Source organism: Mucilaginibacter sp. CAU 1740 (genome assembly GCF_039839285.1).
GTDB lineage: Bacteria > Bacteroidota > Bacteroidia > Sphingobacteriales > Sphingobacteriaceae > Mucilaginibacter.
The window spans coordinates 288358-403700 of record NZ_JBDOQS010000001.1; the positions used below are offsets into that span (position 1 = coordinate 288358).

104 protein-coding genes, 4 tRNA genes and 2 riboswitches (2 of these 110 only partly in view) are annotated in these 115343 nt (G+C 44.1%); of the genes, 58 read left to right on the forward strand and 50 right to left on the reverse strand.

Features of this window, described 5'->3' with window-relative positions:
- The 6 genes in view from AAFN85_RS01315 to AAFN85_RS01340 are tightly spaced (at most 24 nt apart) and all read left to right on the forward strand, a layout consistent with a single transcriptional unit that may run on beyond the window.
- Positions 1 to 918: the 3' portion of a 1-acyl-sn-glycerol-3-phosphate acyltransferase gene (locus AAFN85_RS01315; RefSeq protein WP_347525147.1), read on the forward strand. Its footprint begins 2937 nt before the window's first position; the window shows 918 of its 3855 coding nt (coding positions 2938-3855); its start codon lies beyond the left edge, outside the window; it ends in the stop codon at positions 916 to 918.
- Positions 919 to 2433 (forward strand): NAD(P)/FAD-dependent oxidoreductase, encoded by a 1515-nt coding sequence (locus tag AAFN85_RS01320; RefSeq protein ID WP_347525148.1) that lies wholly within the window; start codon positions 919 to 921, stop codon positions 2431 to 2433.
- Positions 2426 to 4108, forward strand: a complete 1683-nt coding sequence (locus AAFN85_RS01325) for a C45 family peptidase (protein ID WP_347525149.1) — start codon at positions 2426 to 2428, stop codon at positions 4106 to 4108. Before AAFN85_RS01320 ends, AAFN85_RS01325 begins: the two co-directional genes overlap by 8 nt.
- The gene (gene acpS, locus AAFN85_RS01330) at positions 4105 to 4482 is read left to right on the forward strand and encodes a holo-ACP synthase (RefSeq protein WP_347525150.1); all 378 of its coding nucleotides are present in this window, start codon (positions 4105 to 4107) and stop codon (positions 4480 to 4482) included. The genes AAFN85_RS01325 and acpS overlap by 4 nt, the downstream gene beginning before the upstream one ends.
- Complete coding sequence (locus AAFN85_RS01335) at positions 4479 to 5780, forward strand: AMP-binding protein (protein ID WP_347525151.1); 1302 nt, start codon at positions 4479 to 4481, stop codon at positions 5778 to 5780. Before acpS ends, AAFN85_RS01335 begins: the two co-directional genes overlap by 4 nt.
- A gap of 24 nt (positions 5781 to 5804) precedes the next feature.
- Positions 5805 to 7085, forward strand: a complete 1281-nt coding sequence (locus AAFN85_RS01340) for a cation:proton antiporter (protein WP_347525152.1) — start codon at positions 5805 to 5807, stop codon at positions 7083 to 7085.
- Here AAFN85_RS01340 and AAFN85_RS01345 read toward each other — a convergent pair.
- The 4 genes from AAFN85_RS01345 to AAFN85_RS01360 all read right to left on the reverse strand — a co-directional run bounded on the left by AAFN85_RS01345 (position 7067) and on the right by AAFN85_RS01360 (position 13777).
- Complete coding sequence (locus tag AAFN85_RS01345; RefSeq protein ID WP_347525153.1) at positions 7067 to 7846, reverse strand: DUF4261 domain-containing protein; 780 nt, start codon at positions 7844 to 7846, stop codon at positions 7067 to 7069. The genes AAFN85_RS01340 and AAFN85_RS01345 overlap by 19 nt on opposite strands.
- Positions 7847 to 7975: 129 nt before the next feature.
- Positions 7976 to 9052: a phosphatidylinositol-specific phospholipase C1-like protein gene (locus tag AAFN85_RS01350; RefSeq protein ID WP_347525154.1), complete on the reverse strand. Its 1077-nt coding sequence runs from the start codon at positions 9050 to 9052 to the stop codon at positions 7976 to 7978.
- Between the two features lie 78 nt (positions 9053 to 9130).
- Complete coding sequence (locus AAFN85_RS01355; protein ID WP_347525155.1) at positions 9131 to 10759, reverse strand: RagB/SusD family nutrient uptake outer membrane protein; 1629 nt, start codon at positions 10757 to 10759, stop codon at positions 9131 to 9133.
- 24 nt (positions 10760 to 10783) lie between these two features.
- Positions 10784 to 13777, reverse strand: coding sequence for a TonB-dependent receptor (locus AAFN85_RS01360; RefSeq protein ID WP_347525156.1), 2994 nt, complete (start codon positions 13775 to 13777; stop codon positions 10784 to 10786).
- A gap of 471 nt (positions 13778 to 14248) precedes the next feature.
- Between AAFN85_RS01360 and AAFN85_RS01365 the strand changes: the two genes are divergently transcribed.
- Complete coding sequence (locus tag AAFN85_RS01365) at positions 14249 to 14977, forward strand: hypothetical protein (protein ID WP_347525157.1); 729 nt, start codon at positions 14249 to 14251, stop codon at positions 14975 to 14977.
- A 77-nt stretch (positions 14978 to 15054) separates the two neighbouring features.
- Here AAFN85_RS01365 and AAFN85_RS01370 read toward each other — a convergent pair whose 3' ends face one another.
- Positions 15055 to 16095, reverse strand: coding sequence for a hypothetical protein (locus AAFN85_RS01370; protein ID WP_347525158.1), 1041 nt, complete (start codon positions 16093 to 16095; stop codon positions 15055 to 15057).
- Between the two features lie 284 nt (positions 16096 to 16379).
- Positions 16380 to 16826, reverse strand: coding sequence for a DUF1569 domain-containing protein (locus tag AAFN85_RS01375; RefSeq protein WP_347525159.1), 447 nt, complete (start codon positions 16824 to 16826; stop codon positions 16380 to 16382).
- A 226-nt stretch (positions 16827 to 17052) separates the two neighbouring features.
- Here AAFN85_RS01375 and AAFN85_RS01380 point away from each other — a divergent pair, with 226 nt between their 5' ends.
- The 3 genes from AAFN85_RS01380 to AAFN85_RS01390 all read left to right on the forward strand — a co-directional run bounded on the left by AAFN85_RS01380 (position 17053) and on the right by AAFN85_RS01390 (position 20496).
- On the forward strand, positions 17053 to 18600 hold the full coding sequence (locus tag AAFN85_RS01380) for a DHA2 family efflux MFS transporter permease subunit (protein WP_347525160.1): 1548 nt from the start codon (positions 17053 to 17055) through the stop codon (positions 18598 to 18600).
- 247 nt (positions 18601 to 18847) lie between these two features.
- Positions 18848 to 19456 carry a TetR/AcrR family transcriptional regulator gene (locus AAFN85_RS01385; RefSeq protein WP_347525161.1) on the forward strand — a complete coding sequence of 203 codons (609 nt, stop codon included), beginning with the start codon at positions 18848 to 18850 and terminating at the stop codon, positions 19454 to 19456.
- A gap of 14 nt (positions 19457 to 19470) precedes the next feature.
- Positions 19471 to 20496, forward strand: coding sequence for a glycosyl hydrolase 53 family protein (locus tag AAFN85_RS01390; protein ID WP_347525162.1), 1026 nt, complete (start codon positions 19471 to 19473; stop codon positions 20494 to 20496).
- Between the two features lie 218 nt (positions 20497 to 20714).
- Here the strand turns inward: AAFN85_RS01390 and abc-f are convergent, their stop codons facing one another.
- Positions 20715 to 22304, reverse strand: a complete 1590-nt coding sequence (gene abc-f, locus AAFN85_RS01395) for a ribosomal protection-like ABC-F family protein (RefSeq protein ID WP_347525163.1) — start codon at positions 22302 to 22304, stop codon at positions 20715 to 20717.
- A gap of 232 nt (positions 22305 to 22536) precedes the next feature.
- Here abc-f and AAFN85_RS01400 point away from each other — a divergent pair, with 232 nt between their 5' ends.
- A complete protein-coding gene (locus tag AAFN85_RS01400) occupies positions 22537 to 23145 on the forward strand; it encodes a PAS domain-containing protein (protein ID WP_347525164.1) in 609 nt (202 codons plus the stop codon).
- Between the two features lie 11 nt (positions 23146 to 23156).
- On the opposite strand, the gene AAFN85_RS01405 is transcribed toward AAFN85_RS01400, so the two are convergent.
- The 3 genes from AAFN85_RS01405 to AAFN85_RS01415 form a co-directional block, all read right to left on the reverse strand.
- A complete protein-coding gene (locus tag AAFN85_RS01405) occupies positions 23157 to 24341 on the reverse strand; it encodes a heparan-alpha-glucosaminide N-acetyltransferase domain-containing protein (protein WP_347525165.1) in 1185 nt (394 codons plus the stop codon).
- A 164-nt stretch (positions 24342 to 24505) separates the two neighbouring features.
- Entirely contained in the window at positions 24506 to 25270 is a 765-nt protein-coding gene (map, locus tag AAFN85_RS01410; RefSeq protein ID WP_347525166.1) for a type I methionyl aminopeptidase, read from the reverse strand.
- A 145-nt stretch (positions 25271 to 25415) separates the two neighbouring features.
- A complete protein-coding gene (locus AAFN85_RS01415; protein ID WP_347525167.1) occupies positions 25416 to 26672 on the reverse strand; it encodes an ectonucleotide pyrophosphatase/phosphodiesterase in 1257 nt (418 codons plus the stop codon).
- A 211-nt stretch (positions 26673 to 26883) separates the two neighbouring features.
- Here AAFN85_RS01415 and AAFN85_RS01420 point away from each other — a divergent pair, with 211 nt between their 5' ends.
- A complete protein-coding gene (locus AAFN85_RS01420; protein WP_347525168.1) occupies positions 26884 to 27696 on the forward strand; it encodes a hypothetical protein in 813 nt (270 codons plus the stop codon).
- A 7-nt stretch (positions 27697 to 27703) separates the two neighbouring features.
- On the opposite strand, the gene AAFN85_RS01425 is transcribed toward AAFN85_RS01420, so the two are convergent.
- Both AAFN85_RS01425 and AAFN85_RS01430 read right to left on the reverse strand, forming a co-directional pair.
- The gene (locus AAFN85_RS01425; RefSeq protein ID WP_347525169.1) at positions 27704 to 28621 is read right to left on the reverse strand and encodes a helix-turn-helix transcriptional regulator; all 918 of its coding nucleotides are present in this window, start codon (positions 28619 to 28621) and stop codon (positions 27704 to 27706) included.
- A complete protein-coding gene (locus AAFN85_RS01430; RefSeq protein ID WP_347525170.1) occupies positions 28621 to 29592 on the reverse strand; it encodes an NADP-dependent oxidoreductase in 972 nt (323 codons plus the stop codon). The genes AAFN85_RS01425 and AAFN85_RS01430 overlap by 1 nt, the downstream gene beginning before the upstream one ends.
- A gap of 165 nt (positions 29593 to 29757) precedes the next feature.
- Between AAFN85_RS01430 and AAFN85_RS01435 the strand changes: the two genes are divergently transcribed.
- From AAFN85_RS01435 to AAFN85_RS01445, 3 genes are all read left to right on the forward strand, one after another.
- Positions 29758 to 31116 (forward strand): ATP-binding protein, encoded by a 1359-nt coding sequence (locus AAFN85_RS01435; protein WP_347525171.1) that lies wholly within the window; start codon positions 29758 to 29760, stop codon positions 31114 to 31116.
- Between the two features lie 201 nt (positions 31117 to 31317).
- Complete coding sequence (locus AAFN85_RS01440; protein ID WP_347525172.1) at positions 31318 to 31764, forward strand: response regulator; 447 nt, start codon at positions 31318 to 31320, stop codon at positions 31762 to 31764.
- Positions 31765 to 31819: 55 nt separating this feature from the next.
- Positions 31820 to 33283 (forward strand): ATP-binding protein, encoded by a 1464-nt coding sequence (locus AAFN85_RS01445; RefSeq protein ID WP_347525173.1) that lies wholly within the window; start codon positions 31820 to 31822, stop codon positions 33281 to 33283.
- Positions 33284 to 33398: 115 nt separating this feature from the next.
- On the opposite strand, the gene AAFN85_RS01450 is transcribed toward AAFN85_RS01445, so the two are convergent.
- Positions 33399 to 34010: a DUF3732 domain-containing protein gene (locus AAFN85_RS01450; protein WP_347525174.1), complete on the reverse strand. Its 612-nt coding sequence runs from the start codon at positions 34008 to 34010 to the stop codon at positions 33399 to 33401.
- A 323-nt stretch (positions 34011 to 34333) separates the two neighbouring features.
- On the opposite strand from AAFN85_RS01450, the gene AAFN85_RS01455 reads away from it, so the two are divergent.
- The 5 genes from AAFN85_RS01455 (at position 34334) to AAFN85_RS01475 (ending at position 44800) form a co-directional block, all read left to right on the forward strand.
- Complete coding sequence (locus AAFN85_RS01455) at positions 34334 to 34921, forward strand: TetR/AcrR family transcriptional regulator (RefSeq protein ID WP_347525175.1); 588 nt, start codon at positions 34334 to 34336, stop codon at positions 34919 to 34921.
- A gap of 72 nt (positions 34922 to 34993) precedes the next feature.
- Entirely contained in the window at positions 34994 to 36181 is a 1188-nt protein-coding gene (locus AAFN85_RS01460) for an efflux RND transporter periplasmic adaptor subunit (RefSeq protein ID WP_347525176.1), read from the forward strand.
- Positions 36182 to 36238: 57 nt separating this feature from the next.
- Positions 36239 to 39394: an efflux RND transporter permease subunit gene (locus AAFN85_RS01465; RefSeq protein WP_347525177.1), complete on the forward strand. Its 3156-nt coding sequence runs from the start codon at positions 36239 to 36241 to the stop codon at positions 39392 to 39394.
- Positions 39395 to 39425: 31 nt separating this feature from the next.
- Positions 39426 to 40835 (forward strand): efflux transporter outer membrane subunit, encoded by a 1410-nt coding sequence (locus AAFN85_RS01470; protein WP_347525178.1) that lies wholly within the window; start codon positions 39426 to 39428, stop codon positions 40833 to 40835.
- 308 nt (positions 40836 to 41143) lie between these two features.
- Positions 41144 to 44800: an ABC transporter permease gene (locus AAFN85_RS01475; protein ID WP_347525179.1), complete on the forward strand. Its 3657-nt coding sequence runs from the start codon at positions 41144 to 41146 to the stop codon at positions 44798 to 44800.
- 138 nt (positions 44801 to 44938) lie between these two features.
- Here AAFN85_RS01475 and AAFN85_RS01480 read toward each other — a convergent pair whose 3' ends face one another.
- The gene (locus AAFN85_RS01480; RefSeq protein WP_347525180.1) at positions 44939 to 45232 is read right to left on the reverse strand and encodes a hypothetical protein; all 294 of its coding nucleotides are present in this window, start codon (positions 45230 to 45232) and stop codon (positions 44939 to 44941) included.
- Between the two features lie 11 nt (positions 45233 to 45243).
- Complete coding sequence (locus tag AAFN85_RS01485) at positions 45244 to 46272, reverse strand: hypothetical protein (protein WP_347525181.1); 1029 nt, start codon at positions 46270 to 46272, stop codon at positions 45244 to 45246.
- Between the two features lie 193 nt (positions 46273 to 46465).
- On the opposite strand from AAFN85_RS01485, the gene AAFN85_RS01490 reads away from it, so the two are divergent.
- The 12 genes from AAFN85_RS01490 (at position 46466) to AAFN85_RS01545 (ending at position 55758) form a co-directional block, all read left to right on the forward strand.
- A complete protein-coding gene (locus AAFN85_RS01490; protein ID WP_347525182.1) occupies positions 46466 to 47011 on the forward strand; it encodes a hypothetical protein in 546 nt (181 codons plus the stop codon).
- A gap of 176 nt (positions 47012 to 47187) precedes the next feature.
- Complete coding sequence (locus AAFN85_RS01495) at positions 47188 to 48063, forward strand: alpha/beta hydrolase (RefSeq protein WP_347525183.1); 876 nt, start codon at positions 47188 to 47190, stop codon at positions 48061 to 48063.
- 99 nt (positions 48064 to 48162) lie between these two features.
- Positions 48163 to 48846, forward strand: a complete 684-nt coding sequence (locus AAFN85_RS01500) for an NAD-dependent epimerase/dehydratase family protein (protein WP_347525184.1) — start codon at positions 48163 to 48165, stop codon at positions 48844 to 48846.
- A complete protein-coding gene (locus AAFN85_RS01505) occupies positions 48785 to 49054 on the forward strand; it encodes a hypothetical protein (RefSeq protein ID WP_347525185.1) in 270 nt (89 codons plus the stop codon). The genes AAFN85_RS01500 and AAFN85_RS01505 overlap by 62 nt, the downstream gene beginning before the upstream one ends.
- A gap of 7 nt (positions 49055 to 49061) precedes the next feature.
- Positions 49062 to 49988 carry an NAD(P)H-binding protein gene (locus AAFN85_RS01510; protein WP_347525186.1) on the forward strand — a complete coding sequence of 309 codons (927 nt, stop codon included), beginning with the start codon at positions 49062 to 49064 and terminating at the stop codon, positions 49986 to 49988.
- Positions 49989 to 50003: 15 nt separating this feature from the next.
- A complete protein-coding gene (locus tag AAFN85_RS01515; protein WP_347525187.1) occupies positions 50004 to 50927 on the forward strand; it encodes a helix-turn-helix transcriptional regulator in 924 nt (307 codons plus the stop codon).
- A 204-nt stretch (positions 50928 to 51131) separates the two neighbouring features.
- Positions 51132 to 51380 carry a hypothetical protein gene (locus AAFN85_RS01520; RefSeq protein ID WP_347525188.1) on the forward strand — a complete coding sequence of 83 codons (249 nt, stop codon included), beginning with the start codon at positions 51132 to 51134 and terminating at the stop codon, positions 51378 to 51380.
- Positions 51381 to 51794: 414 nt separating this feature from the next.
- Positions 51795 to 52568 carry an AraC family transcriptional regulator gene (locus AAFN85_RS01525; RefSeq protein WP_347525189.1) on the forward strand — a complete coding sequence of 258 codons (774 nt, stop codon included), beginning with the start codon at positions 51795 to 51797 and terminating at the stop codon, positions 52566 to 52568.
- Between the two features lie 105 nt (positions 52569 to 52673).
- A complete protein-coding gene (locus tag AAFN85_RS01530) occupies positions 52674 to 54338 on the forward strand; it encodes a serine hydrolase (RefSeq protein WP_347525190.1) in 1665 nt (554 codons plus the stop codon).
- Positions 54339 to 54484: 146 nt separating this feature from the next.
- Positions 54485 to 54802 carry a metalloregulator ArsR/SmtB family transcription factor gene (locus tag AAFN85_RS01535; protein ID WP_347525191.1) on the forward strand — a complete coding sequence of 106 codons (318 nt, stop codon included), beginning with the start codon at positions 54485 to 54487 and terminating at the stop codon, positions 54800 to 54802.
- On the forward strand, positions 54802 to 55299 hold the full coding sequence (locus tag AAFN85_RS01540) for an SRPBCC domain-containing protein (RefSeq protein ID WP_347525192.1): 498 nt from the start codon (positions 54802 to 54804) through the stop codon (positions 55297 to 55299). The genes AAFN85_RS01535 and AAFN85_RS01540 overlap by 1 nt, the downstream gene beginning before the upstream one ends.
- Before the next feature lie 30 nt (positions 55300 to 55329).
- A complete protein-coding gene (locus AAFN85_RS01545) occupies positions 55330 to 55758 on the forward strand; it encodes a VOC family protein (RefSeq protein WP_347525193.1) in 429 nt (142 codons plus the stop codon).
- A 95-nt stretch (positions 55759 to 55853) separates the two neighbouring features.
- On the opposite strand, the gene AAFN85_RS01550 is transcribed toward AAFN85_RS01545, so the two are convergent.
- Both AAFN85_RS01550 and AAFN85_RS01555 read right to left on the reverse strand, forming a co-directional pair.
- Complete coding sequence (locus tag AAFN85_RS01550) at positions 55854 to 56732, reverse strand: winged helix-turn-helix domain-containing protein (protein ID WP_347525194.1); 879 nt, start codon at positions 56730 to 56732, stop codon at positions 55854 to 55856.
- A 118-nt stretch (positions 56733 to 56850) separates the two neighbouring features.
- Entirely contained in the window at positions 56851 to 57765 is a 915-nt protein-coding gene (locus AAFN85_RS01555) for an AraC family transcriptional regulator (RefSeq protein ID WP_347525195.1), read from the reverse strand.
- Between the two features lie 95 nt (positions 57766 to 57860).
- Between AAFN85_RS01555 and AAFN85_RS01560 the strand changes: the two genes are divergently transcribed.
- Positions 57861 to 58226, forward strand: a complete 366-nt coding sequence (locus AAFN85_RS01560; protein WP_347525196.1) for a nuclear transport factor 2 family protein — start codon at positions 57861 to 57863, stop codon at positions 58224 to 58226.
- Between the two features lie 189 nt (positions 58227 to 58415).
- Here the strand turns inward: AAFN85_RS01560 and AAFN85_RS01565 are convergent, their stop codons facing one another.
- The gene (locus AAFN85_RS01565; RefSeq protein WP_347525197.1) at positions 58416 to 59168 is read right to left on the reverse strand and encodes an SDR family oxidoreductase; all 753 of its coding nucleotides are present in this window, start codon (positions 59166 to 59168) and stop codon (positions 58416 to 58418) included.
- A gap of 83 nt (positions 59169 to 59251) precedes the next feature.
- Complete coding sequence (locus AAFN85_RS01570; protein ID WP_347525198.1) at positions 59252 to 59839, reverse strand: Crp/Fnr family transcriptional regulator; 588 nt, start codon at positions 59837 to 59839, stop codon at positions 59252 to 59254.
- 137 nt (positions 59840 to 59976) lie between these two features.
- Between AAFN85_RS01570 and AAFN85_RS01575 the strand changes: the two genes are divergently transcribed.
- Positions 59977 to 60270 (forward strand): antibiotic biosynthesis monooxygenase, encoded by a 294-nt coding sequence (locus AAFN85_RS01575; RefSeq protein ID WP_347525199.1) that lies wholly within the window; start codon positions 59977 to 59979, stop codon positions 60268 to 60270.
- A 107-nt stretch (positions 60271 to 60377) separates the two neighbouring features.
- On the opposite strand, the gene AAFN85_RS01580 is transcribed toward AAFN85_RS01575, so the two are convergent.
- Both AAFN85_RS01580 and AAFN85_RS01585 read right to left on the reverse strand, forming a co-directional pair.
- Positions 60378 to 60947 (reverse strand): dihydrofolate reductase family protein, encoded by a 570-nt coding sequence (locus AAFN85_RS01580; protein ID WP_347525200.1) that lies wholly within the window; start codon positions 60945 to 60947, stop codon positions 60378 to 60380.
- 182 nt (positions 60948 to 61129) lie between these two features.
- Positions 61130 to 61252 (reverse strand): hypothetical protein, encoded by a 123-nt coding sequence (locus tag AAFN85_RS01585; RefSeq protein ID WP_347525201.1) that lies wholly within the window; start codon positions 61250 to 61252, stop codon positions 61130 to 61132.
- Between the two features lie 57 nt (positions 61253 to 61309).
- Between AAFN85_RS01585 and AAFN85_RS01590 the strand changes: the two genes are divergently transcribed.
- Positions 61310 to 61858, forward strand: coding sequence for a hypothetical protein (locus tag AAFN85_RS01590; protein ID WP_347525202.1), 549 nt, complete (start codon positions 61310 to 61312; stop codon positions 61856 to 61858).
- 42 nt (positions 61859 to 61900) lie between these two features.
- On the opposite strand, the gene AAFN85_RS01595 is transcribed toward AAFN85_RS01590, so the two are convergent.
- From AAFN85_RS01595 to AAFN85_RS01605, 3 genes are all read right to left on the reverse strand, one after another.
- Positions 61901 to 62425 carry a hypothetical protein gene (locus tag AAFN85_RS01595; RefSeq protein WP_347525203.1) on the reverse strand — a complete coding sequence of 175 codons (525 nt, stop codon included), beginning with the start codon at positions 62423 to 62425 and terminating at the stop codon, positions 61901 to 61903.
- 179 nt (positions 62426 to 62604) lie between these two features.
- Positions 62605 to 62676: transfer RNA gene (locus tag AAFN85_RS01600), tRNA-Glu, on the reverse strand.
- 87 nt (positions 62677 to 62763) lie between these two features.
- Positions 62764 to 62835, reverse strand: a tRNA-Glu gene (locus AAFN85_RS01605).
- A 199-nt stretch (positions 62836 to 63034) separates the two neighbouring features.
- On the opposite strand from AAFN85_RS01605, the gene AAFN85_RS01610 reads away from it, so the two are divergent.
- Genes AAFN85_RS01610 through AAFN85_RS01635 form a run of 6 tightly spaced genes read left to right on the forward strand, consistent with a single transcriptional unit; the run spans position 63035 to position 69424 of the window.
- Complete coding sequence (locus AAFN85_RS01610; RefSeq protein ID WP_347525204.1) at positions 63035 to 63316, forward strand: DUF427 domain-containing protein; 282 nt, start codon at positions 63035 to 63037, stop codon at positions 63314 to 63316.
- Between the two features lie 3 nt (positions 63317 to 63319).
- Positions 63320 to 64705: a mercuric reductase gene (locus tag AAFN85_RS01615; protein WP_347525205.1), complete on the forward strand. Its 1386-nt coding sequence runs from the start codon at positions 63320 to 63322 to the stop codon at positions 64703 to 64705.
- A 12-nt stretch (positions 64706 to 64717) separates the two neighbouring features.
- Positions 64718 to 65692 carry an ATP-binding cassette domain-containing protein gene (locus AAFN85_RS01620; RefSeq protein WP_347525206.1) on the forward strand — a complete coding sequence of 325 codons (975 nt, stop codon included), beginning with the start codon at positions 64718 to 64720 and terminating at the stop codon, positions 65690 to 65692.
- A complete protein-coding gene (locus AAFN85_RS01625; RefSeq protein ID WP_347525207.1) occupies positions 65685 to 67256 on the forward strand; it encodes an ABC transporter permease/substrate-binding protein in 1572 nt (523 codons plus the stop codon). Before AAFN85_RS01620 ends, AAFN85_RS01625 begins: the two co-directional genes overlap by 8 nt.
- Positions 67257 to 67261: 5 nt before the next feature.
- Positions 67262 to 68413: an ergothioneine biosynthesis protein EgtB gene (gene egtB / locus AAFN85_RS01630; RefSeq protein ID WP_347525208.1), complete on the forward strand. Its 1152-nt coding sequence runs from the start codon at positions 67262 to 67264 to the stop codon at positions 68411 to 68413.
- Positions 68414 to 68434: 21 nt separating this feature from the next.
- Positions 68435 to 69424, forward strand: a complete 990-nt coding sequence (locus AAFN85_RS01635; RefSeq protein ID WP_347525209.1) for an L-histidine N(alpha)-methyltransferase — start codon at positions 68435 to 68437, stop codon at positions 69422 to 69424.
- A gap of 159 nt (positions 69425 to 69583) precedes the next feature.
- On the opposite strand, the gene AAFN85_RS01640 is transcribed toward AAFN85_RS01635, so the two are convergent.
- The gene (locus AAFN85_RS01640) at positions 69584 to 70405 is read right to left on the reverse strand and encodes a phytanoyl-CoA dioxygenase family protein (protein ID WP_347525210.1); all 822 of its coding nucleotides are present in this window, start codon (positions 70403 to 70405) and stop codon (positions 69584 to 69586) included.
- Positions 70406 to 70529: 124 nt separating this feature from the next.
- On the opposite strand from AAFN85_RS01640, the gene AAFN85_RS01645 reads away from it, so the two are divergent.
- On the forward strand, positions 70530 to 71423 hold the full coding sequence (locus AAFN85_RS01645; protein ID WP_347525211.1) for an AraC family transcriptional regulator: 894 nt from the start codon (positions 70530 to 70532) through the stop codon (positions 71421 to 71423).
- Here the strand turns inward: AAFN85_RS01645 and AAFN85_RS01650 are convergent.
- The 4 genes from AAFN85_RS01650 to AAFN85_RS01665 form a co-directional block, all read right to left on the reverse strand.
- Positions 71420 to 72076, reverse strand: a complete 657-nt coding sequence (locus tag AAFN85_RS01650) for a response regulator transcription factor (RefSeq protein ID WP_347525212.1) — start codon at positions 72074 to 72076, stop codon at positions 71420 to 71422. The two genes, AAFN85_RS01645 and AAFN85_RS01650, sit on opposite strands and share 4 nt — an antisense overlap.
- A 51-nt stretch (positions 72077 to 72127) precedes the next feature.
- Positions 72128 to 72928 (reverse strand): sensor histidine kinase, encoded by an 801-nt coding sequence (locus AAFN85_RS01655; RefSeq protein ID WP_347525213.1) that lies wholly within the window; start codon positions 72926 to 72928, stop codon positions 72128 to 72130.
- Positions 72929 to 72958: 30 nt separating this feature from the next.
- On the reverse strand, positions 72959 to 73552 hold the full coding sequence (locus AAFN85_RS01660; protein WP_347525214.1) for a hypothetical protein: 594 nt from the start codon (positions 73550 to 73552) through the stop codon (positions 72959 to 72961).
- A 75-nt stretch (positions 73553 to 73627) separates the two neighbouring features.
- Entirely contained in the window at positions 73628 to 74116 is a 489-nt protein-coding gene (locus tag AAFN85_RS01665) for a hypothetical protein (protein ID WP_347525215.1), read from the reverse strand.
- 631 nt (positions 74117 to 74747) lie between these two features.
- Here AAFN85_RS01665 and AAFN85_RS01670 point away from each other — a divergent pair.
- Positions 74748 to 76586: a hypothetical protein gene (locus tag AAFN85_RS01670; RefSeq protein WP_347525216.1), complete on the forward strand. Its 1839-nt coding sequence runs from the start codon at positions 74748 to 74750 to the stop codon at positions 76584 to 76586.
- A 300-nt stretch (positions 76587 to 76886) separates the two neighbouring features.
- Here the strand turns inward: AAFN85_RS01670 and AAFN85_RS01675 are convergent, their stop codons facing one another.
- The 6 genes from AAFN85_RS01675 to murQ form a co-directional block, all read right to left on the reverse strand.
- Positions 76887 to 77894 carry an IS110 family transposase gene (locus tag AAFN85_RS01675; RefSeq protein WP_347525217.1) on the reverse strand — a complete coding sequence of 336 codons (1008 nt, stop codon included), beginning with the start codon at positions 77892 to 77894 and terminating at the stop codon, positions 76887 to 76889.
- A gap of 320 nt (positions 77895 to 78214) precedes the next feature.
- Complete coding sequence (metF, locus tag AAFN85_RS01680; protein WP_347525218.1) at positions 78215 to 79171, reverse strand: methylenetetrahydrofolate reductase [NAD(P)H]; 957 nt, start codon at positions 79169 to 79171, stop codon at positions 78215 to 78217.
- A gap of 232 nt (positions 79172 to 79403) precedes the next feature.
- Positions 79404 to 83108 (reverse strand): methionine synthase, encoded by a 3705-nt coding sequence (gene metH / locus AAFN85_RS01685; protein ID WP_347525219.1) that lies wholly within the window; start codon positions 83106 to 83108, stop codon positions 79404 to 79406.
- A 188-nt stretch (positions 83109 to 83296) separates the two neighbouring features.
- Positions 83297 to 83406, reverse strand: a riboswitch (SAM riboswitch).
- A 24-nt stretch (positions 83407 to 83430) separates the two neighbouring features.
- Positions 83431 to 84279 (reverse strand): Bax inhibitor-1/YccA family protein, encoded by an 849-nt coding sequence (locus AAFN85_RS01690; RefSeq protein WP_347525220.1) that lies wholly within the window; start codon positions 84277 to 84279, stop codon positions 83431 to 83433.
- A gap of 173 nt (positions 84280 to 84452) precedes the next feature.
- Positions 84453 to 85019, reverse strand: coding sequence for a hypothetical protein (locus AAFN85_RS01695; RefSeq protein WP_347525221.1), 567 nt, complete (start codon positions 85017 to 85019; stop codon positions 84453 to 84455).
- Positions 85020 to 85153: 134 nt separating this feature from the next.
- A complete protein-coding gene (gene murQ / locus AAFN85_RS01700; RefSeq protein WP_347525222.1) occupies positions 85154 to 85963 on the reverse strand; it encodes an N-acetylmuramic acid 6-phosphate etherase in 810 nt (269 codons plus the stop codon).
- 105 nt (positions 85964 to 86068) lie between these two features.
- Between murQ and AAFN85_RS01705 the strand changes: the two genes are divergently transcribed.
- Positions 86069 to 87655: a S41 family peptidase gene (locus AAFN85_RS01705; RefSeq protein WP_347525223.1), complete on the forward strand. Its 1587-nt coding sequence runs from the start codon at positions 86069 to 86071 to the stop codon at positions 87653 to 87655.
- A gap of 188 nt (positions 87656 to 87843) precedes the next feature.
- Here AAFN85_RS01705 and AAFN85_RS01710 read toward each other — a convergent pair whose 3' ends face one another.
- The 4 genes from AAFN85_RS01710 to era all read right to left on the reverse strand — a co-directional run bounded on the left by AAFN85_RS01710 (position 87844) and on the right by era (position 92217).
- Positions 87844 to 88758 carry an NAD(P)/FAD-dependent oxidoreductase gene (locus AAFN85_RS01710; RefSeq protein ID WP_347525224.1) on the reverse strand — a complete coding sequence of 305 codons (915 nt, stop codon included), beginning with the start codon at positions 88756 to 88758 and terminating at the stop codon, positions 87844 to 87846.
- 109 nt (positions 88759 to 88867) lie between these two features.
- Positions 88868 to 89539: a hypothetical protein gene (locus AAFN85_RS01715; protein WP_347525225.1), complete on the reverse strand. Its 672-nt coding sequence runs from the start codon at positions 89537 to 89539 to the stop codon at positions 88868 to 88870.
- A 340-nt stretch (positions 89540 to 89879) separates the two neighbouring features.
- Positions 89880 to 91181 (reverse strand): ribosome biogenesis GTPase Der, encoded by a 1302-nt coding sequence (gene der, locus AAFN85_RS01720; protein ID WP_347525226.1) that lies wholly within the window; start codon positions 91179 to 91181, stop codon positions 89880 to 89882.
- Positions 91182 to 91341: 160 nt separating this feature from the next.
- Positions 91342 to 92217 carry a GTPase Era gene (gene era, locus AAFN85_RS01725; protein ID WP_347525227.1) on the reverse strand — a complete coding sequence of 292 codons (876 nt, stop codon included), beginning with the start codon at positions 92215 to 92217 and terminating at the stop codon, positions 91342 to 91344.
- Positions 92218 to 92368: 151 nt separating this feature from the next.
- Here era and AAFN85_RS01730 point away from each other — a divergent pair.
- Positions 92369 to 92441 (forward strand) — tRNA-Met (locus AAFN85_RS01730).
- 59 nt (positions 92442 to 92500) lie between these two features.
- On the opposite strand, the gene AAFN85_RS01735 is transcribed toward AAFN85_RS01730, so the two are convergent.
- Together AAFN85_RS01735 and AAFN85_RS01740 are read right to left on the reverse strand one after the other, a co-directional pair.
- The gene (locus AAFN85_RS01735) at positions 92501 to 93220 is read right to left on the reverse strand and encodes a LytTR family DNA-binding domain-containing protein (RefSeq protein WP_347525228.1); all 720 of its coding nucleotides are present in this window, start codon (positions 93218 to 93220) and stop codon (positions 92501 to 92503) included.
- The gene (locus AAFN85_RS01740; RefSeq protein ID WP_347525229.1) at positions 93217 to 94275 is read right to left on the reverse strand and encodes a histidine kinase; all 1059 of its coding nucleotides are present in this window, start codon (positions 94273 to 94275) and stop codon (positions 93217 to 93219) included. The genes AAFN85_RS01735 and AAFN85_RS01740 overlap by 4 nt, the downstream gene beginning before the upstream one ends.
- A 192-nt stretch (positions 94276 to 94467) precedes the next feature.
- Here AAFN85_RS01740 and AAFN85_RS01745 point away from each other — a divergent pair, with 192 nt between their 5' ends.
- On the forward strand, positions 94468 to 95541 hold the full coding sequence (locus tag AAFN85_RS01745; RefSeq protein WP_347525230.1) for a DUF4932 domain-containing protein: 1074 nt from the start codon (positions 94468 to 94470) through the stop codon (positions 95539 to 95541).
- A 209-nt stretch (positions 95542 to 95750) separates the two neighbouring features.
- Positions 95751 to 96782, forward strand: coding sequence for a hypothetical protein (locus AAFN85_RS01750; RefSeq protein WP_347525231.1), 1032 nt, complete (start codon positions 95751 to 95753; stop codon positions 96780 to 96782).
- 107 nt (positions 96783 to 96889) lie between these two features.
- On the opposite strand, the gene AAFN85_RS01755 is transcribed toward AAFN85_RS01750, so the two are convergent.
- Together AAFN85_RS01755 and AAFN85_RS01760 are read right to left on the reverse strand one after the other, a co-directional pair.
- Positions 96890 to 97642, reverse strand: a complete 753-nt coding sequence (locus AAFN85_RS01755) for a glucose 1-dehydrogenase (RefSeq protein WP_347525232.1) — start codon at positions 97640 to 97642, stop codon at positions 96890 to 96892.
- Positions 97643 to 97746: 104 nt separating this feature from the next.
- Complete coding sequence (locus tag AAFN85_RS01760; RefSeq protein WP_347525233.1) at positions 97747 to 98568, reverse strand: helix-turn-helix domain-containing protein; 822 nt, start codon at positions 98566 to 98568, stop codon at positions 97747 to 97749.
- Between the two features lie 143 nt (positions 98569 to 98711).
- Between AAFN85_RS01760 and AAFN85_RS01765 the strand changes: the two genes are divergently transcribed.
- Positions 98712 to 99995, forward strand: a complete 1284-nt coding sequence (locus AAFN85_RS01765; RefSeq protein WP_347525234.1) for an MFS transporter — start codon at positions 98712 to 98714, stop codon at positions 99993 to 99995.
- Between the two features lie 80 nt (positions 99996 to 100075).
- Here the strand turns inward: AAFN85_RS01765 and AAFN85_RS01770 are convergent, their stop codons facing one another.
- Positions 100076 to 101806, reverse strand: a complete 1731-nt coding sequence (locus AAFN85_RS01770) for an alkaline phosphatase D family protein (protein WP_347525235.1) — start codon at positions 101804 to 101806, stop codon at positions 100076 to 100078.
- A gap of 256 nt (positions 101807 to 102062) precedes the next feature.
- Between AAFN85_RS01770 and AAFN85_RS01775 the strand changes: the two genes are divergently transcribed.
- Together AAFN85_RS01775 and AAFN85_RS01780 are read left to right on the forward strand one after the other, a co-directional pair.
- Positions 102063 to 102926 (forward strand): SDR family NAD(P)-dependent oxidoreductase, encoded by an 864-nt coding sequence (locus AAFN85_RS01775; RefSeq protein WP_347525236.1) that lies wholly within the window; start codon positions 102063 to 102065, stop codon positions 102924 to 102926.
- Between the two features lie 66 nt (positions 102927 to 102992).
- Entirely contained in the window at positions 102993 to 103925 is a 933-nt protein-coding gene (locus tag AAFN85_RS01780) for a helix-turn-helix domain-containing protein (protein ID WP_347525237.1), read from the forward strand.
- A gap of 144 nt (positions 103926 to 104069) precedes the next feature.
- Here the strand turns inward: AAFN85_RS01780 and AAFN85_RS01785 are convergent, their stop codons facing one another.
- Genes AAFN85_RS01785 through AAFN85_RS01795 form a run of 3 tightly spaced genes read right to left on the reverse strand, consistent with a single transcriptional unit; the run spans position 104070 to position 106418 of the window.
- On the reverse strand, positions 104070 to 104414 hold the full coding sequence (locus AAFN85_RS01785) for a HopJ type III effector protein (protein ID WP_347525238.1): 345 nt from the start codon (positions 104412 to 104414) through the stop codon (positions 104070 to 104072).
- A 28-nt stretch (positions 104415 to 104442) separates the two neighbouring features.
- A complete protein-coding gene (locus AAFN85_RS01790) occupies positions 104443 to 105849 on the reverse strand; it encodes an MFS transporter (RefSeq protein ID WP_347525239.1) in 1407 nt (468 codons plus the stop codon).
- Between the two features lie 2 nt (positions 105850 to 105851).
- Positions 105852 to 106418 (reverse strand): TetR/AcrR family transcriptional regulator, encoded by a 567-nt coding sequence (locus tag AAFN85_RS01795; RefSeq protein WP_347525240.1) that lies wholly within the window; start codon positions 106416 to 106418, stop codon positions 105852 to 105854.
- 123 nt (positions 106419 to 106541) lie between these two features.
- Here AAFN85_RS01795 and AAFN85_RS01800 point away from each other — a divergent pair, with 123 nt between their 5' ends.
- Together AAFN85_RS01800 and AAFN85_RS01805 are read left to right on the forward strand one after the other, a co-directional pair.
- Positions 106542 to 107399: a helix-turn-helix domain-containing protein gene (locus AAFN85_RS01800; protein ID WP_347525241.1), complete on the forward strand. Its 858-nt coding sequence runs from the start codon at positions 106542 to 106544 to the stop codon at positions 107397 to 107399.
- A 77-nt stretch (positions 107400 to 107476) separates the two neighbouring features.
- The gene (locus AAFN85_RS01805; RefSeq protein WP_347525242.1) at positions 107477 to 108652 is read left to right on the forward strand and encodes an NAD(P)/FAD-dependent oxidoreductase; all 1176 of its coding nucleotides are present in this window, start codon (positions 107477 to 107479) and stop codon (positions 108650 to 108652) included.
- Between the two features lie 67 nt (positions 108653 to 108719).
- Here the strand turns inward: AAFN85_RS01805 and AAFN85_RS01810 are convergent, their stop codons facing one another.
- Positions 108720 to 109133: a VOC family protein gene (locus AAFN85_RS01810; protein ID WP_347525243.1), complete on the reverse strand. Its 414-nt coding sequence runs from the start codon at positions 109131 to 109133 to the stop codon at positions 108720 to 108722.
- 269 nt (positions 109134 to 109402) lie between these two features.
- On the opposite strand from AAFN85_RS01810, the gene AAFN85_RS01815 reads away from it, so the two are divergent.
- Entirely contained in the window at positions 109403 to 110731 is a 1329-nt protein-coding gene (locus tag AAFN85_RS01815; RefSeq protein WP_347525244.1) for a HAMP domain-containing sensor histidine kinase, read from the forward strand.
- Positions 110732 to 110784: 53 nt separating this feature from the next.
- Here the strand turns inward: AAFN85_RS01815 and AAFN85_RS01820 are convergent.
- Positions 110785 to 110857, reverse strand: a tRNA-Met gene (locus AAFN85_RS01820).
- A 219-nt stretch (positions 110858 to 111076) separates the two neighbouring features.
- On the opposite strand from AAFN85_RS01820, the gene AAFN85_RS01825 reads away from it, so the two are divergent.
- Complete coding sequence (locus AAFN85_RS01825) at positions 111077 to 111493, forward strand: nuclear transport factor 2 family protein (protein ID WP_347525245.1); 417 nt, start codon at positions 111077 to 111079, stop codon at positions 111491 to 111493.
- Here the strand turns inward: AAFN85_RS01825 and AAFN85_RS01830 are convergent.
- Positions 111486 to 112511, reverse strand: coding sequence for a hypothetical protein (locus tag AAFN85_RS01830; protein WP_347525246.1), 1026 nt, complete (start codon positions 112509 to 112511; stop codon positions 111486 to 111488). The two genes, AAFN85_RS01825 and AAFN85_RS01830, sit on opposite strands and share 8 nt — an antisense overlap.
- Before the next feature lie 98 nt (positions 112512 to 112609).
- Positions 112610 to 112711, forward strand: a riboswitch (TPP riboswitch).
- A 98-nt stretch (positions 112712 to 112809) separates the two neighbouring features.
- On the opposite strand from AAFN85_RS01830, the gene AAFN85_RS01835 reads away from it, so the two are divergent.
- The 4 genes in view from AAFN85_RS01835 to AAFN85_RS01850 are tightly spaced (at most 8 nt apart) and all read left to right on the forward strand, a layout consistent with a single transcriptional unit that may run on beyond the window.
- Positions 112810 to 113523, forward strand: coding sequence for a class I SAM-dependent methyltransferase (locus tag AAFN85_RS01835; RefSeq protein ID WP_347525247.1), 714 nt, complete (start codon positions 112810 to 112812; stop codon positions 113521 to 113523).
- 8 nt (positions 113524 to 113531) lie between these two features.
- Entirely contained in the window at positions 113532 to 114584 is a 1053-nt protein-coding gene (locus AAFN85_RS01840; protein WP_347525248.1) for an AIR synthase family protein, read from the forward strand.
- Positions 114581 to 115252, forward strand: coding sequence for a thiamine phosphate synthase (locus AAFN85_RS01845; protein WP_347525249.1), 672 nt, complete (start codon positions 114581 to 114583; stop codon positions 115250 to 115252). Before AAFN85_RS01840 ends, AAFN85_RS01845 begins: the two co-directional genes overlap by 4 nt.
- Positions 115233 to 115343, forward strand: partial view of a Trm112 family protein gene (locus AAFN85_RS01850; protein WP_347525250.1) — the beginning only. It continues 147 nt past the right edge of the window; 111 of the gene's 258 nt are visible here — the first part of the coding sequence; the start codon lies at positions 115233 to 115235; the stop codon falls past the right edge of the window. Before AAFN85_RS01845 ends, AAFN85_RS01850 begins: the two co-directional genes overlap by 20 nt.

Genomic DNA, 115343 nt, shown 5'->3' on the forward strand with positions numbered 1-115343 from the left:
AAACGTTTCCACAAAGGCGCGTTCTTTTTGGCCGAGCAGTTGGGTATGGATATCTTGCCGATTGTGCTGCACGGCACCGGTTATAACATGACAAAAGGCGATTTTCTGTTGAAGAACGGTACAATCACTATCAAATACCTGCCGCGCATTGCAGCTAATGATATTTCATTTGGTGTAGGTTATTCCGAGCGCACAAAAAACATCAGCCGTTATTTTAAAGAGGAATACCAAAAGCTAAGCACTCAAATTGAACAGCCTGCTTATTATAATGAGCAACTGTTTTACAACTACCTGTACAAAGGCCCTGTGTTGGAATGGTACATGAGGATTAAAGTCCGCCTCGAAAAAAATTACCAGGTATTTCATGAGTTGCTGCCAAAGCAAGGCAAAATGCTCGATTTGGGCTGTGGCTATGGCTTTATGCCCTACATGCTGCATTTCGCTGCGTCGGGACGTGAGTTTACCGGGGTTGATTATGATGAGGAAAAGATAGAGGTAGCCAATAATTGCTTCAGCAAAACTGAGGATATCAATTTTGTTTATGCCGATGCCTTGCAATTTGAAATGCAGCAATACGATGCCATTATTATGGCCGATATGCTGCATTACCTGCAACCCGGGCAGCAAACGCTATTGATTGAGAAATGTATCACCGCATTAAATCCGGGTGGCAAACTCATTATCCGCGATGGTGACGCCGATCTCCAGCAAAGACAAAAAGGTACCGCGCTGACTGAATTATTCTCGACTCGAATATTGGGCTTTAATAAAACCGGCGACAAAGGCCTATCCTTTATTTCGGGCAAAGCTTTAAAAGAACTGGCCGCCGCACATGGCCTGCAATGCACTCAAATTGATAATAGCCGGTACACATCAAATATTATTTTTGTGATCAGAAAAGAAGGGAAGCCCAAATAAATGGACGATAAGTTTGATGTACTGATTATAGGCAGCGGTATGGGCGGTTTGGTTTGTGCTGATATGCTTGGCCGCGAGGGTTACCGGGTTTGCGTTGTTGAAAAGAACAAACAACTTGGCGGCTCACTGCAAACTTATGTGCGGGATAGGGTGATCTTTGATTCGGGTGTGCACTATCTTGGGGGATTGGATAAAGGGCAAAATCTATATCAGATCTTTAAGTATATCAATATTATCGATGGGTTAAAACTGGAAAAGCAAAACCCGGATGCCTTCGATAAGATCATGATCGATAACGACCCGGTAGAATATCCGCAGGCGCAGGGTTATGATAATTTCATTAAACAACTACTGGTTTATTTCCCGGATGAGGAGCCTGCTTTGAGGGCTTATTGCGATAAGCTGAAAGAGGTTTGTGATAAATTTCCGTTGTATAACCTGCGCTCGTCGGATGATTTTTATGAAAAGGCCGATGTGCTGGAAGTGGATATCGAGGCGTTTCTGGCATCAATCACCAATAATAAAAAACTACAGCAGGTGTTGGCGGGCAATAATTCGCTATATGCCGGGCAGGCCGATAAAACGCCGCTATATGTACATGCGCTTATCCTCAACAGCTATATTGAAAGCTCCTGGAAATGTGTTGACGGCGGCTCGCAGATCGCTAAACTCATGGCCCGCAATATTCGCGACCGGGGCGGCGTTATCATCCGGAACAAAGCCGTAAAAAAACTGGTGGAGCAAGAAGGTAAAATAACATACGTGGAACTGCAGGGTGGCGAAAAGCTGTATGCCGGTCATTTTATATCCAACATCCACCCGGTGAAAACGCTGGAAATGACGGATTCATCGGTGATCAAGAATGTGTACCGTAACAGGTTAAAAAGCCTGGAAAATTCGGTTTCGTCATTCACCATCAATATCGTATTTAAAAAAGATACCTTTAAATATTTTAGCCATAACGTTTATAGTTTTAAAGACGGGCAGGTATGGCACATGGCCGATTACACCCAGCAAAACTGGCCGCTGGGCTATGCCGTGTTCATGACGCCATCATCAAAAAACAAGGAATACGCCGATGGCATGACCATTTTGGCCTATATGCGCTACGAGGAAGTAAAGCCATGGGAAGATACTTTTAACACGGTATCTGATGAAAGTTACCGCGGCGAAACATATGAAGAGTTCAAAAAGCGCAAGGCCGAAGTTTTATTGAGTGATGTGGAACTGAAGTTTCCGGGATTACGGGAGCAGATCTATTCGTATTACACCGCCACGCCGCTCTCATACCGCGATTATATTGGCAATGATGATGGTTCGCTTTACGGCATCGCCAAAGATTATAAACACCCTTTAAAAACTTTCATCTCGCCCCGCACCAAGCTGCCTAATTTGTACTTCACGGGGCAAAACCTTAATTTACATGGCATTTTAGGTGCTGCCATGAGCGGAATAGTGACCTGCTGCGCTTTGCTGGGTAATGATGATCTGATAGAAAAAATAAGAAATGCGTAACAGGAAATTCAGCTGGAAAAAGTTTGGGAAAAGGCTATTATATACAGCCCTTGTGTTTGTTGGCTTGTTGCTGATCGGTTTTATTTACCTGTATTGCGTAGCTATTGAACATCCACCCACACCTGCCGACCTTAGCAGTTTGCAATTACAACGCAAACAGCCCTCACCAGGCTTTTACACCATTGGCAATAACTGGTTCAGGAAAAGCAAAAGCGGTTTGTTTGAGATGTATGTAGAGGGCAAACCTTTTGAGCGTGGAGTAATTAACGGTAAATTAAGCAAAGAACTGGTGGTAAACCAGGAAGTTTATTTTACCGACCAGATAGGCAAGATCGTACCTTCAAAATCATACCTATCCTTCCTGAAATATTTTATAGCCTGGTTTAACCGCGATCTGGCCAAAAATGTGAACGAGGAATATAAGGAGGAGATCTACGGGATCTCTAAATCGGCTTCGGATAAATTCCAATATATCGGTTCCAACTATCAGCGCATTTTAAATTATCATGCCGCACATGATATTGGTCACGCTTTACAGAGTATGGCATTGGTAGGCTGTACTTCCTTCGGTACTTGGAACGACCGCTCGGCAGATGGTACCATGATCGTAGGCCGTAATTTTGATTTTTATGTGGGCGATAATTTCGCGCATGATAAAATGGTGGCATTCTTCAACCCATCCGAAGGGCATAAATTCATGACCATTACCTGGGGCGGTTTTGTAGGCGCGGTATCCGGCATGAACGAAAAGGGCCTGAGTGTTACCATCAATGCCGATAAAACCAATATCCCCTCAGGCTCAGCTACGCCGGTATCACTGGTAGCCCGCGAGATATTGCAATACGCTCAAAACATTAACCAGGCCATCGCGATAGCCAAGAAACGGAAAATGTTTGTGTCCGAATCGTTCCTGGTCGCATCCGCCGAGGATAACAAGGCAGTAGTGATTGAAAAAACGCCCGATACGCTGGATGTTTATGATCCGCACCAAAACTATATTTTATGCGCCAACCATTTTCAAAGCAAGGGACTGGCGCACTCCAAAGAAAACAAAGTGCAGCTAAGTAACAGCGCCTCGCCATACCGTTACCAACGCTTAATGGAACTGCTGAGTGCCGACAGCAAAAACACCGTGCAAAAAACCGTTGATATTTTACGCGACCGCAGCGGTTTGCATGGTGAAGATATTGGCATGGGCAACGAAAAGGCATTGAACCAATTGATCGCCCACCACTCGGTAGTGTTCGAGCCGCAGAAGCTGTTGGTTTGGGTATCAACCTCGCCATGGCAACTGGGCCAGTTTGTGGCTTATGATCTGAAAAAGATTTTTGCCATGAAAGGCATGCAAACCGATCATGAAGTGATCGACAGCGCGCTTACCATCAAACCGGATACCTTTTTAAATACCAAAGCCTATCGCTATTTTATCACCTACCGTACCTTAAAGCAAAAAGCTTTTGACGGCGGCGAGATCAATCCCGATAGCGTAGTAGCCAGCAACCCGCAGTTTTATCACGCTTATGTGATAGCCGGCGATTACTCGTTTAAGCACAACAACTACAAAAAAGCCCTCGGATACTACAAAACGGCTTTAACCAAAGTGATAGCCACCGTAAACGAGGAAAACTATATTAAAAAACAGGTTGAAAAGTGTACTAAAAAGCTAAGTTCATGATGGTAGTAGGTGTAGGCATTGATATGATTGAGGTGGAGCGCGTACAAAGCAGCATTGCCAAAGAGCAGGGCTTCCGTGAGCTTGTTTTTTCGGCCAGGGAGATAGCTTATTGCGAAAGCAAAACCAACAAATACCAGCACTACGCCGCCCGATTTGCTGCCAAAGAGGCTTTTTTTAAAGCGCTTGGTACAGGCTGGCTAAAGGATACCGCCTTTAACGAAATTGAAATAACTAACGATGAAAGCGGCAAACCTTACCTTGAGCCAATAGGCGAAAGTGCCGTGGTCATTAACCGTGGCGGTGCGCTTAAAATTTCGGTATCATTAACCCATTTAAAAACAATGGCATCAGCCGTGGTAATTATTGAAAAGTGATCATACATCTACCTAAATCATTAGCATTTCAGCCCAAACAGGAGGTTGTAAAAATACAGGAGCAAAAACTGCAGGAACTGCTGGCTTATCTCAGCCAAAATTCACCATTTTATAAAGAACTTTTCGCGAAACATCAAATCGATATCAGCAAGATCAAAACCCTTGATGATTTGCGTTTGATCCCCACAACCAATAAAGAAGACCTGCAAAAACGCAATGATGATTTTTTATGTGTGGATAAAGGCCGAATCATCGAATATAGTTCTACATCAGGCACTTTGGGTAGCCCGGTAACCATTGCCCTTACCGAAAGCGATTTAGAAAGGCTTGCCTACAACGAATACAATTCATTCACCTGCGCCGATAGCTCGCCTGCCGATCTATACCAGCTGATGCTAACGCTCGACAGGCAGTTTATGGCGGGTATGGCTTATTACTCCGGCATCCGTAAAATTGGCGCGGGCATTATCCGTTTAGGACCTGGTGTACCATCGCTGCAATGGGAAACCATTTTAAGGCTGAAACCTACGGCCATTGTAGCCGTGCCATCCTTTATTTTAAAGCTGATCCAGTTTGCGCAGGAGCATAATATCGATATCAATGCATCATCAGTTAAAAAAGCGGTTTGCATAGGCGAGAATATCCGCAATACTGATTTCAGCCTCAATATCCTCGGCCAAAAAATAACTGAGGCCTGGGATATCAAACTATATTCAACCTACGCTTCAACCGAAATGCAAACCGCCTTTACCGAATGCGGCGAAGGCCGGGGCGGGCACCATCAACCCGACTTGTTGATCGTGGAGGTATTGGATGAACATAATAATCCTGTTGCTCCCGGCGAATCGGGCGAGGTAACTATTACTACCCTTGGCGTTGAGGGGATGCCTTTGTTAAGATATAAGACCGGCGATATCTGTCATTATTATGATGAACCTTGCACCTGCGGCCGTACCAGTATCAGGTTATCATCTATAGTAGGCCGCAAAAAGCAGATGATCAAATTTAAGGGCACTACGCTGTATCCGCCCGCGCTGTTTGATCTGTTGAATGGTATGGAAGAGATCAAAGATTTTGTAGCCGAAGTGTACTCTAACGAAATAGGAATGGACGAAGTGTTGCTGCACTTGCTACCGGTTAGCTATACCGATGAATGCGACCGGAAGATCCGTGCTAATTTACAGGCCAGGCTACGGGTTAGCCCGCATATCACCTATTTAAAGCACGATGAAATGCAGAAACTGCAGTTCCCGGAGGCTGTACGTAAACCCGTTAAATTTATAGATAAACGAAAGTAAGCCATTATGTGCTAAATTTGCGCCATGCACAACGCCGATATCCTTGGCCGGTTAACGCAGCAATTTAATCTGCCTTTTACTAATCCGGTACTTGTTTTCTCGCTCATCCTGCTCATCATTTTGCTTGCGCCTATCATTATGGGTAAGTTCAGGTTTCCGGGCATTGTAGGTTTTATTTTGGCAGGGATAGCAATTGGGCCTAACGGGTTGAACCTGCTTAAGAAAAACTCGGCGGTTGATCTGTTCTCTACCATCGGTTTGCTATATATCATGTTCATAGCGGGTGTAGAATTGGATCTGAACGAGTTTAAGCAGAAAAAGCACCGTAGCCTCATCTTCGGCCTTTTTACTTTTTGCATTCCCATCCTCATTGGCTTTCCAATTTGTTACTACTTATTGGGTTATCCGCTTATTACATCGGCATTAACAGCCAGCATGTTTGCAACCCATACTTTAGTAGCCTATCCAATTGTAAGTAAATACGGCATATCCAAAAACGAAGCTGTGGCCATTAGCGTGGGTGGCACCATTCTCACCGATACCGCCGTACTTATCTTATTACCCGTAATTATGGGGGCGAAAGATGGCGGACTGGGTTTTAGCTTCTGGCTGCAACTGATGATCTCGCTTTCCATATTCGCCTTCATTATGTTTGTGCTGATCCCTCCATTAGCGCGTTGGTTTTTTAAGCGTTACCAGGATAATAAAACATTGCCTTATGTATTTGTGCTTTTCATCGTGTTCCTGTCGGCTTTCCTTTCGCAACTGGCCGGGGTTGAGCCTATTATCGGGGCCTTTGTGGCCGGGTTGGCGCTAAACAAAGCGGTACAACAATCGCAGGCTTTAATGCAGAGGATAGATTTTGTGGGTAATGCCATTTTTATCCCGTTTTTCCTCATCAGCGTGGGGATGCTGGTTGATCTGACGGTACTTACCCGCGGTCCGCAGGCTACTATTGTGGCCGTGAGCCTTACGCTGGGTGCATTGTTAGGTAAGTGGCTGGCCGCGTTATCTACCCAAAAAATATTTAAATATTCATCAACGCAGCGTACGCTTATTTTCGGGTTAAGCAGCGCACATGCTGCCGCTACGCTGGCCATTATACTGGTGGGTTTTAAGGCGCAAATTATTGATGATAATATTTTGAATGGTACTATTATCCTCATCCTCGTAACCTGCGTAGTGGCTTCATTTGCTACTGAACGCGCGGGGAAAGAGCTGGTTAAGCCGATTCAAGAAAGTGGATCAGTTTTAGTTGAAGATGATCAGCAAAGTGTTCGTAACGATCAAAAAGTAAGCTTATAACTATCTCCCTCTACAAAAACAGCTTTCGAAAAACCGACCTCGATCTTTTCATCTTCCGAACCGCCAACGGTTTCTCCGGCATTGAGCTTGATGTTGTTCGATATTACATAGTGAGATACGTTGTACAATAATTCGCGGATACGTGTTAGTGGTGCGGACGAATCGATTACTTCTATTTCATTAAGTCCAAAAGCTTTGAGTCCATAGGTATAACCGCTGTGTTGATCATCGATAGTTCTGAGGCCAATATATATCCAGAGATTCAGTGGTAAAAGCGAATCGTCCATAGCTGCGGCTTCTACTAAATAATCGTTTTTAGGAATCAACAACGATTGATCACCAATGTAAACGCCTATGGCATCTGTGGTTTTGAGGATGCTGCTAACCACATGGGTAATTAGCTTGAAATGTTTAATAAAATTATTGTTTGTTGAAGACAGGGCGACAATAATATGGGCATGATGCCTTTCAAGATCCTGAACTGCGGTTGGCCAGTTATATGCGTATTGGGCTGTGTTTTCTATATCTTCATGAGGAATTGGCCCGGGCATGGTTGCGATATAAAACTGGTCGTCATCAAACTTAAATGCGGCTGCGGCGTCATCGCCATCGGCTTCGCTTATTGTGTGGTTTTTACTGATATCGGTTATAAATCTCTGTAGCGAAAAAGATCCGGGTTCGGGAAGCATAACCATTGCCAGGCTTATACGCGGATCTTGAGATGGTTTAGGTTTTTTGGACAGCTTTTTAAGAAAATTCATGATAGCTAATATAGCGTAAATGAATGCAAGTGGGCATAGCCAGTTCCGGAACTTGAAGGAAGTAAAAACAAAAACAGGTCTTGCAGAAAGCAAGACCTGTTTTTGTTTTGGAAATTTATGTAGATAGGTTTACTTCTCAGACCCAAACAACGGATCAGCCTTAAAATAAACCCCTCCATCAAAACTGATCACATAGTCAGATTTAAAATGGGTGCTCTTTTTATAATAATCGGTACTGATAATTTGCGCCCCTGATTTCTGGGCGGCTATAAATGAGCTTTTATCATTATCACGCGCTTCCTGGGTGTCCGAATCGGCACGGGTGCGGATAATGTAGCCTTTCTTAACCAGTTTCTGGATCAGTGGCAGATCCTTTTTAGCATCGTTCATGATGTGAATGGCGGCTTCGGGTGTGCCGGGCTCTGCATCGGCAAATAACACTCGGCCTTTTAACGATGGGTGACGGGCAATGTAAGTAGCACGCTTTTCACCTTTCTCATCCAAAATAAAAATGAATTTACCTTTGGCGGCGTTAAGGGTTGGCCAGTTGTTGTGCAACACAGCTGCTTCGAGGGTTTTGTAGCTGCCGCGAACGTCATCGGGAGTAATTAAATATTTTTTACCCAGGTTATCCAATATTTCTTTATCCAAATTGGCAAAGGTTTTGGCCGTGAATTTTTCGGGAACAGTGAAGCCTGGTTTATCGGCAGGTTCATCCTTGGCGTTCATGGTGATATAGATCGGGTTATGGTCCGGGTGCTCATCGCTCCATTTTTTTAGTTCCTGCAGGCAAAGTTTAAAAGTGGCGCAATTACTGCGGAAATCAATATCCTCAATATGGAATACTTTAAAGCCGGGCTCTTTCATCACGCCTTTAGTATCAAAAGGAGGCTGACCGGGTACCCAATCCAAGCCTTTAGGATGTGCATATTTGCCACCTTTGCTATCGGCATAAACATCAATTTCTAAAGCGTTCAAACCTAAATTAAGCTGATCGCTCAGGCTGATGTGCTCGTAATCAATTTTGCTCATCCCAACCGAATCGCGTTGTTGCAAAAACTTGAACAGTTTGGGGTTGATAGCCTGTTTGTAGCTGTTGTGCGAACCGATAACCTGGAAATGGTTCATTTTTTGGTCGCCGGGATTGCCGGTTAAAGTCGACGCTGAAAGGGCGAGACCGGCAAGTAATGCGATAGTAAGTTTCATTTTTGGTAGATTGTATTTTGGTTTAACAAAACAAAGCGCAAAAGGTAGGCCTTTTGCGCTTCATGTAAAAAGTTATTATTAATAACCTGGGTTTTGTTTCAGGTTAGGGTTGGTTTTCAATTCGGTTGATGGGATTGGGTAGATCCTGCGGGTTGGATCGGTGTTCATTTTCAGATCATCGGTTTTGCCGCCCATAACCGGTAGTGGATATTCTTTCTCGAATAAACCAAAACGGATCAAATCGTTACGACGCCATGCTTCCCATGATAGCTCGCGGGCGCGCTCATCTAATAAACCATCCAAATCAATTGAACCTGCAGCCTGCGCGTGTGCACGGGTGCGAAGTTTGTTCACTAAGCTAAGTGGTGTTTGAGCATCGCCGTTGATAGTAGTAGGTGCTGCTCCACGTAGGATAGCCTCAGCCTTCATTAGGTAAATATCTGCCAAACGGAATACCGGCACGTCGTTACTGTTTAAGCGGGTAGCCTGGATAATATTCACATCCGGGTAGTATTTGATTGAACGTACCCCTTCCGATTGTGATGTCAACACATCATTACCCAAATCCATTGGTTTTGTACCGGTAAGGGTGAGGGTAGGGATGAGGTTGATCTGTGTATTAGGCGGAACAGTTGCAGTACCTGCAGGGTAATAAACGGGTTGATTAGTAAAGCCACCGTTACCATCAGGATAATACTGCGGACCGGCAAGCCATGTTTTTGTACGGTCATCGCCCGGAATATTGAAACGGTTGTAAAATTCAGGCGTAGTGCTCATTGCAATACTCAAGCCCACGTTAAAACCATAAGCCTGTACCAGGTAGTAAAAGAAACCAAAACGGGTAAACTGGTTGCCCGGAATTTGCTGATCATAAGGAACGGCAAAAATGGTTTCGTTAACCTGCGGACCGTTAGTTGGCAAAAATATATCGCGGTAGCGGGCATCTAAAAAGTAGTTGGTGTTAGCCTGTACACTATCGCACATGGTAACGGTTTCCTGGTAGCGGGTTTTACCGGTGTAAACACCCGAGTTCAGGTACATTTTAGCCAATAACGCGAATACCATGCCTTTAGTTGGGCGGCCATATTGTGCTGTGTTGGTTGCCGCGTTGCTGCTTTTTGCAGGCAATAACGGCAATACCGCTTTAAGCTCGCTTTCAATAAACTCATACACCTTGGCACGTGGCTGGGTGGCAGGTTGCGTAGTTACCGGGAAATCGGTAATGATTGGTACGTTGCCATACAGGTCCATCATAAAATACATGTACAGCGCGCGCATGGCCCTAACCTCGGCAATTGACGATGCTTTTTTTGCTGCCGATGATGATGAGTTGTTAATCACGCTCATGATGCGGTTACAGCTGTTGATACCGCCAAAACCCCATTGCCATACGCCAATTACGTTGGTATGGTCAAAGGTCCAGGTGTGGTAGTGTAGCTGGCGATATTGGCCGCCATCGTCAAAGTTACCATCGCGGGCCGGTAGGATAGCCTCATCGGTCGACATATCCTGCATACGCCAGTAAGGTACCGCGTAGCTCGACGACAGGTTAGCGTAAATAGAACCTAACAGGGCGGTATAATCCGCATCGGTTGATGGGAAGTTTGATTGTACGTACTGCGACTCGACAGGTACATCCAATTTGGTACATGAATAAGTGCCTATTATGGTAGCTACAGCGGCACATGCTAAAAATATCTTTTTCATCTCTTGTCTTCTTCTGGTGTTTGTTTAGAATGATGCGGTTAAACCTAAGCTGAACGTGCGCGTTTTAGGATAAAAATCTTTGTTATCGATACCCGGGGTCAGGCCGCCCATGTTAACTTCGGGATCAACACCACGGTATTTGGTGATGATGAAAATGTTGTTGCCCGATGCATAAAAGCGCAGGCTTTTAATAGCCTGGATATGAGGTTTAATGGTATAACCCAAAGTAGCGTTATCCATACGCAGGTACGAACCACTTTCGAGGAAACGATCCGAGATCAGGTAGGCGTTGATATCTTTAAACGATTCGCCTAAGGTAAACCTTGGGATATTTTGCAGCTTGGCATCAGCAGGGTTGTTAAGCGAAGCAAGTGTTCCGTTCAGGATCTTGTTGCCATAAACACCACGTACCAGGAAGTTCAGATCGAAGCTTTTGTAGAAGAAGCTGTTGGTCCAACCATAAATCAGTTTTGGCTGCGCATCGTACTTGATAAACTGATCAGTAGTAAGCGGTTGGCTGGCTACGATAGATCCATCAGCTTTTTGGAAAGTACTTACACCGTTTGCATTTTTGCCGGTATAGTGCCATAAATCAAAAGTACCCAAAGCATAACCCGGCTGGATGATCTGACTGTAGTTACCAGATTGGCCTTTACCGCCTAACTGGGCAGTTTGGATGTAAGGAAGTGCCAGGTTGCCTGATGATAGGCTTTCAACCATGTTTTTGTTATGCGTAACGTTGAATGAAGTACGCCATGTGAAAGCCTGTGACTTTACCGGTACGGCATTGATCACAACCTCAATACCGGTATTTTTCATCTTACCAACGTTTGCTGTTAAATACTGGTAAAAATACTGGGTGGTTGATACCTGCAGGGTGGTGATCAAGTCGGAAGTTTTCTTGATGTAATAATCAACCGAACCGGTTAAACGATTGTTAAACAAACCGAAATCCAAACCGATGTTGGTAGTAGCGGTACTTTCCCATTTCAGATCGGGGTTAGGGTTACGCACAGGGCCAATTGGGTTTACGATGTTACCATTGCTCAAGAATTTACCACCACCCGGAGGCACGCCGTAAATTAATTGCGCGGTAAAGGCATCAAAACCTAAACTGTTACCAGATACACCGTAACCTGCCCTTAATTTCAGATCACTGATAGCTGGAACGGCTTTCATAAAATCTTCGTTAATGATTTTCCAACCGGCAGAAGCAGCAGGGAAGTAACCATGGCGGTGGTTAAGACCGAAAGCCGACGAACCATCTTCCCTTAAAGAAGCTTGCAATAAGTATTTATCAGCAAATTGGTACTGCGCACGGCCATAAAATGAGATCAACCTCAAGGTTGAGATATACGCCGGATTAAAAACGATTTGCGATAACTGTGTTGGGTTAGATAGCGCCAGGAAGTTGTAAGTCAGATAGTCGTTCGAGAAACCTTGTGTTTGTACACCGAAACCATCGCCGGTGCGGTCTTGCTGATACGAGTAACCGCCCAATAATTTCAACGAGTGCTGGCCGAAGTTGCGGTCATAGTTAAAATAGGCCTCCAAAACGTTGCTGGTGTTAGTATAAGCGCTGCGCACTGCTACACCACCCGCGTTAACATAAATACCCGACTGGCTGGTTGAGTAAGTGTTAACGTTGTTTTGTTCTTTTTGGGTTGATCCCGATACGGTGAATTTTAACCCTTTCAATATATCTAACGATGCAAAACCATTGATCAACGTTTTGTTATTCTCGGTTTTGGTGAAGTTATTATTGATCAACGACAGTGGGTTTAGCGGACCGCTACCGGTACGGCTGTAGTTTTCTTTATAGGTACCATCGGCATTGTATGGGCCAACGGTTGGCAGGTAAAATAAGATCCCTGGTAATACCTGCGCCTGGAAAATATCGTTGTTTTTGGTGGCGCTGTTGGTAAGGGTGATCCCCAATTTTAAGCGATCATTAAAAAAGCGCTGGTTGATATAGCCTTTGTAAATGGTACGTTCCAAACTTGTGTTTCTGAGGATACCATTGTTTTTCATGTAGTTTACACTTGCGCCATACTCAGCATTGTTACTTGCACCAGCGTACGAAAGGTTGTGGTTTTGAGAGTAACCTGTACGCTCGGCCAGTTTTTGCCAGTTGGTATTTGAACCGTCGTCATCGGCGGCGCTTAATTTGGCAACGCCGTTATCGGTTAAATATTTACGCAGTTCATCGCCGGTTAATACATCGATGTTTTTTGAAACGTTTTCAACAGCGGCATAAGCGCTGTAGGTTAAACGGGTTTGGCCGGCTTTGGCACGTTTGGTAGTAACGATGATTACACCGTTGGCCGCACGTGAACCATAGATAGCAGTAGATGAGGCGTCTTTCAATACGTCGATGCTCTCGATATCGGCAGGGGCCAACAGATCGATAGATGCGCCGGGTACACCGTCAATTACATAAAACGGCTGGATAGCGGCACCATCGCGCAGGGTTGATGGTCCCCTTAAAATAGCTGCTGGTGGTTTGTTGGGGTCGCCGCTTTTGGTGATGTTTAAACCGGCAACTTTGCCCTGCAATAACTCGGCAGGAGTGGTTAACACACCATTGTTAAACTCTTCGGCTTTTACCGAGGTGATAGCGCCGGTTACGTCTTTACGGCTTGCGGTACCGTAGCCAATAACTACCACATCTTTCAGTTGTTTGGTATCGGTAACCATGGTTACGTTAACCACATTTTTTTCGGCAATGGTAACCTGTTTGGTCACCGAACCTACAAAGGTGAATTTGAGCACATCACCGGCACCGCTTACCGTTACCTGGTAACCGCCGTTGGCATTGGTTGAGGTTGCTTTACCTGAGCTTTGCACCGTTACCACTACGCCGGGTAGGGGCAGGTTGCTTTCGTCGGTAACAGTACCTTTAACTACGCGTTGCTGCGCAAACGCGATTGATGAGGCCAGCAGCATCAGCATAAAAAGACAAATCGATTTACCCGATCTGTGCAATGGCCCGAAAATAGATCTGTAGTGTTTTTCCATAGTTTTTAGTTAATGATAAACCCTTTTTAAAAAGAAGCCCAAATTGAGAATAGGCGGGCGATAATTGCCGCAAAGCAACGGTTGTTTTATTATCAGTAAATAAATTGCGAGTTAACTTATCTATTAATTAAAAAGAGTGTTGGTTTATTTGATTTGGCTGTTTGCGCTTGTTTTTCAGGGAGTTGTCTCGGATAAACAGGAAAGCTCTGTTAATGAAAGATTATCGGTTGTTAAAGTTTGATTCTTTGTAAAAAGGATGTATCAAACAATCATTAAATTAACTGATAAACTTTGGCTGGTTTATAATTGGTAGAAACATTATCAATATTGTTAAACCGTGTGGGATTATTCCCAATCCTTTAAATATAAACTGCAATTAACAGTTGTTAAGCTGACGTTATTAAATAATATTGTAAGTACTAAATGATCTATAATTAGTAGTTTTACCAATTATTTATAAACCTAATAACAATGAAAAAAGCCTACAACCTTTTATTATTTATTATTCTCAGCAGTTTTTCTATCTGCAAAGCACAGTACAATTACCAACCCGGCTATGCCATATTAAATGATGGTACACGTATAAGCGGTATGATCAGGTTTTTTGATAATGAGCCTTGGTTTAACCAGCGTTTTATCAGAATAAAAGATTCGGCCGATGTAGCTAAAAATCCCAATGTAGGCGCAAAACGCCTAAAAGCCGACGACCTTAAATACTACGAAGTTGTAGGTCGCAAATTTGATAAACTACATTACGTAGATATGGAAAACCTTCAGCTAAAAAGCCTGGGGACTAATGACCATATGATGGAACGGTTATGCACAGGCCGGATTGTTGCGCACCGTTTTTATCAATACCCGCCCGACACAGAAGGTTATATAGGAACAGAAGAAGAGTTTAAACGAAAAGAGGAGCAGGAAAAAGAAGACCTTAGGCAAGGCTACAAAATACTGATCCAAAAGGATAATGACAGTAAATTGCAAAACGCCTTTGATGTAGACCTGCAAAAATATTTCGGAGATACGCCCGAAGTGTGGGAAAAATATAAAAGCGGCGGTTACGGAAATCAGCCAATAGTAAAAAGGGGCCTGGCCGGAAGGATGATAGCCATGGCTAAAAAGCAAGCGTTTAGGAAAGAAGAAGCAGAAGCGATAATAGCTGCTATTAATGATTATAACGCTAAAAATGTTGTTAAATAAGCTGAACAGATATTAAAAAGCACATAGCCCGGAGAAACATCTACCGGGCTATGTGCTTTTTAATATTATATGTAGAGTTATTTCAATCGCAGGTTAACGCTACCGCCCGATGATTCGGCTTTAACCGGGATGCCGCCGCCGTTGTAGCTGCCATGCACGCGTTCTTTTTCCCAGCTGCCGCTAAATTTGGCCAATGATGATGGAGATACGCCATCGCCGCGCAGATCAAGATCATAGCCCTGGTTTTGTGGTAATTCAAGATCCACGTTACCGGCGCTCGATTCAAATTTTAAATATTTGCCAACTTTAAGTACTTGCGCGTATAAACCGCCACCGCTGGTAGATGCGCTGATGCTGCCTGCCATGCGTTTAAGGCTGATGCTACCGCCCGATGTGGTGGTGATCAGTTCGCCATCAATGTTGTTGCCGTCAACACCGCCACCACTGGTTTCGGCATTGATGGTGCCTTTCAGGTTTTCGAGGGTGATGCCGCCCCCGCTAGTTTCCAGTTTGATCTTGCCTGTACAATTTTTTGCTTCGATGCCGCCTCCACTTGTTTCGAGCGAAATATCATTGCCCGAGTTGGATACGTGAATGCCACCGCCCGAGGTGTTGCCGCGAACGGTACCGTAAAGCCTGTCTATCTGTAAACCACCACCGCTGGTGCTGAATTTTTGGTTACCTTTTAAGTTATCAATGCCGATACCGCCACCACTGGTTTGCAAATCGGTTGAGCATTGCTCCGGCACATAGATCCTGAAAGCGATGTTTAATGTGCTGCGCCAGTTAAAAAAGCCCTGGCGTTTGCTTTTGGCAATAGCCCTTACCTGGTGACCGCTAACCGATACATCAAGGGTATAATCTTTATCAAGGCGTTTTTGGATCTCTTCTTTTGATAGGATGCTGCCATTGTTGCCTTTAATATATACCTCAACGCGTGGGGCCTCACCGGCTTTACCGCTCACAACAATGCTGCCGCCCGATGTATTTACCAAAACGCTGTTAATAGCATCATTGGCTAATGATTTATTGAGATATAACGCACGGCTATCTTTATCCTGTGCTGCAGCTACCACGGTTTGCCCGGCAAGCAGCAGGAGTAAAATGTAATTTTTCATAATGGGTTTAGTTTTGCTTTATGGATATGACAGCACTTTGCCCAAATACGTTACAGGCGTTTTGATTTTTATTTAGAGTAGGGTTATGATAAGAAAATCATCTTTAAATAAAAAAATGTCATTTCGATAGAGCGGTGGGAGGGGAAGTGCGGGTGCGCGAAAGAGAAATCTTCTGCAAGGGGCAAGGCGAAAAAGCAGGGCGTAGAAGATTTCTCCTCACCCTATCGCACAGCCCTCCCCGTTTGTTCGAAATGACATTGCGTTTTTTGTCTCAACCTACTCAGTTAAACCCCAAACTGCCTCAAATGATGATCGGTATGTTTATAAACAAAAAGGCCGATCTGCTCTTTACTCATCCGGCCGAAAAACCAATGCTCAATTTCGGGTTGCGAAAAATTGCTGTACTCCTCAATTAACCCCGCCCATTGTTGTTTTTGCGCGGGTACATCGCCACCCGGTTCGGTTACTATGAAGTGCGAACTTGTAGGCGCGTTGTGGCTCATTGGCGTTTCATCTTTTAGCAAGCCTTTTAAAGCCATTTTTCCAAATATCCTGCCCAGAAGGGTACGCTTATAGTGGACTTTGCCCAAGTACATCTCTTCGGCCAGGGTGCAATGTTTCAGCATCTGGTAAACGTTCATTTTACCCCATTGCGGGGTGTTGTTCTCGTTTAATGAATTGATGCGGGCAATGAGATCATCCCGTACGACTTTATCAAATACTGTTTTCATGTTTAGGATTATGCTATAAAGCTACCGGGTTTAAATACCCGATTGAGGTGTTTATTATGCCGATTGTGAGGGGCAATTATGCCAAATGCCCGTCATTCAATTAAAAAACCTAAAGTCAACGTTGTGTAAACAAAACAATCACGTGTTTTAAACAAATGTTTTAATCAAACGATTGATTAATTTTGTTACGTCAAAAACTCAACAACTTCTTTTAAAAATTAATCAAATGGCTGAAACTGGATTTAAAAAATGGATCATCACCATTACCGTAATAACAGCATCACTGCTCGAACTGATAGATACCACTATAGTAAACGTATCCATCCCCCAGATTCAGGGGAATTTGGGGGCCACCATTACCGATGCCGCCTGGGTAGTAACCGGATATAGTGTGGCCAACGTGATCATACTGCCCATGTCGGGCTGGCTGGGCAGTTTCTTCGGGCGTAAAAATTATTTTCTTACCTCCATTATCGTATTTACCATCGCCTCATTTTTATGCGGCAACGCGCAAAGCTTATCCGAACTGGTATTGTTCAGGATATTGCAGGGGCTTGCGGGTGGCGGCTTGATCTCAACAGCCCAGGCTATTCTTTTGGAAACCTGGCCTCCAAACCAGGTTGGTACCGCCACTGCCTTATTTGGTTTAGGCGCTATAGTTGGCCCAACCATTGGCCCAACTATCGGCGGTTACATTACCGACCATGCCGCTTGGCGCTGGATCTTTTATGTAAACATCCCCGTAGGCTGTATAGCGGCCATGTGTACTTATATGTTTGTTAAAGCTACGCCAAGTGATGGCAAAGGCAAACCGATAGACTGGTGGGGGATAGTCCTGCTGGCCATAGCCGTAGGCAGCCTGCAAACTATTTTGGAAAAAGGTGAGGATGAAGACTGGTTTGCCACCAATTACATCATCGTATTAACAGTGATGGCGGTTTTAGGCCTGCTGTTATTTATATGGAGAGAAACAAGTACCGATCACCCGATAGTGAATTTTAAAATTATGCGCCACCGAAGTTTTTCGGCAGGGATGGTTACCTCGTTTATTTTGGGGGTAGGCTTGTATGGATCAACGTTTGTATTCCCGGTATTTTGCCAGGGCTTGTTAGGCTTTACCGCGCAGCAAACCGGCGAGATCCTGTTTCCGGGTGGGATGTTTACCATTGTGATGATGCCTTTTGTGGGTATTATGCTTAATAAGGGCATTCCCGCGCAGTTTATGGCAGCCGGGGGTATGGTATTGTTCTTTGTGTTTTCATGGATGCTCAGCGGCTCGTCGCTGGCTTCAGGTACCGGCGATTTCTTTTGGCCGCTGGCTATTAGGGGTATTGGCTTGTCGTTGTTATTTGTGCCGCTAACCACATTGGCCATCGGCGGGCTAAAAGGAGCCGAGGTTGGCCAGGGTACAGGTTTAAATAACATGATGAGGCAGTTGGGTGGCTCGTTCGGCATAGCTGGCTTAAATACCCTGATCCATATCCGCCAGGCCACACACCGCAATAACCTGCTGGTTAACATCAATCCATATAACTCATACTTTACCGAGCGCTTTAACAATTATGTACATGCCTTTATGGCCAAAGGCAAATCCATTAGCGATGCCACCCGTATGGCTTATGGCGCTATAGAAGGTACCGTACAAAAACAAAGCGCGCTTTTAAGTTATAACGATGCTTATTGGGTGGTAGGTATCGTGATGCTTTGCGCTATCCCGATGGTGTTCCTGGCACCGTTTGTAAAAGGGCAAAAGGTTGTGACGGATGCGCATTAAAGCAAGTAATCGTAGTTCTGTGTAACGAAAATTGTCATTTCGAAAGAGCGGGGGAGGCAAAAGGGTTGGGGCGAAAGAGAAATCTTCTACTCCATGCAAAGCGGTGTAAAAGCATGCTGTAGAAGATTTCTCCTCACTCCACCCACAATGCCCACCCAAGTTCGTCGAAATGACATATTTTTTGGTGATAAATTTATCCCGACTTATTTATCGGTCAATGGTTAGCTTTACAACATAAACGCCAACTATGCCGCCAAACACCGAAATATCAACAGAGGAAAAAATAAAGGAAGCAGGCAGGATGATCTTTACCAAAAAAGGTTTCCTGGCTACTACCATCAGGGATATTGCCGCCGAAGCCCAAATTAATGTGGCCTCGGTTAATTACTACTTCCGCAGTAAGGAAAACCTGTTTGCTTTTATTATGGACGAAGCCATTAAAAAGCTGTTTGATAAAATAGAGCCTGTACTTAATGACCAGGCTACATCGGTACATGAAAAAATTGAGATTTGCGTTGGTTACTACATAGACCAGGTAGTGCAAAATCCCGATTTTGTGTTTTTTATGGTGAGCGAAGTAATGGGCGGTCAAACTAAGTTACCCATGATTGGCACCCTGAAAATACTCGTCAATTCGCATTTCGCACAGCAACTAAAAGCCTTGCAAACCGAAGGCAAAATTGATTATAAGCCCGTGCACCTGCTCTGGAATATTTTCGGCATGATTATGTTCCCGTTACTGAGTCGTCCGCATTTGCTGCGAGAAGGTTATTTTAGCAGCGAGGAGTTTTTTAGTATGATGCAGGAGCGAAAGAGGCTGATCCCGGTTTGGATGAAACAGATTATTGGGGAGTAAATGAAACTATAGTTATGAAAACGCAGATCGGAACAGGCAAACTATTATTAATAGCCATCGGCTTTTTGACAATTGGCACACTCTCAGCCTATAAATTTTCATCAATAGAAAATAAACCAACTAAGTTTAAAAAGATATTGGGAGCCGATATTTCCTTCATCCCGCAACTGGAGGCGGAAGGGCGTAAGTTTTATGATAAAGAAGTAAGTAAAGATGCTTTCACCATACTTAAACATCATGGGTTTAACTATGTAAGGCTCCGCATTTTTAGTAATCCACTGGCCGATAGCGGCTACTCAAAAAAAGGTTATTGCGGTTTGGAGGATACCAAGAAAATGGCCCTGCGCATTAAGCAAGCCGGAATGGGTTTCCTGTTAGATTTTCATTACAGCGATAATTGGGCCGATCCTGCCAAGCAATACAAACCTGCTGCCTGGAAAAACCTCAACAATGAGCAACTGCAGGATTCTATTAAAGCTTTTACCCGGTTAACCCTGCTCGCCCTCAAAAAGCAAGGCACCTTGCCCGATATGGTACAGGTAGGCAACGAAATTAACCACGGCATTTTATGGCCCGATGGTCGGGTGAAAAACCTCGATACCCTGGCAGGTTTTTTAAAAGCAGGCATCGGTGCTGTGCGGAGCGTAAGCAGCAAGATCCCGGTAATGTTGCACATTGCCTGCGGTGGCCAAAATAGCGAATCGCGGTTTTTTATTGATAACATGTTGAAGCGGGGTGTGAAGTTCGATATCATCGGCGAATCGTACTATCCAGAATGGCATGGTACGCCCGATAGTCTGCGGAACAATCTCTCCGACCTGAACACCCGCTACAAACAGGATGTTATTGTGGTAGAGTATTCGCAACGTAAGCGCGAGGTGAATGATATTGCCTTTTCACTGCCCGGCAATAAAGTTAAGGGAACTTTTATTTGGGAACCTTTTAGCTGGGGCGAAACGTTTGTTGATAAGCAGGGGAATACCAACGGGCATATCGCCGTTTATGATAGCGTGAAAAGGGCTTATCACATTGAGCAATAAACCATGCCTAATGATTGCTGCGGTGTTATAGGTTGAACCCCTCTGTGGTTCTTGATTATTGTTAATTTATTTTCTACAAAGCTTAATCCCCTCTGGGGATTCATTCGGTATAAAGTGCACCAGAGGTGCAAAAGCTTTGTAGAAAATTATATCGTACTTTTAATTGTGCCAGAGGCACAAAACAATCTGCCAGCGAATCGAATTGCTTTAACGAATTTTTACTCCAACACAATATTCTCCGCTATCCCCACCTGTTTCAAAAAATATTCATCGTGCGATACCACGATCAACGTACCCCGGTAATCGTTAATGGCCGACGTTAAAATGCCGATATTTTGCAGATCGAGGTTGTTAGTCGGTTCATCCAAAATGATAACATCCGGTGCCTGGTTACCTATGGCAATACAACAAAGCGCCAGCCGCATTTTTTCGCCGCCGCTTAGGGCATTGCATGGCTTATCCCAATCCTCTTTGGTAAATAAAAACCTGTTTAGGCGGATCTTGATCTCATGCTCCTGCAAAGCGCCGGAGTTAAAATGCTGCGCTTGCTCATATACTTTCAATTGCGGATCGATCAGCGAATAATCCTGATCAATATAAACGTTTTTCAAATTCATGCAGGTAACCGAACCTATAGCAGGCAGCAATTTACCAAGCAGCATTTTGATCAAGGTAGTTTTGCCCGATCCGTTTTGCCCTTTAATGGCCATCCGCTGCCCGCTGGTTATTTGAAAATTCAGGTTTTGTTGCCAAAGCAAATTGTTGTGGTATTTGAAATTAGCATCATGCACGGTAATTAACACTTTGCCATTATGCAGACTGGAATTATCGAGATCCATCTTCATTTTGTCGGCATCGGGCAGTGCCGAACGCAGCTCGCTCAGTTCGCGCGATATTGAGCCCACCTTTTCCGAATGCACATCCTGCACGCGCGACGTGCTTTTTTCGGCATTGTTGCGCATGGTGTTCATCATAATACGGGCTACACCGGCTTTTTCCTGTTTTTTTTTGCCGCGAGCATCCAGCTTTTGCTGTCGCTCTATGGCTTCGCGTTCCACTTCTTTGGCTTTGCGCAGGGCTTTTTCCTTGCTTTTTAAATCGAGGTTAAAGGCTTCGGCTGCTATCGCTTTTTGTTCGGCATAAAACTCATAGTTGCCGCCGTAAACGCTGATGCCTCGGCTTCTGAGTTCATAAACCGGGTTGAGCAGGTTTAATAAAGCACGGTCATGGCTTACTACCAACAATGTGTGTTTGGTATGGGTGATATACTGGTACAAAAGATTGCGGCTATGGGTATCCAAATGGTTACTCGGCTCATCAAGCAAAACTATTTCGGGCCGGTGGATCATGATCCCGGCCAGGAAAACTTTGGTTTTTTGACCGCCGCTCAACGATCCCATTTTGTGATTGGGGGCGATGTTTTCAAATTGCCAATAAGTTAAGGCCTCGTGATACCGTTCTTCAATGGCCCAATCGTCATTAAGGGTTTCCAAATGCTGATCGGTCATGTTACCGTTCAATATCTCATGCAGCGCGGTTAGTTTTTGTTGGATGCCGAGCGCTTCGGCCACGGTGCGGTTGTTAAACCGGTCGGTCATTTGCGGTATGTAATACGGTTTGGTGTTGCTTTTTACCAAACCGGCGGCAGGCTGTAAGTTACCGGCTAAAATATTTAACAGTACAGATTTGCCCGTACCGTTGTTGCCAACAAGGGCGGCTTTATCATTTTTGTTGATGAAAATATCGAGATCAGAAAAAAGAAGATCGCGGTTGGGGTGTATATAGGCAATGCCTTGAGCAATAAGCATGATCAAATTTCTTTTATAGGGTGAATAACTACAGGTTACAGCCGAGCTGTTCCTTATTTATTTTTCCTGGAAAGAAATTGCTGATCACATAAAGCGCTTATTCGATTTTTTTTACAAAGGAAGGCAAAAATATTGTTTTACGCAAAAGAGGCTGTGGTTACAGGTGGTTAGTCCTTTAAAAAATATTATTAGTCAGTTACTTTACCTTAATGTACTTGCATATATTTATAGGATGGAAACCGGGAGCAAATTCTTAAACTCTATTTTTGAAGTAACCCATGTCGAATTTCAAACATTCGATCTTTCGCAAAATAAACTGGGTTTTTCGAGCGGCATGGCTTGCCAGTTATTAGGTTATTCGGAAGAGGATTACCGATGGTTGAGTAACGGGTTTTATAAGGAGATAGTCCATCCCGATGACCGTGAACTGGTACAGCAAACCATCGATAAGGTTACCAATGCTAAAAACGGCGAGGTAATAGAAATGACGGCCCGTTTCCGTAAAAGCGGAGGCGACTACATCTGGCTCTACTCCCGCCAAATGATATACGAACGCAATGCCGACAACCAAACCAGCACCATCATCAGGCAGGTAGAAGATGTTACCCGCCTCATTGAACTTCAGTATGAATTGAAAACAAAAGTTGATCAGCTAAACCTGGTATCCTATAAAAACTCGCACCTGTTGCGCAGCCCGGTAGCCAGCATTATTGGCCTGGTGAATATTATTGAAGAGCACGAAATAACCAGCCAGCACAACCGGCAAATACTAAGCTTTTTAAAAGATGCCATTACCCGACTGGACGAAGTGATTCACGAGATCAATGATGATGCGAAGTGAGTGATATGATTTTACAGATAACTCAACCACCATTTTTGCTTATTGGCCTGCTTGTACGCATCATAGCGCTTGCATAAGGGATATAAGCCAACCACAATGGCTATCCAAACCAGGTAAGCCACGGGCAATGAAAATCCATACCCTTTTAAATCGGAAGTGAACCAGATAGGTTGTTTAAGCACCCAAAGGTGCCAGTTTTGTCCAGATGTAAATGCGGAGGCTATCAAGGCTATAAGGTGGATAATATAGATATGGATGAGGTAATAAAACATAGGCACCCTACCATAAACCGATACCACATTCACAATACCGTTTTTCACCTTTTCGGTAAATGAAAGGAACACAAATGCCGAGCCTAAGGTAATTAACAGGTACAGCAGCGATGGCGGATATTTATTTACATTAAGGAACGACAGGAAGGTAAAGAACGCGTTTTTTTGAACGCTCCATTTTACCGGGTCGCCATATAGGTTGCTGTAGCGCAGTACAACAAACAAGGCTAAACAGCTGAGGCCTGCGATGAGTAAATTCTTTTGCCTTTTAGCCACATCATAACCAGCGGCATACCATCCACCAAGGCAATAACCCAAGCCCATTACCGCCATCAGCGGAAGAATGGGGTAGCCTACCAGAAAAGCTTCGTTATGCCACATGAAAAAACGCTGGTCATGCAGTAAAGCCCAGCCAAAATTGCCCATGCCGTTGCCATCAAAATGGGTTTTATCCAACAGGTTATGCCCGGCTATAATGGCTATGCTGATAATGAGGATCAGTTTTTTAGGCAGATGAATCAGTCCGGCCAAAATGATCATACTTAAACCCAATGCCCAGATGGTGATAAAGAAAAACATAGGAAAACCTATATTAAAATTCCATCCGAAGTTAACCACGATCATCTCGAGGAAAATGAGCCATAAACCGCGCTTCACCAGGAATGCCGATAGTTCGCCCTTAGTTTTTTTCTGCCCGATAAGCGATGCCGATGTACCCGCCAGCAGCATAAATATAGGCGCGCAGAAATGGGTGATCCACCGGGTAAAGAACAATACACCGTTTGTTTTTGAAAAATCGAGCGGATCAAAATAAAATGAGCCGAAAAATAAATAATCCCTCACATGATCAAGCGCCATAATGATCATAATGGTGCCGCGCAAAAAATCTATCGAAGTTATCCGGTGTTTGGTAATTGTGCTCATGGAGGTTTGGGAAATGAACACAAAGATAGGCAACATCGATTAGGATGGCAAGCACCTGATGCAGAGTAGATTTACGAAGTTTTAAAAACTTCGTAAATCTGTATGTAAGTTAACGGGGAATACCCTTTCGCCGCTACGCTTTTGCCGGCGTGTTCTCCAATAAATTAATCCCAAATACCGTTCTGCGCGGTAAATATTACCGGTTCGCCGCCGGTTACCATAATGGTATGCTCGTGCTGGGCTACAAAACCTCCTTTGTTGCCAAGTAATGTCCAGCCATCGCCTTGCGTTTCGGCAATGGTTGATTTTGTGGAGATGAAAGTCTCTATTGCCACAACCGAGTTCTTTTTAAAACGGGTAGTATTATACTTGTCGCAGTAGTTGGCAATCTCATGCGGTTCCTCATGCAGACTGCGACCAACGCCATGCCCGGTTAAATTTTTAATAACAGTATAGCCAGCCTTTTTTGCTTCAGTTTCGATCAGTTTGCCTATCTCCGAAATTCTTACACCGCCTTTAATATTACTGATGGCTTTTTTAAGGATCTCTTTTGAAGCTTCCACAAGTTTGCCATGCCCGTGGATATCCTCGCCCAAAACAAATGAGCCACCATTGTCAGCCCAATAACCATTTAATTCGGCCGATACATCAATATTTACCAGGTCGCCTTCTTGAAGGATTACCTCTTCTGATGGTATGCCGTGCGCTACCACATTATTCACGCTAATGCAGGTATAGCCTGGAAATTTATAGGTTAAATAAGGTGCCGATTTCGCACCCATTTGTTCAAGTAGTTCTCTGCCATAATCGTCAAGTTGTTTGGTAGAGATGCCCGGTTTGGCATATTCACGCATTTTGCGGAGTGTGATAGCAACGGCGTCGCTGGCTTCTTGCATTCCGGTTTTTTCGTTATCTGTGGAGATTGACATGGCTCAATTATTTAGTTTGCAAAGATAACGAATATTGAAAGGGGTAGAGTTGGGAGAATGTCATTAATATGAGGCAGTGTTGCCAGAGAAGCAAAAGCCGCTAAACTTTCGTAAAGCGGCTTAAATCTTTATGATAGATCAATCATTACTTTAACACCATTCTCGCCAATTCACTACTCCCATCCACCTTCTCCGTAATCTTTAACCCCAACACCTCTGCCACCAACGGATAAATATCCACATTAGGAAAAGCCCCTATTTGCAAGTGCTGCTTAAACGCCGGTCCCCAGGCAAAAAATATGGCGTGAACATCTTTTACAACGGCAGGGTCGTAACCGTGCTGGCCTTTATCCAGTTTACGATTGTAGATATTGAATAGCTTAGGCCAGTGAGGTAATAACAGGATATCGCCAATGCGGTTAAACTTATCATCGGCGGTTGAGCGGTGTAAATGGGCGGGGATATTATCGCGCAGGTAAACATCATAATCGCCGCCTTCTTTTTTCAGACCTTGGTAAGTTGGTTGGATATCGGCTGGGTTTTTGGCTATCAACTCAACAACCATTCTATCGCCCGAGATAATAAATTTCGAGGTATCCAGGGCTGACGGGGTAGGTAGCGGATGCTCGGTATCCGGCTGGCCCATGCCATGATCGGACACGAAAATAAAATTAACATTAAGGCCGGTTGCTTTTACCGCTTTATCCAACTCATAAACGGTAGAATCCACATTATGAACAGCATCGATCACCTGCTGCGAGTTAGGGCCAAAATCATGACCGGCATTATCAACTGGTGGCAAATAAAAAGTAATAAGGTGCGGGCGTTTTTCGGCAGGAAGTTTCAGCCAATTTACTACATCCTGGATGCGGTCATGAATCGAGATCTTTTCATTATGCGGATAATAATAGGTAGAATACGTGTTTTTGATAGGCGTGTTTGATCCTACCCAATAAAAATTGGCGGCCAGCATCTGTTGTTGCTCGGCCAGTACCCAAATTGGAGTTCCGCCGTACCAAATAGGGTTTTGCGTTTCTTTTTTCTCGCCCGAATCGTAGTATCTTTTCAGTTTTCGATCATAAAAAATATTCTGCACAATGCCGTTGTGGGCAGGGTATAAACCGGTTGCCATGGCATAATGATTAGGGTAAGTAGATGATGGCAACACCGGGATCATGGATGACGAATGTACGCCTTCCTTGCCAAATGCCAGTAAATGTTCGGCATTGTACTTATCAGCATAATCATACCTGAAACCATCTGCCGAAATGAGGATAACATAAGGTTTCTGCTGTTGCGCGGCGCTATTTTTACGACCGGCAACCACGCGCTGTGTGGTGTCTTGTGCAAAGCCCAGCAACGCGCAAGCCATGACAAACGAGAACAGGATCAATTTTTTCATAAAATGATAAAGCAATTGGCTAAAGCTAAGCGCGAAACGTTAGCGCATTGTTAGGGATGGGTGAAGTTTGTGTTGGGGGAAATCTTGCTAAATGCATTGCGCATAATTTACTCACCCGGTCTACGCTACGCTGGACCACCCTCTCTCCGGCAAGCCGCAAAGAGGGTAGAGGAAGGAGAAATAAAATTCCAAAATCAAAAGCCCCCTCTTTATGCGCAGCATAGAGAGGGGCGACAAGCGCAGCGATGTCGGGGTGAGTAAATATGCGGGCGGCAATTACGTTGGCATGCTAAGGCCGCCACTCCAAAATCCCATCCCCCCCTGTAACAAAACCCTTCATCATCAATCTTATGCACAGCAACCATACTTTATGCAATTGATCCGCAAGCATGCCGTTTTAACCGGGATAACCATTTCTATACTTTTAATAGGCATAGCCATTTTGGTTTATCCGGGCGGATCATTGGCCGATGAGTATTCTACGGGGTTTAGCTGGTCGAAAAACTTTATGAGCAACCTGTTTGGCACCAGGGCAATAAACGGTGAGCCAAACCCTTCAAAAATATGGGCATGGGCGGCTATGCTGGTTCTGCCTTGCAGTTATGCTATCTTCTTTATTAACATGGCAAAAAAACTCCCTCAAAAAGGAGTAGGCAATGTTATTAAATACGCGGGCATAGCCAATATCCCAGTTACGTTTTTAACGGTGACGCATCTGCACGATGTAATGCTGATCATCTCAACCTCGCTGTTTTGGTCGTGCATGGTGATGATCACAGTTTTTATCCTCAAATCAAAGCTGTATGTATTTAAACCGGCCTGCATCATAAGCCTCGTGTTGTTTTACTACACCATTTATTTATGGGGGATAAGCGACTGGAACCTGCTGCCCATTATGCAGAAGGTGAACTTTTTCACATCAACGCTATTAGTTTTCGGACTTGAGTATTTTACCAGCGCGGAGGATTTCGCCCATATCAAATCAAAAGCCGATAGGAAGTTCGTTACAGAACCACAACGCTAACTTATATTCAATTAAAAGCCGCCCTAAACTCCAGCGGGGATTGCTGCGTTTTGGTTTTAAACAGCTTGCTGAACGATTGGATATGCTCAAAGCCCAATTGGTAAGCAATTTCGCTAACGGTTAGGTTGGTGGTTGATAACTTTTCTTTCGCCTTTTCAATCAGTTTTTCGTGAATGTGTTGCTGGGTGTTTTGGCCGGTTAGCACTTTAAGCAAGCTGCTCAGGTATTTGGGCGAAAGGTTGAGCGATTCGGCAATAAAAGTTACGGCGGGCAGGCCTTTGTTAATGAGGTCATCATCATTAAAATAATCATTCAGTAGTTTTTCCAGTTTTTCTAAAACTTCGTGATGGGCTTTATCGCGGGTGAGGAACTGGCGGTGATAAAAGCGGTCGGCGTAGTTTAGCAGCGTTTCTATGTGCGATACAATGATGCTTTTGCTGAATTTATCAATATTGGCCTGGCATTCGTGTTGGATGTGTTGCAGGATGCCTATCAACGTGTTTTCCTCCTTTTCGGATAGGAACAGCGCCTCATGTACCGAATAATCCCAAAAATCGTAATGTTTAATGGTTTGGGCCAGCGGCGTGTTCCACAAAAAATCAGGATGGATAAGCAGCATCCACCCTGATTGCCTGATATGTTTTAACTGATCGGTCATGGAAAAGCTCAGCACCTGCCCCGGTGCCACAAACGACATGATGCCCTCATCATAATCATAATGCTGCTGCCCGTATTTAAGCTTGATATCGCCCGAGTTCACTACTCTTTTTAAAGCGATGGCATAAAAATCATACATCCAGCTTTGCGGCCCATCAATTTGCGCGCGCTCAACCGGCCCTACCTCAAAAACGGTAATAAGCGGGTGCTGCGGTTTGGGCAGATCCCGTAATTGTAAAAACTCGCTGATGGTGCTGAAACGCTTCATTAATTTTCTTTCCGTATCTCCAATACAATTTTGCCGCTGGCATGTTTGGTTTCGCTTTCGCGATGTGCTTCGGCAACTCGCGCCAGTGGGTACACTTTGCCAATGGCCGCTTTCACTTTGCCTTGTTCAACCAGTTCAGTTGTTCCGCTTAGCGATGAGGCATAGGCCATTCCGCCGCCACCCACCAGGCTGCCGGTGGCTTGCTTTTTAGCCAATGCTTCGTGCACTTCAGGCTCGATGGGTTTATCCAGCTGGGTACATATAAATATACCGCCTTCTGTTAATAATTCGGCCGATAATAAGCGGGTATGTTCATCCCGGGCTGGCGAGGCATTGAACACCATGTTTATCGTTCCCAAATAATCGGCAAAATCCTGGTTTTTATAATCGATGGTTTCATCTGCACCCAAATCTTTCAAAAAATCAAAATTATAGGGCGAGGCTGTGCCAATTACATAAGCGCCTTTGGCTTTGGCAAATTGTACGGCCAAATTACCTACGCCGCCAGCCGCGCCGTGGATCAGTACACGGTCGCCAGCCTTTACTTTGCCCATATCAATAATGCCGTTCCAGGCTATTAGCGCGCATGATGGCAACGCACCCGCTTCGTTAAAAGTAATGTTATCAGGCATCAGCGCAAACTGACTGGCCTTGGCTGCAATGTATTCGGCATAAGCGCCATCGCCGGGGAAGTTGGGCACACCGTAAACTTTGTCGCCGGGTTTGAAACCTGTTACGTCGCTGCCAACCGCTTCTACAATACCTGCCGCATCCAGGCCGAGGCCTAATGGCAGTTTTAAAAACGGGCGCAGCAATTCGTTGCCTCCCTGGCGAATGATATAATCGGCAGGGTTAACACTGCTGGCGTAAACTTTTATTAACAGTTCGTCGGCTTTGTGGGTGGGACGTTCTACCTCTTCCAGTTTCATCACTTCCGGGCCTCCAAATTCATGAATCCTTATCGCTTTCATAGTTCGTTTTTCTTTTTAACAAAGGTGCGGATGAGGGAGGAGACGGGTTTAGCCGAAATACAGGTTGTTTCAGTCTAAATGCCTTTTCACATATTCCTGTAAGTGGTATGTGCAATTTGTGAAAAAAGTGAGAAGAGATTATTTTCGTAATAATAAGTTTTACCTATGAGTACAAGCGAAAATAATGCTGTGTTCTCTGCTAACCAACAGTTACAGCAGGGGCAAAACACCATGTATGCCGAAAAAAGCGTAGATGAAGCCGGGTACGATCTCCTCCGCATCCGCGAATGCAACCGGGCCCACATCCTGGAGCAGCTGGCCATGGATACCGATATCTTTGATATTATGCGCTCCATCGTACAGTCTATCGAGGAAGAGGACGACGAATCCATCTGTACCATTTTACTGTACGATAAGGTTACCAATACGCTTGGCTCGGGCGTTGGCCCCGGCATGCCCGATTTTTATAACGAGGCAATTGATGGCATCTCGGTGGGGCAAGGTATAGGATCGTGCGGTACGGCGGCATTTTCAAAGCAATTGGTATGTGTTGATAACATCGGCACTCACCCTTATTGGACGGCCTTTAAAGAACTGGCTTTCCGCGCCGGCGTACAATCGTGCTGGTCGCAGCCTATTTTGTCGAGCAAAGGAGAAATGGTGGGCACATTCGCCATTTATCATCGCGAACCACGTACGCCCAACGCTGTAGACCTTGACCGCATAGCCTACGGTGCCCGTTTCGCCAACCTTGCAATCGAGAACCGCCGCATCCGCGCCGAGATCCTCGAACATAAAAACCACCTGGAGCAATTGGTGGCCGAACGCACACAAGCGCTCATCCATGCCAATGAAGAGCTGGAAGCATTCTCCTATTCGGTAAGTCATGACTTGAGGGCACCGCTGCGTGCCATTGCCGGTTTCAGCAATATCATGATAGAAGATTATTCGGATAAGCTGGATGACGAGGGACAAAAAACACTGAACACCATAGTTAACAACGCCCTGCGCATGGGCATGCTGATTGATGATATCCTGTCGTTCTCCAAACTGAGCCGCGCCGAAAAGATCAACACCACGCTGGATATGAAGTCGATCTTCAAAAACGTGTTCGACGAGCTGATGCGCCAGGAACCCGCAAACCACAAAGTGGTGTTTGAACTGGGCGAACTTGCCCCATCAATAGGCGATCAGGCCATGATAACCCAGGTGGTGACCAACTTTATTTCCAACGCTTTAAAATATTCACGCAACACGCCCGAAACCCGCATTGTTGTAAACTCGGTAACAGCCGATGGCAGCACCACATATTCGGTAAAAGATAATGGCGCGGGCTTCGACGAAAAATATAAGAACAAGCTGTTCAAGATTTTTTCGCGCCTGCACAACGATAAAGAGTTTGAAGGTACCGGCATAGGCCTCAGCATAGTAAAAAAAGTGATTGAGCGCCATGGCGGCACCGTAACAGCCGAAGGCGTTTTGGGCGAAGGCGCTACATTTAGTTTTAGTTTGCCGGTGGTGTAGCAGTTAAGTTAATGCAATCATTTTTAAGTTCCCCTCTCGAGAGGGCGCGCGGTGGAAAAGAGCGGGAGCAGGGGTGTGTTATACAAGCGATAAACCGCATGCATAGTAACACACCCCTACACCCCTCTCAAGAGGGGAATCGCACACACCCCATGCTTTTGAATAGTTTTTACACAATTACGCATTATAATTCACAACGTTATGAATATAGAATATCCGGAAGTGCTATTGGTTGAGGATCGTGAGGAAGATGCCACGCTTACCATCCGCGCGTTAAAAAAATACAACCTCATTAATGATATTAAATGGCTGGAAGATGGGCAGTACGCCCTGGATTATTTGTTCGGCACCGGTCCGGAGAAAAAGTTGCAGGCCATCCCGAAGCTGATCCTGCTTGATCTGAAGCTGCCCCGCGTTAACGGATTGGAAGTATTGGAGCAGATCAAGGCCTCCGACGCGCTGAAATCCATCCCGGTTATTATGATGACCTCATCAAAAGAAGATGTGGACATTAAAAAGGCCTACGAACTGGGCGTGAACAGCTACATCGTAAAGCCTATCGATTTCATGAACTTTGCCGACGCCGTAAAGCAGCTGGGTATGTATTGGCTGATGCTTAACCAGCCGCCCAAGCCAAGCCAGCAGTAACCGCCGCACCCCTATTAATTGCCCATCCCTATTATTATCCCCCAACCTGCTCACGATGAATAATCTGAGAATTACTATTATTGCCGATCTGCAGGAGCAAATCCTCATCAGCAACCAGCTTAACGCCGCCTTGCAACAGCCGCAAATTACCTGCTACCAAAACCAGGACGATTTCGACCGGTCTGTTAAGCTATACAACTGCGATTTTATTATAGCGCAGGAGGCCCTGGTGAACCGTGGTTTTTACACCCGGCTAACCCCTTTTTTGGAGTTGACTAAAATTCCGCTGTTGATATTGAAGGGTGCCGGGGTATCTGCGTCGTTTAAAAACCATGTGGTGCGCGAGCTGGTTCAGGATGCGGATAATAATTATGTGCAGCAACTGCCCGCCCTTATTTTGCAGGCCATTAATGAGCAGCTTGCCATAAGCGGGCAAAGCAAAATTTTGTTTTTGGAGGATGAGGAGATCGATATCACCTTCATCAGGCGGAAATTTATTAAGCTGAACCCGCAGTACGAATGTGATATCGTATCAAGCATTACCGACCTGCGCCAACAAACCGCCGAAAAAAAATACGACCTCATTGTATCCGATTTTAACCTGCCCGACGGCAACGCTTTCGACTCGATTGCCATTGCCACCGCGGCCGAGATCCCCATTGTAATTGCCACAGGCCAGGGTTCGGAAAAAACGGCTGTGGAACTGATGAAAACCGGTGCCGCCGATTACCTGATCAAGGATAAAAACATGGGCGAGCACATGCTGCTGCTACCAAGCATTGTAAAATCGGTACTTAACTTTAAAAAGTTAGAAACCTATAACAGCGGTCTGCTGGAGATGCTGCGCATCAAAAACCAGGACCTGGAGCGCTTTGCACACATCATAGCGCACGATCTGCGGTCGCCCATTGCCTCGGCCGTATTACTGATAGATACCCTGCAACTGTTGGGCGAAGACCTGCCCGAAGATATAACCGATACCATGCAACTGCTTACCGAGGTATCCCACAACATGACCAACACCATCGAAGGCATTTACCAGTACACGGTATTGGATTCGCAGGCGGATGCTTTTGTGCCGGTGGATATGACCAAAGCCGCCGAAGAAGCCCTGCAAAACCTACAGGTAAAAGTGAACGAATGCGGGGCCATTGTAAAAATTGAACCCATGCCCACCATCGAGGCCAACTACGTGGCCATGGTACAGCTTTTCCAAAACCTGATGGGCAACGGCATCAAATACCGCGGCAACAAAACCCCCGAACTCAGCATCCGCAGCTTTAAACAAGGTAACGAACTGGTGTTTGAAGTAAGCGACAACGGCATAGGCATAGCCAAAGAAAACCACCAAAAAATATTCGAGGTGTTTAGCCGCCTGCACAACAGCAGCAGCCAGTACGAAGGCGTAGGTATGGGCCTAACCATTGTTAAACGCATCCTCGAAAGGCACAACGGCAGGATCTGGGTGGAATCGGAATTGGGGGAGGGGACGAGGTTTTTGTTTGGGGTGAGGGGGTGAGGATGTTTTATTTAGAAGATAAAATCTTAAATCCACCCTTAAGCAGATTTAAGACTTACTAAATGCATTTGATAAAAGTATAACCATGTAATATTGAGTGGTATTCAACATAGTGTTAATCAAACCAAGAGTTTGGAATTAATGCTCTGTCATTTTCATCTGGTTCATCGTCCCTCCAACGCTTTACTTTAATGATATTTTCGAAGCCAGTCCATGCGTAATCACCTACGTGTTCGAGAATGATAATTTGTAATCTACTCTGTGTCCTTTTTACAGCTTCATTAAGTACTTCAAAGATTCTTCTTACCCGTAAAACGTCCTCACTTTTATCACTAATCTCGACGTCGGTTTCAGGAAAATACACTTGAGTGGGTTGATCAAGGAAAATGAAATTAGGTGTAGGATGTTTTGGTTTACTAAGGAAAAATTCATGAAATGCTAAAATTGTGGCTGAAACTGCTGCTTCAACCCAAATACTCAGAGTTTTCCATAAATCTACGCTGCGATCTGAATAGGGAATTCTTGAGGTCTGGCTGTGTTTAGCCTGTTCGTAAATGTTCGTTATGTCGTCGCCGTCAATTAGTTTTACAGTAATATCATCGTCAACTTCAACGCCAACAAATGTTTCAATATCTGATGAACTTAGCCACACGAGAGCTCGCTCAATTTGATATAAGAAACCCAGTATGCTTCCATCCGCACTATGAAGATTATTAGTATTAATCATGTTGTTTATATAGAGAGGCCTATAATATGATAAAGCTTCGGGCTGTTAAATTTAATACATATTTAGTAACAAAAAAAAATACCGTATCGTATTTATTTGATAGTTAAATATTTAAATCGTTTTAACGGGGCTTTTTCGTAAGAGATAATTGATTTTAGATATATATATATTACTAATTAGCCATATTACTTCGCGAATTACCAAAACTCGATTTTAATTTTTCCCATCTCTCCCCCCTCCGTCACCCCTCCGTCAAATAACCCAAAACCCTCCCTTTCAATTTCCAACTAAATTTTTTATTTGACATTTTTGTCAAACAAATTATGGCAATACGAGATAAAGGTACCGAGCAGCGCATTATGGATACGGCAAAACACATTTTTTTTGCCGAGGGGAAACTGAATGCCACCACTCAGGATATTGCCGATGCAGCGGGTGTGAGTCGTACCCTGGTTAATTATTATTTCAGGTCGGTTGATAGTTTGATTGATCGGGTTTACCGGGAGGCCATGGCCGATCTGTCGTTAAGGTTGGATAAGGTAATGGAGTCGGATGCCCCTTTTAAAGAGAAGGTGGCCATTTTTATCGAGGTGTTTGCCGAGCTTGCCATCAAATACCCCTACCAGGAAACATTTGTGGTAAAAGATATAAACACGGCCGATAACGCTTTTACCGATGAAGACAGGCAGGTAAAAACTGAAATTTTTTTAAAGCAGATAAAAGCCGAGATGGACGCGGGCCATATCGAACAGATGAACCCTATCCATTTTATGATGAATTTGTTCGCTCTGATGTCGTACCCCATGATCATGCGCCCTATGTTCATGCGCATTTTTAAACTGGATAATGAGCAGTTTAAACAATTGATAGAAGAACGGAAAGCTCTCATTTTCAAAACAATATTTAGATAAAAATTTTTTTGCACAGAAATTGACAATAGTGTCAAACAGTAATATCAACTTATAAAAATCCATATCCCTTTTATGCAAATACCCAATAAAGCTACATTAACACACTCTTTAATTTACGGGGTGTTAGGCGCGGCAATGTTTATGCTTCCGGCATGTTCAAGCAATCAGCAGCAGGGCGGCGGTGCGGCCGGCGCGCAAGCCCCGCAAAGTTTCCCCGCGTTTAAAGTGGTAACCCAAAACGCCACCATTAATGATGATTATCCCGCCACCATACAGGGCGAGCAGAATATCGAGATCCGCCCCAAAATTGATGGCTATATCGATGCCATCCTGATTGATGAAGGCGCGGCAGTAAAAAAAGGCCAGCTGTTGTTCCGCATCAGCGCGCCGCAATACGCGCAGGATGTTAACAACGCCAGCGCCGCCATCAGCAGTGCTGAGGCCGACCTGAGCGCCGCCGAGTTACAGGTTAAAAAAACCAAACCACTGGTTGAGAAAGATATCATCAGCCATTACGAACTCGAATCGGCCGAGTACACGCTCAAAGCACGCCAGGCAGCCCTTAAGCAAGCCAAAGCAAACCTTGCCAACGCTAAAATAAACCAGGCTTATACCAATGTAACCAGTCCGGTTAATGGTGTGGTGGGTACTATCCCTTATAAATTGGGAAGTTTAATTACCAGCACAACCCAACAGCCGCTAACTACCATTTCAAACATTGGTAAGGTGTACGCCTATTTTTCACTGAACGAGAAACAACTGCTCGATTTTTCGCGCCAGCACAAAGGCTCAACCCTTGATGCCAAATTGAAAAGCATGCCAAAGGTATCGCTCCTGTTGTCGGACGGTAGTGAATATCCCGAAAAAGGCTCGATAGAAACTGTAAGCGGTTTATTGAATACAACTACCGGTTCGGCAAGTTTCCGCGCAGGTTTCGCTAATCCGCTTGGGCTAATCCGCAGTGGTGGCAGCGCAACCATCCGCATCCCCGAAGCTTTGAAAGATGCCTTACTGGTACCGCAAAAAGCTACTTACGAGTTGCAGGGTAAACGCTTTGTTTACGTGGTTGATGCTTCGGGCAAGGCCAAAAGCACCGAGGTGCAAACCATGAGTGCCCCAACAGGCCAATACTTTGTAGTAACCGGCGGCATCAAGGCGGGCGATACGCTCATTTTAGATGGCATAGGCTCGCTACAGGATGGCATGCAGGTAAAACCCGAAATAACGGAAACCGGCAAAGTTTACCACGATATCAACTGATTTTGATCAAAGCAGGCCCGGATCAACTTCCGGCGTATTGCTCAATAACAAATACTTATGCTACAGAAATTTATTGAACGACCGGTATTATCAACGGTAATATCGGTTATCATTGTGATACTTGGCGTATTGGGGCTTACTACGCTCCCCATTTCGCAGTATCCTGAAATTGCCCCGCCCACGGTGCAGGTTACTGCCTCATACCAGGGTGCCAATGCCGATGTGGTATTGAACAGCGTTATCGTTCCGCTTGAGGAACAGATAAACGGTGTGGAAAACATGACCTACATGACATCTACCGCCAGTAATGACGGTACGGCCAATATCACTGTATATTTTAAACTCGGTACCAATCCGGATCTGGCTGCTGTTAACGTACAAAACCGCGTATCTAAAGCTACGCCGCTATTACCTGCCGAAGTAACCAAGGCCGGTGTAACCACGCAAAAACAACAGAGCAGTATGGTGATGGTGTTCGCGATGTCGAGCTCCAACAAATCGTACGATCAAACTTTTTTGCAGAACTATGCCAATATCAACCTGTTGCCGCAGATAAAGCGGATAAACGGTGTGGGAGATGCCTCGGTATTCGGTCAGCAGGATTATTCGATGCGGATCTGGCTTAAGCCCGATGTAATGGCAACCTACGGCCTGGTACCTGATGATGTTAACGCGGCCCTGGCCGAGCAAAACATTGAGGCCGCTCCCGGTAAAGTAGGCGAAAACAGCAACCAGAGTTTTCAGTACGTACTTAAATACAAAGGTCGCCTCAAAACCCCAACCGAGTTTGAGAATATTGTGGTAAAAGCTTCTGCCAACAGCCAGATATTGAAGCTGAAAGATATTGCCCGTATTGAATTGGGTTCGTTAAGCTACGCCAGCGACTCATACACCAACGGCGAGCCATCAGTCGCGGTAGCTATTTACCAAACGGCAGGCTCAAACGCCCACGAAATGATCAAGGAGTGCGAGCAAACTATTATCAACGCATCAAAAACTTTCCCGGCGGGTGTAAAATACATCCCTATTTTCAGTGCCAACGAGTTTTTGGATGTATCGATAGAGAAAGTTATCCATACACTGATAGAGGCTTTTGTGCTGGTATTTATTGTGGTGTTTGTTTTCCTGCAGGATTTCCGCTCTACCTTAATCCCGGCTATTGCTGTGCCTGTGGCTATTATCGGTACTTTTTTCTTCCTGCAATTGTTTGGCTTTACCATTAACCTGCTCACGCTGTTTGCGCTGGTGCTGGCTATTGGTATTGTGGTGGATGATGCCATTGTGGTGGTTGAGGCTGTGCACGCCAAGCTGGATGCCGGTGCCAAATCGGCCAAGGATGCTACGGTGGAGGCTATGAGCGAGATCAGCGGTGCTATCATTTCCATTACGCTGGTAATGGCGGCGGTATTTATCCCGGTATCGTTCATTACCGGCTCTACCGGGGTGTTTTACAAACAGTTTGGTTTAACGCTGGCTATCTCTATCCTTATTTCGGCGGTGAACGCGTTAACACTTAGTCCGGCTTTGTGCGCGCTGTTGCTGAAGGCCCACGATGAAAAACATGGACATGAGAAAAAATCATTCCTGCAACGTTTTTACAATGCCTTCAATAAAAACTTTGATGCCTTAACCGTGAAATATACCCGTGCGGTAAAATTCCTGGCCTTTAAAAAATGGTTGGCGGTAGGTATCATCGCGGTGTTTGGTGTGATATTTTGGTTCCTGCTTAAAACCACCCCAAGCAGTTTTGTACCTAACGAGGATCAGGGTTTTATTATTGGCGATATTTCATTACCCCCTGCATCATCAATGGAGCGTACCCGCCAGGTGGTTGACCAGGTGAGCCAGATAGCCCGCAGTTTACCCGAAACCGAGTCGGCAACAGGTATTGCCGGTCAGGGTATTTTGAGCGGCGCAGGCGGATCATACGGTGTAATTTTCATGAAGCTGAAACCATGGGATCAGCGTACAGGCAAAGGCCATGATGTAAACTCAGTAACCGGAAAACTTTTTGGGATGACGGCCGGGATCAAATCGGCAAGGATCCTGTTCCTGGTGCCGCCTTCATTGCAGGGTTTCGGTAACAGCTCGGGCTTTGAGTTCCAGGTGCAGGACCGTACCGGTGGCGATATCAGCAAATTTGTAGAGGTGAACGGCAAGTTTTTACAAGCCCTTAACCAACGCCCCGAAATACAGTACGCAACTACGTTTTTCAGTACCAATTTCCCGCAGTTCCAGGTAGATGTGAACGTGGCTAAATGTAAGGAAGCTAATATAGGTGTAAACTCGGTTTTAAGCACATTGCAAGGTTATTACGGTGGTTTATATGCCTCAAACTTTAACGAGTTTGGCAAGCAATACCGCGTTATGATCCAGGCCGATGCCGCTTACCGCGGAACTACCGAAAGCCTGAACAAAATTTACGTGCGTACCGATGATGGCGTAATGGCCCCGATATCGGAGTTTGTGACCCTGAAAAAAACATACGGACCGGAATCTATCAAACGTTTCAACCTGTTCACTTCCATCTCTATTACCGGCGCACCTAAACCGGGCTACAGTTCGGGTGATGCTATTAAGGCGATACAGGAAGTAGCAGCGCAAACCTTGCCTGCGGGTTATGGTTACGAGTTTTCGGGCTTAACACGTGAGGAGATAGCAGGCGGCAGCCAAACCATATTCATATTTATGCTTTGTTTGGTGTTTGTGTACTTCCTGCTCAGCGCGCAGTACGAAAGCTATATCCTGCCTTTCGCGGTGCTGTTATCGTTGCCGGTAGGTTTGGCAGGGGCGTTTATTTTCGCCAAGATCTTTGGAGTGGAGAATAACATCTATTTGCAGATCACGCTCATTATGCTCATCGGCTTGCTATCTAAAAACGCTATCCTGATAGTGGAGTTCGCGGTATTACGCCGTAAGGCTGGTTTACCTGTGGTGCAGGCGGCTATTGAAGGCGCGGCGGCCCGTCTACGCCCTATTTTGATGACCTCCTTCGCCTTTGTATTCGGTCTGGTTCCGTTGATGCTGGCCTCAGGTGCCGGTGCCGAAGGTAACCGGTCGATTGGTACCGGTGCGGTTGGTGGTATGTTGATAGGTACATTGTTCGGTGTATTCGTGATACCGGCATTGTTCGTCATATTCCAGTTGTTGCAGGAGCGGATAGGTAAAAAGCCACAAGCTCAGGCAGCATCAGGCACAACAGAAAACCACTGATTGATTTTTTAACAACTTCATCAACAGCAAAATGAGATCTCAACATAAAATACAAATTGTAACGGCACTTGCCGGGGCATTAGCCCTGAGCGCCTGCGTTACACATAAATATACCCCACCCGCACCGGCCGCGGCCAATGTGTACCGGGACACTACCGTAACCGACTCGACCAGCCTGGCCGATGTGCCGGTTACACAGTTATTTACAGATACCATACTCCAAAACCTGATAGCCGAAGGCATCCGCGAAAGCTACGATCTTAAAACCGCCGTACAACGCATTGCCGAGGCCGATGCTACACTGCGCCAAAGCAGGGCGGCATATTTGCCCACGCTATCCGGCGGTCCGCAGGTTACCCGCGCCAAGCAATCAGCAGCGGGGCTTAACTTCCCGCCCGAGTTTGCGAGTTCGTTCAACCTCACTACTACCACTTACCAACTGGGCTTGAGCGCCAGTTGGGAGGCTGATATTTGGGGTAAATTGAGCAGCACTAAACGCGCGGCTTTCGCCAACCTGTTAAAAAGTGAAGCCGCCCGCCGCGCCGTTCAAACACAGCTGATAGCGGATATTGCCACCAACTATTACAGCCTGTTAGCGCTGGATAAGCAACTGGCCATTACCGAAGAAACGGTAAAAAACCGCATAACCGATATGGAAACCATGAAGGCCCTGAAAGAAAGTGCCGTAGTCAACGGCGCGGCCGTAGTGCAAAGCGAAGCCAACAGGTACGCCGCCGAGGTTACCATCCCCGATCTGAAACGCAGCATCCGCGAAACAGAGAACGCGTTATCCATACTACTGGCACGCCAACCGGGCACTATCAAACGTACTACCCTGGCCGAGCAAAATCCATACACCAACCTAATGTTGGGCGTACCCTCACAACTGCTAAAAAACAGACCGGATGTTCAACAGGCCGAACTAACATTTCGTGCAGCTTTTGAGAATGTAAATGTTGCCCGCACGTATTTTTATCCCTCGCTTACCATAAGCGGGCAGGGCGGCGCGTCGGCCCTTAAGATCAAAGATCTTTTTGAGCACTCTATATTTTACAATGTAGTAGGTGGAATTACCCAACCCATCTTTAACCAGGGCCAGAACAAGGCAAGGTTGCGCATAGCTAAAGCCCAACAGCAGGAGGCCTTTTACGGTTTCCAACAATCGCTGCTAACCGCAGGGCAGGAAGTATCAAACGCGCTTTACGCCTACCAAACAGCGGTTGATAAGCAAGGTAGCCGCGATAAACAACTCCGCGCACTCGAAAAATCGGTAGATTATACCAAGGATTTGCTTCGCTACAGTTCGGCCACTAACTACACCGATGTGTTAACATCCGAGCAAAGCCTCTTATCGGCACAGCTTAGCAGCGTTAATGATAGGTTGCAGCAGTTGCAGGCCGTTGTGAGCCTTTACCACGCTTTGGGTGGTGGTTGGAAGTAATTTTTGAAGGTTTAAAGTTTTACGCCCCGGTATGTTATGGCATGCCGGGGCGTATTTTTTTGTTAAAATATCCAAAGGACGTCATTGCGAGGTACGAAGCAATCCCAAATAGGCAGAGAGGCTAATCAAATCCGCCCTGTAAAGTCGGGGATTGCTTCGTACCTCGCAATGACGTGGGGAGATATGGCATCCAAAACCGCACACCTACCCGTCCGCTTCCATTACACAGTTTAACCTGAAAATTTATTAAATTATCTATATGTCAATTACTTATAACTTTGGCTTAGCAATTGCGCTAAATAATCAGATTGAAAACCTACACATTCCATATCAACGCTTACGACCCGGCTTTTTTAGGAACTATCTTCCTTGGCCTGGCCTCGGCCGCGCTTTTATGGTTCGGCAAAAAAGAAAACAAAACTGCTAACCGTTTTTTGGCGCTGGCGCTGATGGTTATTGTTTTATACATAGGCCGCGCGTTAGCTATCGATATCGGGCTATCAACTTATATCCCTAATTGGAGCCGGCTGCCTTTACTGTCTTCGATGGCATTTGGCCCGCTCATTTATTTCTATGTACTCAAAATAACTCGGCCCCAATATCAATTCCGGTATAAACAGTTGCTGCATTTTGTTCCCTTATTGTTGGAGTTGGGTGCTCAACTGTTGGCTATCAACGAAAGTAGTGAAACAGGGAAAGCCACTTATGATACGTTGATCTATCAGCAGATAAATCCCGTGTTGCAGGTGCTGGTCTTTATTTCGGCTATCATCTACCTGTATGCATCCCACAAACAAATAGAAAACTTTTACCACCGCATTAAATTTATCAATGGCGATAGGTACCGTTACCAAATGAAGTGGTTGCATCAGCAATTAGGAGGCCTCGGCATACTGTGGTTGTGTTGGGTGCTTTTTGCTGTAGCTGGTTGTTTTTTCTATCCAACCCAATTAGGCCTTCATGCCTGGTACCCTTTTTACCTGTTTTTAGCCATCTTAACTATAGGCACAGCAGGTACGGCTTTTTTACGGCCGGAAGCCGCGTTGCAACCAATCACGCCACCGGTTTATAAACCTGCGCCTCCGGAAGAGTCAAAGCAAAAAGGTACCTGGCTCAAAAAAGTACTGAAAGCCAACCAATATTACCAGGACCCTGAACTTAACCTACGCTCGCTGGCTGAAAAGCTTGATTTGCACCCTAACGAGTTATCGCGCATCATCAATACGGTGCTCAAAAAAAGCTTTAACGATTTGATCAACGAATACCGCGTTGCGGATGTCGCCCGTAAAATGCAGGATCCAGCTTATGATCACCTAACCTTGTTGGGCATCGCTTTCGAATCGGGCTTTAACTCCAAAACCACCTTTAATCGGACTTTTAAACAACTAACCGGCAAAAGCCCCGCAGAATATAAAATAGAACTGAAAAAAGAGCGACCATATTATAACTTGGAACGCCAGCCCCGCTTCGGCACAGTAATTTTAAACCAGGAAACGACTAAAAACGTGGTCGTTAAAAAATCAAATCCTTACGTTATGTTTAAAAATTACTTCAAAATAGCCTGGCGTAACCTTAAGCGCAATAAAAGCTATGCCTCTATTAATATTACCGGATTGGCCATTGGTATAGCTGCCTGTTTGCTCATTTTCCTGGTGGTGCAGTACGAAACCAGTTTCGATAACTATCATACCAATAAAGACCGCATTTATCGGATTGTAAATGTAAGCAGCGGTGCCGATGGTACGCACGCAGGTTCGGGTACGCCATTGCCGCTGATAGAAGGGCTGAAGCTCGATTTTCCGCAGATAAAACAAACAGCCAACATCATGAAAAATGATGGCTCGCACTATACTATTGGCGATGCGCGCGGTAGCGGTACGTTTAAAAAATTTAAGGAAGACCTTGCCTATTATGCCGACCCCGGCTTTTTTCAACTGTTTGATTTTAAATGGCTGGCCGGAGATAAAAATACAGCTCTGGCCGATCCGAAAACCATTGTACTATCCCGCGATGAAGCCAATAAATTTTTCGGCGACTGGCACAAGGCCATGGGTAAAACAATCCGCTACGAAAATAGGCGCGACCTTAAAGTGACCGGTATTTTTGAAGATCCACCGGTAAATACCGATTTCCCTATTAAGCTGGCCGTATCATGGGTTACACTCATTGAAAAAGACGGCGACCTAAGCGGCAACGCGCAGGATTGGGTCAGCACTTTTGGCGATAGGAATTGCTACATCATTTTACCACCCGATGTAAACGAAAAACAATTTAATGCGCAGTTGGCAGCTTTCGCCAAAAAACATATCCCGCCGCCTTACAATAAAAACCAGATCTACCAATTACAGGCGCTCAAGGATATGCATTACAACACGGAAGTTGGTGTGTATAGCGGTCACCCGTTCAGCAAGCAGATGATCAGCATGATCAGTTTGATAGGTTTGTTCCTGCTAATCATAGCCTGTGTTAACTTCATTAACCTCGCTACCGCGCAGGCCGTGAACCGGTCGAAAGAGGTTGGCATCCGTAAAGTTTTGGGGAGTAACCGCTACCAATTGCTATTGCAATTTATTACAGAAACTTTAATCATCACTTTGTTTGCCGTTGTGCTGGGTTCGATCATCTCTTTGGTAACCTTACCAATGCTGAATAAGCTACTCGAAATTCAATTAAGCAGTGGTTTCCTGGCCGATGGGATGGTGATACTGTTTTTAGTGGGCGTAGTGATCAGCGTTACGTTTTTGGCTGGTTTTTACCCGGCATTGGTGTTATCGGGCTTTAATCCGTTAGAGGCTTTGAGGAATAAGATCAATGCCGGTCGCGCCAGTGGAATCTCGCTACGCAGGGTGCTGGTAGTGGCGCAGTTTTGTATAGCGCAAATTTTGGTGATAGGTACGCTGGTGCTCGTTTACCAGATGAACTATTTCAGGAGCAAATCGCTTGGGTTTAATAAAGATGCTGTGGTTACCGTGCCGTTCCCTGCCGATAGTATTAGCCGGTTAAGGGTAAACGCGCTAAAAGAACAGCTTTTGCAACAGCCAGGAATTAAAGATATCAGTGTGAGCTGGTCGGGCCCGTCGGATTTTAACGGCTGGTTCAGCGATTTTAAATTTAATAATGCTGCCAAACAGGTTGATTTTGGTGCCTGTCTTAAATGGGCTGATGCTAAATTTTTCAGCTTATACGATATTAAATTTGTAGCAGGCGGTCCATACAAACAAACAGATACCATATCCGGCTACGTAGTAAATGAAACCCTGATCCACAAGCTCGGCATCACCGATCCGAAGCAGGCCATTGGCAAATACATTATGCTCTGGAACGACAAAAAGCTGAACGCCCGAATTACCGGGGTAGTGAAAGATTTCAACACCGGATCGTTACGCAACACTATCCCGCCGGTGCTGATGGGGCCATGGAAATCGCAATACTCCAAACTGAACATCAAAATTCAGCCCCAAAACATTAAGCAAACCCTCGCAGGCATCGATAACCTTTGGAACAAAACTTTCCCCGAAGGAGTGTATGAATACCAGTTTTTGGATAAAACAATTGAAAGTTTTTACCGCGACGAGGATCAGCTATCCACCTTATATAAAATATTCGCAGGGATAGCCATATTTATTTCTTGTTTGGGGCTGTACGGCATGGTATCGTTCATGGCCCTGCAACGCACCAAAGAGGTCGGCATCCGCAAAACATTAGGGGCGTCGGTAGGGAATATTGTTTACTTATTTTCTAAAGAGTTTACTGTGCTTATCATTATCGCCTTCGCCATATCGGCACCTGTAGGCTACTACTTTATGCATAAGTGGCTGCAGGATTATACCTACCGTATTAGCATCGGTCCGGATATATTTATTTTGGCGATACTGGCCTCGGTGGTTATTGCCTGGATAAGTGTTGGGTACAAAGCTGTAAGGGCGGCATTGGCTAACCCGGTGAAGAGTTTGCGGAGTGAGTAGAGGCCTCGTTATTACAACAATTATCCAATCGTCATGCTGAATTTATTTCAGCACCCCACAGGACAAGTAACCGATTTGCTTAGCGAGCGGCTCATCACGTGAGGTGCTGAAACAAGTTCAGCATGACGATTTTGTTTGTTAATCTTCCAAAAACTCCACCACTAATTGCTCCCATTCCTCATCCAAAGAAACATCAGGCCTTGTTTGCCTGGCCTGACGGTACCAGTAATCGGCGTTCCAGATATCGCCTTCTTTACGGTGCAGATATGCATGTACCCAGGCCGATGAACGGTCGGTTAAATGATCAACCTGCGCGTGGGCCTGGTTCCAGTCGCCTTTGCCATCGTACCAAAGGGCTTTGAGTTGGGGGGGTAAGCCGCTGGCTGGCTGTGTTGAAGTTAGTGAAGCTTTAAATTCGGCTAATGTTTTCATTGAGGGCTAATTTACTGAATAGTTACCGTGCCGCTCCAGAGCTTGTTATATCGCACATAATCATAAGGATCTTGCGAAAAGAGACCTCCATCTCCAGTAAACGGGACCTTTAAAAGGCTCATGCTTATCCGATATTCGGTGCCGCGTTTTACACTCAAATCGTAGGTGATAATCAGTGTTCGCCTGTATTCCTGGTGCGGTGCTAATGTGATAACCTTCGTGACATTTTTTTCGCAGAGCCACCCGGGCAGTTTGATCTCATTGCAATCGGTTCCCCAAAACTCGTCCCACGAACAGCTCATGGAGTAAAACTGGAGTTCATCATTACTATCGTTACGTATATATGCCGGAACGTTAATAACCTTCATCTTTACTTTAACCCGTTTATTATTTTTAAATAGATATGTAACGGTATCATGTGGTTGAGTGATGTGCTTTTTATCAATGATTAGCGGGTATAATTTGCGATCGTTATCGGTTAGTTGATAAATATCTTTGTTCAGAAGGATCCTGCTTTTCTTTCTCTCAACTGATGGAGACTCATCTGCGGGTAGAGAAATTTCGTGCTTCAGATTATAGTAAAGTATGATGGTATCAGTAAGCCTACCCAATAATGGATGTTGTTTTTGTTGATCGCTATTATCATCGGCCCATCTATATAATTTCATACTAATGCCAAGCGAAACGGTTTTATCAGGCATTTTATCCATCGTTAAAAAAAGCCTCATTTTTTGTGAGCGATGCGGTGGTATGGCCGTTTTGATATACCCGCCGCTTTTGCAGATATCAGTGGCTAAATGAAAATAGGGGGTTGGCTCTAAATTAAAAAGAGAGTTATAGCAATCCGTTCCCCGGTAATAAAGAGTCTCATTGCTATTGTTGTTAAGGAATATCTCGACAAAAGTATAGTTTATTCCGCCAGTGGAGTAAAAGCCATTGTTAGCAACTATGATTTCATAGGGCGGTGTTTTTATTTGAGCAATTAAGGTGCTCAGTGAACTTGCACAAAGAATAATAGTTAAGATCAATTTATTTTTCATGGTTTAGGTAGGTAATTGTTAAACGCGGCATACTTCAATGCTTCCCGAAAATACGGCTAATAATAAGCAAATCAAAGGCCGCTTCATACTTTGTGCATAGCCTTTATCAATACGCAAATTGAACAGAAGTATTAAATACCTTTTCTTTATATTTACGATACAGTATCATTAAATCCAATCTCAAAACCTAAGCATGATCATCGGCAAAAAATTTAACGAGCTAAATCCCGACGAGTATATTTTTTACATCAACAACCACAAAAAATATACTGATTTTAATACGCTTGGTTTGTACCGTTCACTTACCGAAAACGACAAATTATCCCTCGAAGAAAAGATAGCAATAAGAGAACATGCGCATAGATTATTTAAAAAGAGTTTTGATTTTTTGCAGATCAAAGATCCCGATGTATTTATAGTTGTTTCAAATTTAGGTATTGAACTTACCAAGGTTGATAGGGCGAAGGCCTGGGAGGATGTAGTTAAAAATCAGCAAAAAATATTAAAAGACAAGCGGATTAAACACAGAAATTTCGGTACTTATTCCAAGCACGATTGCCCCTATGAAGACTGTATTTACAGAGGCTTAATGGTTAATCCAAACTCACGCTTAGCCTGGGGCAACATCCATTTTGCAGGAGATAAAAATAAAGCTGAACAGAAGACAAAATCGGAACGACGAAAGTTGGAAAGAAAAAGAGGGAAGTTGATCATTAATAAACAAATTGTTGACCAATAGATAACTATTATCCTTCCGGAGTTTGGGCATTGGTATTTGAACTTGTAGCAGGATAAAAAGGGATTAGTGGGTTTGCGGATCTTGTCGCGATTTACCCCTAAACATGTCGTTTCTACACAGTGCGGGGCGTTTAAATACCCATGATATTTGTATTGTCAATCAAATCGAAAACAATTATGAAAAAAGTATTTAACCAATCTGGTATTCTGCGCCCGGTGTTGATCATTACCTTGCTTTTTATAACCATGTTTCAATCAAACGCTCAGCAAAGCAAGCCTGTACAAAGCGGCTATGCGCCGGTTAACGGTATTAAAGTTTACTACGAAGTATATGGCGAAGGCAAACCCATCGTATTGCTGCATGGTGCTTTTATGACCATTGAAGGCAACTGGGCGCAAATAATCCCCCAACTATCCAAAACCAGGAAGGTAATCGCCCTGGAGATGCAGGGCCATGGCCATACCCCATATTCCGACAGGCCGCTAACCCATGCCAACATGGCCCGCGATGTGGAAGGCGTAATGGACTACCTGAAAATTGACAGTGCCGATGTAGTTGGCTACAGCATGGGTGGTTCGGTAGCTTATAAATTTGCTATTCAAAGCCCTAAACGGTTAAAAAAACTAGTAATCATTTCATCAACCTATAAAACTACAGGATGGAACCCCGAAATAACCGCGGCTTTCAAATCTTTCAAGCCCGATTTTTTTGACAAAACCCCAATGCACGTAGCCTACGATTCCGTAGCGCCCGATAAAACCAAATGGACAAAATTTATAGAGCAGATGATAGTCTTCGCCCCGCAACCGTTTGATTTTGGGGATGATAACATAGCTAAGATCACCGCGCCGGTGTTGATCATTGCCGGTGATAACGATGGGATAGATAAAGTTGAACTGGCCAAAACCTATAAACTATTGGGCGGCGGAGTAGCTGCCGATATGGCCCCGATGCCCAAATCGCACCTGGCCATTGTGCCTGCGCAAAGCCATGTGGGTTTGATGATGCAGACTGATGTGATATTGGGTTATTTGAATAGCTTTTTGAAGTAACAAATTGAGGCCGATTGATTTTGGCTAAACCAAACGCAGATTTGGATAAATCGCCCTGCCTGTAGCTCCTGATCTTTGTATCAACAAAAAGATCAAACTATGAAAGTATTTGTTACAGGGGCCACAGGCTTCATCGGGACTGCCATTGTGCAGGAACTTATTAATGCCGGTCACCAGGTATTGGGATTGGCGCGTTCAGAAGCATCAGCTCAAAAATTAACAGCCGCGGGAGCCGAAGTTCACCGCGGCGACCTTGAAGATATTGAAAGCCTGCGCAGTGGCGCGGCCGCTGCCGACGGCGTGATCCACGTTGGGTTTGTGCATGATTTTAGCCGCCTGCAGGAAATTTGCCGGATAGATAAAACCGCCATTGAAACCATTGGCGATGTATTGGCCGGTTCTAATCGTCCGTTTATTGTTGCCTCCGGTACTGCATTGGTAAGTCCGGGGCAAATAGCTACCGAAGATATCCTTCCGCCGGTTAGCCCGGGCTGGCCGCGCGCTTCAGAGCAAACGGCTGATGAAGTGGATGCTAAAGGTGTAAAGGCATCGGCAATTCGCTTATCGCCATCGGTACATGGGCTTGATGATAAGCACGGATTTATTCCCATACTTGTTAATATTGCCCGCGAAAAAGGGGGTTTCGGCCTATATCGGCGAGGGTACAAATCGTTGGAACGCTGTGCATCGCATGGATGCCGCGCATCTTTTCCGCCTGGCTTTGGAAAACGAGGCTCCTGCTCCCCGCTATCATGCCTCGGCCGAAGAAGCCATCACCGTTAAATCAATAGCCGAAGCGATAGGTAAAGAACTGAATTTGCCGGTAGTTTCAATAGCGCCCCAAGCAGCGGCCGAACATTTTGGCTGGTTCGCGCATATGGCCGCTATCGACTGCCCAGCATCAAGCGAGTGGACGCAGCAAACATTAAACTGGAAGCCAATCGGCCCGGCTTTGCTGGAAGATATTGCAAACGGTATCTACACCAAATAACCGGAAGATGAAAATTGTAGTAACAGGTTCGGTGGGAAACATTAGTTTCCCACTAACACTCAATTTGGTTGCCGGCGGGCACGATGTAACCGTAATAAGCAGCGACCGGGCTAAACAGCAAACCATTGAAAAAGCAGGAGCGAGGGCAGCAATCGGATCGATGGAAGATGCCGGTTTTTTAACCGAAACGTTTAAAAGCGCGGACGCGGTTTATGCCATGATCCCGCTAAGCTTTACCGAGCCAGATCTGGGCGTTTACATGCATAGGATAGCGCAAAACTATATCACTGCCTTTAAAAACGCGGGCACTAGGCGCGTTGTACTGTTAAGCGGCTGGGCAGCCGACTTTGTGAAAGACGAGGGGGTAGAGTATTTGTTTGATGGCCTTGACGCTTCCATAACCATCATGCGCCCGGCTTCTTTCTACACTAATTTTTACCAGTCTGCAGATTTGATCAGGGGGAAAGGGTTTATCGGGAAATTCCTCACCTTGCGTTACTTAGGCATTTGGGCACTACTAACCGGCAAAACAGGTTTGTTAATGGGCAATTATGGGGGCGACGACCGCATTGTTTTCGTATCGCCAAAAGATATAGCCGATGCGGTTGCCGAAGAACTAATGTTATCGCCCGAAGAAAAAACCATCCGTTATGTAGGCAGCGAGGAAATGACCTGCAACCAGGCTGCAAAAATTATTGGCACAGCAATAGGCAAGCCCTGGCTTAAATGGGTATTGCTTTCAGACAAAGACATGCTGCAGGGACTGAAGATGGCTAAAGTGCCCGAAAAATTAGCGAAAACGCTTGTTGAAATGGGCGCGGCGATGCACAGCGGCAAAACGCTCGAAAATTTCCATAAAGCCAATACTAAAATGGGTAAAGTAAAACTTGCTGACTTTGCGCAGGAGTTTGCCGCGGTTTATCAGCAGAAATAACGAACTTTAAGTAAAATGAGCAACCAGCAGCTATATCGCTTTCATACCATTACGGAATATCATCGGGCCGCGGGCCTACCTGCGCCGGCACATCCGCTGATAAGCTTGGTAAACATGGCCGATTTGACGCGGCCTTTGGCAGAGGGATCTTTCAGCCTTATTTATGATTTTTATTCGGTATCGATGAAAAGGGTGAAGCATGCCAAATTTAAATACGGCCAGCAGGCCAGCGATTTTGATGAAGGCGTGCTGTTCTTTATGTCGCCCGGTCAGGTGTTTGGTATGGAGATAGAAAAAGGCCATGAAATGCACCGCCCCGAAGGGTGGATGCTGCTCATTCACCCGGATTTTTTGTGGAACACGCCCCTCGCTAAAAACATTAAACAATACGAGTTTTTTGGTTACTCGGTGTACGAGGCGCTTTACCTTTCTGATAAAGAGAAAGTGATGCTCAGCACCATTACGCAAAATATTGAGCAGGAGTACAACGCCAATATCGATCGTTTTAGCCAAAGTGTGATCATTGCGCAACTGGAACTTTTGTTAACCTATTCGGAAAGGTTTTACCAGCGACAGTTCATTACCCGCAAAATTGCCAGTCACGAAATTTTAACCAAACTGGAAGATTTGCTTGCTGGTTATTTTAACAGCGGAGCCCTTGCGCAAAAAGGCCTGCCCAGCGTTACCTTTATTGCCGAAAGCCTGAACATCTCACCCGGTTATTTGAGCGGGTTACTCAAATCATTAACAGGGCAAAATACCCAACAACACCTGCACAACAAACTGATAGATCTGGCTAAAGAAAAGCTTTCAACAACAACCCTCACCGTAAGTGAGATAGCCTATGAACTGGGGTTTGAACACCTGCAATCGTTCAGTAAACTGTTCAAAACCAAAACCAACCTTTCGCCATTGGAGTTTCGGCACTCGTTTAATTGAAGGATGGGCTGAGGTTTTGTTAGGTTGATTTAAACTTAGTTTACCCATATTTAAATAGAGCGGTTTTCGTACCGCTCTATTTTTGTTATTGGCGGTTTTGTTTTATTCCCCGGCGGGGAAGGTTGTTTTATTTAGTAAACTTGTAATGTAAATAGTGGCCTGCAAACTGCTATCTGCATTTAACCGTTAACGAATATCACATCCATGAAACAAAAAGCACCGGCCGATTTAACCAACGAAGAACTACTACTGGAAGCCAAAAAAATCAAAACCAATAACATTTACGATGCCGCCATCTTTGGCTTTTTGATAGGCGTTGCCGTTTATAGTGCTGTTAGAAATGGCTTTGGTTGGCTTACTTTTCTTCCGCTGATCTATGTGCCTATTGCGGCTAAGAATAAAGTTAGGAATAGGGAGGTGGAGAGGTTGGTGAAGGAGAGGGGATTGAGGTAGGGGGAAGCGTTAAGAATATTTTGGTCACAAGTGTAAATTACTATGATTCCGGATGTAATAACCTGTATTAGCTTTTTTCAATTATTTCTTATAACGCTCTTTAACCCTCTCAAGGTAAATCATAAAGCGAACCGTTGGTTTGCTTTGTTTTTTTTATCCGCGGGGCTTTTAATGGTTAATTCATTAATTCTTCAACAAAACGCTCAGCTCCATTATCATTATCTTTTAGTTTTTACAGAACTGGCACGACTAACGATAGCTCCTGCACTATATTTTGTGGTGTGCTATTATACTTTTCCAAACAGGACGTCCCGGTTAAAGGATTATATCCATTTTGTTCCTGTGTTTCTCTTATTTGTATTTACTGTACCGTTTTTTAAAAGCGCAGATAATTCATTTCAGTCTTATCAGGATATGTTATCAGTAGGCTTAAAACACTGGCTTCCTTTATGTTTGTTTGTTCTGTTGATAGTGCAAATGTGCTATAGCATTACACTGGCGGTTATTGTGTTGGTCCGGCATCAAAATAATATCAAATTAATTAATGCCGATATAAACGCGATCAACCTAAACTGGCTAAAATACTTGTTATATATTGTAAGTTCTATCTTGATTCTTTGGTACGCCGGTATATTTTTTAGTTTTAATTGGATTGAGCAGTACAGGCCCATAGTTGTTTTAGGGATGGTTCTTTGTTTAGGATACTATGTTATTGCGCAGAAAGAAATATATCCATTTGAAGTTTCGAAACTCCGGGAAATAGATGAGCTATTTATTGCAGAACAGGAACAAATAAATACTCCCCGGCTTACAACGGAAATAATGTCGGTTTATAAAACCAGGCTGCTACAAATAATGGAAACAGAAAGGGTTTATCTCCAGCATGATATTACATTACCGCAGCTTGCCAGTATGATGGAGGTTTCAAGTCACGATCTTTCGTATGTTATTAACAACGGGTTTAATATGACTTTTTTTACGTTCATTAATTCCTACCGGATCGCGGAAGCAAAAAAGCTTTTAATATCTGAAGATCTCAAGCATTTTAACATAATCGGCATTGCTTACAATTCTGGCTTCAATTCAAAATCTACATTTAACAGCGCTTTTAAAAAGGAAACAGGCCTGTCGCCAACTCAATTTATCAATAAAAGCAAGCAAGGCTTAATTACCCCTGTTCATTCTTGAAATACAAGGAATCAAGGCGTCCGACTGGATAGATCCGGACGACACGCAATTGCTTAGTGGTTACTATTGTGCCGTATTTAATTAAAGGCATCAAAAACTTAACCAATGAAAAAAGCAATCCTTTTATTTTTGATCGCGTTGTTTGCCAAGTTCGAAGCTACGGCGCAAAACCGGGAACAATCTTTAAAAAACCTGATCGAAGACGCGAACCTTCCCGGGCTGCAACTGACCTATAATAAAAACGGTAAGGTTGTTACCTATGTAGTAGGAACGGGGAAAGAACATAACACAAAACCTTTAACCAAAACCACCGTTTTGAGGGCTGGTTCATTAGGTAAATGTGTATTTGCCTATGCGGTAATGAAATTATATGACCGGGGCGTTATCGCTCTCGATACACCGCTATTAAATTATATAGGGAACTACGTTAGGTTTGATCCGGCAAATCCTGGATTTAAAAAGATCACTGCAAGGATGGTGTTAAGCCATACCTCTGGTTTGGGCGAGTTAAAGCCTTCGGCAGATATCAAGGCCGATTTGCTGTTTGAACCGGGCAGGTCGTTTGCTTATTCGGGTGAGGGGTTCTGGTTTTTACAAAAAGTTGTTGAGTCGCTTTTGAATAAGCCTTTTGAGCAGATTATGCGCGAAGAGGTTTTTTCTCCTTTAGGAATGAAAAATAGCACGTACGTGCAAACTCCTACCATGGATAAAAACTTGCTGGGCGAAGATCCCCTAAATTTCGCATGGCTTTCGCCCAATGCTGCATTTACGCTGTTTACCACTTCCGAAGACTATAACCGGTTTTTGACAGCACTTTTAGCAGGTAAAGACTTGAAGCCTGAAACACAAAAACAAATGTTCACTAAACAAAGTGATGCGCAACGATTTAATAGTCCGGTTTCGGTGGCTGATCAATATGTAAGCTGGGGGCTTGGGTTGGGCCTGCAGCAGAATGAAAAAGGAAAGGCCATTTGGCAATGGGGTAATTATGGTGATGATTTTTATTCCTTTTTTATAGCCTATCCGAAAACAAAGGAGAGCCTTGTTTTTTTTACGCGCGGTCAATCCGCCCTTAAAATAGCCGATCAAGTTGTAAATTTAATATTGGGCAAACAAAAGCTTTGGGCTATGAAGTGGCTTAATATAGGCTATACTTATCCGGAAACTATGAGCCACCTGTATGATCTTTTACGGAAGATGGGTTGGGCTAATACATCCCAACTATTTAGTGGGATGCAACGCTCTGGTTATCAGTTTTCAGAAGGAGACATAAATGGCTATGGATACGTGTTATTAAAACAAAAGCGATTTGCGCGTGCACTAAGTATTTTTAAGCAAAATATTAGATTGTTCCCGAATAGTACTATGGCGTATGATAGTTATGCCGAGGCTTGGATGGATATTGGTAACAAGAAATTGGCTATCGAGAATTTCCAGCGTTCATTGAAACTGGATACAAATAACACAAACGCGGTATTTCGTATCAAAAGTTTAAACTATCCGTATAAGCTTACCCCAAAGGTTGTACAAATCTTCGCCGGCAAGTTTGTGCAAAAAGACAGAAAAGATGTTTTCATGATAGTAAGCGGCGCAGGGAATAAATTAAAACTTACAGATAATGAAGGCGGCGTTATTGAGCTATCCCAAATTGCCGACAATGAGTTTTATAATTTTGATTTGCCGATGCATTTAAAATTCATTGCAAATAATGAGGGAAAGTTTAACCAGGCTATAATAAACAACGTGTTAATATGGATTAGGGCCTATTAATTTCCCTTATGATCTCACAAGCGTTTTGACTGCTGTTGCGGTAGGCGAACATGTATTTATTGAAATCCCCAAAACTTTTTCTCAAATAAATTTGCGCAACTAAAAAGTTGCATATATATTCGCAACTCAGAAGTTGCATATTCAAAATGAAACCAGATATATTCCAGGCCATTGCCGATCCTACGCGCCGGGCTATTTTAACTTTAATAGCCATACAGGCCTTGACGCCCAATGCCATGGCCGAAAAGTTTGACATGACCCGCCAGGCCGTATCAAAACATATTAAAGTATTACAGGAGTGCGATTTGATCAAACCCGAACCTTCGGGCAGGGAAATTTATTATCATTTTAACGCCAAAAAGATGCAGGAATTTGACCACTGGTTAGCCCAGTTCAGGGAAAGCTGGAAAACCCAATTTAATCAATTGGATAAAGTACTATCAACACTTAAGCAACAGAAATAATGAAAAACGATTTGCTATTTGATTTCAATGTTGACAAAGCCGCCAAAACGGTATACATAACCCGCGAGTTTGATGCCGGGATCGATTTGGTATGGAACGCTTTTACTAAAGCCGAGATCCTTGACCAATGGGCGGCACCTGCGCCAATGCGCAGCAAAACCAAATACATGGATTTTACAGTTGGCGGCAAAAGGTTTTACGCCATGATCAGCCCGGACGGGGTGGAGAAATGGGTGTTTCAGAAATATACTTCTATCACCCCGAAAACCAATTTTAAACTCTATAATTCGTTTGCTGATAAAGACGAAAACCCAGAACCGGTTGGTTCTGAATGGGATTACAACTTCAGCGAGGAAGATGGCATAACCAAGGTGTATATCACCATCTATAATGAATCGCTCGAGCGGATGCAGAGCATAATGGAAGGCTTCAGAATAGGCTTTACCATGATGCTTAAAAACCTCGACGAGCTGTTCGCCGCTTCAAAACAAAACTAACCGAAACAAAATCAACTAAAAATAAAAATCATGAGAGCAATCAATCCCTGGATCAACTTCAACGGCAACGCCGAAGAAGCATTCACTTTTTACAAATCAGTTTTTGGCGGCGAGTTCAGCAAGATAGTCCGCTTTAAAGACCTGGCCAGCGAGGAATTTCAGGTTCCCGAACATGAGGCAGATAAAGTAATGCACATTGCCCTGCCAATTGGTAAAAGCAATGTGTTGGTAGCCAACGATGTTCCGGAATTTATGGGCCGCGTGAGCGAAAACGAGAACCGCTCAAAAATTTATGTGGTTACCGAAAGCCGTGAGGAAGCTGAGCATGTTTTTAACGGCCTATCGGCAGGCGGGGAAGTTGAAGGCCCAATTGGCGATAGTCCATGGGGTACTTATGCCGGTATGTTCAGGGATAAATATGGTATTGAATGGATTGTGGAGTTTGATCCGGGTTTATAGCCCATAGAGTTATTGCTTCTTGCCTACACAGGTTGTAGCATCCCGACTTACGAAGTTTTTAAAACTTCGTAAGTCTTAACCGCTTTGTCAGCCTCCTAACAATTAACCTCCAGCTTATATCCCTTGCCGCGTACAACAACAATGTTAACGTCAGGAGTGGATTCCAACTTTTTCCGGAGTTTTGATATAAACATATCCAGGCTGCGGCCTACAATAACGCCTTCATCCTCCCAGATCTCTTTTTGCAGGCGGCTTCTCGCTATAGTTTCATTAGGCGATGATGCAAAAATGAGCAATAAACGAGTTTCAGTTCCTGTCAGGTCTGTAGTTTGGCCGTTTATTACCAGTTGCTTTTCTTGTGTATCAAACTGGGCTGAGCCAATAGAGCGTATTTTGGCAGGTTGATTATCAGGTAAGCTTTTCCGGGGTTTGCCTGCTCTGAAAGCGATAAAACCAATAAATGCTAAAAATGGCAGACTGCCCAAAACATATCCATTTTTCGTGAAATTTAATCCTGCGGGTTTAAACTTAATATCAACTATGTAACATGCTTTGGGCTGTTTCCTTCCTTTGCAAGCTATGATATCATCTTTTTTGTTTTGAGATATGGCATATCCATAGGCTACGCCAGAGTTGCCGCATTTTATAATGTTAACCACGTAATCATTTGCAAGCGGGTCCGAAGCCAGCACACGCCGGGTAGTATTCACCAGCGAGTCTGGTTGAAAAGTAAGTTCATTTTCAAAGCTGATCTGGTATTCATTTTCGGCTATCTTTTTTACCGGAAGTACCCTCGAAGTTAAATCGCCCGATTGTGAGAGCAATTCATCTCCTATCTTTCGGAGCAAAACTTCCCGTCTGGCTTTGTCAAAGTCGCCATTGTCAGTGATGCTAAAGGCCACGCAGATCATAGTGATAAACCAGAGTGCCATCAACCCCAACAGGTATTTTCGCTTCCCAATAAGTAGGTTCATACTATTAGCCATCACGTTTACTTTTTATTTACAAAGTTTGCATTTTTATTTATAATCCTGATTTACAGGCACGAAAAATATCAAACTAATTTCGTCAAACAACCTGCTTTACCGGAAATTATCTGGAAAGCTTACTTCGCCTGTACATAGCAGGAGTTTGCCCTATTTTCGATTTAAAGATCCGGTTAAAGGCAGATTCTGATTGATAGCCAACGTTTGCTGCGATTTCGGATATGTTGCCGTTTTCGGTTATTAATAGCTTTTGCGCCTGCCTTACGCGCCAGTTGGTAAGGTAGCTTAAGGGTGTTTCATGCACCATTTTTTTAAACGTATTGAAAAAAACGGAGCGCGACATGCCGATCTCCAATGCCAGGGATTCTAAAGTCCAATCGTGTTGTGGAGAGTCCTGCATCAGCTTTAGTGCCTTGCTGATCCTTGAATCATTTAATGCCGAAAGAAAGCCGGTATTTGGCGGAGCTTGCTCCATATAGGCCCTAATAATATGGATAAACATAATTTCCGACAGGTTTTTCAGCACCACACTGCTTCCTGGTCTATCATTGTTGAGTTCTTCCAGCATTAATTGTGTAACCTGCTTTAATAAAACCTGGTTTTCTGTTGCGTACTGCCTGATGTGAATAATTGCTGGCAAATCCTTTAAAAAAGGGTGCAAGGGATGATAGTCAAACTCAAAGTGACCTGCTATGAGCATGGTTATATCACCATCTCTGTTAAAAACAGGGATCCCATCCCTGCGGTGTTTAACAAATTGGGGCGATGGCATCCGTAAGCTTGTAGATTTATCGGCAATCCAATGGGCACTACCATGGGGGACAAATACCAGATCGCCTTCCGCCATTTCTATAATACTACCATCCGGTGAGCCGATCATACAATTACCGCTCACCAATCTCCAAAATTGCGAATTTTCATCCTTAACAATATCTAAGCCCCAGGGGGCAGCAAGTGGAAATTTGCTGTAAACAACACTTTTAAGGTTAATTGCATTTAATATGGTACTTAAAGCGTCCATCTGTAAATTGATACTATTGAGCAAATATATAGTACTTTTTAGCGTTTTAAGTGTTGATTGGCCAGATACTTTTGTGTTATTAAATAATCAAGAAAATGACAACTCAAGAATTAGCTGATCGTTATAACGAACTTTTTCAAAAAAGGCAGGTAGCAGAGATCTATCAACAATTATATAGTGCCGATATTGTTTGTACCGAACCTGAGCATGCTTTGGCCATAGGCGTACCAACGGTAACCAAGGGTATTGAGGCCGTGTTAGCCAAATCAAAAGCCAGGCAGGAAATGATAGCAGAAGTACACAGCTTCTTCAGTAGTGAACCCGTAGTTGGCGGCGACTATTTTAGTGTAGCCATGGGCAGGGATATGACATTTAAAAATGGCCAGCGGGTGCAGGTGGCAGAGATCGCGGTTTTTGGCGTGAAGGACGATAAAATAGTTTCTGAAACCTTTTTCTATTAGTTCAACCGCAGATGCGTAAATGGGAACTGATATTGTCCATTTGCAGTCATCTATTGAGTTTTTTTATTCTGTGCACTGCATGCGTTCCTAATGCCATAAAAGCCGCTCTGCATTTGCAAAGCGGCTTTTGTAGTTTGTAAGGAGGCTGTATGAAAATTTATTCCACCAGCCCCACCAAAACATTGATCTTTAAAGATCACGCAGACCGCCATCCAGTAAAAGCTCGGCACCCAGCATAAAGGCCGAGTCTTCTGATGCGAGGTAAAGAGCTGCCGCGGCCAACTCATCTGAAGAGGCCACGCGTTTAACCGGCGTGAAATTTCCCATAGCTTCTTTCATTGCATTAGCCTCTTCAGCGCTGCCGGTTACCGAAGCAAATACCGGTGTATCAACAGGGCCGGGAGTTAAAGTGTTGACACGTATTTTCCGGTCGAGCAGATCGGCAGAAAAACTACGGGCCAGAGAGCGGACCGCTGCCTTAGTTGCCGAATAAGCTGCATGGTTAGGGATACCCTTTTCATTAACTGTTGAAGAAACAAGCACCACCGATGCGCCATCGTTTAATACAGGCAAAGCTTTTTGTACCGAAAAGAAAGCACCTTTAAAATTGATATCGCTTACCTGGTCAAATTGATCTTCGGTAAAATCTGCCAGCGGGCCTAAAACATAAACACCTGCATTAACTATAAGCGCATCTACTTTACCTAACTGGTTGGCTACGGTTTGATAGATGCGGGCCAGATCGGCTGTTTTGGAAACATCACCCTGGATACCCAGTGCATTAGGGCCGATCTCGGCAACTGCCTGATCAATGGTTTGCTGATTGCGGCCGGTGATGGCTACTTTAGCACCTTCCTGTGCAAAACGTTTTGCAATGGCTAAACCAATGCCGCTGGTACCCCCGGTAATAACGGCTACTTTATTGTTCAATTTTTGTGACATAACATTAAATTTTATATCACAAAGTTGAGGGTAATGGCACTTGCAGAACGATGAAGTAGCTTATGAAAAACGTGTGAACTGGTTCACTTTTTTCGCACTTTATCGTTACGGATCTTCGATAAAAATTCGCGGGTCATGTTCAGATAAGAGGCGAGTACATATTGCGGCAGGCGTTGTAACACTTGCGGGTATCTGGCAATAAACTCATTATACCGCTCTTCGGCGTTTTGTGTTAAATTAGATACGGTGCGCCTTGCAAGGTAAGCCGCTGTATGCTCAGCCATTAGCCTGAACAGAGTAGCTAATTCCCAATTGGCGTTTTTAAGTTGCTGCTCGGCCTGGTGATCGATCTGAAATATGATACTATTTTCCAACGCCTCTACAAATTGCGTGGCCGGGGTTTGATGGATATAGCTGTTATAGTCCGAAAGCCACCAGTCTTCCACCGCGAATTGTATGGTATGCTGGTTGCCTTTATCATCTATCACATATGAATGAAAAGCACCTTTCAATATGTAGATGCGGTATTTAGCTACAAAGCCGGGCTGGATGATCAATTGTTTTCTTTTGATCTTCACCACTTTGAATGCAGCGATAAGCCGCTCCATATTTTCGGGCGAAAGTTGGGTTTTGCGATTGATATTTTCAATAAAGCGGGAAAGGTCTTCCATCGTATTAAAATACAAATTAACATAATTTTCGGGAAGCGTTTTTAGTGAACCAGTTCACGCATTTTAAGTGTTAGGGCTAAGTAATATTGCCATCTGCCATCAGGACCGATCCTGACTGGAGTTAATAAATAACTATCATGGAAAAATTTGCCTTACTCGCCCGGCTGGAAGCTAAGCCGGGTAAAGAACAGGAAGTAGCTGATTTTATAAAAAGCGCCCTGCCGTTGGCCCAGGCCGAAACAGAGACTGTCCGTTGGTACGCCCTTCAAATCGGCCCATCTACGTTTGGTATTTTCGATACTTTTGCGGATGAAGCCGGCCGCGATACGCATTTGGTCGGCGAGATTGCCAAAGCGCTGATGGCTAAAGCACCCGAATTGCTGGCCGCTGATCCGGTAATTGAAAAAGTGGATCTGTTGGCGGTTAAGTAGGGCACATCACCTTATCTGCACAAAACAAAAAAAGCCCTCAAAATATCGTCCGGGGGGCTTTTGTTGTAATTTCAGAAGGTGATTGAGTTTATACAGCTTAAGGACGATTATTTTTTTAATGCTCCAACGTATTTAAAAGTAGTTAATAGTAGGCCTGTAGGTGTTGTCTTGGTATCAACAAAAGCAAGTTCCTGGGCATTGATGCTGTCTGATAATATGCGTTTGCCTTTGCCGAGTAGAATAGGGTAGGTGATCAGCACTACTTCGTCGGCCAATCCCTGTTCAAGCAGCAATGATGTTAAAGTTGAACTTCCTACGACGATCAGGTCCGGCCCGTCGGTTGATTTGAGGTTGAGGATAGCTTCGGTAATGTTTTCCGTTAAGCCTTCAACAGGCCCCCATTTCAGGCTTTCGGGTTGGTGGGTTACAATGTATTTGGTTGCCGCGTTTATGGCATTGGCCATCGGGAAGTCGCCGGCATTAGGCCAAAATTTGCTAAATATATCATAGGTGTTGCGGGCAAGCAGTAGGTCGAAGTTGGGGCCATAAGCATCTAAAAGCATAGCTGCTCCGGCAGGGCTTCTGTAAGGTGTTGTCCATGCGCCGTAAATGTAATCTCCATCGTGTTCTATCACGCCATCCAGCGAGATATGTTCAAAAATCCTGATCTTTCTCATCGTGTTTTCTTAGTTTTAATTATAAACCAAAGTTATACAGGATGAGCAGCGCCAATGAGGGGTGGTTGCGACTTGTGTCGGGCATTTATCACCAGTAACTTGATGTGAAGCTGATTGCCGGATAGGATGTTTTTTTCAATAATGTATTATTATTGCCCAATTAAGCCCCAGACCCATTAAGGTTATATTAAATGGATATTATTGAAACCAAAGTTCAGCTTCATTACCGTTACATACTTGCCTTTTTCGGCGCAATGGCTTTGCTGGGTACTTTCCTGTACTTTTTTTGCACATATTCGGAGCAAAGCCAGTCTGTTAAAATAGTTGTCTGCGCGGTTGTATTCATATCATATTTTGCCGGTATGCTCATAACCATTAAAAAGCTGACCAAAAACATTGTCTTCAAATTTGGGGAAAAGCTTTTTATTGAAATTCGCGATATTAAAACCAATAAATTGAGAGAGCAGTACCTGTTTTTTTATACAGATATCAGCTCATGCGAATTAAGCTCAGGGTCTGCTAAAACCTGCACTTTCATTTTGAACTTCAAAAATAGAAAGAAGCTCAAGTTGATATTGTTTTCAGATGAAGGTGGTTTTACAACAGCAAAAACAATTACGGGGGTTCAGATATATGAGAAACTGCACAGCTTAAATGCCGGGATAATACCTGCTAAGCCTCTTTTAATGAAAGGATTTGGTTCTGCCATTATCATATCGGTAATAGTTTTGCTGATTGTTAATGTATTGGTCCATCTTTTATACGATGGGAATGATCATACAAGCTTGCTGATCGGGTTGCCAACATCTGCAAGCCTAATATTAGGAACGTTGAGTGTTAGAAAAAAGCAATTGGACCTTTATAATGAAATGACGGCGCTGAAGGACGCCGCGAACCAGAAGATGATTTGAGTATAAATTTTAATATCTGATAGAGGATCTGTAAAAAGATTTTCAAAATGTTATTCTCGGAAAGTTATAATCTACAGCAATATAATGATCATAACTTTGACCTGAAAATGTCGCTTTTATCTCTTGTCTTAGCGCTGTATCTATTTGCTCTAAATCTGCTAAAGTAATGATGGTATCTTCAAATAAAGTATAGCTCACATAAACTAACGAACCGTTGGTTTCAAATTTAAAAGCCATTCCCAATTTTTCGTTTTTGTTGTGTAACTCTTGTTTCTTGTTATTTAAAAATTGATAAACTATAGATCTTACTTTATCCAGATCAACATGTATATCCGATTTACTGACTGGCATATCGTAATTATCTTTAGGTAGAGGAATCGGGCCTTGGTATTTATTCTTTTGAGAAGAAACGAACCACGATCTTTTGTTATTGACAGTTAGCGATGATTTTGTAATGTCAAACTTTTGGTTTCCTATAGTCGATACCCCTTCTGTGAATCTTGTTTGCGCACAGCTTGTCATGTTATAAAACAAAAAAACAAGCGTAATAAAAAATGTTGTCTTCATAAACAGTAACAATTTGAGTGGTTAAGTAAACTGATTAAAGCAGACGGATTTAAATATTTGTATTTGACATTCTAACTTACTCGCTTTTTAGTAAGTTTATTAAATAAAATGGCATTTTGACGAAAACAAAAAAGGCTGCAAATCATTTGCAGCCTTTTTTGTTTTGATATTAATTTCAGTAGCCCGTAGGGGAATCGAACCCCTGTTTGAAGAATGAAAATCTCCTGTCCTAACCCCTAGACGAACGGGCCATTTTTCATGGCCGAGGCAATTTGCGTTGCTGCCTCATCAACAGTAATTAATTAATAAAAAACCCTCCGAAGTTTTCAGAGGGTTTGTAGCCCGTAGGGGAATCGAACCCCTGTTTGAAGAATGAAAATCTCCTGTCCTAACCCCTAGACGAACGGGCCGTCTTTTTAAATTTTTTCCCTTGATTTGGGATTGCAAAGATAGGTATTGGTTGAGAAAATCAAAATGTTTTTTCAAAAAAAATTAAACGTTCTATAAAAGCGCCTGTTTTTCAGTGTGATAAATTAAAAATGGCTATGCGGACTTGCAATTTGTGTTGTGTTAAAGCTATCTTTATTCCGTAAAACAATCCAACTATTTATGAAAGCCATCTGGAATAACCAGGTCATTGCCGAAAGCAATGACACTATTGTTGTTGAAAATAACCACTACTTCCCTAAAGAAAGCGTTAAAGCCGAGTATCTTAAAGAAACTGATATCCACACTACCTGCCCATGGAAAGGTAAAGCCTCGTACTATACCCTTGAAGTTGACGGCAAAGAAAATCAGGATGCCGCCTGGTATTATCCCGAACCAAAAGAAGCAGCCACAAACATTACCAACTATGTAGCGTTTTGGAAGGGAGTAAAAATTACCGAATAAGCTATGAAAACTTACGATGCTATTGTGATAGGTGCAGGCCAGGCAGGTGCGCCGCTGGCTAAAAAGCTGGCCAACGCCGGTTTAAAAACCGTTATTATCGAAAAACGGTTTTACGGTGGTACCTGCGTTAATGATGGTTGTACGCCAACTAAAACCATGATAGCATCGGCCAAGGCTGCCTACATGGCCACTAAAAGTCATGAGCTGGGCGTAACGGTAAAAAAGTTTTCGGTTGATATGGCCGTTGTTAAAAAGCGCAAGGATGAAATTGTGCTGAAGTCGCGTAACGGCGGGTTGAAAGCAGCCGAGAAAACACGCAACCTTGATGTGGTTTTCGGAGAGGCGAGTTTTACCGGAGAGAAAACAGTTGAGGTTAAGCTGAACAGCGGCAAAGTACAAACATTTAAGGCCGATAAGGTTTTTTTAAACCCCGGCGCGTCGCCGTTGATCCCGGAGATAGAAGGGTTGAGCGAGGTTCAATTTCTTACTTCGACCACTATTCTCGATCTGGACTATGTGCCCGAGCATCTCGTTGTGCTTGGCGGTAATTATATCGGTTTGGAGTTTGGGCAGATGTTCAGGAGGTTTGGCAGCAAGGTTACCATTCTCGAAAAATCGGCAAGGATAGTGGCCCATGAGGATGAGGATATTTCGGCCGAAATGCAGAAAATCTTTGAATTGGAAAAAATCGATATCCTTACCAACACCCATGCTGTAAAGTTTAAACAGAAAGCAGGAGGGAAGATCACCGTTACTATCGACGAGAAAGGTACGGAGCGGAAAATTAAATGCACCCACGTACTGGTGGCCATTGGCCGCAAACCGCAAACCGAAGCGCTGAACTTGCCATCGGCCGGGATAGAGACCGACAAGGAAGGCCACATTAAAGTAAATGATAAACTGGAAACTTCGGCAGCGGGTGTTTATGCGCTTGGCGATGCTAAAGGTGGCCCCGCATTTACCCATATCTCCTATAATGATTATACCATAGTTTATCGCAACCTTATCGAAAAAGCTGATTTTAATATAAAAGACCGCCCGGTGCCATACTGTATGTTTACCGACCCGCAATTGGGTAGGGTAGGTATCGACGAAACTGAGGCCAAAAAACAAGGCATCAAATACAAAGTAGCCAAACTACCCATGGCCCACGTGGCCCGGGCCATTGAAACCGGCGATACCCGGGGCTTTATGAAAGCTATTGTTGATCCGGATACGAAAAGGATCCTGGGCGCTACAGTGCTCGGCCCCGAAGGTGGCGAGGTGATGACCGTATTGCAGATGGCCATGGAAGGCGGCATTACTTATGACAGGATCAGGTATTGCGTGTTCGCTCACCCGCTGTACTCCGAATCGTTAAATAACCTGTTCATGACCCTGGACAATTGATCCCATAAGCCTATGATAAAGGTTGACAATGTAAGCAAGCGGTTTGGGGATGTTAATGCTGTTGATGGTGTCTCGTTCGAGGTGCCTGAGGAGGAAACCCTTATTTTGCTGGGTACCAGCGGCTGCGGCAAAACCACTACGCTTAAAATGATCAACCGGTTGATAGAACCCACAAGTGGCAGCATTTATATCGACGGAAAAAACATTATGGAGCAGCAGCCAGAGGCATTGCGCCGGGGCATAGGTTATGTATTGCAAAATAACGGCCTGTTCCCTCACTATACCGTTGCCGAAAATATTGCCGTTGTACCCAATCTGTTAAAATGGGATAAACAAAAAACAGAAAAACGCATAGCTGAACTGATGGAAAAACTCCATCTGGATGCAACTTACTTAAAAGCCTATCCCAACGAACTAAGCGGCGGTCAGCAGCAACGGATAGGCCTCGCAAGGGCGCTGGTATCCGATCCGCCGGTTTTACTGATGGATGAGCCTTTCGGCGCGTTGGATAATGTTACCCGTTCAAAAATTCACGCCGAGTTTAAAGCTCTTGATGAATTGAAACGCAAAACCATTATCATGGTAACCCACGATGTGCAGGAAGCTTTTGAGTTAGGTGACAGGATCTGTCTGATGGATAAAGGCCGGATCATTCAATCCGGTACACCTGCTGATCTCCTTTTTAATCCGGTTAATGATTTTGTAAAGGAGTTTTTGAAGGAACAAAGACTTCTGCTGGAATTAAAAACAATTACAGTTAAATCGCTTTGGCATTTACTCCCTTCAAATGAAGAAATAAAAGGGTCTGGATCCGGAATACTGGTTGGCTCCAAAAGTGATTTATGGGTGACCCTGGAAAGAGCTACAATTTTGAAACCTCATCACCTTCATATAATAGATATTGAGGATAAAGAAGCGAAGACTGTATCTTTTGAATCTTTGATGTCGGCCTTTTATCAATATAAGAAAGAGAGCGGCCATGAATGAGCAGCAGCAAACTTTATGGCAGTTTATGCAGCAGCAATCGGGCAAATTGCAAGAGCAAACTTTGCAGCACATTGGCTTAACGTTTATTTCGTTATGCATTGCCGTGCTGGTGGGTTTGCCGCTGGGGATCCTTATCTCCCGTAAAAAACAATTATCGGGCATTGTTTTGGGGATTGCCGGTGTGCTGCAAACTATCCCGAGTATAGCTTTATTGGGTTTTATGATCCCGTTACTGGGTATTGGCCCCAAGCCTGCTATTGTAGCTTTGTTATTATACGCCCTGTTACCAATCATCCGTAATACTTACACCGGAATTTTAGAAGTTGATGCCGCGGTTAAAGAGGCGGCGACAGCCATGGGAATGAGCAAATGGCAGATCTTGTTTAAGGTTGAACTGCCCTTGGCCATGCCGGTAATTTTCGCGGGCATCCGCACGGCTACGGTGATCAATGTAGGGGTGGCTACTTTGGCTTCGCTGATAGCGGCCGGCGGTTTGGGTGAGTTTATTTTCGGCGGGATTTCGTTAAATAACACGAACATGATACTGGCGGGCGCTATCCCTTCAGCATTGCTGGCTGTTATTTTTGATGTGCTTTTATCGCTGGTGCAAAAAGTTAGCTTTAAAAAAATAAAAAAAGCACTGTATGTGCTACCTGTTTTACTGGTACTGCTTTGCCTGTTTTATCTTATCCCCGCAAAATCAAAAGGGAAACTTACCGCTGGTTTTACACCCGAATTTATGGGGAGGCAGGATGGCGATCTTGGCCTCAGGAGCAAGTATGGGCTGAAGATCCACACCATCGTGATCAGCGATGCAGTAATGTACAAGGCAGCCTTTGAAAAACAATTAGATGTGATCAGCGGATACTCCACTGATGGTCGTTTGAAAGCTTACAATTTGGTGGTTTTGGATGATGATAAACACATTTTTCCGCCTTATTATGCCGCGCCGATTGTGCGCGATGATGCCCTGAAAAAATTTCCTGACCTTGAAAAGACATTAAACCTACTCTCCGGAAAAATAAATGATTCGGTAATGACCGATTTAAATTACCGCACCGACTATCTTCACCAAAGCCCCGAGCGGGTGGCTAAAGACTTTCTGGTGGCACATAAATTGTGGCGTGTCGAACGCGGAGGGAATGATGGCGTGGTGCGCATCGGCTCAAAAATTTTTGGCGAGCAATACATACTGGCCAACATGTACAGCATGCTGATAAAGGGTTATACGGATCATGATGTATCAACCAAAACGGGCTTGGGTGGCACCAAGATCTGTTTTGATGCCATGACCAATAACCAGATTGATTTTTACTCGGAATACACCGGTACCGGACTGCTGGCCATATTACAGGCATCGCCCAAAACGGTTAACGAGGTAACAAAAAATAAAGACAGCACATATAACTATGTGCAGCAACAATTTGAAAAGCAATACCAGATAAAATGGCTTAAGCCTATTGGTTTTAACAACGCCTACGCTTTAATGATGCGACAGGAACAGGCAAATAAATTAGGAGTTAAAACAATTTCAAACTTAAAGAAGTATTTAGATAGTAAGTAACATAAATGGACTTAATAACACGTTACCAGGAGGTGCGCCGGCGTACCGAAAAAATTTGTTCGTACCTGCAAACCGAAGATTACGTGGTGCAGCCTGTGGTAGATGTTAGTCCGCCTAAGTGGCATATTGGCCATGTTACCTGGTTTTTTGAAACGTTTATCCTAAAACCTTACTTTATGGGTTACGAGGAGTATAACCCGGATTATAATTACGTTTTTAACAGCTATTACGAAACCGTTGGTAACCGGGTGATCCGTACGGATAGGGGTAACCTGAGCCGCCCTACGGTTATTGAAATTTACAGCTACCGTAAATATGTAGATGAGGCTATGGCGAATTTTCTTCGTGGCGAAATCAGTAATGATGTTAAAGAGTTGATGGTGCTTGGTTTTAATCACGAAGAACAGCATCAGGAACTATTGATGACTGATATTAAATATATTCTTGGTCATAATCCACTGTTCCCTGCTTACAATCCGGAGTATTCAGCGCCTCATTTTGAAGAATCCGCTGCAGATAGTTTTATCAAAATGGATGAAGGTATTTACGAGATAGGTTTTAACGGCGAGGGATTCAGCTTTGATAACGAGCTGAACCGCCATAAAGTATACCTTAACGCTTACGAAATAAGCCCTAAACTGGTAACCAATGCCGAATATCTGGAATTTATTAACAGCGGTGGATATCACGATTTCCGCCACTGGCATGCCGAAGGATGGGATTGGATAAACACCAACAAGGTTGAAGCACCGCTGTACTGGCACAATATTGATGGCGAATGGCATAATTACACGTACCACGGACTTGAACAATTACATTTAAAAGCCCCGGTAACGCATGTCAGCTATTTTGAGGCTTATGCATTCGCCTCATGGAAAGGCCTGCGCCTGCCTACCGAGTTTGAGTGGGAGGCCGCGGCAACCCAATTTTACTGGGGCCAACGTTGGGAATGGACCGAAAGTTCGTACCTGCCATACCCAGGTTTTGCCAAAGCGCCGGGTGCAATTGGTGAATATAATGGTAAATTTATGGTTAACCAGAAAGTATTGCGCGGAGCATCGGAAGTTACGCCGCCGGGGCATAGTCGCATCACATACCGCAACTTTTTTCAAACAAACTTACGCTGGCAGTTTACTGGCATCAGGCTTGCAAAATAAACCGGCATCAAACCACCACCTATGAACCAAGTTACTACAGAAGAAAAAGTGAGTTGTACTATTAGTGAAGAGAACAGGCAGTTTTATGCCGATGTTATAGCCGGGCTAAAATCAGAACCCAAGCACCTCGATTCGAAATATTTTTATGATGCCAACGGCGATAAGCTGTTCCAGGAGCTCATGAACTGCCCTGAATATTACCCAACCAATTGCGAGCTGGAGATCTTTTCGGAAAAAACAGCCGAGATCTGCGACGCGCTGATTGCCGATGGCGATGCGTTCGACTTGATTGAACTGGGTGCCGGTGATGCCACCAAATCAAGTTATCTCCTTAAATACTTGTTAGATAAAAAGGCCGATTTTACTTATCTGCCTATCGATATATCTGATAATGTAATATCATACCTCAACATTACTTTACCTGTTACCCTGCCCGGAATAAAAATAACCGGCCTTAATGGCGAGTATTTCCAGATGTTGAAGAAAGCGGCCGCCATTTCGCCACGGCGCAAAGTGGTGTTGTTTTTAGGATCGAACATAGGCAATATGCCCATCAACGATGCTATTGAATTTTGTCGCGAACTGCGTGGCAACCTATCCGAAGGCGATATGGTGTTGATAGGCATGGATCTGAAAAAAGATCCACGTGTTATCCTCGCGGCCTATAACGATAAAGACGGCATCACCCGCGAGTTTAACCTCAACCTGCTGCGCCGCATAAACCGCGAGCTGCATGCCGATTTTAAGGTAGATCAGTTTGAGCACTACCCAACCTACGATCCCGAAACAGGCGCATGCAAAAGTTACCTCATCAGTCTGCAAGACCAGGAAGTAATGATAGGCCACGAAAAGGTTAACTTCAAAAAGGACGAATACGTTTACATGGAGATCTCACAAAAGTTCACCATTATGCAAACCGATCAGATTGCCGTTAACACGGGCTTTCAGCCAATAGGCCAGTTTTTTGATACGAAGAAATGGTTTATTGATGCGGTTTGGGTGGCGGCATAACCATTGATGCTTTTTTGATTACGTTGATTTCGCTGATGTTGTCTGAATCAGAATTTTAGAATATACAGAATGCTAAGCAAATTCGATAAATTCCTATAATTCCCCCAAATTCGAGTTCTGACAAAAGAAAAAATCAACGTAATCATCTTAATCAACGGTTCATAGCACCTTCGGGTTCAACTCCGAATCAATCACACCGCCAATAGGTTTCCCCATCAGCCATTTATGATGGTCGCTCTTCTGCCAATCATTTTTATAGGGCGTAATTCTTGCGCCATCGGCCACATAAATAATCGTCATGATCTCGCGCATTTTATCCGAATTATTACCGGGGGCATTGTGAATAGTAAAACCCCGGTGCCAGGTGGCATCGCCGGCCTGCATAGTTCGGGCGCGGGTTATTTCAAAACCTCTTCCTTTCACGTATTCATCGAATGCCGACTCCGACTCATCTGAAATTTCTGTATTAAATATAGCGCCGTTCCTGTCCGATCCGGAGGCGAAAGTGAGCATTCCCATATCTACATCAATATCCACCAGTGGCATCCACAACGTTACGGTGTTGTGGGTATCAATAGGCCAGTAATATTGATCTTGGTGCCAGGGGGTAGGGCCACCTCCGGGCTCTTTAAACAGGGCCTGATCGTGGTAAATGCGCACGTTTTCAACACCCATCAGGTCGGCGGCTATTTTGGCGAGGCGTTTGGCCATTACAAAAGTTTTTACATCCTCATCTACTTGCCACAGGTTCATGATCTGTAAAAAAGCTTTGCCATAAGTATCGCGGTCTGCCAATTGGCGTTTTTCGGTGTTGTAGCGGTCGGCGGCGCCAACAATTACCGGGCGATAGGCATTAATTTCTTCTTTTGTAAGCACTTCTTTCACAAGGGTATGGCCTTTTTCACGAAATTCATTAATATTGTGGTTGGATAATTTTATAAAGTTATCAAGCGGTGGTAGATGAGCGATCTGTGCATTCATGATTTTTAGGTTTATATCTCAAAGTAAGCTTATCTTTAAATGAAAAAAAATGAAATGAATGGTGCATTTATGGGTGATTTTATCCGTAATTTAAATTAATATTATTTTTACGCTAAAATATGCAATGATAAAAGCCTCGTACGAAGTTCTTCAGCCCGCCAACACCCAATCGTTTCTTATTCGTAAGTTCGATAAACTGGCATTTGATGCTCCTTATCATTTTCATGAGGAGTATGAGCTTACCTGCGTTGTAAGCGGTAGCGGTAAGCGCTACGTAGGCAGCCACATGGAAGATTTTGCCTCCGGCGACCTGGTGCTGCTTGGCCCAAACCTGCCACACTGCTGGAAACTGGAATCGAACGAGCAAAACCTTCGTTCGGCCAGCGCTGTAGTGATCCAGTTTAATGATGCTTTTTTAGGTGAGGATTTTTTCAACAAGTTCGAACTGCAACTCATCAAAAAACTGTTTCAACAAGCGGGTTGCGGGGTTGCTTTTCGCGGGGAGATAGCTAAAGAAGTAAACCAGATGTTATTGAATTTGGTTGAAGAAAAAAGCAATTTCAGGATCTTGATAGGTTTATTGGAGATTTTGCACCGCCTGGCCTCATCCGAAGATTATGCCCTGCTTGATCAGCACCGTATTGTTGCTGAGCGTTCCATTACCGAGCGTGAACGTATTAACCCGGTGTTTGCTTATCTGGTTGAGAATTTCCGTAAGCAGGTATCGTTAGATAAGGCGGCAAGTATTGCCAATATGACGCCCAACGCGTTTTGCAAGTACTTTAAAAAGGTTACCCGTAAAACATTTATGGAAACCATTATCGAGTACCGCTTAAACTATGCCATACAACAACTGGTGCAAACGGATAAGCCGATATCAGAGATCTCGTACGAAAGTGGTTTTGGAGATGTATCGCACTTTTACAAAATGTTTAAGGCCAAAATGAATTTAAGTCCGTTAAACTATCGTAAAAGGTTTGTGCGCAATTTGGCTGGCGATAAAAAGCTATCGGCTTAGTTTACGTTGATAATGCCGCGTTTAATGGCATAAATTACCAGCCCTACTAAATTTTTTGATCCTGTTTTTTCGAATAATCTCGCCCGGTATCCCTCAACCGTGCGTACGCTCAGAAAAATTTTATCGGCAATTTCCTGGTTCGAGCATTCCTGGCAAACCAGCTTGAGCACTTCTATTTCGCGTTCGTTAAGGTCGGTTTTGTTGCTGGCCGCACTTTCGGATGGATCGTTGCCTACCAGTTGTTTAATGAGGGTAATAGATAAGTGCTCGTTAAAATAAAAGCCTTTACTGTAAACAGTTGATACAGCTTCAATGATCTCTTCCGGCTCGGCATTTTTAAGCAGGTAGCCCGATGCGCCGGCCTTCATCATATCAACAATATACTTATCCTCGTTAAACATGGATAGGGCAAGGATCTTGATATCCTTAAAGTGCTGGTGCACATGGGTAGCGGTTTGGATGCCGTCCATCTCGGGCATTTTGATATCCATCAGGATAACATCCGGCGTTTTGGTGGCCAGCAAACCAACAAGCTCTTTTCCGTTTGACGCTTCGAGTATAATTTCAAAATCCTCGCATTCTTCAAGCGTAGCTTTTAAACCATTTCTGAAAATTTTATGGTCGTCTACTATACCTAATTTGATAGGGCCCATTGCTTACTTTAAAAAATCAAATAATCAATAAATATAGGCTATTGATTTTAACTATACTACTTTTAATTTAATGATGGTGATAGCTCCGCTTTGAGCCTTGCTGTATGTATTGATTTCACCGTTAATGAGTTGCACGCGGCTTTGTAGGTTTTTAAGGCCGAAGCCGTGCTTTACATCCGTCATGTCAAACCCCTTGCCGTTATCCTTAAACTCCATCACCAGGTAACCGGCATCCATGCTAATGGTAAGGTTGATCAAGGTTGCTTCCGAATGTTTGATGGCATTGCCAAACAGTTCCTGCGCTATGCGGTACAAGGCCAGCTCAATTTCGTGCGGGAAACGTTTATCGGTAATATTTTTGGTGTACTTAACCTTGATATGCGTGTTTTGCTCAACTTTATTACACAAAGCTTCTATAGCTGCCAGTAAACCATAATCAGTAAGGATAGGCGGCAACACATTCTGGATGATATTCCTGATCTCCTGGATACATTCATCGGCCAGTTTGCGGGTATCCATCAACAGCGGCTGGGTAACTTCGTTTACACAATTTTTATCCAGCCGGTGCAGGTTCAGTTTAATAGCCGAAAGCACCTGGCCAACACTATCGTGCAGATCTTCGGCCAGGCGCTTGCGTTCACTTTCCTGGGTTTCAAACACGGCGTTCATCAGGTCAATTTGCCGGGCGTCGTGCAGTGCACGTACCTCGGCCTGGTTTTTAAGCATTCTTCGCTGGTAAATAATTACGAAGAAGAATAGGAAAATGATTAGTACAACAACCACCAATGTCCCGATGATGAGGACGGGGATTAGGCCGTTTTGGGTTACTTGTAAAAGGGGATTGTTGTACATAAATGATAGCTCAAAACTTTATAAGGGCTTTTATCCATCCGTATTTTGTGGCTTACAAAGCAAGGCTACGGTGTATATTAGGTTTGTAATAATATTTGTTATGCTAAATATAACGTAATAATCTGGTTTGTCCTTATCTGGTATCCTGCTAAAAAGCATAAATAAAAAAATATTCACCGCCGAGTAAAATAATACGCCAGAGTTAAACCAGAACAAGCCTTGTTTTTCAATATGAACAAAGGTTTGCGGATTTAAAAGTTGGTAAAAGTAACTCAGTGAAAGTATGATCAGCAGCAGGCTTGAAGCCGTGTTTGATACCGATGGGTATTCGAGCGGGTGTCGTGCATAAAACAATACAATACTCATGGTTGCGATAGCCAGAACCAGTGTTATTATTTTTAAAACTGAATTGCGAAATAGGTTATAGTAAATAAGACTGAAAAATATGATGCTGATCGTTACAAATATATGAAGTACTGGATTGGTGTTTAAAGGATGGCCTGTATTGGGCTTAAAGTGATAAGAAAGCCACATAGACCAGTCAAACACAGTTGATATTAATAAGAACAATGCTAATAATCTCATTAATTTATCTAAACGCTTGTAATTATATGCGGCAGCCAATACCGGGGATAGGCCGGATATCACCGATATGTTCATCAATAATACGCTTACAAGCATGAGGTAGATAGTTAAATATTAATCTTTTGTCAATACGTTTTGCGGACAACCAGCTGTTCCTGGGCAAGGCACAGCTTGCTCGCCAACAATATTTTGTTTTTCGGCTTTCATTAACTTGAAAGTTTGAGCACCTGCAGGCGGGGTAGCCTCTGCAACTTTATTATCATCAGGCAATTGATCTTCACCATCAGCGGTTACTCCGGTAATGATAAAATGCTGCTGACCGCGCACATCTGCAATAGCATGTAACAGGAAATTACTTATGGAAACCCAAAACTTTTGCCACCCATTTAACTTTTGATCGTTTGCATAATAAATGCGGATTCCCATACAGCCATCCTGACTTAGTATGGTATTTAATATTTCCTGACCGAAAAATTGAGAAATGATATCCTTAGGGTTACGGTGCCTGTGATTCTTTGTCCATTCGGCGGCGATGTTAATGTCAATTGGTGCGCCTTCCTGGCCGGTGATAGGTGATGATGGTCGTCTGTCTTGTGTTTCCATTGAAAATAGATAATAAGGATGTTTAGTTTTTATATAAAACTAAGGCTAATACGTAACTATTTCAATTTCGATACAGAGCGAATAATTAGGCTGTTCGGTTTTTTATTTAATTAACTTATTGATTATTAGTAATTTGATTTTGTTTAGGGGTTAATTAACCTACTCTTAATACGTATTTTTACGTAACAGAAACTGTAATCTTACGTGTATATAAAAAAGCTTCTTTTAAGTGTTTTTAGCTTTAAGGCCTACCGCTTTCGTTATTGTAAAAAATGTTTTTAATTAATATTAAAATATGAAATGTATTTATTAAATTGCTTTTAATATTAAGCCACTGACCTCCTAAAACCTAAAATGTGATAGCAAAGCGTTTTTCCCGGAAGGAGAGGCGCTTTTTTATTTCCCTTTTTCTTCCAATCCGTAGTTATACGCAGTCCAACTTTCTAAAATTACGCTAATACATTGCGTACAACCACAGGCTATAATAGCGTATTGGCAACCTTGTTTACCGACCGCTTTAACCCAAACTTTGACTTGACCGGTAAGCCACACCTTAACCATACCGGGCGGAGTATGCTGAAAATCCAACATCAAAGAGTAAGCCAGTACAAAAAATCTAACCAAAAAACCTATGAATTACATTATTAAAGGAAACCTACGCGGTTTATTATGTTCGGACTGCGAACTGCCTGTTGCGGGCACATCGGTAAAAGTTTACAAACCTGCCGACCAGCAAAATGAAACCCGCCTCGCCGTTGCCGATCCTAAGCAAACCTTTCACCTGGTAACTGATGATGAACTAAAAACTAAAGAACGCCTGTTCATAGTTCAGGCCGATGTGCAGGAAAACGGCGATTTCAGCATCGAAATAGATGGCGCTAAAACTGGTTACGAAGGAGGAAGTGTAGATGTTGATTGGTATTGCGGCAACGAACCATTCAAAATTCCGTTGCCAAAAAAGGGCCCGGTACTGCAGTTCCATATTACCACGCTGCAGCCGCTTTATAAAAGCACACAGGAAAACGCGCAATACGCCAGGTTTGATTACCGGATAGACCCAAAATGGTTTTGCCGTATCTTAACCCTGTTGGATATTTGGGTGGTTTGTGGATATGTTACTGATTGCGAAACTAAAAAGCCGATAGCCGGTGTTAAAGTGTTTGCTTACGATGTTGATTTGCTGCAGGATGATTATTTAGGCAATGCCTATACCGATAGCACAGGAAAGTTCACCATTGTATATCCGGGAGATAATTTCAGGAAAACCCTGCTACCATGGTTGAATGTGGAATGGCCAGCCGGTCCGGATTATTATTTTAGGGTTGAAAGTTCATCGGGCAATGTTCTGCTGGCCGAAGACCGCACCCGTGGCCGTCAAAACGATCGCCACAATGCCAATAACTGTTTCTGTGTGAAACTTTGTATTAAAGATGGCGGCATCCTTACCAGCGATACACCATGGTTTACATCGGTTGGCAATTTCAGTATTACATCAGATATTGACGGAAGCGGCAAAACGCTCATCAGCAAATTTGGCGCAGGTGGCACAGGCTATGGATTCTTCAGTTCGGTGAAGTTAGGGGGCTATGCCACTAAAAAAGTACCTACGGCGCCCGCAAGCGTGCTTTATTACCGCTTTTTATTCTCTACCGATAATGTGAACTACAGCCCGGTTACTACCGCACAAATGGAAGCTACTGCGCTTAAGGTTGCCACCCGCCAAATTACCTGGAATGGTACTACCGCTTTTCAGAATGTGGTGATAGATATTAACCAACCAGCATCAGTACCGGATAGCGTACTGGCCGATAATTACCCTAACCCGATCCCCGATCATGTGCTGCACCCTGATGCCAATGGTTGGGTGCGGGTAGATCAGCCTGCATTGGATAATGGCTTTTACGGTTCGCTGTTCTATCTAAACACCGCTACCATAGTTGGCGGCGGAGATGCCAGCACCGGATTGACGCCAGGTTTAGCTGTACCGGCTGCTGATCAGAAAAACGGCAAAATGATCTACATTAAATTCCAAACCACCGATGATCCGGCTAATGCCGCATCGCCAAACCTGAACACGCAATCGCTCATAGGCCAGATCTATGTAAATAACTGGAACGAAGTAAACCTGCTGAAACTGGAAGAGCTTTTTGCCGGAGGAGGAAGTGGCTGTACCCCGGTAAACGCCAGCGCTCATGCCGATTATACGGTTGATCATGAACTGATAGCAAGTTGGGCTTTGGGTGTATGGTCTAACGCTACAGCAACTATTACAGGCTTGCCAAGCGGGGCAACCCCACGTGGCGACGCTAAAAAGTTTGATATGGCTGCACCCGCGCCTTTTGTTTTAACCCCGCCTTTTAGCGCATGGCCCTCATGCGCCTATAGCCTAACCCTTACAACTTATCGCAAATTAACCACCGGCGAAGTTAACGATCAGGGTAAAACGAACCAGGTTATTTTTTGCAAATAACCTGCATGTGGAAGGGAGAACGGTACCGCGTTTGGCGGTGCCGTTTTGTGTTTTATTACTGCCCTGTCATTGCGAGTAAATAAAAGCGGTCGCCTCTGAACGATTATATGACATCAGGCGGGTCGGCCTGTCACCCTGAGCTTGTCGAAGGGTCGCGCGCAGAAGCCCCGCCCACCATACTTCGACAAGCTCAGCATGACACCCATTTTTAAACATGTCATGGGTAGGCACGAAGCAATCGCGAACAGTACAGGGCGGACCTGCCTCCGTGCGATTGCTTCGTACCTCGATTTCTATGATCTAAGCAACTAATTTGAGATAATTTTTTTCATATTTCCGATTTTGGTTCACGCAGGATAAAATACGCTGTACCAGTTTGTTTCTGACAGCGTTTAAAACGCTCATTTTATTCTTTTTTTCAATGTTTACTTTTCTTTCGTAATAAGCCCTTAATTCATCGTTGTATTGAATAGCTACCAGTGCAGCCATATGCAAGAGCGTCTTTACTTTTTTATTAGCCATATGTGAAACCCGACCTTTGCCCTTGAACACTCCGGACTCTTCCAGATAAGGTACGAGGCCCGCGTAGCAGGCATATGAACTCGCATTGTTAATATCTTTAAACTCGTTGGTCGTTACGATCAATTGTATCGCTGTAACCTTGCCGATACCTACTACAGAAGTAACCAGGGTGAATAAACGCTTTAGCTCCGGGTCAGCGTTAACGATATTCATGATCTCTTTTTCTACAGCTTCTAAGCTGGCCTCAATACCATTAAGGGCCTTATTACAGAGGTTGGTGTTTTGTTTAGCAGCTTTCTTTTTAACAAAGCTGCCATATTCCTTAAGTGGTATTTTGAGTATTTTCTTTGTTTTTATCAACCTTGAGCGGGTAGATGATAAATGGGCCAGTTGCTGAACCTCTTCCCTCCTGGGGGACCACAGGCGTAACTCTTCCCTGCTTTTATAAGCGTAGGTAGCTATCCGCATAGAATCTACCTTGTCATTCTTGCCACGAAGATTACCAAGTGACTTTTTGATCTGGCTTGCTGCTTCCAGACAAATGTTTGCCTTCTTCTTATATAAGCAGGATAATAAGTGATTACTGTAGATGCCGGTGTGCTCAAGGCAAAAGATGGCCTTGTTCATCGCAAAGCCCTTTAGCTTGCTAAGCTCCTTTAATAGGGCATAGATCGCATCCGGATCATTGATTATTTCCTTGTGGAAAAGAAACGTTTTACCCTGTTGAACCGAAAAATCGAGTTCATTCTTTGATACATCGATACCGATGAAAAATTCAAATTCCATACCTTTGTGCTGTTTATGTAAGTAAACAGTTAACGGTTTCAAACCACATCAATACCTTACTAATGAGCCTTCCAAACTCTAATTTCTATTTGATGTCTCAGTTTAAAACAAACGGTAAGGGGTTCAATCGAGGTATAGGCCTTAATGCCTGGCAATGACGATAACGCACCCTTACCGTTGTTAACTTTTTCCACAAAATACAAGGTTATTAACAAAGAAAAAGAAGCAAAAAGAAAGCTTCAACAATAATAATAACCTCTATTATTTTGTTGAAGCTAATCTAAAGGCAATGACGTTTTGGGGAGAAGCATGGAGTGCTACTAAAATATCGCCTCAGCAATCCTTTTAGTTGGCCCTGCGTTGCTCATGGTATAAAAATGCAGTACCGGAGCACCAAAAGCGATCAATTCTTTACACTGATTGATCATCCATTCAATACCAACCTCTTTAACCGCTTTTTCATTATCACAAGCGTGGATAGCATCAGTCAAATCTTCAGGAAGATCGATATGGAATGTTTTTGATAGCGTAACTAATTGTTTTGACGATGTTATTGGTTTCAGTCCCGGAATAATAGGAACTGTGATGCCATTAGCACGGCAACCGTTCACAAACTCTTTGTATTTATCGATATCAAAAAACATTTGGGTTACTATGAACTGAGCACCCATTTCAACCTTTTGTTTCAGGTATTTGAAATCGGTTTTTAGGTTAGGGGCCTCAAAGTGTTTTTCGGGATAACCGGCTACACCCACGCAGAAGTTTGTTTTAGCTGTATTGCCATGATCTTCGTGCAGGTAAATGCCGTTGTTAAGGTTTACTACCTGTTGCAATAGCTCGGTTGCATAGCAATGGCCATTGGGGGTAGGTACAAATGATGAATCGCCAAGGCGGGCATCACCGCGTAATACCAGTACGTTTTCGATACCTAAAAACTCCAGCTCGATGAGGGCGTTCTCGGTTTCATCTTTAGTAAAACCGCCGCAAAGCAGGTGAGGTACGGTATCAACCTTGTACTTGTTCATAATAGCCGCGCAAATGGCAATGGTACCAGGGCGCTTGCGGTATGATAATTTTTCGAGCAGACCGCTTGGATGCTGTTTGTAAATAAAATCTTCGCGCAGGGTGGTCACATCAATAAACGGAGGTTTAAACTCCATCAGCGGATCGATGGCGTTATAAATGCCCTGGATGCTTTGCCCCTTTAAAGGCGGGATCAATTCGAACGAAAAAAGTGTTTTGCCGTTAGCGTTTGCTATATGTTCAGGTATTTTCATTAGCCCCCTAACCCCCTAAAGGGGGAATTTTTTATTTAAGTTTTATAATATACTTTTTTAATTCCCCTCTTGAGAGGGGGCGCGGTGGAGATGTGTATTGGGAGGGGGGTGTTATACGACGTTCATTGTCGCTTGACTAACACACCCCTCCACCCCTCTCGAGAGGGGAATCGCACATTCCCTACGCTTTTTGTTGCCTTCCTTCTTACTCCCCCTTTAGGGGGCCGGGGGGCTAATAATTAATATTCGGCCCTAACCAGCGTTCAACATCTTCAAGCGGCATATTCTTACGCAGCGCATAATCCTCCACCTGATCTTTGCTGATCTTACCCAAACCAAAATACCTTGCCTGCGGATGCGCGAAGTAGAAGCCGCTTACAGAGGCAGCAGGCAACATGGCCAGGCTCTCGGTTAGTTGCATGTGCGCGTTATCTTCTGCTTTTAACAGTTCAAACAACGTGGTTTTTTCGGTATGATCCGGACAGGCTGGATAGCCCGGTGCCGGACGGATGCCTTGGTATTGTTCTTTGATCAGATCAACGTTGCTCAGTTGCTCGTCTTTCGCGTAGCCCCAGTATTCTTTACGTACCAGTTCGTGCATTTTTTCGGCGAAAGCTTCGGCAAGGCGGTCGGCGAGGGCTTTGGCCATGATGCTGTTGTAGTCGTCATGGTCGGCCTCAAATTCGGCAACCAGCTCATCGCAGCCTAAACCTGTGGTTACCGCGAAGCCGCCGAAGTAATCAGGTACACCGCTTTCTTTTGGCGCGATGAAATCTGACAGAGCGTAGTATGGATCGTTCTTCACCTTTTCGGCCTGTTGGCGTAGGGTGTGGATGCGGTTTAACACCGTGGTGCGACTTTCGTCGGTGTATAGTTCAATATCATCACCTACGGCATTGGCCGGCCAGAAGCCGATTACGCCACGGGCGGTTAACAGTTTGTCTTTAACAATGCGCTTCATTAGTTCCTGCGCGTCATCAAACAGCTTTTTGGCTTCAACCCCTACAAACTTATCATCAAATATTTTTGGATAGCTGCCGCGGAGTTCCCAGGTATGGAAAAACGGTGTCCAATCAATATAAGGGAGCAGTTCTTCCAGCGGGTAGTTCTCGATAACTTTAGTACCGGTGAAAATAGGCTTCGGGGCAACATCCCCATCCAGGCTGATCTGGAATTTGCCTGCACGGGCTTCTTCGATAGTTACAAAACGCTTGTCAGATTTTTTGTTGGCATGTGCCTCGCGGGCTTTGGCGTATTCATCCTTAATGCCCTGGATGTAAGCATTACGATTATCCTTGCTCATCAGGCTGCTGCACACCGTAACACTGCGTGAAGCGTCCAGTACGTGGATAGCCGCGCCCGAATATTGCGGAGCGACTTTTACCGCAGCGTGAATACGGGATGTTGTAGCACCACCAATAATAAGCGGAATTGTAAATCCTTCGCGTTCCATCTCTTTGGCAAAATGCACCATCTCATCAAGCGACGGAGTGATCAAGCCGCTTAGCCCGATAATATCTACCTGTTGTTTTTTAGCTTCTTCAATAATGCGTTGCGCAGGTACCATTACCCCAAGGTCAATCACCTCGAAGTTGTTACAGGCCAGTACCACACCAACTATATTTTTACCAATATCATGCACGTCGCCTTTTACGGTGGCCATTAAAACCTTACCGGCGTTGGCACGCTGATCTGCATTGGCGTTGTTTTTTTTCTCTTCTTCAATAAATGGCAGGAGGTAAGCCACGGCCTTTTTCATTACCCGGGCCGATTTTACTACCTGCGGAAGGAACATTTTACCGGCGCCGAATAAGTCACCTACAATGTTCATCCCATCCATCAGCGGGCCTTCAATTACCTCCAATGGTTTACTATAGGCCTGGCGTGCTTCTTCCACATCGTTATCAAGGTATTCAACAATACCTTTTACCAGCGAGTGGGAGAGGCGCTCCTGAACGGTGCCTTTGCGCCATTCTTCGTCGCGTACTACCTCTTTGCCTTTACTTTTAATGGTATCTGCAAATTCAACCAAACGCTCGGTGGCATCCTCACGGCGGTTTAATAATACATCTTCTACCAGTTCTAACAGGTTTTTAGGGATTTGCTCGTAAACCTCCAGCATCCCCGCGTTTACAATACCCATATCCATACCGGCCTGAATAGCATGGTATAAAAACGCTGAGTGCATAGCCTCGCGCACGGTATTGTTACCCCTAAAGGAGAAGGAAATATTACTTACACCACCGCTCACTTTAGCATGCGGCAGGTTTTGCTTGATCCAGCGGGTTGCCTCGATAAAATCAACCGCGTAGTTGTTATGCTCTTCCAAGCCGGTGGCTACGGTGAGGATGTTGGGATCGAAAATGATATCCTGCGGGGGGAAGCCCACTTCGTTTACCAATATATCGTACGATCTTTTACAGATCTCTATCCGGCGTTCCAGTGAATCAGCCTGGCCGGTTTCGTCAAAAGCCATTACTACGGTGGCTGCACCGTAGCTTAATATTTTGGAGGCATGTTCTTTAAACTTTTCTTCGCCCTCTTTCAGGGAGATAGAGTTTACAATGCCTTTTCCCTGTACGCATTTCAAACCAGCCTCGATCACCGTCCATTTAGAGGAATCGATCATGATGGGCAGTTTGGCAATATCAGGCTCGGAAGCTACGAGGTTCAGGAATTTTACCATCACCGCTTCAGAGTCGATCATGCCCTCATCCATGTTGATATCGATAACCTGGGCACCACCTTCAACCTGTTGCAGGGCAACAGATAGGGCAGCCTCATAATCCTCGGCCAAAATCAATTTCGAAAATTTAGGCGAACCGGTAATATTGGTACGCTCGCCTACGTTCACGAAAATACTTTCGGGTTTTATAGTAACCGATTCCAAGCCGCTCAGTCGCATATCCGGCTCAATTTGAGGGATAGGGCGGGGCGGGAAGGCGGCAGCTTTATCGGCAATGCATTTAATGTGATCGGGCGTGGTGCCGCAGCAGCCGCCGACAATGTTTACCAGTCCGGCTTTGATAAAATCATCAACCTGGTGGGCGGTTTCGTGCGGGGTTTCGTCGTATTGACCAAACTCGTTCGGTAAGCCGGCGTTTGGATAGGCTGAGATATATACGCCCGCTTTTTCAGAAAGCTCGGCTAAGTGAGGGCGCATTTCACGTGCACCCAAAGCACAGTTTAAACCTACCGAAAGCAAGTTGGCATGGCTTATCGAGTTCCAGAAAGCCTCAACCGTTTGGCCCGAAAGGGTACGGCCCGAGGCATCTGTAATAGTACCCGAAATCATGATGCCGCCCGAATCCCTGAAAGCAGGAAAATCCTTACCGGCAGCTTTACATTCGTTTTCGTAACGTTTGATGGCGAACAGGGCCGCTTTGGCGTTCAGCGTATCAAAGATGGTTTCAACCAATAACAGGTGCGAACCGCCATCAACCAAACCCCTAACCTGATCATAGTATGCATCGGCCAGATCATCAAACGTAACGGCACGATATCCGGGATCATTAACATCAGGCGATAAAGATGCAGTACGGTTTGTTGGCCCGATAGCACCGGCAACAAAGCGTGGCTTATCGGGGTTGCGTTGGGTGTATTCGTCGGCTACTTCGCGGGCAATGCGCGCGCCTTCGTAGCTTAGTTCGTAGGCAAGTTCTTCCAGCTTATAATCGGCAAGGGAAATTACCTGCGTGCTGAAGGTATTGGTTTCAATGATATCGGCCCCGGCGTCCAGGTATTCGGCATGGATGGCCTTGATAATATCCGGACGTGTAATGTTGAGCAGGTCATTATTCCCCTGTAAATCGCTATGATGATCGCGAAAACGCTCGCCACGAAAATCCTTCTCCGTGAGCTGGTACCGTTGTATCATGGTACCCATTGCTCCATCAATCACCAGGATGCGTTTCTGTAATTCTTTTCTAATGTCCATTTTTTGATTTCACCGATTTTTTATTTGATGATTTCACTGATTGGTTTGATTTTAAAGATTATTATGATTTGCCGACGTATTAAGCAAATAGCCGGTTAGTACATATCAAATCAGTGCAATTAAAAAATCATTGTAATCACAAATAAATAAAAAGCTTATCTCGAAAAGTCGGGTGTTGTTATGACTTTCGCTTATCTTTCCCAGTGCCGTTTGGCTGCTGAGTAGAATGTAGCACCTTGTGAAGCACAGGTTGCTAAGACATCGCAGGGTCTAATCCCTCCGTCTTTCTCCATAAGCACCGCAAAGTTGCGTAATAAAGTTGTCATTTGCAAGTGTATAACACAGCCCTAATATCACGGTTAAGCCACATTGTTAAACAAAAAAAGCCGCCTTTTTTGGAGGCAGCTTTTTGATTTGGTTTCTTGTTGAAATTATCTTCTTCTGCCGCCAAATAAGCGAAGGACAAACAGAACAGGTTGATGAAATCAAGGTATAAAGTTAACCCGCCCATCAGCGCCATTTTCTTGGCCGAAGCGTCGCCGTATTCAAGGCCAGCGCCAATGCGTTTTAATTTTTGAACATCATAAGCAGTTAAGCCGGTAAATACCGCAACGCCAAAGTAGCTGATGATATAGCCTATAGCTTCGCTGTTTAAAAACATGTTTACCAATGACGCGATAATGATGCCAATCAATAACATGATCAGGATGCCGCCAAAGTTGGTCAGATCCATCTGCGTTGTATAACCCGCTATCGCCATTACGCCGAATACCAGCGCTGATACGCCAAAAGCCAAAGAAACGCTTGATGAAGAATAAATCAATAGAAGGAAGCTAAGACTTACGCCCGTAGCCGCCGAATATGCAATGAATAAAAATGCCAAAACGGGGTAAGAAAGGCGATTTAATCCAAAGCTCATAAGTAATATGAAAGCTAATGGCAAAAATCTAACTATCATACCCAGGTTTGTTAAATGACCTGTGTTAAAATCAAATAATAAACTCCTTAAGGCAGGAGTACCTGCAAATAAAAACGCGCTAACGCCTGAAATGGCAAGCGCTACAAACATCCAGCTGAATACACCAGATAAAAATTTGCGTGAACCGACCTCTGATTGATCCCTAACTTCGATAACATTATCGTAGTTGTATTTTGAATCTTTAAATTCCATTTTATGTTAAAAATTATAGTACGAATATATGAATAAAAGGTGAATGTAAGGTGAAGAACAGGGGAAAGACTCAAGACTATTAGAATCAAGAGTCAAGAAAAAAGAGAAAGATTGACAACCTTGCCATCCCTCTTTTCTTGCTTCGTGACTCTTGATTTCCTGCCTCTATCTCCCTAATTTAGCCTTCTCATCAACTGCTCTTCCACTTTTTTGAAAACCTGTACAGGTTTTAACGCCCTCCAGCCCAAATTATCCAGCTCGCCACCAAAGTTGATGTAGTAATCGATGTTATTACGTTTAAACTCTTCTATCACATGTTCGCGGAAGTTAATACCGGCTATCCAGCCATCTTCCACATCCTGAAACCACTCTTCGTAATAGCAATCATCACTTGAGTGGAAATTGAGCACGTTTTCGCCAATCAGGATAAAATGGCTGATGCCGTTATCCACCATCAGGTCTAAAAGCTCGCGCTTAAGCAGCATGATGTCGTTGTTGATAGCATCGTTCCATTCGCCAATCAGCTCAATAATGGTATAGCCTTTATCATAATCGGCAAAAAGCACTTTTAAATAAAGGGTATTGGAGCCGAACGAATCCCATTGCGGGTGCAGCAGATAATTATAAACCTGCTTGTCAAATTCAAACTCGCTGTATTCTGTAGCGTAAAAAGGCGAATACTCATCTTCCGATGCTACGTAATCGTCTCTCCAGCGGTAATATGGTTCAATCTCGTGCATTGTTTTTATTCGATTTCAGATTTGCGGATGTGCGGATTATAGATGTGCAGATATGCAGATTTCAAATGTGTAAATGAAAGCATCCGCACATCAAAAATTTGCATATCTGCACATCTATAATCCGCACATCGAAACTATTTTTTAAAATAATGATCAACAGCGCTTCGTACGCTGCCGTATTGTTTCAGTAGCCCGGCTGCTTCTTCTTCACTTAGCCCGGTTTCGTTCATTACCATGTGTGTGCCCCTGTTCACTAATTTGTGGTTACTTAATTGCATATCAACCATTCTGTTTCCTTTAACCTTGCCAAGCTGGATCATTACGCTTGTGCTCAGCATATTTAAAACTAATTTTTGCGCGGTACCGGCCTTCATGCGGGTTGATCCGGTTAAAAACTCAGGACCGGTCACCACCTCAACCGGGTATTGCGCCACGCCCGCTACCGGGCTGCCGCTATTACAAACAATGCAGCCGGTAACAATATTGTGCTCATTCGCGGTTTTCAAGCCGCCGATAACGTAAGGTGTAGTGCCTGAAGCAGCTATGCCCACCACCACATCTTTATCATTAATATCATAAGCCTGCAGATCGGCCCAGGCTTGCACGGCATCATCCTCAGCAAACTCAACAGCTTTGCGGATAGCGCCATCTCCACCGGCTATCAATCCCACCACCATATCAAACGGAACACCAAAAGTTGGCGGACATTCCGAAGCATCAACCACACCTAAACGACCGCTGGTACCTGCGCCTATATAAAACAATCGACCGCCGGCTTTCATCCTTTTGGCAGTGATAGTAGCCAGGGCTTCTATCTGCGGCAGCGCTTTTTCAACAGCCAGCGGAACGGTTTTATCCTCATTATTAATGTTCTCTAAAATTTCCCTTACGGTTTGTTTTTCGAGGTTTTTATAGTGCGATTCCCTTTCGGTGGTGGTTTCCATAGGCTATTTTCAAATAATTTATAACAAAATTCGGTAAAAAACATCAAATGCAAGGGCGCAGGTAAAAATTATTGACACTGCAATTGTTAACTTTGTGTTATAACTATGAAGAGGACCGCGGGTGTAATTTTCCGGACAATGATCCTGCTATTATTGGGGATCCTGATAGGCTTAATGCTTAACAGGGATTTTGCTACCCATAATCTCGGTCTTTCACTTGCCAACAACAGCAAAATTTCAAAAGTACTGCAACTGGTTGAGCGTAATTATGTGGATACGGTTAACATTGATAGTATTGAAGGCGTATCTGTAAATAACCTGCTCCAAAACCTCGATCCCCATTCACTTTATTTGCCACCCCAACAGGCCGAATCTATCAACGAACGTTTAGACGGCGGCTTTAACGGAGTTGGTATTGAGTACCAGGTACTGCGCGATACGCTGGTTATTACCCAGGTATATGTGGGTGGCCCGGCACAGAAAGCCGGTTTGTTAGTCGGCAGCAAGGTGGTAAGTATAAACGGCGAAAGACTATCCGGGGCCAAACTCGTTACTACCAAGATCAGTAAAATTTTCAGAGGAAAGGGCGATGCCGCGTTAAAGCTTGGCGTGGTACTGCCACTCGGTAACAAGTTTCAAACGCTTGACATTAAACGCGGCCATGTTGACCTGAGCAGCGTTGACGCGGCTTATATGGCCGATGCTAAAACCGGCTATATCAAGATCAGCAAGTTTTCGGCCACTACCGACGTTGATTTCAGAAAGGCCTTAACCAACCTGAAGGTTGACGGTATGGATAAGCTAATGCTTGACCTGCGCGGCAATGGCGGCGGTTATCTTAACGCGGCAACCTCATTGGCCGATGAGTTTTTGACCGATAAGAAACTAATAGTTTATACCAAAGGCATCCACGAGCCACGTACCGATTATTTTGCTACCGATTCGGGCATGTTTCAAAACGGTAAAGTTGTTGTATTGATAGATGAATATTCGGCCTCGGCCAGTGAGATCTTGGCAGGCGCGTTGCAAGATTTGGACAGGGCTACCATTGTTGGTCGCCGTTCTTTTGGTAAAGGCCTGGTGCAGCAGCAGTTTGGTTTTGATGATGGGTCGGCGGTGAACCTTACCGTTGCCAGGTATTATACGCCGTCGGGTCGTTCAATCCAAAAATCGTACAAAAATGGTGTTGATAGCTACCGCAGCGAATTGGCGCAGCGCATGCAAAAAGGCGAGCTGTTTTCGGAACAAAGTAACCTTAATGATAGCATTTTTAAATCGCCATCAAATTACCATACCTCCAGCGGTCGTAAGGTGTTTAGCGGTGGAGGCATTATGCCCGATGTTTTTGTACCTGCCGATACTACCCGCAGCACCATACTGATCCAGGATTTGAGCCAGCAACAATTGTTTACCGCTTATGTGATTGATAAGCAACAACAATTACTAAAAGGATATCCTACTGAAGACGCTTTTTTAAAACAATACACAGTTACCAACGATGATGTAGACAGATTTATCCTGTACGCTTCGCAAACTATCAAAGAAATGGACTCGCATGAATTAATGCTATCGCGCGAGCCAATAAAAACTATCCTCAAGGCCCACACTGCCCGCTTTAAATGGGGCGATAACGCTTACTTTAAAGTGGTGAATGCTGATGATGTGACGTTTAAAAAAGGGTTGGAGCAGTAGGATTTGAGTTTAATAAAAACAAATGTCATTTCGATAGAACGGAGGGGGAGTGCGGCAGGGCGAAAGAGAAATCTTGTACGCCCTGCAAAGCAACTTGCATGGTGAAAAGCAGGGCGTACAAGATTCTCCTCACAGCCTCCCCTTTATCCCAACGCTTGTTCGTTCGAAATGACAAGTTGGGTAATTTATTAGTATTTCTCTGCCAGGAAAACCTCTTCAATCAACTCCAAATTAGCCATAACACCAGCCAGGGTACCGCTGTTAACCGCATTGGATATTGAACGGATGCCCGACGAGTTATCGCCGCAGGCAAAAACGCCCGGTATGGTTGTTTTCTGTTTGCCATCAACCACTATATAGCCTGGTTTGCTGATCTCGCAACTTAATTGCTCTGCTATATCGCTGTGCTGCACAAATGGAACCCTGGCGTACAAGGCGTTCAATTTTACTTCCTCGCCATTTTTTAGGCGGATGCTATTTAGATAGCCTTTAGTGTGATCAAACGCAGCGATCTCATCTTCAATAATATTGATGTTATTATTATGGATGATCTTTTCCTGCTCGGCGCTAATAGTTGATTTGCCATTGGTGAACACGGTAAGATTCTTCGTCCAGTTGGAGATGAGTTTAGCCATCTCGAAACCTATTTCGCCATTGGCAAATATGCCTGTCGGTTGATCCTTATATTCGTAACCATGGCAATAGGGGCAATGGATAACCGATACGCCCCAGCATTGCGCAAAACCCGGAATAGCGGGTAGCTGATCTTTAATACCATGCGCAAGAATTAGCTTTTTGGCGTTGAAAATATCGCCGGAAGTAGTACTTATTTCGAAGCCTTTTTCGGTTGTTTTGGCTTGGGCTGCCACGCCATTAAGCAGTGTAACGGTTGGGTATTTTAAAGTTTGTTCGCGGGCTATGGTTGCAATTTCATTCGGGGTTTGCCCATCGCGAGTGAAAAAATTATGGGAGTGCGGGGTTGGCTGATTGCAGGGCCTGCCGCTATCAATGATTAATATGTTCCTTGCCGCGCGGCCTAATGCCATACTGGCTGATAAACCGGCGCTGCTGCCGCCTATAATGATCACATCAAAATCCTTCATATACAATTTGAGTTTATAACGCTGGTAAAAGTATATGGTAAAAACACAAAACGCAACTAAGTTGCGTTTTGTGTTTTTTATGTGACAAAGTAAAAATGTGGTTAAGCCACTACCATTTATTGGCGTTAACCACAGTCATAATACCATTAAAGTACGATAGTAACTTACGGTTATCATCTTGAATATAGGCTTCCGGATAATCCCAATCGTTGAAAGTTACTTTCCAGGCTTTAACAAAATGGGGTTGGTCGGGTGTATCAGGAGTAAGGTTATAATAGCCAAATTCGGCACGAACGCAGGATGAGGCATTAACATGGCCATCAACGTTGTAGCCATCTTTATTAAACGCATCAATAAAAACCTTGCGGACCTGCGGTAGCGTGGCCGAGGCTTTGGTATCGAAGCTAAGCGTTCCGTAGCACTTGCCAATGGAAGTGAAAAATGCCCCATCTTTGAAATGGTAACCAATACTTGCATTAAATATAGGCAAGCCTTTACTCTCTTCAAAAGCCATTACATGCTGGTAAACGCTGAGTGGGCCATTGGTAGTGACGCTGTCCTTTAAAATAACACGATATATTATCAGTCCGCTGGTTGAGATGTTGTTTTGTTGCAGCAGTTTTAAAGCAGTCGCCAGTTCGGTTTTATTGCTGTCGCTGTAATCGCGTTTAATGCGGTTGATGCAGCCGTTGTCTTCGCCATAACTGCCCGAAAGCTCGCCTTTTTTGCATGAAGCAAAAGCCATTAATGCCAGTAGCACTAAACAGTAAAACTTTTTCATGAAGCGTAAAGTATTGAGGTTTAGGGAGTATTACGCAGAATGGGAGGTATGTGTAACAGAGGTGCAAAAAAAACGTCATTGCGAGGAACGAAAGCAGAGGCCTCGAAGGAGTATATGAAATCCCCCTCACCGTCATGCCGAATTTATTTCGGCATCCCACGGGACGGGTCGTCGCTTTGCTCAGCATGGTTGCTTAGCGAGCGGGATGCTGAAACAAGTTCAGCACGACCTTAATCTTTATTATGCCATGGGTAGGTACGAAACAATCGCGAACCATACAGGGCGGACCTGTAAATAGGGGATTGCTTCGTGCCTCGCAATGACGCTTGGAGGGAGGTTCTTACTTCTGCCTAAACCAAACCTGTACCGGCGCGCCCGAGAAATCGAAATGCTCGCGGAGTTTGTTTTCAATAAAGCGGTAGTACGGCTCTTTTACATATTGCGGCAAATTGCAGAAAAACGCGAACATTGGCGAAGTGCCAGCAATTTGAGTGATGTACTTAATTTTAACGTATTTGCCCTTTATTGATGGCGGTGGATAGTTTTCGATGATCGGTAACATCACCTCGTTCAGTTTTGAAGTAGGGATTTTGCGGGCGCGGTTTTGGTAAACCTGGTTGGCCACGTCAATCACTTTTAATACCCTTTGCTTTTCGGTTACCGAAGTAAATACGATTGGCACATCGGTAAACGGTGCTATTTTCTCACGGATCTGCTCTTCGAAAACTTTAACGGTTTTGTTGTTTTTTTCGATCAAATCCCATTTGTTCACTACTATAACGATGCCTTTTTTGTTCTTTTCGGCCAGGTGGAAGATGTTGATATCCTGCGATTCAAGACCTTCAACGGCATCAACCATCAGGATCACCACGTCGGCTTCTTCCAAAGCTTTGATGGTACGCATCACCGAGTAAAACTCGATGTTTTCCTTAACCTTGGTTTTTTTACGCATCCCTGCAGTATCGATCAGCATAAAATCATGACCGTACTGGTTATAGTGAATATGGATCGAATCGCGGGTGGTGCCGGCAATTGGGGTAACAATGTTACGGTCTTTACCTATCAGGGCATTGATGATAGATGATTTACCTACGTTAGGGCGACCAACAATGGCGTATTTAGGACGGGTATTTTCCTCCAGTTCTTCGGCCTCAAAGTGTTTTACCACTTCGTCAAGCAGTTCGCCGGTACCAGAGCCTGTCATTGACGATATGGTGTAGATCTCGCCAAGGCCAAGGCTGTAAAACACCATGGCATCAGATACCTGGTTGTTGTTATCCAGCTTGTTTACCACCACAAAAACAGGTTTTTTGCTTTTGCGCAGGCGATTGGCAATGTCATCATCCAAATCGGTAATGCCGGTAGTTACATCAACCACAAACAGTACAACGGTAGCTTCTTCAATGGCGATATCTACCTGCTCGCGAATGGCGGCTTCAAAAACATCGTCGGAGTTGGCTACGTAGCCGCCGGTATCAATAACGGTAAAGTTGTGGTTAAGCCACTCGGCCAGACCGTAGTGCCTGTCGCGGGTTACACCGCTAAAGTCGTCTACAATAGCTTTACGACTTTCGGTTAAGCGGTTATATAATGTTGATTTGCCTACGTTGGGCCTGCCCACAATGGCTACTATGTTACTCATATTTTTTTGTTAAGAGTCAGGATGCAAGAAATCAAGATTCAGGAATACAAATCTATCTAACTTAACCACTGCTTCTACGAAATTTTTAATTTTTATTAATGATAGATCAAGACGCCTGATATCCTGCATCCTGATTCTAAAAGTCCTGGTTCTATTCTTTTTATTCGTACCCGAATTGTTTCAGGTAGTTTTTCTTATCGCGCCAATCTGGAATTACTTTTACAAAAGTTTCGAGGAAAATTTTGCGTTGGAAAAACTCTTCCATCGAACGGCGGGCGTAGGTGCCTACAATTTTCAGCATCTCGCCGTTTTTACCAATGATGATATTTTTTTGCGAGTCGCGTTCTACAATGATCTCGGCGCTGATGCGGTAAAGTTTTTCGCCCTCAATAAAGGCGGTAACAATAACCTCGGTGCTGTATGGGATCTCTTTTTTGTATTGTTTAAATACCTGTTCGCGAATCATTTCTGAAGCGAAGAAACGGTCATTACGATCAGTAAGCGCATCTTTTTCATAATAAGCAGCATGCTCTGGCAGGTTGCTTATCACAAAATCCATAATGGCTTTGATGTTATGCCCGTGTAAAGCCGAGATAGCGAAGATGGCTTTAGGGTTCAGTTTTTCCTGCCAAAACTCAACTTTCTTTTTTACAGTTTCCTCGTCGCTTTGGTCAATTTTGTTGATCAGTACGGCAAGGGGGGCTTCAGAGCGTTCCAGTTTTCTCAACACGTCGGCTTCGTCGTATTCCTCGTAGATATCGGTAACCAGCAAAAGCAGATCGGCATCAACTATCGATCCATCTACCTGGTGCATCATGCTTTCGTGCAAAGCATAGTGTGGTTTGATAACGCCGGGAGTATCCGAAAATACGATCTGGTAGTTTTCATCATTTACGATACCCAAAATACGGTGACGCGTAGTTTGCGCTTTTGGGGTGATGATGGACATTTTTTCGCCCACCAGCGCATTCATAAGGGTTGATTTCCCTGCGTTGGGCTTACCTATTATACTTACAAAACCTGCGTGATGAGCCATAAAAAATAATTAAAAATATATTTGGACTGCAAAGAAACGAATTATATCTTTGCAGTCCAATTAAAACGGAGTGCAAATTTGCATTTTGATAATTGGAAGGACCTTTCCGGGGTTATGACCGGATCTCAAAATATATAGCACATTAATACAGTGCGGGATGGAGCAGTTGGTAGCTCGTCGGGCTCATAACCCGAAGGTCGTAGGTTCGAGTCCTGCTCCCGCTACAAAGTGAAAAGCCTTAGATGAAAGTCTGAGGCTTTTTTGTTGAGATAATTTTACCTTTCTACCCCGCCCCAATTATCTTATAAACCCCTTCCCGGTATTTATCGCCAATTGCTATAACGATATCTCCTATAAAAATTCGGCCCCGTTCCACACTGGTTATGTGGTGGATGTTTACAATAAAAGAGCGGTGCACACGCATAAAGTCGCCTGCCGGTAATTGCTCTTCCAGCCCTTTAAGCGTTTGCAGGCTCATTACCCTTGTATCCGCAGTGTGGATGGATACATAATTTTGCACTCCTTCCACATACAATACATCACGAAGAATTATGCGCTGAATGCGGTGTTCGGTTTTTACAAACAGGTATTCAGTCGTGGTTTTGGTTGCTGGTATTGGTTTATCATGAGTTATTGCCAGGGCAGGTGATGATTGCTTTAACGCCTTTTCGGCAGCGCGGTAAAAACGATCAAACGCTATGGGTTTTAACAGGTAGTCAACCACATCATGCTCGTAGCCATCAAGTGCATAATCGGAATAAGCGGTGGTGAGGATTACCAAACATTGCTTTCCCGCAATTTTCATAAACTGCAAGCCGGTAAGTTCGGGCATCTGGATATCTAAAAACACCAGGTCAATATTTTGATCCCGTAATATGCCAAGTCCTTCTATTGGGTTTACGGTGCTGCCAACCAGTTCTAAAAAGGGCGTTTTATTTACATAGTCTGCCAGTATATCAATAGCAAGCGGTTTATCATCTATAATAAGGCAGCGTAAACTCATGGGTTAAGTTGCAGTTGTAAATGTGCAATATAATGATCGTTAGCAGTTACCGCTAATTTATATTTACCGGGATATAAAAGCTCCAGCCTGCGCTTAACATTATTAAGCCCTATCCCACCAAGTTTATCTTTTTGACTATTGTTGATCTTGTTGCTTACGGTGAAATCAATATGATCATTAGTGGCTAATAACCTTATATTAACCGGAGTGGATACATTGTTAAGCACGCCGTGCTTAAAGGCATTTTCTACAAAGGCTACAAATAACAGCGAAGCCACCTTTTGCAATCCCACATAGCCTTCAACCTCAAAGTTAATAAATGCATTACCTTTTGCACCGATGCGTTGTAATTCGATAAGGTTATGGAGATAATCTATTTCGCTTTGCAGCGGCATAAAATCATCAGTGCTTTCGCGCAGCATATAACGCAAAAGCTCGGATAGTTTGAGCAAAGCCTCAGGCGCCCGTTCCGATTTTTGGTAGGTAAGCGCATAAATATCATTAATGGTATTAAATAAAAAATGCGGGTTAACCTGCGACCTTAAAAAGGCAAGCTCCGTTACCAGTTTCTCTTTTTGTAAAGCCTGCTCCCTGTTGCGACCCTGTAGCCAGTTCTCTCCAAAAAAGTACATCAACCCATACACAAAGTATTTAGGGTAATAGTACCAAAATACATTACCAATGTAGTATTGTGCCGATACATGGTTGCCTTTATAGTTATCAAAACCCAATACAGGTTTAAAAAAGCCGAACTCGACAGCGTACCGCCAGCCCGACAATACCGCAAGCATCAGCACTGCTATAAGTAATGCTTTAACATACTTTTTATGTAGAAACAATAGCGGCGCTACCAACAGGCAACTACCATAAAAACACAGTGCCGCAACGCTATAAAAGCCAATACTGATGAGCGTATATTTCAATAGCAGCGCAGCATCTTTAGGCATTGCCTTAAACGCAGCATATTCGTTGCCGATAAAATGTGGAATAACATCATTAAGTACCAATAGTAACCACACCAATACATGCAGCAATACTATGTTTTTTTGCTTCATGCGGTAAATATAGCGCTTGATGGGGCATCAACCGGCTGCCGAAAGGACATCATTCTGATTTTATTGACCAACGGGCTAATGTTGATGATGAAACTTAATACTTCGTTCATCAATGAAATTGGCCGGTTCATCAATCACATTTAGCTGATTTGTTTTTCAGGAAGATATTTGGTTTAAATCATTCAACAGACTATGAAGAAAATACTATTACTTGTCTTTATTGTTTTAAGCGGTCGGGGTTATAGCCAGGAAAAAGATCAGCTTAAGGTAAATGTGCATCCGGGAGTAGAACTGTTTACTATAGTGCAGATCCTGGCTGATAAATACCCGCAGCCAAATCCATCTGCTTACAGTAAAGAGGCGCTTGCCTACTTCGGAAAATATAAAGACCATCCGGCGGTAAAAAAGGTGGCCACTTTTGAACAAACCTATACCGACCTTGTTGAGCTTGGCTGGTGCATGAGCGATTTTCCCAATATTAAAATTTACGAACCCGCCGAGCTATCCTGGTATAAAAACTATGGTAAGGAGAATGTGCTGGAATACATTAAACTTTGTCGCGACTTTTTTAACGATACTCATTTTTGGGATTTTTATCAGCAGCATGCTGCTCGCTACACACAATGGGGCAATACGCTGAAAGCCAGTGTTGATTCGGCCGGGTTAGTGCAAAAACTGCAAGGCTTTTATAAGTACAATGCCGATGTACACTGGTGGATCTGTATCGACCCTTTAAACAGCTGGGGTTCGCACGCTATTACCACCAAAACCGTCAACCCGCAATTCGCCGATTGGATAGTATATAATACCGGCTACTTTGCACGTAATGCCGACCCGCAAAAAGATCCCCACTTTGAATTTACCAACTTCGATAATCTTGTATTTCATGAAGGTAGCCACATTTACCTTAACGGACTGGAAAAGCAATATGAAAAGCAAATAGATGAACTGGCCTACCTGTTTAACAAAGATGACGACGGCATGAAGCGTAACAGCATCAGCAACTGGCGTTACTGTTTCGATGAAAATGTGGTACGCTCAGTAACAGCTGCCCTGTATCATAAATACCGGGAGCCGCGTGCCTATAAAAAGCAAATAGCTAAAGAACTGCTAAGTGATTTTATTTATGTAGAAGAGTTGGAACCTTTTATATATGAGCGCTATTTAAAAAGCAACAAATACAAATCATTTGCCGACTTTTTTCCTGAGATAATTGCGTATTTAAAGCAAAAACATAGCGTGGCCGATAAAATGGCTTTAAAGTAACAGCGAAGGCAAAACAACACTACAAAGGACATACAGTTTCATCAAATTAGCCTTGGGGTAAAACCTGGGGCTTTTTTATTTATATTCGATATTTGTAAGCCACAGCCACACTGGCCGGAGTTTTAATGCTTCATAACGTGTGATAAAATACTTTAACAATGACCTTTTGCAAAAGAAATAAAATCTACTTGTTTATCCTGTTAGCCTTAATGGTAAAATCAAGCAGTAATTTGTTGGCTGCGGATTCAAGTACCTTGCCTGTAAAAGTTGTTATTGTTAACAAAAGTGATGTTTATGTAGCTGGCTACTCAAATAATGATAAATACAATTTCCTTGTTACTTATTGGAAAAACGGAAAGCCAGTATATCTTACACAAGGAAAGCAACAAGGAAAAGCGACCGGGATAGCTGTTGTAGGGAATGATGTGTATGTATCCGGAGAGGTGTATAACGAAAAATATAGTGTAGCAACCTATTGGAAAAATGGGGTAGCCGTAAATTTAACAGATGGGCATAGTAAGGCTTCTGCCTCGGGTATAGTTGTTATTGGTAAGGATGTTTATGTATCGGGCAATGAGGCAGGTAAAGATGGATCATATATTGCCATGTATTGGAAAAATGGAGTACCGGTGCGTTTAAGCGAGGGAAGCAGTTATGAACCAACATCTGCAATTGCTGTTTCTAACGGCAACGTTTACGTATCAGGTTTTGAACAGGACATGAAAAATTTGCGCTTATCCAAAGCCAAATATTGGAAAAACGGAAAAGCCGTGTTACTTACCGCTGCTGACAAATCGGCCACTGCGAGTGGGATTGCTGTAGTAGGCAACGATGTTTATGTGGCTGGCCAGCAGCTTGGGAAATTTAGCTATATGGTTGAGTATTGGAAAAATGGGAAAGAGATAGGCCTTAGCGACGTGGAAGGAACCGGAGCCACCTCTCGGGCAATTGCTGTAATGGGGAGTGATGTGTATGTAACAGGGGCTAAGAAAGGCGATGGCAGTAAATTGGTTCCTGTATATTGGAAAAACGGGAAGGAAATAATTCTTAGCGCGGAGACATTGAAACTAAACGGTTACGCCGAAGCGATCACGATTTCTGGCGGAAAGGTATATATAGCAGGCGAAGAACATAATGGATATAGCGATGTAGCGAAATATTGGGAAAACGGCCGGGCTGTTTATCTTGGCGATGGCAAGCATCCTTCAGCAGCTTATGCCATTGCTGTTGTAAGGAAATAATTTTGTGTGATTAGTTAGCCTTAATAGAAATAAAAACGCAGGGGTAGAGAAAAAGAAAAGCCCCAGATATTTTGATCTGAGGCTTTTGATTGTAGCGCGTTTAAATATTACCTCGCCAGGTAACCGCCATCCACATTATAATACGATCCTGTAACAAAGGATGCTTTATCGCTGCTTAGCCAAAGTACAAGTTCAGCTACTTCTGCCGATTCTCCTAAACGTCCTATAGGATGCAAACCAATAAGGGCATCTCTCGAAGCCTGATCCATCGAGCTTTCAACCAAAGGGGTTTTAATAAACCCGGGACCTACGGCATTAACACGGACACCTTTTGCAGCATATTCAACAGCTGCGGCCTCAGTTAATCCCACCACGCCGTGTTTAGCGGCTACATATGCTGATGAGCCAGCAAAGCCAACTTTTCCTAATATGGAGGCCATGTTTACAATATTCCCACCACCCGATTTAAGAATTGCAGGGATCTGGTAGCGCATGCCATAAAACACTCCCGAAAGGTTGATCTTGATAACTTTGTCCCATGCCTCCAAATCGTACTCGCCCGCAGGGGCCGATGGGCCGCCTATACCTGCATTATTGCATGCAATATGCAAAGCTCCGTATTTGGCTACCGTTTGCTGAACCAATGATTCATTTTCCGCCGCCGAGCCGGTATCTGCCTTTATAAAAAAAGCTTCACCACCCGCGGCAATTATTTCGGCAACGGTTTCGTTACCAGCTTTTTCAACAATATCACTCACTACAACTTTGGCGCCTTCGGCTGCATATTTCAATGCCACCTGCTTGCCAATACCTGAACCGCCACCAGTAACTATGGCAACTTTATCTTTTAAAATAGACATAACAGTATATAATTTATATACATCTATAACGTTCAGATTGCCCAAAATGCTTAAGCTATCGCTTTCACAATTGTCGCTATTGTTAGCACTATATGGAAATGGTATCAGGAATTTTCCTGGCGAAAACGTTCGGGGGTATAGCCGGTTTGTTTTTTGAAGAAACGGCTAAAATATGATTGCCCTTTAAAACCAAGATCAATAGCTATTTCTTTTAACGATTTACTGCCGTGGCTTATCTCGCGCCGGGCTTCAATAAGGGTATAATTGTATATCAGCTGACTAACCGAAAGTTCAAATTTCTCTTTCACTATCTGGTTAAGCCTTTTAGCTGTAATGCCTATTTTATCGGCATAAAAACCTGCAAATTTTTCGGTTTTGTAGTTTTGGCTAATCAATTCAATCAGCTTGCGCATGCGTTCGTCCTGGTATGCTAAAGCTGATTTCGATTCGCGGCTTAAGCGCAAAAGCTGAAATAAAAAGGCATCGATATAAAAATGCTGTAAGCGGGCATCATTGTGTATGTTGCCTTCAATCTTCATCACTTGAAACAAGTGTGCCAGCGTTTCTGCGGCCTTGTCATTTATATTTATCCCGTTGTTATTAAACGGGCCAAACAAAAAACGTAAGTCATCATCCGCAATACCATCAAAGAAGCTTTTAGAAAGTAATATTACCCGGGATTTTGGAGGAGTACCGGGCAGGGCATGCACCTGGCCGCGCGCTAACAGGTAGATGGTGTTTTGTTTAACAGGATAAGGTTCAAAATCGATATGATGCAAACCGGCATCTTCAAGGTACCATATAATGGCAAAAAAATCTACCCGGTGGTTTATTTCAAACTCGCCAAGGTTGATGTTGCCTGTATCAGACACAATAAAATCTGTTTGTAATAGATGATGAACAGGTATATCCGACGGAGCTTTCAATTGCGCGTTTTTATTGAAGCAAAACTAAGCTATTGTATAAATATTGTTAGCATTTGTCTACTCTCCAACGGTTTTAGTAAAACTGTTGTTATTTATATATCAGTCAATTTGCTCATTCACCCAAATTTAATATGTTTGATGCTATGAACCAGCAACCTACCTCCGCAAACCCTATAAGGCGGATATTAACAGCGAGCCTCATTGGCACAACCATAGAGTTTTTCGATTTTTACATATATGCCACAGCCGCGGTGCTGGTATTCCCTAAGTTGTTTTTTTCGGCATCAGATCCGGCCTCGGCCACGCTCGAATCGTTGGCTACCTTCGCGCTGGCCTTTTTTGCGAGGCCCTTGGGTGCTGCCATATTCGGGCATTTTGGGGATAGGAAAGGGCGTAAGGCTACGTTAGTTGCCGCATTAATGACCATGGGGCCATCAACCGTAGCTATTGGTCTTTTACCGGGTTACAATACCATTGGTATTGCCGCGCCAATATTGTTGGCTTTGTTTAGGTTTGGGCAAGGTTTGGGCCTTGGCGGCGAATGGGGTGGCGCGGTATTGTTGGCTACCGAAAATGCACCTCCGCATAAAAAAGCATGGTATGGTATGTTCCCGCAGTTGGGTGCCCCCATAGGCTTCCTGATCTCGAGTGGTACGTTTTTTATCCTGAGTAAAACCATGAGCGATGAAGCGTTTATCAGCTACGGCTGGCGCATTCCTTTTATAGCAAGCGCGCTACTGGTTTGGGTAGGCCTTTATGTACGTTTAAAAATATCCGAAACGCCGGATTTTGTGAAGATCATCGATAATAACGAACGCTCGGAAGTTCCCTTTGCTGATGTTTTTGTTAAGCATACCAAAGCTATCACCTTAGGTACACTGGCTACAATTACCACCTTCCTGCTGTTTTATTTAATGACGGTGTTCACCCTAAATTGGGGCACAACAGCATTACATTATACTAAAAGCAACTTCCTGATCATTCAAATGATATCTATGTTGTTTTTTGGCTTAGGGATCCCGCTTTCCGCGGTATTAGCAGATAAGTATGGTCGCGATAAGATGCTCATCCTGGCAACGATATGCATTATGGCATTTGGACTTGTTTTCGCGCCTTTATTTACTTCCGGAAGCCTGGTAACAACCTGCGTATTCCTTTCATTAGGTATGTTTTTGATGGGGCTTACTTACGGACCTATTGGCACCGCGCTGGCCGGCATTTTTCCGGCATCGGTAAGGTATACCGGCGCTTCGCTGGCTTTTACATTAGCGGGTATTTTGGGCGCTTCAATTACTCCGGCCCTGGCAACCAAACTGGCAGGCAAATATGGGTTGGCCTACGTGGGATATTACCTTACGTTTGCTTCGGCGGTTACATTGCTGGCTTTACTGGCATCCCGCAAAATGATTGGAAAGCAGGCAGAGTAGCTGATACAAAAAAGCCTCAAATCTCTCGATTTGAGGCTTTTTTGTATTTAATAGATGTGATAGCTATTTATTAATTCGGGCTAAACTTCGGTAACCGTTTTGCCGGTTGTAGTAGCCGTATTTTTGGTTGCGATTGTACCTACGTACCTCCACTCGGATTTTGCCTGGCCAGATGTGAATGATGCCATTACATATCCTTTTTGCGCGGCATCAAGGTATTGAAGGTCATTAATAAGCAAGGCGATAGCCTGTTGAAAACCCGCTACTGTTGCCGGGTTTGAACCGAAAATAGCTTCAAAACCGGGCGAAGAAACCGAAGCGGCGGCAAATTCGGCACCAACCCTGTGTCCGCCCACATCAGTTAAATCCGAATACCAGCCATTATGCGTATCCCCTGCCAGCGAAATAAGTTTTTTACCATTTGCGGCAGCAAATATCGCCTCACGCTCAACAGGGTATCCGTCCCAGGCGTCAAGATTATACGGCAGTACTGTGTTTACCCTGGCTTTTTCGGCAGTGGTTAATGTGGGGTCGTTTTGCAGGACGCGGGTTTTGATAGCCACCAATTGGGTAAGTGCTGTGTTAAATTGAGCTAATACCGCCGGAGTTGGGCTACCATTTGCAATTTGCGCTACCAGTAAAAGCAGTTCGGCAGGCATATACATTTTCCCCATCAGCACCTGGTTGCCCAGTACCTGCCATTTGGTTGTGCTGCCCGATAGTTTACCACCCAGCCAGGCTTTTTGTTCCTGCCCAAGCATTGTACGCTGCGGGTTTTGCCAGGCTGCTAAAAACGCGCTGGTATTTAAGCCGGTAGGGGTAAGGTAATCAGTATAGCTGAGTTGTTTATCCCTGCCCACAATGCGGGTATCCAGCATAATAAGGTTTACTATACCGGCAATTTCAAAGTTTCGATATATTTTGGCGTTATCCTGTACCCGGGCCGGTAAATATTCATGCCATACCTGTATAGCACTCATTTTACGGGTATTGTAGTCTCCTTCGTTAGGTTGATGATTTTGTGCGCCATCTTTATAAGCATCATTAGCCACTTCATGATCGTCCCAAACGCATATAAATGGTTTTAACTGATGTGCTTTTTGCAATTGTTCGTCACTACGGTATTGGCGATACCTTTCCCGGTATTCATCAAGTTTAATAACTTCTCCGGCTGGCTTGTGCGTACGGTTTAAGGCCGCTGTTGTTGAATTGGTGCCGTAACCACCTGCCTCGTATTCATAAATATAATCGCCTAAATGAACTACAAAATCAGCATCCGATTCGGCGACTGCCCCATATACATTAAATAAACCGGCCTGGTAATTAGCGCATGAAATTACTGCCATTTTTATTTCGTTGGTCTGACCTGCTGCTGGTAGAGTTTTAGTTTCGCCTGTTATCGAAACGGTTTGTGTTTTCTCGTTTCTAAAACGATAATAATATTTAGTATTTGATGTTAAGTTGCTTACATCAACGTGTACGGTGTTGTCGCTGTTGCTATCCACCTGTACCGATTGGCTTACTACCGGGATTTTAAAATCTTTGTCTTTGGCAACATCTAATAATATGACAGGGTTGCCTGTTTCCTGTTTTGCAGGCGTATAGCGGGTCCATAAAACCACTTTATCCGTTGTTGGGTCGAAGCTGGCAACTCCTTCGTTAAACCCCTGGCCTTCATAGTTTATTTTTTCGTCTTTTTTACCGCATCCGGTCAGGGCGGATGGTAATAAGATGGCACCGGCACCGGCAATCACAGAATTGCGGAGGAATTTTCTGCGACTTAATTTTTTAAGCAGGTTTTCGTTATTCATGTAAGGTTTTTCAGGGTAAGATATTACATTAACATTTATTAAATATAAGCTAATAGTGATTGTTAAATTAAGTTATTGGGTTAAGCCTACGTTATTGTGTACGATTAGGGGTAAATGTGAGAAATGCTGCCAATAAACTGTGAATCAGTTAACTGTAACGCAATCCGCATTACGGCTACAAACTCCCCCGGTTAGGCTACGTGCGGCCGTTGCCTGTTACCCAACTTTGTTGTATTCAAAATTTAAATACAAAATTATGGAACATCAAAGTGAAACACCGGGCACTGCAGCAGCACATAAAGTATGGTTTATAACAGGGGCATCGCGCGGATTTGGCCGTGTATGGACAGAGGCCGCGCTTAAACGTGGCGATAAAGTAGCCGCCACAGCGCGCAAGCTGGAAAGTATTACCGATTTCAAAGACAGATACGGCGATAATGTACTAACCCTTGAGTTGGATGTTACTAACGCCGATCAGGTTAAAACCGCTGTAGAACAAGCATATGCCCATTTCGGCAGACTCGATGTTGTGCTTAATAACGCGGGCTATTCATTAGTTGGCACGATAGAAGAGGCCGGCGCGGATGATATCCGTGCATTGTACGAAACCAATATTATAGGCCCCGTTGCTGTTATCCAGGCTGCTTTGCCTTTGCTGCGTAAGCAAGGCGGCGGGCATATCCTCGGTACTTCCAGCGGACTTGGGCATGTTACCCTACCGGTTATCGGCTACTATTGCTCGTCAAAATGGGCGTTCGAGGCCATTCACGAAAGTTTAGCCGCCGAAGTTGCCGCGTTCAATATTAAGGTAACCATTATTGAGCCGGGCGCTTACGCTACCGAATTTGGTAGCCAGGAATCATTAAAGTTTGCCGCCGGGCTTGATATCTATACCGATTTTAAAGCGAAATTTGTTGATGGCTTAAAAAACTCTGAACGTGGCGATCCCGAAGCTACGCCTGATGCTGTTTTCAAAATTGTTGATGCCGAAAACCCGCCACTGCGTTTGTTTTTGGGTAGCAACAATCTGCCTTGGGTACGTAAAGCCTATGCCGAGCGGCTGGCAAGCTGGGAAGAATGGCAAAGTGTTTCGAGTGCGGCACAGGGACAATCAAAATAAGTAACACAATAAATGATAGCCGGCAATTGTTTAATTATCGGCTATCATTGTATTAAATTGGATCTCATGAAAAAGGACGAAAAGGTTACCCATAAGTTTGATTCGTTGACCGAGGCGCACCGGGCCATGGGCTTACCCGCGCCTCCACATCCGCTTATCAGCTTGCTAAGCAGTGCTTCCTATCCTGGTATTGCAACCCGGCCGCCCGTAGGCACGCATGTGCTCAATTTTTACAAGATCTCTTATCGGCCTAAACTAAGCCCTAAATTAAAATACGGACAGGATTATTATGATTTTGACGAAGGAGGCCTGCTATTTGCCGCGCCCAACCAGATAATTGGCAGTGCGAGTAATGATGAGGATGATATTCGCGGTTGCTCGCAATACGCCGTGCTCATCCATCCCGATTTTTTGTGGAATTATCCGCTCGCTAAAAAGATCAAACAATATGGCTTCTTTTCTTATTCAACTAATGAGGCTTTGCACTTATCGGAAAAAGAAAAAACCATCATCATTTCTATTTTTAAAAATATAGAAGAAGAGCTGAACAGCCGGATTGATGATTTTAGTCAGGATGTGATCATATCACAAATAGAACTGCTGCTTACCTACGCCAACCGGTTTTATAAGCGCCAGTTCATCACCCGCAAAGCAGTAAACAACACTGTGCTACAAAACCTGGAAGAGATTTTAGATGAGTACTTTGCCGATGAAACTTCATTAAACAAGGGCTTGCCAACGGTTCAATATCTTTCGGATAAGTTGAATATTTCGCCAAGCTATTTAAGCGATATGTTACGTTCGCTCACCGGGCAAAATGCTCAGCAGCATATCCATAATAAGCTGATAGAAAAAGCCAAGGAGAAATTATCTACCACAGGTTTATCTGTAAGCGAAGTGGCTTATCAATTAGGGTTTGAGCACCCGCAATCGTTCAGCAAACTGTTTAAAACTAAAACTAACCTTTCGCCGCTGGAGTTTAGGAAATCGTTTAATTAGGGATGCGTAGATGCAAAGCATAAAAAAGTCGTCATTGCGAGTTACGAAGCAATCGCGAACTTTACAGGGCGGATTTATATATCCGCTCGGCTTCCGTGCGATTGCTTCGTAACTCGCAATGACAAGGGGGAAGTTTGCAAAAATTTAGCCCTTCGCCACCAAAGCCTCTCCCTCAAAAACAACTCCATCCCAACCCTGGGCCATAAATTGCCTGATGTTTTGGTGATCAGTTGCCTCTGGGGTTGCCAGTACTGCTTGGTAGTGCTCGGCAAAAAGAGAGAGCGTATCTTCTGCACTCAAGCCATTTATTTTGGCAAAGGTTAAAACTTTGGCGCTGCCCTGGTTTTGGGTGGCCTCGTTGTAAGCTTCGCCGTTTTTAAAAGCGGTTGGTTGGTGCTGATAGTAAGTTTCAATAAAAGCGATAACATCGCTAAAAACTATTTTATTTTCTTTTAAACCCGCAAGCAGATTAAGCAGCTGTTCTTTCATGTTTTAATAATATTGGCCGAAAATAGAATTACTCTTGTAATACTTCAACTTTTTGCACCGGCGATTTTACATTGGGCAGTAAACAAAGCATTAAAAATACCAATACCACACAAACCAATATGGCCGCAATGCCCGCGGTATAAGCAAGTTGCCAACCCTGGCGCGAAAAATAGAAAAAGATCCCGCCTATAATACTTATCCCCAAGGCCGAAGCTGTTTGCTGAAAGGTTGAGTAAACACCCGCAGCCGCACCAGCGTATGAGGCGGGGACACTTCTCAACGCTATGTTAAGTAGAGATGGTAACACCAGTCCGTTGCCAAATCCCCATGCGCCCATTAGTAGTATGATCACTACGGTATCAACGCCCGGTTTTAATAGTTGTATCTGAAGCAGAAAAGTAACTCCCATAAACAAAGTACCAGCCTGCAGCACCCGCTTCCCGAATTTGAGCATGAGTTTGGAAGCCGCTATCGAAGAAATAGTAAACAGCACGCCCGGCAAAATGAAATACAAACCGCAATTCATGGCCGATACACCCAGTCCGTTTTGCAGATAAACCGCGCTTAGCAGTAAATAGGATGTATGCAGCATGAAATGAAACAGCACGGCCAACAGGCCGATGTTAAAATCTTTTATCTCAAAAAGCCTTACATCAATAAGAGGGTTCCTGTTTTCGGCCAGTTTTTGTTTTTGATTGCGGATAAAGAAAGCGAAGATACCGAATGAAGCCACGATGAGCGCGATACTCCACAATGGCCAGCCTTTTTCGCGCCCTTCAATAAGTGGGTAGATAAGGCAGAATAAAGCCGCGGTAAGGATAGCGATGCCCGAATAATCAAATTTGCTGCCCTGATTGGCCTTGGTTTCGTTCACATATTTATACGTTGCCCAAAGTGTAGCTATGCCTATGGGGAGGTTGATAAAGAACACCAATCGCCAGCCATCAATAACCCAATGCGTATCTGAAAGGTAACCGCCCAATACCTGCCCGGTTACCGAAGCGATGCCCAGCGTAATGCCAAACATACCGATGGCTTTGGCCCGTTCTTTAGGTTCGGTAAATAATATCTGGATAAAGGCGATGGTTTGAGGCACCATGAATGAGGCGCTTAATCCCTGGAAAAACCGGGTAATGTTGAGCTGCAAAGCGGTAGTTGATAAACCACAAAGGCAGGAGGTTACGGTAAATGCCAGCATCCCCCAGAAAAACACTTTTTTACGCCCGAAATGGTCGCCGGCACGACCGCCTGTAATAAGAAAGGCCGCGTAACCCAACAGGTAACCAGCTATAACCAACTGCACCTCGGCATCTGAAGCGTGCACACCTTTTTTGATGGCGGGGATAGCCACGTTAATAATAAAAACATCGATAACAGATAAAAGCGGAGCCGATAGAACGATGGCCAGCTCCAGCCATTTATTGGTAGATTTCATTTTTAGATCAGTTTTTGAATTAGTTTTTTTGCCGTTTGCAGATCGGCAGATTGCTTGAATACCGAAGCTGTTGTTACTCCGCCTTCTATCATTAAAAAAATGGTTTCGGCCAGTTCGTCGTCGCTTAAAACTTGTCTATGGCCCGAATTTGCCACCAGTGTTTTGATATAGCTTTTAGCGTGCTCTTTGGCTTCCTGAACTTCGGTCAATATCCTTGGGTCGGCAGCACCGGCTTCGTTATTGGCCTTAATAAAAGGGCAACCTCCAAAGTCCCTGAATTGCTGCCGGGCATCATGATGATCAAACAGGGCGAGGAGTTTTTCTTTGGGATCGGATATCTTTTCGATGTCTGTTTCCAGCCTGTTATACCAGCTTTGATGTAAACCTTGCAGGTAGGCCACCATCAAATCGTTTTTTGATTCGAAGTGTTTGTATAGCGATGCTTTGGCTATATCGGCCTCTTCAATTACCTGGTTGATGCCTGTAGCGTTAAAACCCTGTTTATAAAATAACCGGCCTGCGGTATCAATTATTTTATCGGTTACAGCTTGTCCTCGTTGCTTTGTCATGAAACAAAGGTATATTTATAAATAGACAGATTTGTCTATTTAATGCAAGGATTATTTTGTAATGGGATTATGTACCTTTTCAACATCGGGCTATCTGTTTGCAAAAAGTTATCTTTGGATACGATGCCTCCCAAAATCAAGCATATTCCTGTAAACATTTTACCAGCCGGAACAAGGGAGGGGATATTTATTGCCCGCGCATCGTTCAACGCCTCACCCGATATTGAAGAAACGGGAAAATCGCACCGGGATAACGGTCACCTTTTCATTTTACAGGAGGCCGGAACTACACATATCGAGATAGATTTTCAAAAGCATAAAATAGAAGCATCATCGGTTATTTATATCCATCCCAGCCAGGTGCACCGCTTAATATTGTTTGAAAACGCAACCGTTAGCAGCTGTATCATCACCGCCGAAAACCTCAATCCCGCCAACCTGCAATTATTGGAAAGCCTTAACCCTGTAGATGCGCTGGCGCTAAACCCGGATGCGTTGACTATCATTTCAGAAACGGCCACCCTTTGCATAAAACTCGCTGAACGTAAACAGGAGCGGTTGTACGATGCCATCCTGAAAGAAAGTTGTAACGTGTTTGTAAGCCTGATCGCCTCGCAATATCTGGAGCAGGCCAAACCGTGTGATAGCCGTTCGCGTTTTGAGGTTGTAACCAAAGCGTTTAAATCGCTTTTGGAGAATAGTTTCGCTTCCATTAAAAGCCCTGCAACTTATGCTGAACGCCTTAACATCTCTACCCCGTACTTAAACGAATGCGTTAAAACTGCTACCGGCTTTCCTGTTTCCTATCATATACAACAACGTGTAATACTGGAAGCCAAACGCTTGTTGTATCATTCGGATAAGTCAGTAAAGGAGATAGCTGTTGATCTGGGCTATGATGATTACTCGTACTTTACACGGTTGTTTGTTAAGCTTACGGGGATAACGCCCATCGCTTTTCGTGATAAAAACCTCGATTAGTCCTATACTCACTATGTATTGCCATTGGTAGGCCCCGGTATGAAACGTTCCTTTGTATCAATTTAAATAGATACGAAATGGGAGCAGGAAATCTGATAGAAAATAAAAAAATAGCCATTGTAGGCGGAGGTCCCGGCGGGTTAACGTTAGCCAGGCTGTTACAAATAAAAGGTGCTGATGTAAAAGTTTATGAGCGGGATTTTAGCAAAGAAGCCCGTGTACAGGGAGCTATAGTCGATCTGCATTTTGATTCTGGCCTGAAAGTTATTGAGGCCGCCGGATTGCTGGACGCCTTTAAAGCCAATTACATGCCGGGGGCCGATAAATTCCGGATGGTTAACGAGACCGGAAAAATCCTTTTTGATGAACGCAATGAAGCAGGTGATGCCAGCTTTGGTGACGAACATTTCAGACCGGAAATTGATCGTGGCGCGCTAAGAAATATTTTGCTGGATGCGCTACTACCCGGAACTGTTGTTTGGGACAGCCAATTGGCAAGTATGGAAGAGTTGGATAGCGCATGGCTACTTCAATTTAAAAACGGCACTACCGCCACGGCCGATCTGGTTATTGGCGCGGATGGCTATCGCTCAAAAATTCGCCCGTACGTAACCGATATTAAAGCGCTTTATTCGGGCGCGAGTATTATTCAGGGCGAGATCGATCAGCCGGAAAATGATTGCCCCGAGTTTTACCAGTTGCTTGGCAATGCCAATTTAATTGCCATGGGCACCGGAAAAACCATTGCCGCGCAACCCCGGGGCGACGGCGGCCTAACGTTTTACGCATCATCATTATATCCCGAAAACTGGATCGAAACCAGCGGGATCGATTTTAATAACAGCGAGGAGGTATATGCTTACCTGGTTCAATTTTACGAAGGATGGGCACCTGTGTTTCTTGAACTTTTTAAGGCCTGCAAACAATTTACGCCAAGGCCATTAAATTATTTCCCGCACGATCAATATTGGGACGCGAAGCCCAATATTACCCTTATTGGCGATGCTGCCCATTTAATGCCGCCATCGGGCGAAGGCGTTAATACCGCCATGCTGGATGCTTTGGATTTGAGCGAGTGCATTACCTCCGGTGATTTTGACTACTTGCAGGATGCCATAGCCGCGTACGAAGAAAAAATGCGTGCAAGGGGGGCTATTTTACTGGAAGAAGCGCTCGAAGGTATCACGGATTTTTCCTCTCCTACGGATGAATCGATCAGAAAGCTTATAGAACAGTTTAGCCAGAAAGGCTAAATAAAAAAAGCCTCATGTTGCAACATGGGGCTTTTTATTTATTGGAGAATAAGGTACTGTCAATAATCTACCCCACGTGTTCAGGTACACCATTCGGATCCATCCATACAAACTCCCAATGGTGACCGTCAAGGTCGCCAAAACTGTGTTGGTACATAAAGCCGTAATCGGTAGCCGGGTTAGGGATGGTAGCGCCCGCTGCTTCGGCTTTGTTTACCATTTCATTAACGGCATCTTTGCTATCGGCCGAGATACAGATAGAACATTCAACAAAGTTGTGGGCATCTACAATTTGTTTCTTGGTAAACGTTTGGAAAAAAGTTTCGGTAAGCAGCATTACGTAAATGGTATCGCTGATGATCATGCAGGTTGCTTTCTCGTCGGTAAATTTAGGGTTGAAAGTATAGCCGAGTTTGGTAAAAAACTCTATCGATCTGTTAAGGTCTTTAACCGGTAGGTTTAAAAAGATTTGAGTTGCCATAATTGTTTTCTGATTTGATTTATTCAAAGGTACAGGAACAACACTTACGCGCTAATGTGCAAAAACGACAAGTTAAGGGGCCAATCGCGACTTGATAAATGAGTTACGGTCAACTGATTTCACATCAATTAATTTCCTGTTTTTAAACTGGCCGATTGTAAATGTCAAATAATTTAACCCGACAAGCGCAACCAAAGCAATATATCAGCGTAATACCTGCGCGGATTATTTAAAAATTAAATTATTATTTTAGCCTGCACTATTAGACGATGGTTAAAAAAATGAATGCGGTTTGGCTTAGGCTAATAGGTGGTCGTTCTGACTTTGCTTTAGAAAGCAGGATATTTCACTCCATAACGGCGGGTTTAATTATACTTGCTGCTTTTTATGCTCCCTATAACTTTTTTAGTGGCTTATATGTTGGCTCCTTATCTGCCCTGTTGTTGGGCCTGTTTTTCGGCTACCAGTACTACAACTCGCGTTTTAATAACAAGCAGCACAGCAGTTTTTTATTCGGCATAACTGGGATTGTTGTTTTTTCGGTTAACTATTTCGCCAATTCTGGTATTAATGGCTCTACCGATATCATATGGCCGGCTTATCTGCTGCTAATTTTTGCCATTTCCCCTTATCGGCAACACCTGTATTGGCTAATTGCTTATATCATACTTTTCCTCATTTTACACCTCGTTGCCTACTATAATCCGGGGCTGGTTAAACACCCCTTTGCTGCCGGAAAAGGTGAACTTATCGATAGGGTTACGGCATTCCCTCTACCGGTAGTTACCATTTATATCGTTATAAAATATCTGCGCAAAAACTACGATAAAGAACGAGTAACCGCCGAGGAAAAAGCCGTAGCCATTGAGGCGAAGAACCAGCAAATATTACAACAAAAAGAACAACTTGAAATAAGCGACGCTGAAAAGAATAAACTAATGTCTATCATATCGCATGATATGCGGACACCTTTACTTAACATACAGAGCTACCTGCAATTATTAAATGGTAATGATTTGGAGCAGGCCCAGCGTACGGTGATCGAACATGAACTACTTACCGCCACCGATGGCGCTATGGATATGCTCACCAATTTATTGTTGTGGTCAAAATCGCAAATGGAAGGGCCAACTGTTGATCTTTTACCGATAAATTTGCTTGCTGCATTAAAATCAACGCTCGATATGGGTGCCATGCAAGCCGAAAGAAAAGGCATATCGCTTATATGCAATATCGCAGAAGGCGTAGTAGTAACCGCCGACACAAATATGTTGCAAATAGTAGTGCGTAACCTTATTAGCAACGCTGTTAAATTTACTCCAACAGGCGGCGCAATTAAAGTAAATGCACAGCCGGTTGGGAACGAATGTAAAATAACCATTAGCGATAACGGCAAAGGGATAGCCAACGATAAACAACAAAGCGTATTTTCAATTAACGCCATACCCGATTTTGGAACGAATAATGAAAAAGGTGTTGGCCTTGGGCTAACCCTGTGTAAAGAGTTTATTGAGCGCCAAAACGGAAGGATCAGTTTTGAAAGCATTCCTGGGCAGGGTACCAGCTTTTTTGTGTTTGTGCCAATGGGGAAATTGTAATTTCGGCAAAACAAAAAAGCCTCAAATCTTTCGACTTGAGGCTTTTTACTTTGTAGCGGGAGCAGGACTCGAACCTACGACCTTCGGGTTATGAGCCCGACGAGCTACCAACTGCTCCATCCCGCACTGTTTTGATGCTGCAAATGTACAATAAGTTATGACAGCGGAGTGTAAAAATGGTTTTATCTCATTAACATTCGCTTAACATGCTATTGGATAGGGTATTAATTTTATTGATAAATATCAATTTGTTTCTTACCAAACATCAATGTGTAGGTTTTTGCTGTGCTGCACCTTTGTAATGTTCTGAACGATGAACGTACAGGGCCACAAAAGCACAACAAAATGAAAACCGCAAAACAATTATTATTGGGTTACCTCGAAAACGTTAACAACCCGGATATAGCTATTGAACTTTTTGCCGACGATGCCGTATTTGAACTTCCTTACCTGGCAAGTTTGGGTTTGCCATGGCAGTGGAAAGGAAGAGAGGTGATCTACAACTTTCTTAAAAATCTGCCTAAAACATTTGGCAATTTCCATTTTCAAAACATCCGCATCCATATTGATACGCCCGAACAAGCCTTTGGCGAATATGATGTAGATGCGATAGCTAACTCAACCGGCAGGCCTTACCCGCAAACTTATATGGGCCGTGTTGTTGCCGAAAACGGAAAGATCAAGCTCATCCGCGAAGCGTTGGATATGGCTTTGGTGGCTAAAGCCATGTTCCCGGATGGATTGGAGCATTTAGCTAAATGATTTTGCTATCCGTTATTTCAGATAAAAACTGGTCGGCATCATCAACAGACATCAGGATCTGGCTGGTGCTGATTGGTTTTCTGTATAAACGCTCTATGGTTACCGGGGTGTTAAATGTAAGCAGCGCGTTGTAGCTGTTTTTCATAATGCCTCCTTTAAAACACCCTTCTGCTGGTTCAAAGCTATCTTTTACTTTTTCGGCCGTAGTGATATTATCTAATTCAACAAGCGCGCGCCAGCGTAAACCGGTACGGAGTAAAGCCCTGTTCTCCATCATCAAAACCGGACTTTTTACCAGCGCTGAAAAATCGCCGGTTATAAAAATGGTTCCGTAAATACTTAGTATAGTTACTATGTTGGCCGCTATATGGCTGTACTGCATTAAAAACAAATGGAAAGCTACCATCTCGATAACACATACGGCCAATATCACCCCAAACAAAGCAGCATACCCCGATTCTTTATGAACACTAAAGCGTTTATAGTCCGGCAATGCCGCTCGCTCTTTTTTAAAGCAAAGCAGCCCGAAACGTAAAATAGTTACTTCCGAAGCCATGATCTTCACGGCTACACCATCGCCCATTATGGCTGCCATGCTTTTGTGCAGGTTGAAAGCCACATCCGGAAATTCGGCCTGTAGTTTCCTGTATTCTTTTTTGATATGCCTTATTTTACTGATGCAATAAATAAGCATCCCCAATTCTAACCCCGCAGTGAATTTTCTTAGCTGAATAATGTAGCTACGCTGATGAGCAGGCAATATCAAATAGGCCACGCCGCAACAGCAGGTAATAACCAGCATTATTCGCCATGTTTTTTGTTTAAGCGGGCGGATTATTAACAGGTAATAGGCTACGGGAAAGGTAATTACCAGGTCCATCAAAAAGCCGGTCGCCACAATATCGGTTTTGGCCGGTGTTACATTGTGGATCAAAATAAGCCCTGTAATTAAAATGGTGAAAGCTATGCCGATGGTAAACCAGATGTTTTTATGGACGACTGAAACAGATAAGGTCATGGTAGTTTGGATTAGATGGAACGTGATCAAATATAGGTATATCGCGCCGTGAAATGATTTTCTGCTACCGTTTTTCCATTAAATAAACTACCTTCGTTTTATATAGCACGGGGTGCTTTAACCGCAGGGTTAAGGCTGAGATAATACCCGCACAACCTGACACGGATAATACCGGCGTAGGGATGCACTGGCTTAATTAGTTGGTTTATGGCGTTTGCCGTTTATTGATATATGGCCTTGTTTCTGTACCGGTACGCCTGTGCAGAAACAAGGCTTTTTTATTTAATGAACTAAACAAATGGAACCAGAAAACAATTTTGGCCTCGTAACCCAAAGCCTTACTAACTGGCAGGGCCGCAAAGAGTGGTTTTTTAACCGCGAACACACCGATACTTATGAGCAATGGTACGAGGGCCGCTACAAACGCGCCGAAGTATGGCAAAAAAAGGTAATGTCCCAGCTGCTCGGCACCGATCCCCGCGTTAAAGAACTGCTTGAATTTGGTTGCGGCACTACCCGCTTTACCCGCTGGTGGCACGAAATAGGCATCGACGCCACGGGCGGCGACCTATCGCCCTTTATGCTTGGCCAGGCCGTACATCTGTTTAAAGGCGACCTGGTAAACGCCGATTCGCATTTTATGCCTTTTAAAGATCACACTTTTGATGCCGTTGCCTTTATCACCACGTTCGAATATTACCGCGACCCGGTACAGGTGATCCGCGAGGCGGCGAGGGTTGGTAAACACGGCATCGCCTTCGGGATGATGAACAGGAACTCGCCCAAAGTATTGCGCCGTCGGGTGCAGCAAATGTTTGGCAAAAATCCGTTTTACGTTACAGCCACGTTTTACACCCCGGCCATGCTCACCAAAAAAATTCACGAAGCGTTAAAAGGTCGCCAATATAGCCTGGAGTGGACCTGCACCGGTTTGCCCGAGTGGTTCCCGGTACAGCAATGGAGTGTACCCGCAGGTGATTTCTTCGGACTGTATGTTAAATTTTTGGATTAATACAGCCGATGTCACTATCAGGAAAAATAACGGGCGAGGGTTTTGAGCACATCATCCTGCCCCGGCGAGGGCGCCAGCGTGATGAGGTTTTAAGTGGCCCGGCTTTTGGCGTTGATGTATCGGTGATAAACCTGCCAAATGGCTTAGGGCTGGCCCTTACCAGCGATCCGCTGTCGCTCATTCCATCATTGGGTTTGCAGGAATCGGCATGGCTATCGGTGCATTTAATGGCCAATGATATGGCTACCACAGGCTTCGCGCCGCAATACGCGCAAATGGTGTTGAACCTGCCTCCTGGTTTAAGTCAGCAGGATTTTACTACTTATTGGGATCATATCCATCGCTATAGCGATCAAATAGGCGTGGCTATTACCGGTGGGCATACCGGCAGCATTGAAGGTCAAAATTCAACCATTGCTGGCGGAGGTACGATGCTGCTCACCGCACCGGTTGATGAGATCTTGTTAAGCAAAAACGCGCAACCCGGAGATGTGATCATTGTAACAAAGCAATGTGCCATGTCATCAGCGGCCATATTAGCCATGAGCTTCCCGCAGACTGTTAAAAACAAGTTGGGCGAGGAGGTTTATCACCAGGGCTGCGAGTTGTTTTATCAAACCTCATCATTAAAAGACGGCCTTACAGCGGCAGGCATTGGCAAGCGTTTTAACAAAGTTACCGCCATGCACGATGTTACCGAAGGCGGCGTTCTGGGTGCTGTTTATGAAATGGCTATTGCATCGGGTAATGGCGTTGTTGTTAATAACGATCTGCTGCCAATTGGCGATGTGCAAAGCCAGATCTGCGGGCTGTTCAGTATCGACCCCCGGTATTGCATCGGCGCGGGGGCTATGGTCATCGCTGTAAAAGAAGAATGGGGCCAGAACGTGCTGCAACGTTTAAATGAAAACAACATACCAGCAACCATCATCGGCCATTTTACCGAAAAACAAAAAGGCTATGCACTCATCGAAAATGGCGAGGAAAAACCGATGCCCTACTTTAGTAAAGACCCTTATTGGGATGCTTTTTTTAATGCTTACAAAAACGGATGGAAATGATGGATAAACCTTATAAAATTACCGGCGGCGTTTACCTGGTGATAAACCCTGCTATTGATGAAGATAAGTTGCTCAGTAAATTACAGGCTGTTTTATCTGGTGGTATCGAGGTGGTACAGATCTGGAATAACTGGTCGCCCGGTGCCAACAAACGGGCGCTGATAGAAAAGGTAGCTGCTTTATGCAAGCCACACCATGTGCCCTTGCTTATTAACCAGGATTGGGTATTGCTGCGCGATGTCCCAGCTTTGGATGGTATTCATTTCGATACGGTTCCGGCTTCGATATCCCTTATTCGGGAAACCGTTAGCCGTTCATTTATCAGCGGTATTACTTGCTCCGGAAGCCTTGATACCGTAGCCTGGGCCGAAGATAACGGACTGGATTATGTATCCTTTTGTTCTATGTTCCCGTCATCATCGGCAGGGAGTTGTGATATAGTTACGCCGCTTACCGTAAAGCGGGCAAGGGCGCTTACCGCTATGCCATTATTTGTGGCCGGAGGCATCACCCCGCAAAATATCATCAGCCTAAAAAAGATCACCCCGTTTGATGGCATCGCTGTAATATCTGGCATTATGAGCGCCGATGATCCAGAACAAAAAGTTAAACAATTTAAACTCGCGCTAAGCGCTAACCCCACTCAACATGCAACTCAAAACCATTAATAAACTCTGCTGTCCCTTTGATAAAAGCGACCTCGACTTGCAGGTATTAGCAAAAGATACTGAGCAAAATATTATTGAAGGAATTCTTACC

What these genes read in the sequence shown, in the direction of transcription:
- AAFN85_RS01320 (WP_347525148.1), top strand. Translation starts at nt 919, where the DNA reads ATGGACGATAAGTTTGATGTACTGATTATAGGCAGCGGTATGGGCGGT.
- AAFN85_RS01325 (WP_347525149.1), top strand. Translation starts at nt 2,426, where the DNA reads ATGCGTAACAGGAAATTCAGCTGGAAAAAGTTTGGGAAAAGGCTATTA.
- acpS (WP_347525150.1), top strand. Translation starts at nt 4,105, where the DNA reads ATGATGGTAGTAGGTGTAGGCATTGATATGATTGAGGTGGAGCGCGTA.
- AAFN85_RS01340 (WP_347525152.1), top strand. Translation starts at nt 5,805, where the DNA reads ATGCACAACGCCGATATCCTTGGCCGGTTAACGCAGCAATTTAATCTG.
- AAFN85_RS01345 (WP_347525153.1), bottom strand. Translation starts at nt 7,846, where the DNA reads ATGAATTTTCTTAAAAAGCTGTCCAAAAAACCTAAACCATCTCAAGAT.
- AAFN85_RS01350 (WP_347525154.1), bottom strand. Translation starts at nt 9,052, where the DNA reads ATGAAACTTACTATCGCATTACTTGCCGGTCTCGCCCTTTCAGCGTCG.
- AAFN85_RS01355 (WP_347525155.1), bottom strand. Translation starts at nt 10,759, where the DNA reads ATGAAAAAGATATTTTTAGCATGTGCCGCTGTAGCTACCATAATAGGC.
- AAFN85_RS01360 (WP_347525156.1), bottom strand. Translation starts at nt 13,777, where the DNA reads ATGGAAAAACACTACAGATCTATTTTCGGGCCATTGCACAGATCGGGT.
- AAFN85_RS01365 (WP_347525157.1), top strand. Translation starts at nt 14,249, where the DNA reads ATGAAAAAAGCCTACAACCTTTTATTATTTATTATTCTCAGCAGTTTT.
- AAFN85_RS01370 (WP_347525158.1), bottom strand. Translation starts at nt 16,095, where the DNA reads ATGAAAAATTACATTTTACTCCTGCTGCTTGCCGGGCAAACCGTGGTA.
- AAFN85_RS01375 (WP_347525159.1), bottom strand. Translation starts at nt 16,826, where the DNA reads ATGAAAACAGTATTTGATAAAGTCGTACGGGATGATCTCATTGCCCGC.
- AAFN85_RS01380 (WP_347525160.1), top strand. Translation starts at nt 17,053, where the DNA reads ATGGCTGAAACTGGATTTAAAAAATGGATCATCACCATTACCGTAATA.
- AAFN85_RS01385 (WP_347525161.1), top strand. Translation starts at nt 18,848, where the DNA reads ATGCCGCCAAACACCGAAATATCAACAGAGGAAAAAATAAAGGAAGCA.
- AAFN85_RS01390 (WP_347525162.1), top strand. Translation starts at nt 19,471, where the DNA reads ATGAAAACGCAGATCGGAACAGGCAAACTATTATTAATAGCCATCGGC.
- abc-f (WP_347525163.1), bottom strand. Translation starts at nt 22,304, where the DNA reads ATGCTTATTGCTCAAGGCATTGCCTATATACACCCCAACCGCGATCTT.
- AAFN85_RS01400 (WP_347525164.1), top strand. Translation starts at nt 22,537, where the DNA reads ATGGAAACCGGGAGCAAATTCTTAAACTCTATTTTTGAAGTAACCCAT.
- AAFN85_RS01405 (WP_347525165.1), bottom strand. Translation starts at nt 24,341, where the DNA reads ATGAGCACAATTACCAAACACCGGATAACTTCGATAGATTTTTTGCGC.
- map (WP_347525166.1), bottom strand. Translation starts at nt 25,270, where the DNA reads ATGTCAATCTCCACAGATAACGAAAAAACCGGAATGCAAGAAGCCAGC.
- AAFN85_RS01415 (WP_347525167.1), bottom strand. Translation starts at nt 26,672, where the DNA reads ATGAAAAAATTGATCCTGTTCTCGTTTGTCATGGCTTGCGCGTTGCTG.
- AAFN85_RS01420 (WP_347525168.1), top strand. Translation starts at nt 26,884, where the DNA reads ATGCGCAGCATAGAGAGGGGCGACAAGCGCAGCGATGTCGGGGTGAGT.
- AAFN85_RS01425 (WP_347525169.1), bottom strand. Translation starts at nt 28,621, where the DNA reads ATGAAGCGTTTCAGCACCATCAGCGAGTTTTTACAATTACGGGATCTG.
- AAFN85_RS01430 (WP_347525170.1), bottom strand. Translation starts at nt 29,592, where the DNA reads ATGAAAGCGATAAGGATTCATGAATTTGGAGGCCCGGAAGTGATGAAA.
- AAFN85_RS01435 (WP_347525171.1), top strand. Translation starts at nt 29,758, where the DNA reads ATGAGTACAAGCGAAAATAATGCTGTGTTCTCTGCTAACCAACAGTTA.
- AAFN85_RS01440 (WP_347525172.1), top strand. Translation starts at nt 31,318, where the DNA reads ATGAATATAGAATATCCGGAAGTGCTATTGGTTGAGGATCGTGAGGAA.
- AAFN85_RS01445 (WP_347525173.1), top strand. Translation starts at nt 31,820, where the DNA reads ATGAATAATCTGAGAATTACTATTATTGCCGATCTGCAGGAGCAAATC.
- AAFN85_RS01450 (WP_347525174.1), bottom strand. Translation starts at nt 34,010, where the DNA reads ATGATTAATACTAATAATCTTCATAGTGCGGATGGAAGCATACTGGGT.
- AAFN85_RS01455 (WP_347525175.1), top strand. Translation starts at nt 34,334, where the DNA reads ATGGCAATACGAGATAAAGGTACCGAGCAGCGCATTATGGATACGGCA.
- AAFN85_RS01460 (WP_347525176.1), top strand. Translation starts at nt 34,994, where the DNA reads ATGCAAATACCCAATAAAGCTACATTAACACACTCTTTAATTTACGGG.
- AAFN85_RS01465 (WP_347525177.1), top strand. Translation starts at nt 36,239, where the DNA reads ATGCTACAGAAATTTATTGAACGACCGGTATTATCAACGGTAATATCG.
- AAFN85_RS01470 (WP_347525178.1), top strand. Translation starts at nt 39,426, where the DNA reads ATGAGATCTCAACATAAAATACAAATTGTAACGGCACTTGCCGGGGCA.
- AAFN85_RS01480 (WP_347525180.1), bottom strand. Translation starts at nt 45,232, where the DNA reads ATGAAAACATTAGCCGAATTTAAAGCTTCACTAACTTCAACACAGCCA.
- AAFN85_RS01485 (WP_347525181.1), bottom strand. Translation starts at nt 46,272, where the DNA reads ATGAAAAATAAATTGATCTTAACTATTATTCTTTGTGCAAGTTCACTG.
- AAFN85_RS01490 (WP_347525182.1), top strand. Translation starts at nt 46,466, where the DNA reads ATGATCATCGGCAAAAAATTTAACGAGCTAAATCCCGACGAGTATATT.
- AAFN85_RS01495 (WP_347525183.1), top strand. Translation starts at nt 47,188, where the DNA reads ATGAAAAAAGTATTTAACCAATCTGGTATTCTGCGCCCGGTGTTGATC.
- AAFN85_RS01500 (WP_347525184.1), top strand. Translation starts at nt 48,163, where the DNA reads ATGAAAGTATTTGTTACAGGGGCCACAGGCTTCATCGGGACTGCCATT.
- AAFN85_RS01510 (WP_347525186.1), top strand. Translation starts at nt 49,062, where the DNA reads ATGAAAATTGTAGTAACAGGTTCGGTGGGAAACATTAGTTTCCCACTA.
- AAFN85_RS01515 (WP_347525187.1), top strand. Translation starts at nt 50,004, where the DNA reads ATGAGCAACCAGCAGCTATATCGCTTTCATACCATTACGGAATATCAT.
- AAFN85_RS01520 (WP_347525188.1), top strand. Translation starts at nt 51,132, where the DNA reads ATGAAACAAAAAGCACCGGCCGATTTAACCAACGAAGAACTACTACTG.
- AAFN85_RS01525 (WP_347525189.1), top strand. Translation starts at nt 51,795, where the DNA reads ATGTTATCAGTAGGCTTAAAACACTGGCTTCCTTTATGTTTGTTTGTT.
- AAFN85_RS01530 (WP_347525190.1), top strand. Translation starts at nt 52,674, where the DNA reads ATGAAAAAAGCAATCCTTTTATTTTTGATCGCGTTGTTTGCCAAGTTC.
- AAFN85_RS01535 (WP_347525191.1), top strand. Translation starts at nt 54,485, where the DNA reads ATGAAACCAGATATATTCCAGGCCATTGCCGATCCTACGCGCCGGGCT.
- AAFN85_RS01540 (WP_347525192.1), top strand. Translation starts at nt 54,802, where the DNA reads ATGAAAAACGATTTGCTATTTGATTTCAATGTTGACAAAGCCGCCAAA.
- AAFN85_RS01545 (WP_347525193.1), top strand. Translation starts at nt 55,330, where the DNA reads ATGAGAGCAATCAATCCCTGGATCAACTTCAACGGCAACGCCGAAGAA.
- AAFN85_RS01550 (WP_347525194.1), bottom strand. Translation starts at nt 56,732, where the DNA reads ATGAACCTACTTATTGGGAAGCGAAAATACCTGTTGGGGTTGATGGCA.
- AAFN85_RS01555 (WP_347525195.1), bottom strand. Translation starts at nt 57,765, where the DNA reads ATGGACGCTTTAAGTACCATATTAAATGCAATTAACCTTAAAAGTGTT.
- AAFN85_RS01560 (WP_347525196.1), top strand. Translation starts at nt 57,861, where the DNA reads ATGACAACTCAAGAATTAGCTGATCGTTATAACGAACTTTTTCAAAAA.
- AAFN85_RS01565 (WP_347525197.1), bottom strand. Translation starts at nt 59,168, where the DNA reads ATGTCACAAAAATTGAACAATAAAGTAGCCGTTATTACCGGGGGTACC.
- AAFN85_RS01570 (WP_347525198.1), bottom strand. Translation starts at nt 59,839, where the DNA reads ATGGAAGACCTTTCCCGCTTTATTGAAAATATCAATCGCAAAACCCAA.
- AAFN85_RS01575 (WP_347525199.1), top strand. Translation starts at nt 59,977, where the DNA reads ATGGAAAAATTTGCCTTACTCGCCCGGCTGGAAGCTAAGCCGGGTAAA.
- AAFN85_RS01580 (WP_347525200.1), bottom strand. Translation starts at nt 60,947, where the DNA reads ATGAGAAAGATCAGGATTTTTGAACATATCTCGCTGGATGGCGTGATA.
- AAFN85_RS01590 (WP_347525202.1), top strand. Translation starts at nt 61,310, where the DNA reads ATGCTCATAACCATTAAAAAGCTGACCAAAAACATTGTCTTCAAATTT.
- AAFN85_RS01595 (WP_347525203.1), bottom strand. Translation starts at nt 62,425, where the DNA reads ATGAAGACAACATTTTTTATTACGCTTGTTTTTTTGTTTTATAACATG.
- AAFN85_RS01610 (WP_347525204.1), top strand. Translation starts at nt 63,035, where the DNA reads ATGAAAGCCATCTGGAATAACCAGGTCATTGCCGAAAGCAATGACACT.
- AAFN85_RS01615 (WP_347525205.1), top strand. Translation starts at nt 63,320, where the DNA reads ATGAAAACTTACGATGCTATTGTGATAGGTGCAGGCCAGGCAGGTGCG.
- AAFN85_RS01620 (WP_347525206.1), top strand. Translation starts at nt 64,718, where the DNA reads ATGATAAAGGTTGACAATGTAAGCAAGCGGTTTGGGGATGTTAATGCT.
- AAFN85_RS01625 (WP_347525207.1), top strand. Translation starts at nt 65,685, where the DNA reads ATGAATGAGCAGCAGCAAACTTTATGGCAGTTTATGCAGCAGCAATCG.
- egtB (WP_347525208.1), top strand. Translation starts at nt 67,262, where the DNA reads ATGGACTTAATAACACGTTACCAGGAGGTGCGCCGGCGTACCGAAAAA.
- AAFN85_RS01635 (WP_347525209.1), top strand. Translation starts at nt 68,435, where the DNA reads ATGAACCAAGTTACTACAGAAGAAAAAGTGAGTTGTACTATTAGTGAA.
- AAFN85_RS01640 (WP_347525210.1), bottom strand. Translation starts at nt 70,405, where the DNA reads ATGAATGCACAGATCGCTCATCTACCACCGCTTGATAACTTTATAAAA.
- AAFN85_RS01645 (WP_347525211.1), top strand. Translation starts at nt 70,530, where the DNA reads ATGATAAAAGCCTCGTACGAAGTTCTTCAGCCCGCCAACACCCAATCG.
- AAFN85_RS01650 (WP_347525212.1), bottom strand. Translation starts at nt 72,076, where the DNA reads ATGGGCCCTATCAAATTAGGTATAGTAGACGACCATAAAATTTTCAGA.
- AAFN85_RS01655 (WP_347525213.1), bottom strand. Translation starts at nt 72,928, where the DNA reads ATGTACAACAATCCCCTTTTACAAGTAACCCAAAACGGCCTAATCCCC.
- AAFN85_RS01665 (WP_347525215.1), bottom strand. Translation starts at nt 74,116, where the DNA reads ATGGAAACACAAGACAGACGACCATCATCACCTATCACCGGCCAGGAA.
- AAFN85_RS01670 (WP_347525216.1), top strand. Translation starts at nt 74,748, where the DNA reads ATGAATTACATTATTAAAGGAAACCTACGCGGTTTATTATGTTCGGAC.
- AAFN85_RS01675 (WP_347525217.1), bottom strand. Translation starts at nt 77,894, where the DNA reads ATGGAATTTGAATTTTTCATCGGTATCGATGTATCAAAGAATGAACTC.
- metF (WP_347525218.1), bottom strand. Translation starts at nt 79,171, where the DNA reads ATGAAAATACCTGAACATATAGCAAACGCTAACGGCAAAACACTTTTT.
- metH (WP_347525219.1), bottom strand. Translation starts at nt 83,108, where the DNA reads ATGGACATTAGAAAAGAATTACAGAAACGCATCCTGGTGATTGATGGA.
- AAFN85_RS01690 (WP_347525220.1), bottom strand. Translation starts at nt 84,279, where the DNA reads ATGGAATTTAAAGATTCAAAATACAACTACGATAATGTTATCGAAGTT.
- AAFN85_RS01695 (WP_347525221.1), bottom strand. Translation starts at nt 85,019, where the DNA reads ATGCACGAGATTGAACCATATTACCGCTGGAGAGACGATTACGTAGCA.
- murQ (WP_347525222.1), bottom strand. Translation starts at nt 85,963, where the DNA reads ATGGAAACCACCACCGAAAGGGAATCGCACTATAAAAACCTCGAAAAA.
- AAFN85_RS01705 (WP_347525223.1), top strand. Translation starts at nt 86,069, where the DNA reads ATGAAGAGGACCGCGGGTGTAATTTTCCGGACAATGATCCTGCTATTA.
- AAFN85_RS01710 (WP_347525224.1), bottom strand. Translation starts at nt 88,758, where the DNA reads ATGAAGGATTTTGATGTGATCATTATAGGCGGCAGCAGCGCCGGTTTA.
- AAFN85_RS01715 (WP_347525225.1), bottom strand. Translation starts at nt 89,539, where the DNA reads ATGAAAAAGTTTTACTGTTTAGTGCTACTGGCATTAATGGCTTTTGCT.
- der (WP_347525226.1), bottom strand. Translation starts at nt 91,181, where the DNA reads ATGAGTAACATAGTAGCCATTGTGGGCAGGCCCAACGTAGGCAAATCA.
- era (WP_347525227.1), bottom strand. Translation starts at nt 92,217, where the DNA reads ATGGCTCATCACGCAGGTTTTGTAAGTATAATAGGTAAGCCCAACGCA.
- AAFN85_RS01735 (WP_347525228.1), bottom strand. Translation starts at nt 93,220, where the DNA reads ATGAGTTTACGCTGCCTTATTATAGATGATAAACCGCTTGCTATTGAT.
- AAFN85_RS01740 (WP_347525229.1), bottom strand. Translation starts at nt 94,275, where the DNA reads ATGAAGCAAAAAAACATAGTATTGCTGCATGTATTGGTGTGGTTACTA.
- AAFN85_RS01745 (WP_347525230.1), top strand. Translation starts at nt 94,468, where the DNA reads ATGAAGAAAATACTATTACTTGTCTTTATTGTTTTAAGCGGTCGGGGT.
- AAFN85_RS01750 (WP_347525231.1), top strand. Translation starts at nt 95,751, where the DNA reads ATGGTAAAATCAAGCAGTAATTTGTTGGCTGCGGATTCAAGTACCTTG.
- AAFN85_RS01755 (WP_347525232.1), bottom strand. Translation starts at nt 97,642, where the DNA reads ATGTCTATTTTAAAAGATAAAGTTGCCATAGTTACTGGTGGCGGTTCA.
- AAFN85_RS01765 (WP_347525234.1), top strand. Translation starts at nt 98,712, where the DNA reads ATGAACCAGCAACCTACCTCCGCAAACCCTATAAGGCGGATATTAACA.
- AAFN85_RS01770 (WP_347525235.1), bottom strand. Translation starts at nt 101,806, where the DNA reads ATGAATAACGAAAACCTGCTTAAAAAATTAAGTCGCAGAAAATTCCTC.
- AAFN85_RS01775 (WP_347525236.1), top strand. Translation starts at nt 102,063, where the DNA reads ATGGAACATCAAAGTGAAACACCGGGCACTGCAGCAGCACATAAAGTA.
- AAFN85_RS01780 (WP_347525237.1), top strand. Translation starts at nt 102,993, where the DNA reads ATGAAAAAGGACGAAAAGGTTACCCATAAGTTTGATTCGTTGACCGAG.
- AAFN85_RS01785 (WP_347525238.1), bottom strand. Translation starts at nt 104,414, where the DNA reads ATGAAAGAACAGCTGCTTAATCTGCTTGCGGGTTTAAAAGAAAATAAA.
- AAFN85_RS01790 (WP_347525239.1), bottom strand. Translation starts at nt 105,849, where the DNA reads ATGAAATCTACCAATAAATGGCTGGAGCTGGCCATCGTTCTATCGGCT.
- AAFN85_RS01795 (WP_347525240.1), bottom strand. Translation starts at nt 106,418, where the DNA reads ATGACAAAGCAACGAGGACAAGCTGTAACCGATAAAATAATTGATACC.
- AAFN85_RS01800 (WP_347525241.1), top strand. Translation starts at nt 106,542, where the DNA reads ATGCCTCCCAAAATCAAGCATATTCCTGTAAACATTTTACCAGCCGGA.
- AAFN85_RS01805 (WP_347525242.1), top strand. Translation starts at nt 107,477, where the DNA reads ATGGGAGCAGGAAATCTGATAGAAAATAAAAAAATAGCCATTGTAGGC.
- AAFN85_RS01810 (WP_347525243.1), bottom strand. Translation starts at nt 109,133, where the DNA reads ATGGCAACTCAAATCTTTTTAAACCTACCGGTTAAAGACCTTAACAGA.
- AAFN85_RS01815 (WP_347525244.1), top strand. Translation starts at nt 109,403, where the DNA reads ATGGTTAAAAAAATGAATGCGGTTTGGCTTAGGCTAATAGGTGGTCGT.
- AAFN85_RS01825 (WP_347525245.1), top strand. Translation starts at nt 111,077, where the DNA reads ATGAAAACCGCAAAACAATTATTATTGGGTTACCTCGAAAACGTTAAC.
- AAFN85_RS01830 (WP_347525246.1), bottom strand. Translation starts at nt 112,511, where the DNA reads ATGACCTTATCTGTTTCAGTCGTCCATAAAAACATCTGGTTTACCATC.
- AAFN85_RS01835 (WP_347525247.1), top strand. Translation starts at nt 112,810, where the DNA reads ATGGAACCAGAAAACAATTTTGGCCTCGTAACCCAAAGCCTTACTAAC.
- AAFN85_RS01840 (WP_347525248.1), top strand. Translation starts at nt 113,532, where the DNA reads ATGTCACTATCAGGAAAAATAACGGGCGAGGGTTTTGAGCACATCATC.
- AAFN85_RS01845 (WP_347525249.1), top strand. Translation starts at nt 114,581, where the DNA reads ATGATGGATAAACCTTATAAAATTACCGGCGGCGTTTACCTGGTGATA.